The organism is Olleya namhaensis (genome assembly GCF_900114005.1).
Classification (GTDB): domain Bacteria; phylum Bacteroidota; class Bacteroidia; order Flavobacteriales; family Flavobacteriaceae; genus Olleya; species Olleya namhaensis.
The window spans coordinates 173,014-288,356 of record NZ_FORM01000004.1; the positions used below are offsets into that span (position 1 = coordinate 173,014).

Sequence of the window (115,343 nt, forward strand, 5' to 3'; positions counted from 1 at the left end):
TAGATTTAGATCAGACGGTTAGGTCTCAAGATTTAAAAGAAATACTTGTAGAAGAATTTGGTTATACTATTCTAGATAATGAGTTAAGCAACTATGACGCTTTGGGTAAATTACGATCCTTGTTTGTGCCTAAAACAAAGACGTTGTTGCTGTCTAATGAAATTGACGAAGCACAACGTAACTTTATTTTTGCAAAAGAGTTGGCTTATAATTTTTTGGATATAAAAGAGCGTTTGTATACTTTTCCTTGGATCAAGTTTGATACGTTTGATCAAGTTTTAAATAATTTTTATGCCTCTTATTTTGCAGGTGCATTAATTATACCTAGCGCTAAAATTAAAGCCAAATTAAGTGCTGTTTTTGAAAAAGACACCTTTGATGCTAATTTGTTTTTAGAGGCTATTAATAGTTTTAATGGCTCTCCTGAATCTTTTTATCAACGCTTAACTAATATACTACCTAAAGCATTTAATATTCAAAACCTTTTCTTTTTAAGATTTACGCATAAAGCGAATAGTAATAAATTTTATCTTACTAAAGAGTTGCATTTGTCACATCAACAATCGCCTCATGCCAATGAAACTAATGAACATTATTGCAGACGTTGGGTGTCTTTACAAAAGTTAAAAGACATAAGTTTAGGTAATAATACTCACGAATTTGATGTTCAAATATCTAATTATCAGGATGATGGCGTGAAGTATTTAGTCTTATCATCTGCTACAAAAGATCCGTTTAGAGATAACCACTATCGAAGTATAAGTGTAGGTTTGTTAATTAATAAACAGTTACAACGTAAGCTAAATTTTTTAGAGGATGGTAACATTGCAACCCAGAATGTTGGTGTTACTTGCGAGCGTTGTACAATCACAGATTGTAAGGTTAGAGAGGTGCCTGCTATATTTTTAGAAAAAAAGGCTAAAAATGAAAATATGGCTGCCATTGTAGCAACGTTAAGTAGTAAGTTTTCTTAGTAAAATTTACACCAACGCACCAAAGACATGTCTGGCTGCTAACGATTTTCCAAAGAAAAAAGCAGCGATTGCTAGTAGTCCATCGCTTACTGAAAACCATAACGCTTTAGGTAGCATTATAATAGTGGCAGCAGTAGCAATAACCATAAGTCCACCAACGATATAAGCCGGTATCATGCTTGTTTTAGAAATTATTCCAGCAGCTAACATCCCTAATAATATACCTGAAAAATGAGCAATTACAACAAATACTTTGGCGCCATTAGGTACTAAATGTAAGTTTGCTTTTAGGGACTCCATATTATTTGGGTCTATAGTATCGGGTAATGGATAAAAGGTGTGTCCTAATAATGTTTCGATTAAGTATACTGTTGCAGATGCAACTACAAATCCTACAATGGTGGCTAAAATATTTTTAAGCATGGTGGTAAGTATTGTTACTCAAACAGGAGTTGGTTAGTTATTCAATTTACAAAATTATATTTAATCTCCTAATAGAAATAAGTAGGAGAGGGCATTCAAAAAAAAATCCCGATACTAAATTAGTATCGGGATTTTGTATTTAAAGTAGTACTAATGTTAGTAATTAACTTAATCGTTAACTATTACCCATTCCCCTTTAGTAATTAAAGGTTCTGCTTGTTTGTACTTAACTGTTTTGTTTTCTCCAGTAATAATGTGTTTGATTGTTACTTTGTCATTACGACCAATTTTAGGCTGGTCTCTAACAATTGTTTCTACCACTTGCTGCTGAGGTTGCGTATTAGAGGCAGCTCTGTTTTGTGCAGAACGTTCGTCTAAGTTTTGGATTTCTTCTTTTTGTGTTTGTAAGTTTTCCTTTTTACGTACTTCTTTAGCTTCGCTTATGGCATTGGTTGTTTCAGTTGGTAATTCTCCTTTAAATAAGAAAGAAATTACTTCTTTGTTAACCTGATCAATCATTTCCTTAAATAATTCGAAAGCTTCAAATTTGTAAATTAATAAAGGATCTTTTTGCTCGTGTACAGCTAACTGCACAGATTGTTTAAGCTCGTCCATTTTACGTAAATGTGTTTTCCAAGCATCATCAATAATCGCTAAAGAGATATTTTTTTCAAAATCTGTAACTAATTGTTTTCCTTTTGTTTCGTAAGCTTTTTCTAAGTCTGTTACAACTTGTATGTTTTTTACACCATCTGTAAAAGGAACAACGATACGTTTGTATCTGTCACGTTGGTTTTCGTAAACATTTTCAATAATAGGAAATGCAATGTCAGCATTTCTTCCCATTTTCTCTTTGTAGTGTTTAAAACCAGCTTTGTAAATGTTTTGTGCAATATCTAAAGGAGACATTTTATTAAATTCTGCTTCTGTAATTGGAGAAGACATTGAGAAATATCTAATCAATTCAAATTCAAAATTCTTAAAGTCACTAGCAGCTTTATTAGACTCTGCAATACCTTCAGAGGTATCATAAATCATATTTGCTAAATCTACACGTAGACGCTCTCCAAATAAGGCGTTATAACGACGCTTGTATACAACTTCACGTTGCGAGTTCATCACATCATCGTATTCTAATAAACGCTTACGTACTCCAAATTGATTTTCTTCAACTTTTTTCTGTGCACGCTCAATAGATTTAGAAATCATAGAATGCTGAATCACTTCACCTTCTTCTAATCCCATACGGTCCATCATCTTAGCAATACGCTCTGATCCAAATAAACGCATCAAGTTATCTTCAAGAGACACGTAAAATTGTGAGCTTCCTGGATCTCCTTGACGACCAGCACGACCACGTAGCTGACGGTCTACACGACGAGAATCGTGACGTTCTGTACCAATAATTGCTAAACCACCTGCTGCTTTAACTGCTTCAGATAATTTAATATCCGTACCACGACCAGCCATGTTTGTAGCAATAGTTACCTGACCTGGTTTACCAGCTTGATCAACTATTTCTGCTTCTTTTTTATGTTGCTTGGCGTTTAATACGTTGTGTGGTACTTTACGTTGTGCTAAAATCTTACCTAGTAATTCAGAGATATCTACAGACGTTGTACCAATTAATACTGGACGTCCTTGTTGTGATAGTTTTGTAACCTCGTCTACAACTGCATTATATTTTTCACGTTTAGTTTTGTAAACTAAATCCTGTCTGTCATCTCTAGCAATTGGTCTGTTAGTCGGAATTTCGACAACATCTAATTTATAGATCTCCCAGAATTCTCCAGCTTCCGTTACCGCTGTACCTGTCATACCTGACAGTTTTTTGTACATTCTGAAGTAATTTTGAAGCGTTACCGTTGCAAAAGTTTGCGTTGCATCTTCAATCTTTACATTTTCTTTGGCTTCAATAGCTTGGTGTAATCCATCGCTATAACGACGCCCATCCATAATACGACCTGTTTGCTCGTCAACAATCATTACTTTATTTTCCATGACCACATATTGTGTGTCTTTTTCAAATAAAGCATAGGCTTTAAGCAATTGGTTAAGTGTATGAATACGTTCTGATTTGATTCCAAAATCACGGAATAAATCTTCTTTAGCTTCAGCTTCGTCTTCAGTAGATAAACCTTTAGCCTCAATTTTTGCAATTTCAATACCAATTTCTGGCATCACAAAAAAGTCAGGGTTGTCTTTTCCAGAAATGTAATCGACACCTTTATCCGTTAATTCAATTTGATTGTTTTTCTCTTCAATTACATAGTACAAATCAGCATCAACCTTAGGCATCTCGCGATTGTTGTCTTGTATGTAATAGTTTTCTGTTTTTTGAAGAAGTTGTTTTACACCGTCTTCACTTAAAAACTTAATTAATGCTTTGTTTTTAGGAATACCTCTGTAAACTTGTAATAATTTAAATCCACCTTCTTTAGTATCGCCTTCTCCAATTAATTTTTTTGCTTCAACTAAAACCTGAGTTAGATATTTACGTTGTGTATTAACAATATCATCTACTTTAGGTTTAAGCTCTGTAAACTCATGCTCATCACCTTTTGGTATTGGACCAGAAATAATTAATGGTGTACGTGCATCATCAATTAATACAGAATCCACCTCATCTACAATAGCGTAGTGGTGTGGGCGTTGTACTAAATCTCCAGTAGCATGTGCCATGTTATCACGTAGGTAGTCAAAACCAAACTCGTTATTGGTACCATAAGTAATGTCTGAGTTATATGCTTTACGACGGGCGTCACTATTTGGTTGGTGGTAATCAATACAGTCAATACTTAAACCATGAAAGTTAAATATTGGAGCCATCCAAGCACTATCACGTTTTGCTAAGTAGTCGTTTACCGTTACTAAATGCACACCTTTACCAGCTAAAGCATTTAAATAAACAGGAAGTGTTGCCACTAACGTTTTACCTTCTCCCGTATGCATCTCTGCAATTTTACCTTGGTGCATAGCAACCCCACCAATAAGTTGCACATCATAGTGTACCATGTCCCAAGTAATGGCTTTACCGGCAGCATCCCAAGAGTTAGCCCAATGTGCTTTGTCACCTTCTAAGGTTACAAAATCTTTTTCTCCAGAAATAGTTCTGTCAAACTCATTAGCAGTTACTGTTATGTTTGTGTTGTCCTTAAAACGTCTAGCTGTTTCTTTAACTACTGCAAACGCTTCAGGTAATATTTTGTTTAAAGTCTCTTCTGTAGCGGTGTAAGATTCATCTTTAATTTTATCAATAGCTTGATAGATGTCTTCACGCTTGTCAATATCCTCAGTTGCATTAGCTTCTGCTTGAAGTGTTTCAATTTTAGAATTAAACGGTTGGCGTGCTTCCGCAATAATAGCTTTAAACTCGTCTGTTTTAGCTCTTAATTGATCGTGAGATAAGGCTATCATAGCCTTTTCAAAGGTTTTAATTTTATTTACTATAGGTGTAATGGCTTTGACGTCTTGTTTAGACTTGTCGCCGACAAATACTTTTAGTACGGAATTTAAAAAACTCATAGTTATATTCTGTTTTATGTCTTAAATCAGTGCGTGGTTAGCGCTGAGCATGACATTTTTAGTTTATTTATTGTTAACGACTGTCACAGCGAGCGCAGTCGACTTGGTTTTATTTTAAGTCTGAGTTAAATAGACTGTCAATAAAAGTGGTTAAATATACGTTTTTAGCCGCGTTTGGCTAAATTTTAAAGCACAAAAAAAGTCTCTAATTGAGACTTTTTTGATACTATTTGTGTGTTATTAATACTCGTCCTCATTCCAGAGGTAATCTTCGTCAGTTGGATAATCTGGCCAAATTTCTTCTATAGAGTCGTACGAATCACCTTCGTCTTCTATTGATTGTAAATTTTCTACAACTTCTAAAGGTGCGCCTGTTCTTATAGCGTAATCAATAAGCTCATCTTTAGTTGCTGGCCAAGGTGCATCACTTAAATAAGATGCTAGTTCTAATGTCCAATACATTTCTTAATAGGATTTAATTTTTGCAAAAGTAAATTTTTTGTTTAAATAGTCAAGAAAAAAGTGAATTATTTTTTCATTAAATAAAAGAACGTCTTTAAAACCAAACTAATTGATACTAAAGTATTTTGCAGTGTTACTAATCACAGTTCTTTATAAAATTGATTACGTTTTTTCCGGAATCCACTTTACTTCGTCTGCTTGTAAGTCATGAGACAACTTTCGTGCCAAGACAAAAAGATAGTCAGAAAGACGGTTTAAGTATTTTAAAGTATTAGCCTCAAAGGGTTCTAAATCGTTAAGCGCTGATGCTAAGCGTTCTGCACGTCTGCACACCGTTCTGGTTATGTGACAGAATGACACAGTTTGATGACCGCCAGGTAACACAAAGTGTGTCATAGGTGGTAATTCAAGGTTCATAGCGTCCATTTCACGTTCTAGTAAAGCAATGTCATCATCAGATATTTTATTGATGTTTAAACGCTCTTTTCCATTTTTAAGAATCGCTTTTTCAGGGTCTGTTGCCAATACCGCACCAACCGTAAATAATTTATCTTGAATAATTATTAAGATGTCTTTATAGATTTGATTGATGTCTTGATCTCTCATCAAACCGATGTACGAGTTTAGTTCGTCTACCGTTCCGTAGCTATCAATTCTAATATGGTGTTTTGGTACACGTGTGCCTCCAAATAAAGCTGTCGTACCTTTATCTCCTGTTTTAGTGTATATTTTCATGTGACGCAAGTTAAAAGTTAAAAAGATTAAAACTTAAAAATTTAACTAGAATTTAAAGTTAGTCAATACTATTATTCGGTTATTATTTTGTCTTCTATTATTGTTTCTTCGGAATCTAAGGTGGGTGTAATAATGTCCTTAACGTTTACTAGTTTGTTTTTTAATTCGTTGTTTATGTAAATGTTTTCAACAAGCAACGTATCATCAAACTCTAATTCACCGTCTTTATTAAACTTCCCTTTCATGTTGTTTACCGTTAGATAATTTTCATTATTACTTGAAGAAAACAACGTAAATACACTATGGTCTTGGTCTGCTTTTGTTACTAAAGCAAGGGTGTCAAAAGCTGTAGGGTCGCCACTTTCAATAGCTTTAATTAATTCGCCTCTATTTTCTACAACATTAAAAGGTGGTAGGTTTTTAGATTCAAACCATTTGTTAGATAATTCGCAAAATGGTACTCTGGATCCGTTAGTTAAAAGTAGTGTTACCCCAATAATTAATAGTGCTTCTATGATCCAAATGATAGTTAAAATGGTTCCGCTAACGGTTGTTGATTTTATGCCCCAAGTACCGTATTCGTTTATATTAGCTATTAATTCAAATAAAGTTGCTGGGTTGGTGGCTAAAATGTATAATTGATTGACATCAACATTACTTGCAGTGATACCTATTCTAGAAGTTCCATAACTTTCTCCCATGTTAATAACTAGGTCCGCCCAAACGACCCAAGAAGAATAGAGCGCGATAATACTTGCTAAAAGCGCAAAAATAACAGCCAATGCTTTGTTTCTTACTTTTCCTAGTTTAATAACAAACTTTGATATTAGCCAAGCAATAGCAAAACCGACAGCTCCTGCAATTAAAAAATTAAGATAGATTATTGGAATGTACCAAATAGCGTAAGAATAGGCTAAACCTAAAAGTGGCATTGCTATTACTGAGATTAGAATAAAATAAAGAATTGCTTTTGGGTCAAATTTCCCTGAAGGAGAATAGTACTTATCCATGTAGTGGTTGGTTTAGATTAATATAGGATAAATATAGCTATATTTTTTAAACGTTGTTTTGTGGTAAAAACAATGCTTTATAATCTAATTGTAAAATGCTCCTTAGCTTGTTCTTGCCTGAAAAATACAAAGCCAAATTTGTAGGTGTCAATGGTTACAGTAACTTGAGGATGGTTTTTTATAATTTCCCAAGCATCGGTCATTCCTTTTGACCAATAAATGTCATCAAAAATCAACACAGAATCGTTGTGCATTTTAGGCAATAGCATTTCAAAATACTGCAATGTTGCTTGCTTGGTATGGTTACCATCGCAATAGACAAAGTCTAATGTTTTAGTTTTTAAATCCCTGATAACCTCTGCAAAATCGCCTGTTTTTAAAGTAATATGTTTTAAGTCGAACGTTTTAAATTGGGTTTTGGCTACAGCCGAAACATTAAGACAGCCTTCCACAGTAGTAATCTTTGCTTTTGGATTGCCAAGTGCCAGTGCTTGCGTTGCAATACCTAGAGAAGTACCAAGTTCTAGAATGGTATGACACTTAAAGTAATGCGCGATACGATACAGTAATTTGGCGTCTTTATAACTAGACCCAGCGACTTTAGCCATTTTAGAAATGACTCTTTTGTTGTTTTTAAAGACTTGGCTACCTGATCCTAAATCGGTAACGTCAATAGTAGAGGTGTTTTGTAGTAATTGTGTTCTGTAATTTTTTATGGTTTTGTAAGCGGAGTGCTTTTTTTTGTCGTAAAAACACTTGGTTACTAAATCATAAACAAAAGGGGAGTGCACACCATGTTGATTGGTGGAGCGTTTTAAAAAATTAAAGTAGGATTGTATTTGGTAAGTCTTACTCATTCTGATGTTAGTTCAAACTCCTCTTTCTTATAATTTCCTTATTTGGGAAATTAAAATTCATTCTCCTCTTTAACTAAAGAGGAGAGTTGTTTTGTATCGTATATGGATAATTTATCCTTCCATTTTCTCGGTTAATTCTAACCAACGCATTTCTTTTTCTTCGATGCTATCAATAATACCTTGAATTTTATTTGAGAATTCTGTAATTTGATCTTGACTTAAATCTGGATCTAGAAATTTTTGTTCCATTTCCTTTTTGTCAAATTCTAACGATTTTATTTTGCTTTCTAGGTTTTTGTATTCCTTTTGTTCGTTGTAAGATAAAGTAGCTTTGTTATTGTCTTTTTTCCAGTTTTTCTTTTCTTTTTTATCGTCTAAATTTCCGGCTATTTCTGGCGCTTTACTGTCTTCGTAAGTACGGTAATCCGAATAGTTTCCTGGAAAATCTTCGACTTTACCTTCTCCTTTAAATACTAATAAATGGTCTACAATCTTGTCCATAAAATAACGGTCATGCGATACCACTATCAAACATCCCGGGAAATCTAATAGAAAAGATTCTAGTACGTTTAAGGTTACAATATCCAGATCGTTTGTAGGCTCATCAAGAATTAAAAAGTTAGGGTTTTGTATTAAAATTGTACATAAGTACAGACGTTTACGTTCTCCACCACTCAGTTTTTCAACAAAATCATATTGCTTTTTTCTGTCAAATAAAAAGCGTTCTAATAATTGTTGTGCACTAATTTGACGTCCTTTTTTTAATGGGATATAATCCCCAAAATCTCTAACAACATCAATAACCTTTTGATCAGGTTTAGGTGTAATTCCAGCTTGTGTGTAATACCCAAACTTAACGGTTTCTCCAGTTAGTATTTTACCACTATCTGGCTGTGTTGTTTTGGTTAGCATGTTTAGAAAAGTAGACTTTCCTGTTCCGTTTTTACCAATGATTCCGACACGTTCTCCACGCTGAAAATTATAATCAAACTTGTCTAAAATAATTTTGTCTTTAAACGATTTAGATAGTTTAACTAACTCGACAATTTTGCTTCCTAAACGTTCCATGTTAAGCTCAAGCTCAATTACATGGTCATTTCTTCGTTGGGAGGCTTTATGTTTTATTTCGGTAAAATCGTCTATTCTAGATTTAGATTTAGTGGTACGTGCTTTAGGTTGACGACGCATCCAAACCAATTCTTTCTTAAATAATTGTTTTGCTTTTCCAGTCTCTACTTGTTCTCTAGCAATACGCTCTTCCTTTTTTTCAAGATAATAAGAGTAGTTTCCTTTGTAGTTATATAATTGACCGTGGTCTAATTCTATAATTTCGTTACACACACGTTCTAAGAAAAAACGATCGTGGGTAACCATAAATAAAGTAATGTTTTCTTTAGCAAAAAAGGCTTCTAGCCATTCGATCATTTCTAAATCTAAATGGTTGGTAGGCTCATCTAAAATTAATAGATCCGGCTTATTAATTAACGCATTGGCTAAACTTAGACGTTTTTTTTGTCCACCAGATAGCACGCTAATTTTTTGCGTTAAATCGTCTAATTTTAATTTAGACAATATTTGCTTGTATTGTGTTTCAAAATCCCAAGCATTATGTCTATCCATTTGCTCAAACGCTTTTTGGTAGGCATCTTCATCTTCAGGATTTAATAACGCTTTTTCGTAATTTTTTATAATATCTAACACAGGGTTGTCTGCGTTAAAAATAGATTCCTCAATAGTTAACGTGTCGTCTAACTTAGGATCTTGAGGTAAAAAAGCCACCTTGATATCTTTTCGGTAAATAATCTTACCAGTATCTGGTACATCAAAACCAGCTAGCATATTAAGTATCGATGTTTTTCCGGTTCCATTTTTTGCGACAAATGCAATCTTTTGGTCTTTATGGACGCTAAAAGATAGGCCTTCAAATAATGTTAATTCGCCATAAGATTTAGCGATATTTTCTACAGTTAGATAATTCAATGGGTGTTTTTTTTACAAAGATGGTTATTATAAGTGAAATGTAGAAAGTGAAAAGTAAAAAGTTGTTATTTAGAGGTCTAAAAATGAAAGCTATTAGCTTAAAACAGCTATTTTGATTGACATCTTGGTTTAAATACCAAATGCACGGTAAAAGTTTTGTTTTTCACGACGAAAGGTTATATTTGTGACTAAACAAACGCCTCAATATGAAGCAAATTATAGTGTGTATTGTCGTAGTACTTGGTCTTTTAAGTACCTCTTGTATTACTCAAAAAGATGTTGTTTATCTTCAGGATAAAGGCACCGTTATAAACGACTCTCTTCAAATTCAAGCTTTAGCAACGCCGTATCGTGTGCAGGTTAATGATTTATTAAGCGTAAACGTTAAAGCCGAAAAAAAGGAAATTAACGAGCTTGTTCAAATTTTTAATCCAACCACTACTGCTGTTGGAGACACAGATCAGTCTTTATACTATAATGGGTTTACTGTAGATTTACATGGTAATATAGAGTTTCCTATTTTAGGAGAAATTAATGTGTTAGGATTTACTACGGACGAAGTAGAGGTAAAAGTAAAAGACGTTATTCTTCAAAAATATTTAAAAGAGACTGCTAAGATTTTTGTCACTGTAAAATTATCAGGATTAAAGTACACTACTTTGGGAGAGATTACAAATAAAGGAACAAAAGTATTGTATCAAGACCGTGTTAATATTTTAGAGGCTATTGCTAACGCAGGAGATATATTGGATACAGGAGACCGTAAAGATGTATTAATTGTTAGACAATATCCTAATGGTCAAAAAATACATCATATTGATTTGACAGATATTTCAGCAATGCAATCTGAGTTTTATTATATCCAGCCTAACGATTTAATTATGGTTAAACCATTAAAACGTAAATCTATAGGTGCCGGGCAAACTGCGACACAAACACTAACCACTATTGCTAGTATTTTTTCAGTACTGGTTAGTACTTACTTTTTAGCACGTAATCTATAATTATGGAAGAACAATTAGAAGGTAACGGTGTTCAGGTTTTTGATTTTAAAGCATTTGTTTTTAGAACCATAAGTTATTGGAAGTGGTTTGTTTTGGCTTTAATTGTCGGGTTTTATGTTGTCTATCAACAAAATATAAGACGCGAGTTTCCATATACATTAGATGCTTCTTTGACCGTTCAAGATGATAAAAATCCATTATTTACCTCTAATACTAGTTTAGTATTTAATTATGGTGGTATTTCAGGAAAAGTGCAAGAGGTATTGCTTAATTTAAAATCCAGAAAACACCACGAAAAAGTAGTTGATAGTCTAGACCTGTATTTATCTTATCTTAAACAAGGGCGCTTTTATAAAACGGACATTTACGGAAGTAACCCATTTAAATTTGTTGGATTGGACAGTGCGTATCAAGTCATTGGACAGCCTATTAAAATTGTGTTTATAGATCAGACGTCTTTTGAGTTGTCTTACGATTTTGGAGAAGCACAAAGCGTAACCGCACAAAATTTTCAAGACAAAACATTTAAGACTATACCATTAGGCGATCCAACCTTTTCTAAAACCTATGCATTTGACCAATATATAGATTTGCCTTTCTTTAAAGGGAGTGTGGTTAAAAAAGAAAATGCGTCAGTTAGTAAAGGGCAAGAATTTTTTATACAGTATACTAATTTTAATGCGACTGTATCTTCGTTTGTAAATAACTATGCAGTTACAAATCAGCAAGGTTCTCCGTTATTAGTTACACGATTAACTAATAAAAATAAAGCAAAAATTGTAGACTATATAAATACCTCTGTGTTTATATTGGAACGTGATCAGTTACAACGTAAAAATCAATATGCCATAAATACGGTAGCATTTATTGACAAGCAATTAGCACGTGTTAAAGGACAACTTAATAGAAAAGCAGATTCGTTAAACGATTTTAAGCGTAGTAATAAGATTTTTAATCTTGAAAACGAAAGTGAACTACTATCTGGTAAAATTGAAGAGTATAATGCACAGAAAGAAATTTTAAGTCAAAAACTAATGTCTTATGATTTGCTTAAAAATTATGTAACCACAAGTCAAGATTTTACTAGCTTTCCTGCGCCAGCATTACAAGGTATTGATGATCCTAACATACAATCTAGTATCTCAAAAATTGTTAGTTTATCCATTCAAAAATCTACATTAGAATCTTCGGTACGTGATAACGTGTCTGTGTTTGGAGATTTAAATAATCAAATTGCGTCACTTAAAAGTGTGATGTTAGAAAACATAGCTTCGGTAAAAACCAATATTGGGTACCAATTACAATCTATTAATTCTAGGATTTATAGCACGGAGAGTAAGTTTTCAACATTACCAGAAAATCAACAAAAGTTAGAATCTATAGAGCGCGAATACCTGTTAAGTCAAAGCACCTATAATTTGTATTTAGCAAAACGTGGGGAGGCAGATTTAATTAAGGCCTCTAATATTTCGGATATTATTTTAATAGAGCCAGCTAAAGATATTGGTCAAGGTCGTAATGCGGTTAACCTTAATATTAGGTACATATTTGCAGTATTGGCAGCGTTACTACCTATTTTATTTATCGCGTTTATTATTACTTTTTTTGATAATAAAATACACACGCCTAAAGATTTAGAGAAGCTTGCCAGAATACCAGTATTGGGTGTTGTTGGTAAAAATGATTCTGTTAATAATTTAGCAGTATTCAACAAGCCTAAATCAGCAGTAGCAGAAGCCTTTAGAGCTGTACGTTCTAGTCTGCAGTTTATTTATAAAAAGCATGAGTTAGAAGGCACTAAAACGGTTATGGTAACCTCTTCAGTCAGTGGAGAAGGTAAAACCTTTTGTTCTATTAATATTGCATCTGTTTTCGCTTTAAGCGGAAAGAAAACCGTGTTGGTAGGATTAGATTTACGTAAACCTAAAATATTTGGCGACTTTGATATTGACAACCAGATTGGAGCAGTTAACTATTTGATAGGTCAAAAACCATTGGATGACATTATTCAAAAAACAAAAGTAGACCATTTAGATGTGATTACGTCGGGTCCGATTCCTCCAAATCCTTCAGAGTTATTAATTGGCGAACAAATGGATCGTTTTATGGCAGAGCTAAAAGCTAAGTACGATTATATTGTGTTGGATACACCACCTGTAGGGTTAGTGGCTGATGCTTTAGAGTTGATTGAGTATGCAGATGCCTCGTTATATGTGGTAAGACAAGACTATACAAAAAAGGAAATGTTATCCTTAATTAATAGTAAGCATAATAAAGGCGAAGTTAAAAACATCAGTTTCCTATATAATTTTTACGATCAAAAAGGAAAGTATGGGTATGGTTACGGATATGGCTACGGTTATGGCTATGGCGCTTATGGTAATGGATATCATGAAGATAATGAAAAGCCAAAGTCGCTGTTTGCACGTGTTAAAGGTGTTTTTATAAAGTAAAACGGTGGTAACAGTGTTTATCAAATCACCTGCTAGCAGTTATCTTTTTTTTAGTTTACACAGAAATTAAGCATAATAGCTAATAGTTTGGCTTAAATGATTTAAAATGAAATATTTGCATGGTGTTTTTTTAATGCAATGGTGTTTATGAAGCTTTAGGTTATGCAAAACACAGTAATTTTAATAATTTACCTCAAGATGGAGCTAAGCTGAGAGTGTCTTAAAATTATTTTTATCCACAAAACGCTTCTTTTATGCGACAAAATACCAAAAAAATCGTTTATTTGTATTTTAACAGAAATTAACACTAGATTATTTGGACACCAAAGTAGACCCTCAAGACTGGTTGTATACCATTTCTCCTAAAAGGAAACTGATAGATCTTAATTTTAAAGAAATTTGGCGCTATCGCGACTTGTTATTTCTATTTGTAAAGCGTGATATTATTACGGTTTACAAGCAAACCATATTAGGCCCTTTATGGTTTTTTATCCAACCCTTATTTACCTCTGTAATATTTACGCTAATCTTTAATAATTTAGCAGCAATTCCTACAGGTAATGGCGTGCCTCCATTTTTGTTTAATCTAGCAGGGATTACTTCTTGGAACTATTTTAGTACTTGTTTAACCGGTACAAGTAATACGTTTAAAGCTAATCAAGGCATTTTTGGTAAAGTATATTTCCCTAGAGTTATTACGCCTTTATCAGTTGTGTTTTCAAACCTATTAAAATTCGGAATTCAATTACTGGTATTTGTACTATTTTACATCTACTATGTCTTTTTTACGGATCAAGTGGTATTAGCCAGACCACAATTAGCAATGGTATTATTACCTTGCTTAGTCCTTTTTATGGGGTTATTTGGATTGGGATTTGGAATGTTGCTATCATCATTAACTACAAAATATCGCGATTTAACGTTTTTAGTAAGCTTTGGAGTGCAATTATTAATGTACGGATCAGCAGTAATGTATCCATTGTCTTATTTTAAAGCGCGTGTTCCAGAATATGCTTGGCTTGTAGAGTATAATCCAATGACCACAATTATAGAATTATTTAGGTATATGACTTTAGGAGTTGGACAATTTTCTTGGGCTAATTTTATATATGCAGGTGTTATCAGTGTGGTAATTTTCTTGATAGGCCTGATTATTTTTAATAAAACAGAAAAGACTTTTATAGATACGGTTTAGACTAACCATTTTAAAAATATGAACGAAAATAAAAATGTTTTAATTTGTATAGGAACCAGACCTGAAGCTATAAAAATGGCTCCAGTATATTTTCAGTTTTTGAAGTCAGATTATAATACTAAGCTTTGTGTAACTGCGCAACATAGAGGTCTTTTAGATCAGGTATTAGATTTTTTTAAAATGAAACCAGATTTTGATTTAGATTTAATGACGCCTAATCAAACGCTAAATAAATTAAGTTCAAGAATTCTAGAAGGTATTGATAAAATATTTACAGAAAACAAAATAGATCTTGTTTTAGTACATGGCGACACGACAACCTCTAGTGTTATTGCTTTAGCAGCATTTAATCGAAAAATTAAAGTTGCACATGTAGAAGCAGGATTAAGAACTTATAATAAGCAATCTCCATTTCCAGAAGAAATGAATAGACAACTAACAGGTAGGTTGGCAGATTTTCATTTTGCTCCAGGAGAAACTGCAAGCTTGAATCTTAAAAAGGAGGGAGTAGCATCAAATAATATTTTAGTTACTGGAAATACTGTTATAGATGCCTTGAAAACCACAAGTGCTATTTTAGATCAAGGTTTTAAAAATACTGTTATTCAAGATTTAAAAGAAAAAGTAAATTTTAATAAAAAAATAATCCTTGTTACAGGACATAGAAGAGAAAATTTTGGTGAAGGTTTTGAGTCTATTTGTAATGCTTTAGTCAGAATAGCAAAAGAAAATGATGTGGAACTTATTTTTCCTGTGCATCTCAATCCTAACGTTCAAGAAGTGGTTTATAAACGGCTTTCTAATTTACCAAATGTGCATTTAATAGCACCTTTAGATTATCCAACGTTTATTTGGATTATGAAGAAATCTCACCTTATTATTTCAGATTCTGGAGGCGTGCAAGAAGAAGCGCCAACTTTTGGAGTACCAGTTTTAGTGACTAGAACCGTTACAGAACGTCAAGAAGGTGTTACAGCAGGTTGTTCTTTTTTAGTAGGCACCAATGAGGTTTTAATAGTTGAGAAAACAAAAGAGCTTTTGTCTAAGTCTAAAGTTAATAAAAGCATAAATCCATATGGAGAAGGTGATGCTTCAAGAAAGATTGTTGATTTTTTTAAGAATAGAACATGGTAGATAGTCAAGATATAATTTTAAAGGCCCAAAACATCTCTAAGCAATACCGTTTAGGGCTAGTTGGAACAGGTACTATAAGTCATGATTTAAACCGTTGGTGGAATCGTATTAGAGGTAAAGAAGATCCGTATTTAAAAGTAGGCGAAAGTAATGACCGTAGCACTAAAGGTTCTAGTGAATATGTATGGGCGCTTAAGGACATTAATTTTGAAGTTAAACGTGGCGAAGTTTTAGGTATTATAGGTAAAAATGGAGCAGGAAAGTCAACGCTTTTAAAAATACTATCTAAAGTTACTGGACCAACCACAGGAGAAATTAAAACAAGAGGACGTATAGCGTCGTTACTTGAAGTTGGTACAGGGTTTCATGGCGAAATGACTGGACGAGAAAATATTTTCCTTAATGGGGCTATTTTAGGAATGACCAAAAAGGAAATTACGGCTAAAATAGATGAGATTATCGATTTTTCCGGGTGTCAGCGTTATATAGATACACCTGTAAAACGTTATAGTTCCGGTATGACCGTGCGTTTAGCATTTGCAGTAGCAGCCTTTTTAGAACCAGAAATTTTGGTGATTGATGAGGTCTTGGCGGTTGGAGATGCAGAGTTTCAGAAAAAAGCTATTGGTAAAATGCAGGATATCTCAAGAGGAGAAGGTCGGACGGTTTTGTTTGTTAGTCATAATATGGCTGCGGTAAAGAGTTTGTGTACACGGGGGATTGTTTTAGAGCATGGAAAGATTAAGTTTTCTGGAAACATTGATGATTGTCTGTCTGTATATTCAGGTAATAATTCAGATTCACGAATGTCCAATTATAAAGGAAAGGGTATTATTAAAAAAGCATGGATACCTAAAAAAAATATTTCGTTTTTAGACACTCTTGAAATAAAAGTAGCATTCGAAACTAATATAGAAGTTAAAAAATTAATACTAGGTATTGTTATCAAAGACGATTCTGGGAGAGAGTTATTATCTGTAAATAATAAGCATTATAATCAACCAAACCTTAATAGTGAGCTAGTTAAGAAAGGTGAGGTGTTAATTGCCATAAATCGATTAAGATTAATCCCAGGAAAGTATAGTATAGACTTGTTTTTTGGAGATACACTTGTAGATTTAGAAATTTTATTAGATGCTATAACTTTTCAAGTTTCTGACAATAATAATAGTTTTTTCCTAAGTAAAATAAATCTAAAAAATAATCCTGTTTTTCATGAAAATATTGAGTGGGGTTTACAAGAATAATAAGAAAAAAAATTGATAACTAACACTCCTTTAATTACCGTACTACTTCCAGTATATAATGTTGAGAAATACATAGAGGAAGCTATTCAGTCTGTTTTGGATCAAACATTTGAAGATTTTGAAATATTAGTTATTGATGATTGTTCAACGGATAATACTTTAGAAATAATAGAGACTATTACTGATGATAGAATTAAAATAATTAAAAAAGAAGCTAATAAAGGCTTGATTGATAGTTTAAACCTTGGGTTTAGCCTTGCAAAAGGAAAATATATTGCAAGGATGGATGGAGATGACGTAAACGAATTAACAAGATTTGAAAAGCAGTTTAACGTTTTAGAATCGAATCCAGACGTTATTGCTTGTGGTAGTTGGATAAAGTTTTTTGGGAGTAATGAAAAATTAATAAAACACAGAGAAACTCATAGCGAGATTGTAGCACAAATGCTAGTTAAATGCCCAATGAGTTTAGGGTGCTGCATGTTAAGGACTAGCGCTGTAAAAAATATAGGTTTTGAGGACGATAAATTACATGTTGAAGATTATGATTTTTGGACAAGAATAGCATGGGACGGTAGACTTTATAACATTCAAGAAGTATTGTATCATTATAGAGGTCACGATAATCAAGTATCTAATAAATATAAAGAACTTCAAGTTCGAGGAGATTTTATTATACAATTAACTTTGTTTAAAAAGTTAAACTATTGCACTAATAAGTTTAAAGATGATTTATTATCTAAGTTTTTGTTAAAGTCTGACACTATTGAGTTGGAAGAGTTTGTTTTGTTTTTAAACTGGATAAAGCAATTGAGAGTTTTAAATACTAAAAGTAAAGTTTTTAATACTATAGAATTAGATAGTATTATGAACTCAATTAAGAAAAGAGTTGTTTATCAAATATTTTTCACCAATGATTTTGCAGGAGTAACCAAAAAGTGGCGAAAAAAAGCAATTTTTAAACTATCAAAAGATGATATTATCTATGTTTTAAAACTGAAGAGCAAAGAAAGACTAAAAATTATTTCCAAACTAGTTAAATTAAATGCACCTTTAATTTACTTCTATTTATTTGAAGGATTATGAATAAAATTTACATAATAACTGTTCATAAAAACCCAAAGCAATTAAAGAGGTTAATTGAGAAATTGGATGATGATAAATCTCAGTTTTATATACATGTAGATTTAAAAGTTAATATAAATTTGTTTTTAGATGAAATTCAAAATTCAAGTGTATGTTTTATAGAAGAGAGAGTAAATTGTATTTGGGGAGATTTTTCACAAGTGCTAGCGACTATAAATTTATTAAAAAGTGCAACTTTAAAAAATGATTGTAACTCAAGAATATTTTTTTTAAGTGGTCAAGATTATCCTATTAAATCATTGAAGGATATTGATGCATATTTACAAAATAATAAGGGTTTTGAGTTTATTAGTTTTGATCAAGTTTTATTTGATAAAAGTAATAAGTTATATATAAATAGAGTGTTAAATTATGCATTAAAAAGAGCAGATGCACCTAAAGGGTTTGTTTATTTAGAACCTATTTTGGCTTCTGGAATTAAAAATTTTAAACTATTTATAAGATATAGTTTAAAGGGGAGTATAAAGTTTAATGATTGGTCTCTTTTTTTTAGATTTAAAAGGGGATCCATATTTAAAAAGCATTTTAAAGGGTCTAATTGGTGGAGTTTAAATTATGAGACAGCATTAAAAATATTAAAGTATGTAGATTTAAATAAAGTTGCATTATATCGATACTATCAATATACATCTAGTTCTGATGAGCAATTTTTTCATACCATACTAAAAGAACTAATGTTATTGGATACTTCTATTAAAGTGAAGCCTGCTTTACATTTTATTGATTGGGAAAGGGAAGGTGTAGAGTTACCAGTTACCTTCTTAAAAGAAGATTATCATTTATTATTACAACAACCTGCAAATATTTTATTTGCAAGGAAATTTGATAATAAAGTAGATGAGGAAATTTTAAATTTAATTGATGAGTCTATTCTGTAAAACGGTAAAACAGATAGTAAATTGAAATTATGGAATTTAATAAAAAGAAAGTATTGTTAGTATTACAAGTTGGTACTTTAGGTGGTGCGGAGCGACAAGCTTTAGGTCTTGGCAGGTATTTAACTAAGTATAGAAATTGTAATGTTGATATCTTGTTTACATCATCTAACAAAATCACAAAAGATTTTCAGGATTTTTATAAAGAAACAGGTATCAATCAAATACATTATTTTGGAGAACCTTATATTATTTTAAGGAGAGAATTTTCAATTAAGAACTTAAAACGGTTAAAATGGTCAGTTCAATACTTATTAAGGTTACGTAAAGGACTTAAACAGGAAAAATATGATGTTGTTATACCTTTTTTAAATTTTCCTTCAAAAATTGCTTATTACTTATATAAAATCCTACCAACCGTAAAGTATACTTTTTGGCATCAATTAGGTTTAGATTTTTTGAAAAAAGATATATTCGAAAGTGTAGCAGTTAATAATATGCCTTGTATTATTGGTAATGCTGAAAATTGTTTTGATATCTTTAAAAAGGACTATAAGGTACAACCTAGTAAGTTTAATTTATTGCCTCAATATATTACACTTAATAGAGAGGATTCAGATATGTCTAAGTTTAAAACAACTTACGGTATAAATAAAGATAAAATAGTGTTTGGAATGATAGCCCATTTTAGAAGTTTTAAATATCACGATTTAGCCCTTAAAATTTTTTACGAACTTTCTAAAAATTATGATACTGCCCATTTAATACTACAAGGTAATAGAGAGAATGATCATATTTCTAATGATATTTATCTTAGTTTAAAACAAGAGATTTTTGATTTAGGAATATCCGATAAGGTAACTTTATTAAGTAATGTTAAAGTTGTTGATGTTCTAAATGTTTTAGATGTGGGTATGTTGTTATCCTTAATTGAAGGGACTCCAAATGTAGTAATGGAATATATGTTATATGGTTTACCTGTAATCAGTTCAAATCATCCGGGGTGTATTGGTCTGTTGGGAGACTCTAAATTTCTAGTTAAAAATAATGATGAGAATGGAATATTAAAAGCAATGGAGTTATTGTTGAATGGTAAGGATTTAAGAGAAATAGAAGGAAATAACAACTTGAAGAGGATAAAGGATTATGATATTGATAGTTATGTTATTAAATTAGAACAAATATTAACTAATTATTTTGATTAATTAAATGAGTACTCCCTTAGTTTCTATAATTATGCCAGTTTATAATGGTGAAAAATTTCTGGAAGAAGCAATAGATAGTTGCTTAAACCAGACACATACTAATATTGAGCTAATTATTGTAAATGATTGTTCAACCGACAGAAGCTTAGAAATTGCTACAAAACTGCAGAAAAAAGATAATAGAATAGTTATTATTAACAATAATAAAAATCTAAAACTACCAGCAAGTTTAAATGTGGGTCACAAAGCGGGAAAAGGAGAGTATGTAACTTGGACTAGTGACGATAATATCTATAATTTAAATGCTATTGAGCGCTTATTGACAACTTTAAAAATTAATAAAGTAGATTTGGTGTATAGTGATATATCAAAAATAGATGCTAATGGTAAGGAGCTAAAAGAAGTGTCTTTTTTAAGTTTTGAAAATATATTATTTGGCAATTTTATTGGGTCCTGTTTTTTGTATAAAATGGAAGTTTTTAATAAAAACGATGGTTATAATGAATCACTCTTTTTAGTTGAAGATTACGATTTTTGGCTGAGAGCTTCTTTGCATAGCAAGTTTTTTCAGTTAAAAGAGAATTTATATAATTATAGGCTTCATAGAGATAGTTTAACACATAGTATTTCTTCCAATAACAATAAAAATAAACTTTTTATAAAAAATGTAGAATTAATGTATTCTAGTTTTGCTAAATCTATAATGCTAAACAATCATGAGGTTATTGCTAGGTTTCAAACTAATATTTTAATACACAAAGAAATACAGTTCGATTGGATTAAAAGAAATAAGAACATGTTTTTTGAGTTTCTAACGACGCTTTCTAAGTTAAAGAACTACAGTAACAAAAGTGCTTTAAAGAAGCTGCTTATGAATAAAATAACTTATGTTTTTGTCTTAAATTATAAAGAGAAACAAAACATTTCAAGAGCTGCATTTATAATTTTAAATTTTTATAGTGTATTGGATACAAAGACAATAAAAACATTAATTAAATATTCTTTTTTTAAAAAATAATGAAACCAACAGTAACTATTATAATGGCAACATACAATAGAGCTCAATATATTGTTGAGTCTATTAAGTCCATACAAGCACAAACATTTAAGAATTGGGAATGCCTAATAATTGATGATGGCGGAACAGATAATACGGCTGAGGTTTTAGGTCCAATTTTAATAGAGGATAATAGGTTTTCTTATTTAAAAAGAACAGATAATTATACAAAAGGTTTACCTGGTTCTAGAAATTATGGGTTAGATATAGCAAAAGGGGACTATATTATTTTCTTTGATGATGATGATATTGCACATCCACAAAATTTAGAATTGTGCGTGTCTGAGTTTAAAACAAAAAATATAGATTTTTGTCGTTATATAAGAGCTGTTTTTACAGGTGATTTTAACTATAACTATGATTTTTCAAAAGAATATACGCACTTTGAAATAGATAAAAAAGACGTAAACCGAATACTTAAAAACGAATTGCTTTTCAATTCTTGCGCTATTATGTGGAAAAAGGAATGTTTTGTTACTAATCATTACATCGAACATCTTATGTATGCGGAAGAATGGGAGCTATATTCTAGAATCGTTTCACAAGGTTATAAAGGTGTTTCTATAGATAAGATTTTATTTTATGGAAGAAAGCACGAAGCTTCAAACACAGGTGAGTTTTTTAATCAAGATCCTGTTAGAATAAAATCTAATGCAGCTGCTATTGTTTTGGTTATTCAAAACTTAAAAAAAGAAGGATTACTTTCTAACAGTATTATCCGTTATTTTATTCAAGTCTCGTTAGATTACAAGCCGTATGATTTATTCAAGAGAATCATTAAGACATTAGAATTAACAACTCAAGACACATTAAAATGGAATCTATATTATAGTCAGTTACCATTACGTTTATTCTTTTATAGATTGTATAAAAAACATTTAAAATAATATTATGAATTTTCTAGTAATAGCACAAGATCTTAGGGTGTCTGGTACAAGCGAAGGTGTAGTTTCACGGTCTTTTCTTGCAAAGTTAAGAATGGCGTATCCAGATGCTGTTATTGATGTTTTGTATCTTAAAAACCATAATAATGATGACCAATTAGAGTTGCTACCTGTAAACTCAATACAATCACATAAAATTAATTTAAAACCTACGTTTACTGTCAAATGGATTAATAGATTTACAAGGCGATTATTTAATATTTCTTGGTATGATAAATTTATTCATAAGTCTTATGGTAAGCATATGAATGCTCTCAATCATGAAAAGTACGATCATGTTTTTATAAGAAGTTCAGGTTTAAAGCATGAAACCCTTTTGGCAGCAAAAGATTTGCCTATTTTAAAGAAAGCAATAATAAATTTTCATGATCCTTATCCATTTTTTTGGTATCAGGGTTCTTTAAATGAGTTGACTGGAGATGAGTTAAATCGTTTTCATAATATGTTCAAAGTAGTGCAACAAGCTAAAGTTTGTATTAGTACAGCAAAAATGATGTCTGAAGACTTAGAGTTTTTGTATGGTTCTAGAAAACGATTTTATACGTTACCGCATCAATTTTCGGAAACCGTGTTCGATTTAACAGACATAGAGCATGTGCGTAAAAAGCAAAAACTAGTAACACTTGCTTATCATGGGTCTATTCAGTTTGGAAGAAAGATTGATGTGCTTTTAGATGCTTATGATACATTAGTGAGAACTAATGTGCAAATTAAAGATAATACAGAATTTGTTCTGCGTTTAGGAGGGGGAGACGTGCAAAGGCTAAGGGAGAAGTATGCGGGAAACAACAATATTGCAGTTCTAGGAACACTAAATTTTTCTAACTCTTCTTACGAACAAAAACATATCGCAGATATTAATGTTATTTTGGAAAATGGCCCTTTTTATTGTAATATTTTGGTAGGTAAAGCTCCTTTTTTGGCATCTTTGAATAAACCTATATTTTGTGTGTCTCCGCAACGTAGTGAATTAAGTAATTTGATTAAAAATAAAAAGTTTATTGCGTGTGGAGATGATTTGGATGCTGTTAGGCTAAAATTAGAAGCTTTAATTACAGATACTATACAAACTAAAGAAAACGCTAAGGTGTTTGGAGACTATTTTAGTGATGCATATTTTAAAGATACTATTAATAATATTTTGAATCTAAGTTAGGTGTTAGATAAGTTAAAAGTAATAATCAGATGATGATATCCAATTATTAAAAATGAGAATAGGTTACAATCCACATAAAGACCAAGTATTAGAAAAATCTGAGTTTACACATCAGGTAGTAATGCCTGTTTATATACCTAATCAAGAAGGTTATTTTAAAAATAGCTTATCTATTTTAAAATTAACTTTAGAGTCTTTATTTAAAACAGCTCACAACAGAACATTCTTTTCGATTGTAAATAATGGAAGTTGTGACGCAGTTGTAGATTACTTAGAGTATTTATACAAAAAAGGAAGCATTCAAGAATTAATACACACCACTAACATTGGCAAATTAAATGCTATTTTAAAAGGGTTGGTTGGTAATACTATAGAGTTAGTAACCATTACAGATGCAGATGTGCTTTTTGCTAGTGGATGGCAATTAGAAACAGCTAAGGTTTTTAAAACCTTTCCAAAAGTTGGCGTTGTTGGTATTGTGCCTCAATTTAATATGTTTAAATCGCATTGCGGCAATGTTATTTACGATAACCTATTTAATAAAAACTTTAAATTTCTTCCTATAAAGTCACCAAAAGCATTAGCCCTATTTTATAAAAGTATCGGTTGGGATGAGACTTATAATAAAGATTTTTTAAAGTACGGTTTAGGTATCGAAAATAAAGAAGTAAATGTACTATTAGGTTCAGGTCATTTTGTGGCAACCTATAAAAAGCAGCAATTTGAGACTGTAAAATCGTATTTGGGTTATAAACTAGGAGGAAACACTGAAGGTTATTTAGATTCTGCAGCTTTAGAATTTGATTATTGGAGAGTGACAACGCAGGAGAACTATGCTTTCCATATGGGTAATGTTTTGGAAGATTGGATGTCTGAAGCAACTATAAATAATAGTGATAAAGATGTTGTTATTTCTGGATTTTCAGAAAGACAAAAAATGAATAGTATTAGTTACTTTATAAAAAACAAACTGTTTTATAAGTTGGTTCTAAATAAGCGTTTTTCGAAATTATTCTACTCATGGAAAAAATTGCCAAAGCAAATGATTAGTAATTATAACAGTGTAAAAGCAGAATAGATGGTTAATAGAATTATTGTGTCGGCTTATTCTGTTCATCCAGATCAAAAATCTAGCGAAGCTATCGTTAATAAAAATTGGTTGGATATTTTATCTAAAAAGGGAAGTGTGTTGTATGTGATTACTGCATTCAATAATTATAGTTTTAAAGCAGGAGTAATTAAGCTGATAAAAAAACATAAAACAAATGCACTACTCTATAAAACATCAAAACAAAACAAAGGTTTAGGAAGTTTAGCTTATAAGGTTTTAAATACTTTATATAAAATGGTGTTTAGATCTAATTATACTCTTGTAGAGACCGTTTGGGTAAAAAAACAAGCTAAGATATTAAATGATGTTATCACTCAGGAAGATGTTGTTTGGTCAAGAATACTGCCAACCCTTTCAATAGTTCCAATACTACATGTTTATAAAAAAAAAACATTCCCATTTATAGTTAATGTAAACGATCCAATAAATGTAGGTGTCTTTAATCAGAACAATTTAGATAGAGATCAAACTACTTTTTTTAAGACAAAAGATATTGCGCAGGCTTGGACGTTTCCTTCATCTAAATTAGCAGATAGAATGGCTAATAATTACAATCTAGATAGGCAACGTTGTTTTGTAATACCACATGCAATGCAAAAAGTTGAAAAACTTTACAAAAGAAATGTAGAGAAAGAGGAAGTCAATTTTTTATACACAGGTACTTTTTATAAAAGTGCTTTTACTGAAGAGTTTAAGACGAGTCTAATTAACTTTAATAAGCTTGAAGTCTCGCAAAAAGTAAATTTTACATTTGTGCTTTCTCAGTTTGATGAAGAATCTATTACTTGGTTAAAAACATCAATACCCAATGTTATTTTAAAATTTAAATTAGAGAGAGCAGAAGTACTTGAGCTTGTAAAGAAATCGGACTGTATGTTTGTTGTAGATTCTATTTTTCATGGCGAATTGTTAAAAGGTAAATTAATAGAAGCTTTGTCTTTTGGTATTCCTGTTTTTGGAATTACTTATCCCAATTCTATAATGGATAAAGTAGTTAGTGGTTATGGGAGTGTTTCGGCTTATCAAAATAAGGAAAATGACATCTTAAATAAAATGAAGTTTTTTGTAAATAACATTAACAACTTAGAGGTGTTAAACGCCTTTTACAAGCAAAGAACTACGGTTTTAGATAAAATTTCCGAAGATTATATTGCAGAGGCAACACAGTTGGTAACTGCTTTTGCTTATAACCGTTTTAATAACAAAATGGGAGTATATATAAAAGCACCAGATCAATTAAATTGGCCTTGATATAAAAATATAAACACTACTAAAATTGAAAACAATAATAGTTATACCAGCACGTGGAGGCTCTAAAAGGTTGCCAAATAAAAATGTTTTAGCATTAGGTGATTTGCCTTTAATAGCACACAGTATTTTGTATGCTAAAGCAAATTTACATTTAGCTGATGCTATTTATATTACAACAGATGATGCCACAATAAAAGAAATAGCATTGTCTTATGGCGTAAATGTTATAGATAGACCTTCGGAGATTTCTGGAGATCTTGAACCGACAGTTTCTGCGGTTAAGCATGTTTTAGAATCAATTAATGAAACTGTAGAAACAGTAATCCTATTGCAGCCTACAAATCCATTAAGACCAAAAACATTGTTAGAAGATTGTATAAATGCTTACAATGAAAAAGCTTGTGACAGTGTGTTTACAGTATCTCAAAGTCACCATAAATTAGGAAAAATAGAGAATGATAAGTTTAAGCCTTTTAATTATACACCAGGACAACGCAGTCAAGATTTAGAACCCTTATTTTTTGAAAATGGATTATTGTATATAACTAATGCAACAAGTGTATTAAACAATGAAATAATGACTACTAACGGATTTCCTTTTAAAATAAATCACGAGTTTTCAACTATAGATATTGATACACAAGCAGATTTAGACTATGCAAATTATATTTTAGAGAAGTCTAATCTTAACTTAATTTAAGTAAGCCAGTAATGAGAATAGAACAACTTACTTTTACTCGATTTGTTGCGGCACTTTTAATTGTTGTGTTCCACTTTGGTAGCGGATCAATGCATTTTACTAACGAGTATACTCAGTTTTTATTTAAACAAGCTAATATTGGAGTAAGTTACTTTTTTATCTTGTCTGGTTTTGTAATGATAATTGCCTACCATAAAAAAGCGAAGGTTAATTTTATGGACTATATGGTAAATAGATTTGCTAGAATTTATCCTGTATATCTCCTAGCCATTCTTTGCCTTTTGTTTCTAGTAGTTGTTTCAGGTCAATTTAATTTTACCGAGTTTATTTTGAATCTATTTATGGTTCAAACATGGGTGCCTGGTCAAGCTTTAGTTTTTAATATTCCCGCTTGGTCATTATCAGTAGAGTTAGTGTTTTATGCATTGTTCCCATTTTTATACAATAGGTTTTACTCTAAAATTAGTTTCAATAAATTAATTGTTCCGATTATTTTATTTTGGTTAATTAGTCAAGTTTTATTTCATTATTTAATTAATCAAACAACGTTTACAGATTTATTTTATAGTTCGGAAGATGTAATGTATCATCCCATTTTTCACCTTAATGAATTTATTATTGGTAATCTAGCAGGTCTTTATTTTGTTAAAAAAAGTACTGAAACTAAAAATTACGATGTGCATATAATTGCTCTAGTTATTTTATCTTTAATAGCCTTAAAATTTCCAATAGGCCTTAGTTATCACAATGGTCTTTTAGCAGTTCTATTTATTCCAATAATTATATTATTGTCACTTAATAATGGGTTTATAACCAAATTGTTTAATAAAAAAGCTTTTGTTTTTTTAGGCGAAATAAGTTACGGTTTATATATTTTTCAATTTATTGTTTGGATGTATATAAGTGATTATAGATTGAATAAGTATTTAGGCTTAGATAAAGCAGAAGATTTCTTATTTTGCTTCTTTTTAAGGCTGTTTATACTCATTGGCTTATCTGTTTTAAGTTATTTATACATCGAAAAGCCAGCTAGAAGTAAAATAAAGAGTTATTTAAGTAAAAGAAAAAAGGTAAATTAATATAATATAGAGAATACAATATATGAATCCATATATAGAAATAGCTGGACGTAAAATTGGTAAAGATTTTCCACCTTTAGTCATTGCCGAAATTGGTATAAACCACGAAGGCTCTTTAGCAGTTGCTAAAGAAATGGTTGATGCAGCACATAGAGTTGGTGTTGAAGTTGTAAAACACCAAACGCATATTGTTGCAGACGAAATGAGTGGTGCAGCAAAACAGGTGATTCCTGGTAATGCAGAGGTGTCTATTTATGATATTATGGAGCGTTGTTCAATTAACGAAGAAGATGAGCTTGCACTTAAAAATTATGTAGAGTCTAAAGGCATGATTTTTATTTCTACACCTTTCTCTCGAGCAGCAGCAGAACGTTTAAAAAAGTTCGATATACCAGCTTATAAAATAGGATCTGGTGAGTGTAATAACTATCCGCTTTTAGAGCATATTGCACAGTTTGGTAAGCCTGTAATATTAAGTACAGGAATGAATACCATAGAAAGTGTAAGTAAAGCAGTCGCTATTTTCGATAAACATAAAGTGCCTGTTGCGCTATTACATACCACAAATTTATATCCAACACCAATTCATTTGGTACGTTTTGGAGCCATGATACAATTACACGAAGCGTTTCCAGATAAAGTTTTTGGTTTAAGTGATCACACACTAAATAATAATGCCTGTTTAGGAGCTGTAGCATTAGGCGGTTCTATATTAGAGCGTCACTTTACAGACCACATGCAACGTACAGGCCCAGATATTGTTTGTAGTATGGACGAACAAGCTTGTCGCGAACTTATTATTAATAGTGCAGAAATGGCATTAATGCGAGGTGGTGTAAAGGAGCCTGCTAAAGAAGAGCAAGTAACTATTGATTTTGCTTTCGCAACGGTTTGTACTATAAAATCAATTGCAGAAGGCGAAACCTATACAAAAGAAAATATCTGGGTTAAAAGACCTGGAACTGGAGATATTTTAGCCAATGAATATGAAAGTATACTTGGTAAAATAGCAACAAGAGCAATAGATAATGACGAACAGTTAACTTGGAAAGATATTAAGTAATGGTAGAATTTATTTCTTTTTTACAAGCTAAAGTATATAAGCCAAAAGCCATACCAGATAAGGTAATACATGATGCTTTCGAGAAAACGGTAAAAGATGTAAACTATCATTTACCAGCATTATCAAAAAAACAAATAAAACAAAGAATACAAAGTAATGCTAATGAGTTAGCTGTATTTTTATTTAGACTAGGAAATCAATTACAAACAGATAATTATAACGATTTAACAGCCCAAATTCATTGGCTTTTAAAAGAGTTGTGTTCCTGCGAAATCTATTTCAATAATAGTATTGCAGAAGGTTTTTATATCATCCATGGGCAAGGCACAGTAATAGGCAGTAGAAATACCATTGGAAAAGGTTTTATAATCCATCAAGGTTGTACTATTGGTCATAAAAAAAATGGAGAAGGCACAGGAGTTGTTATTGGAGATAATGTAACATTATACTGTAACGCTTCAATTCTTGGTGATTTAAAAATAGAAAATAATGTAACTATTGGTGCTCATATTCTTGTAGGTAACAGCATTAAGAGTAATAGTATCGTTTTAAAAGATGAAGTACATAAAATAAAGCCTTTAAAGTAGATAAATGAAAAAAATTGTTTTTTTAACAGGCACTCGAGCAGACTTCGGAAAAGTGAAATCACTAATCCAAATTCTAGAAAGTCAAAGTCAATTTGAGGTTCACATATTTGTTACAGGCATGCATATGCTTGAAGAATATGGTTATACATTAATTGAAGTTGAACGTTGTGGTTTTAAAAATATTTCAACATTTAACAACCACACACACGAGGCTACAATGGATTTAACATTGGCTAAGACCATTTCGGGTTTTTCTGAGTTTATAAAAACTATAAACCCAGACTTAATTGTTATTCATGGAGATCGTGTAGAAGCATTAGCAGGAGCTATTGTTGGTAGTTTAAACAATATATTAGTTGCACATATTGAAGGAGGCGAATTATCTGGTACTATAGACGAGCTTATTCGACATTCTACAAGTAAAATGAGTCATATTCATTTTGTCGCTAATGATAAAGCTAAAGAACGTTTGGAGCAAATGGGAGAGTTGCCAAAGTCTATTTATAGTATTGGTTCTCCAGATGTAGATATTATGTTTTCCGAAAATCTACCAAGTCTAGAGGTTGTTAAAGCATATTATAATATTAGTTTCGATGATTATGCAGTAGCGATGTTTCATCCTGTAACAACAGAGCATGATCAAATGGAACGCTATGCAAAGCAATTTGTAGAAGCCTTAATTAAGAGTGAAAAGAATTATGTTGTAATTTTTCCTAATAACGATTTAGGAAGCCAAATTATACTTGAAGTTTATCAAACTTTAAAAAGCCATTCAAATTTTAGAATTTTCCCATCCATAAGATTCGAATATTTTTTAACCTTATTAAAAAAATCTAAATTTATAATTGGTAATAGTAGTGCAGGTGTGAGAGAAGCACCTTATTATGGAATTCCTACAATAAACGTTGGTACAAGACAAGCCAATAGAGTTTTATTGGGATCAATTATTAATACAAGTTATAATGCTGAAGATATATTAAAAGCTATTAACGATAAAAAAGAATTTGAAATAGAGAAAACCGAAATCTTTGGAAAAGGTAATAGTGCGGAAGCTTTTTTAAAAACATTATTGATGGAAGATTTATGGGAAACCAATCATCAAAAACAATTTATGGATATTTAAATTATGCTAACAGTTAGTAACTACCATTACATTAGAGAAGATTTTAAAACTAAATACCCAAGTATTTTTGGAGTCACACCTTTAGCATTTAAAAAGCAGTTGCTATTGCTTCAAAATCGAGGCGAATTTATAGGTTCAAAAGATTTGTTAAATAATTCTGAGCAACTCCTTTCAAGTAAAGAAAATTATATTTTAATCACTTTTGATGATGGATTAAAAGAACAAGTAGATTTTGGTTTTTCAATATTAAACGAACTTAATATTCCGGCACTATTTTTTGCAAATTCAATTAACTATCAAGAGAAAAGAATATCGACAGTCCACAAAATTCATTTATTAAGATCAAAAATTGAATCTGAAATAATCTTAAAAAGAATTGAAAATAAATACAAAAGTAAATTGCAAATTATAGATGTCGCTAAAATAAAAGCGATTTACATTTATGATGACGAAAAAAGCGCTGTTTTAAAATACATATTAAATTTTGTTTTAGACTATAAAGAACAAGAAGAAGTAATAAACGAATTGTTTTCTAATCATTTTAATGAAAATGAAGTATTAAACGATTTGTACATGTCTACCAATAATTTACAAGAACTAGCAAATTTAGGCTATCTAGGAAGCCATACTCATAGTCATTACCCACTAGGTTTGTTACCATTAAAAGACATAACTAAAGAATTAGAAAGCTCTAAAAATTATTTTGAAAGCTTAACAAAAACTAAAATAGATACTGTTGCTTATCCTTATGGAACAGACGAAGCTTGTACTGCTGAGGTTTCTAAATTAGCAACATTAGCTGGTTATAAATTTGGGTTTACAACTAAACGTGGTGTAAATTTGAATCCTCAGGATAAACTGCTTTTAAATAGATTTGATTGTAACGATGTTATTGGAGGAAAAAACTATAAAATATGATAACGCGAGAGGCTACAATACAAGATTGGGATAAACTACGTGCTTTTTTTATAAAAATATATAGAGCCAACCATCCTTTACATAAATTAGAATTTTGGGAATGGCAATATGGGAACGCTAAATATGGACGCTCTTTTATTTGTTTAAACAATAATCAAGAAGTTGTTGGCCATGTAGGAGCTAATTTTCAAGGCGGTTTAGCTTGGATAATTAATGTGTATTTAGATGTAGAATGTAGAGGTCAAGGCATTTTAGGTAAATTATATGCATTAGCAAGAAACTATTATCCATTAGCAGCAACAGCAGCCAACGAGGCTGGTTTAGGTTTGTATAGAAATATGAGATGGATTCGTTATTACGATTTGGTTCGCTATGTAAAGGTTAATCCTAAATTAGAGGATCAATCTTTTAAATCGGTTTGTAAAAATATAGAAGTAGATATTGAAGATTTATTAGATGCTAAATCACATTATTTCCAACAACCAGGTATTAAAGGATTAGTGTTTAATGATGGGTCTCAAGCTGTAAGTCAAGAAAATGTTGGAGGATTAAGAGCTGTAAATATTGTAGATATTAATGCTTTCGAAGAACAAGCTTGGGTACTAGGCTACCGTTGGATCGATTATATTACCTCTTGGAATAACTTAGAAACGAAAAAACTAGCTAAAAATAATTGGACTTTAGATTATAAAAATGTTGTGCCTTGGCGCTTAAATCCAATTGAAGAAAACTATTTCTGCGATATTACATTTCTTTCCGAAAAACCATTGAGCAATGAGTTTGTTGTTAATAGGAATTTTTCAGATCATGGTAGAATAGGTAGCTTGTAAATTATTATGAAAAACAAAAAAATATTTATTCTTATTCCTTCAGGCATAGCGCTTCGTAATTTTGCGTTTACTAAATTTCACGATTTAGCTAAAGCACAAAACCTTGATATTACGTATTGGAATAGCACTCCGTTTTCTATTTCAGAAATGGGTTATAAAGAAATTAGATTAGATAATATTAAGCCACATTGGCTTACAGATATATTAAAGAACGCAAGAAAAACGATAGAATTAAATTTAAATATTAAGAATACAGGAGATCCTATTTATAACGCCTATAAATTTCCTGCAAGCAACAAATCTATAAAAGCAGTTGTAAAAAACGTAATTACGAAAGTTATAATATTTTTATTTTCATCTTCAAAAGGGCTTGAAAAAATTAAGCAAATCATTAATAAAAAAGAGCGCTCTACAGATTATTACAACTCGTGTATCAATACTTTAGAAATAGAAAAACCAGATTTTCTTTTTTGTACTAACCAGAGAATTGTGGATGCTATAGCACCTTTATTGGCAGCTCGAGATATTGATATCCCTACAGCTACATTTATTTTTTCTTGGGATAATTTGCCAAAAGCAACACTAGTTGTGGATACAGACTATTATTTTGTGTGGAGTGATTTCATGAAAAAAGAGATGCATCAATATTATCCTCAAATTAAAGCCAATCAAATAATAGTAACTGGAACACCACAGTTCGAACCACATTACGACAACGAAACAATAAAAACTAAAGAAGCATTTTATAAAGACTATAATCTAGATTCTAAAAAAGAATATGTTTGTTTTTCGGGCGACGATGTTACTACTTCTCCAGATGACCCAAAGTACTTAGAGGATTTTGCTAGGGCAATAGCATCTTTAAACACAAAAGGTTATAATCTAGGTATTGTTTTTAGAAAATGCCCAGTAGATTTTTCTGGCAGATACGATAATATCGTTTCTAAATATAATGGCTTGATTGTAGAGGTTGCACCAAAATGGCAAAATGTAAATAATACTTGGAATACAATGTTACCTAGTAAGGAAGATAATATTTTGTTATCTAATACAATAGCACATTCTTTGTTTGTTGTAAATTTAGGCTCGTCAATGGTTTTCGATTATGCTGCATTTAATAAAACCTGCGGTTATTTTAATTACAATCAAGAAGTACAGTTAAAGGCGAATTGGAATATACATCAATGTTATAAATATGTTCACTTTCGTTCAATGCCAAATGGAGCAGTAATATATTTTGATAAAGCAGAAGAGATTGAAGCCAAAATAGTAGGTATTATTAGTAAAGAATCAGATACTGCAGAAAAGGCGAAATTATGGTTCGATACTATTTGTAAATCACCACAAAAAGAATCGTCGCAACGTATTTTAAAAGCGATTACAGCAATACTATCTAAAGAAAATATATAATAAAAATGAGTGATTCGAGTTTAAAACATATTCTGGGAGAAGATTTAAAGCGCTATGGTATTAATACTAAGCCTTCTTTTGCAAGAAAGTTAAAATTACTTCTTTTTAATAGTGCTCCAGGCGTTAAGTTTTCTATTGTTTTTAGAAGTTGCCAATATTATAGAGGGAAAAATAAGGTGTTGTTTTACTTCTTCTTTTTGTATTTAAGGCGTATAAAATATAAATATGGTTTTGATATATCGTATCGTACAAATATTGGTAAAGGTTTATATATAGGTCATTTTGGAGGAGTGGTAATACATGGTGATTCTATTATTGGCGAGTATTGTAATATTTCTCAAGGAATAACGATTGGTGTATTAAATCGTGGAAAAAATAAAGGTATTCCGAAAATAGGAAATAGCGTTTTTATTGGTCCAAATGCTGTTATAGTTGGTGGCATTACAATTGAGGACGATGTTTTAATTGGTGCCAATAGTTTGGTTAATTTTAATGTAAAAGCTAACGCTGTGGTTGCTCCACAACCTTCACAAATCATATCTTACAACGGTTCAAAAGATTATGTGTAATACTTTATATTTAATAAATACTCAAGTCTTTAATACAATAAATCTATGAAAATAGCATTCTTAACACCAGAATATCCACATGAGCGTATTGGCCATTCTGGAGGTATTGGTACTAGTATAAAACATCTTGCTGTTGCTTTACAAAAACAAGGACATGAGGTATCTTTACTTATTTATGGTCAGGAAGAAGATGTAACGTTTAGCGATAATGGTATTGCTTTTTATAAAATTAAAAACCCCAAGCTGAAAGGTTTGTCGTGGTTTTTAACACGTAAAAAAATTCAAAAGCTAATAAATAGATTACATAAAGCGCAAAAAATAGACATAGTAGAAGCTCCAGATTGGACTGGTATAGCATCGTTTATTAATATTAATTGCCCATTGATAATTAGGGAAAATGGGTCTGATACTTATTTCTGTCATTTAGATCACAGACCAGTTAAAGCCATTAATCGCTTTCATGAAAAGCAGGCTTTAAAATCTGTTGATGGTATTATTTCGGTAAGTCAATTTACAGGAGAGTTAACTAATAAGCTTTTCAATTTAAGCAAACCATTTACCGTAATTCCAAATGCTGTTAATATTGAGGATTTTGAGCCTACAGAGAGTCTTTTAGAAGAAAAAAATCAGACCATATTGTACTTTGGTACATTAATTAGAAAAAAAGGGCTGCTAGAATTACCCTATATTTTTAATAAAGTTAATGAGCACTATCCAGAAGCAACATTAATATTAGTTGGTAAAGATAGTCCAGATATTAAAACGCAAACGCAATCTACTTGGCAATTAATGCAACCGTTATTTACAGAATCAGCGCTTAAAAGAGTAAATTACGTGGGCGTAGTGCCCTATTCTAAAATGAGATTGCATATAGAAAAAGCAACACTCTGTGTGTTTCCTACTTTTGCGGAAGCATTACCAGTCTCTTGGTTAGAAGCGATGGCCTTAAAAAAACCAATAGTCGCCTCAAATGTGGGTTGGGCAAAAGAAATTGTAGATGATGGAGAAGATGGATTTTTAGTGCATCCAGAAGCACACGATAGATATGCAAATAAAATTAACGCGCTTTTAGAGAATGCAACTTTAAGAGACGCGTTTTCTATTGCAGCAAGAAAGAAGATTATATCAAAATTTAGTTCAGAAATTGTTGCAAAGCAGTCTGTCGAATTTTATAAAAAAACTATAGATGCTAATTCTTTTTCATAAAAACAATATAGTTGTTGAGGTTCTCGACACTATAACTAATAAGGTTATAGTAATTGAAGAAAAAGAACCGACAAAGGCATTGATTGTTTTAGCGTCAAAGTATAGTAATTCTATTATTGCTTGGTGTCATTTTTTAAATAAGAAAAACATAAATATAGAAGTATTACAATCTTGTTTTACGTCAAATAATATAATGGTTTCTAATGGTCACACTAACTATTTAACCGATGCCATTGGTTATGTTGAAGATTCACTTTTTATTAATGTAAATAGAAAAACAAAGTTTCCTACTTGGCTAATGTCTAGTAATTGTGGCGCAATTTATGGCGAAAATCTTTTAATGTTTAAAGACTCCATAAGTCACAAGGATAGTTTAGATTATAACCTGAATAGTATTGCAAAACTAGGAATGGAGCATGGTTTACTTTGCTATTTTTATTCAGAAATCATAGAAGAAAATAATGAAGTCTACACAGATGAAAATGCAAGTGCAACTGAATTATTTCAGTTTGTAAAAGAACATTATAGAGCACGATGGATCTTGTTATTATTTTTAAATTTATTAATTTTTGAAAAGAAAATTTTAGTGTTTCCTTTAATAAAAAGTCTGTTATATAAGCAGAAGGCTTTTAATAACGAAATAACTTCAGAAGCCAATAGTAAAGCGTTAAAGGTAAACACATCAGTTTCGGTATTAATACCAACATTAAGAAGAGCAAAATATTTACACGATGTTTTAAAAGATTTAGCAAAGCAAACATTAATGCCTAATGAGGTTGTAATTATTGAGCAAGATGATAGTGAAATTATAAAATCTGAATTATACTATATTAAAACCGAGGAGTGGCCATTTAAAATAGTTCATAAACTCATATCCCAAACAGGAGCGTGTAATGCCAGAAATATTGGTTTGGAATTAGTGACATCAGATTATGTTTTTCTGGCAGACGATGATATCCGATTTAAGGAAAACACATTAAATGAAGCTTTAAGATTCATGCAAGCATACGATTTTAAAGCAGTAACCCTAAGTTGTCTAAGGGAAAATGAAACAGAAAAACGTAAAACACCGATACAATGGGCTGCTTTTGGTTCAGGCTGCAGTATAGTCAAAACGGATGCAATACAGGCGATTAGTTTTGATATGGCTTTTGAGCACGGATTTGGCGAGGATTCAGATTTTGGAATGCAGCTTAGAAATAAAGGTGTTGATGTGATCTACTTACCTTATGTACAATTAAAACATCTAAAAGCACCTATTGGTGGTTTTAGAACAAAATATATCCATGCTTGGGAGAATCAAGTTGTACCTCCTAAACCATCTCCGACAGTCATGCTGTATAATTTAAAATATAAAACAAGACAACAAGTAAATAGTTATAAATTGACATTGTTTTTTAAATTTTATAAAAGACAATCTGTAAAACAACCTTTTAAGTATTATTGGATGTTTAAAGAACGCTGGGCAATGAGTCAGGCTTGGGCTAATAAATTGCAAAACAAGACCATTTAACATGAAGTTTTCTCTAATAATTTGCACGTATATGCGCCCAAAAGCGATAATTAAGCTTTTGGAATCGGTTAATAATCAAACATTGTATCCAAATGAGATTATTGTAATTGATGGTTCTACTGATACCTTGACTCAAGCAGTTTTAAAAACAAATACATTTAATAATTTAAAATATTATAATGTTGATGCTATTGATAGAGGATTAACTAAACAACGGAATATAGGTATTTCAAAAGTCTCAAACACCTCAAATATTGTTTGTTTTTTGGATGATGATGTTATTTTAGAGCCCAGTTATTTTGAGCAAATAGTAAACACTTATAGTATTTATCCTAAAGCGTTAGCTGTGGGAGGTTATATTACTAATGAAGTAGATTGGAAGCTTTCCGATAATACTAACAGTAAAAATAATTTTTACTACGATGGTTGGATGCGTAATGAGTCTTCAAGATTTAAAATGAGAGCAGTCTTTGGTTTAGAACCAGATGCTAAACCAGGCTATTTACCCACGTTTGCACATGGACGCTCTATAGGGTTTTTACCACCATCAGGAAAAACGTATAACGTTGAACAAATTATGGGTGGTGTTGCTAGTTATAAAAAAGAGGTGTTTGATTCCTTAAGTTTTTCGACGTATTTTGAAGGGTATGGTCTTTATGAAGATGCGGATTTTTCAATTAGATTAGCTAAGTTAGGACCAATATATATAAATACTAGAGCACGGTTAGCACATTATCATGATGGTTCTGGGCGCCCAAATCAATACAATTATGGTAAAATGGTAGTAAGAAACAGTTGGTATGTTTGGCGTGTTAAATATGCTAAACCTAGTTTTAAAGCACGTTTTAAGTTTTATGCTACGACTATATTGTTAATGACTATTCGCGGGACTAATTCTATTACTTCTCAAGAAAAACGAAAAGCTTTAACTGAAACCTTAGGACGATTTGTGGGTTTGATTTCGTTAATTTTTAATAAACCTAGCATTCAACTCTAATTTATGGAAACAGTATATATCTTAAATATTCCTAATTTTTATTCCTCTTATTATTTATCTGGTTTAAATAGTGTATTCCATATTAAGTTTGAAATGGATCCACGATTTTTAAAATATAATAATAGTTCTGTGCTTATTTTTAAAATTAAAAATCAAATTGGTGTAATAGATAATGATGATCCCGCCAAAGTAATTACAGAATTATATGAACTGTCTACTCGTTATTTTGCAACTAATAAACTAATAGGAAGTGCTTCGTATAATCAAGAAAAAGTTGAGCCATTATTTCCGCATTACCCAATAAATAATATAAAATTATATTTAGGTTTATATAATTTCAAATTATTAAAATATTTACCTTGGAAGCCTTTATTAAAACAGATTTACACTTTATTAAGAAGGCCTGTTTATAAGGAGTATAAGTATAAAGTTAATTTGAGTAATTTTATGTTTTTCTCATCAAATATTTGGAAAAAAGAATCAGAAGCTAATCTAATACGTGCGGATTTTATTCGGTTTTGTAAATCAGATAAAAGGGTTGTCTTTGAAGGAGGTTTTGTACCTAGGTCAGATGATGATAATCAGGGGTTTGATCAAGAGCTTAATAGTAAAAAGTATACACCAAAACTGTTTTCTAAATTAAGTGCTAAGTCAAAAATGGTATTAAATAATCCCGCTGTTGGTGGAGCGGTTAGTTGGAGATTAGCAGAGTATTTAAATCAAGGTGTTTTTATTTTGTCTTTTCCTTTTAAAATTGAATTGCCAATTGCTCTAATACATTCGAAAGATTTGTATTATGTTAATGATTCATCAGACTATTCTACTGTTTTCGATAAAGTATTAACAGATAATAAATATCACGAAAAGATATCAAGAGCAGGGAAAGCATATTTTGATCAGTATTGCACACCAAGTAGTCAAGCTAAATATATTGTGGAAACCCTTTTAAACTAATGTTTCGTAAATTAAAATTTTAATAATGCGTTTTTTAATAATAACTCATGTCTTGCATAAATCAAATGGCCCCAAATGGTATGCTTATGCACCCTATGTGCGCGAGATGAATTTGTGGTTGAAACATGTGGATGAGGTTGAGATTGTTGCTCCGGTAACTAGTATGCCTCTTTCCGAGATAGACATAGCTTATAGTCATGATCATATTACATTAACTCAGATACCTGCAATAGCCTTTATTAATATTAGTCGTGGAATAAGGTCATTATTGGCGTTGCCATATATTTTTTTTAAACTTTGGAAAGCTTGTAAGCGTGCAGATCATATTCATTTAAGATGTCCTGGTAATATTGGGTTATTAGGGAGTTTAATACAGATTTTTTTTCCAAAGAAAGTAAAAACTGCAAAATATGCAGGTAATTGGGATCCAAATGCAAAACAGCCTTTAAGTTATCGTCTTCAAAAAACGATTTTGAGTAATACAAAATACACAAAAAAGATGACTGCTCTAGTATATGGAGAGTGGCCTAATCAAACTAAAAATATTAAATCATTTTTTACAGCTACTTATAGAAATCAAGATCGGGTTGTACCTGTTATTCGTGATTATACAAAAGCATTAGAGTTTGTATTTGTAGGGAGTCTGGTAACTGGTAAGCGTCCGTTATTAGCTATTCAAATTGTGGAGCAATTATTAAGTCGAGGTGTTACATGTAAATTACAAGTGTTTGGAGATGGTGTTTTAAAACCGAAACTGCAACAGTACATAGATGATAAACAGTTAGGGAATTCAATTGTTCTGCATGGTAATAAAACTAGTGAAACAGTAAAAATAGCTTTACAATCTGCTCATTTTACAATATTAGCTTCTAAGTCCGAAGGTTGGCCTAAAGCCTTGGCAGAAGCTATGTTTTTTGGAGTCATACCCATTGCAACGTCTATATCTTGTGTTCCAAATATGTTAGACTATGGTAAACGAGGTATACTTATAGCGCCTAATTTAGAAGAGGCGGTATCCAAAATAGTACTAGCTTTAGAATCTAAACAAGCATTAGTGTCGGTGTCTAGATTGGCGTCGGATTGGTCACAACAATATACTTTAGATGTATTTGAAAGTGAAATTAAAAAACTATTAAAGTCTTAAGATGAGAGTATTGCAACTTATAGATAGTCTAGAAGCAGGAGGTGCAGAGCGGGTGGCTGTTAATTATGCAAATGGTCTGATTAGTCAAGTAGACGGTAGTTATTTGTGTGTGACTAGAGCAGAAGGTCTTTTAAAAGCTAGTGTAAACAAGGCGGTTGGTTATTTGTTTTTAAATAAAAAAGCAACAATAGATGTTTCGGCGATTTGGCGATTGTATCGTTTTATAAAAAAAGAAAACATAACAGTAATACACGCACATTCGTCGTCTTATTTTTTAGCTACGCTGATCACTATTTTAAATCCTAAATTAAAATTGGTGTGGCATGATCACTATGGTAAAAGTGAATTTTTAGAGCAACGTCCTAAACGTATTCTGCAATACTGCTCTAAATATTTTGATCACATATTTAGTGTCAATTCCAAATTAAAAGATTGGGCATCATCACACTTAAAAACAAAAACAGTTAGTTATTTACCTAATTACGCTGTGGTTGGAGATACAGTATTGTCTACTCGATTAAAAGGTACAGAAGGCAAGCGTATTGTTTGTTTGGCAAATTTAAGACCGCAAAAGGATCATTTAAATTTACTTAAAGCATTTAAATTAGTAGCTAAAAATAATCCAGATTGGACCTTGCATTTGGTAGGTAAAGATTTTGAGGATGATTATTCTAAGCACGTGTTTGAATATATTAAAAGCGAAGCATTGGAGGATCATGTCTTTTTTTATGGGAGTTGTGAAGATGTTTCTGCAATACTTTTAGCTTGCGATATAGGCGTTTTATCGTCTCAGTCAGAAGGCTTACCTTTGGCTTTATTAGAATATGGTTTGGCTAATTTGGCAGTTGTAGCTACTAATGTAGGCGAGTGTAACCAAATTATAAAAAATAAAAACACGGGTCTGTTAGTTAGTGCTGAAGACAGTAATGCTTTAGGTAATGCTATTATGTCTAGTATAGACGATCTTAATTTAAGACGCGCACACGCTAAACAGTTAACCCAGTTAATTAATACAGATTTTTCTGAAACGAGAGCGTTACAAACTATTGTAAATACTTACACGCTATTTTAAAATAAATGCAAAATAATTATTTAAAATTTTTAGGGATACATATTTTAATAGGTGCTTTGATTTACCTATTAAGGCCTTTAGGTAATCTTTATTTTGTAGGCGTCTTTTTCTTTTTTTTTATTAGGATTATCAACGCGAAGCAACAATTAAAAGGCTTCGAGATTGTTAGAGCTTGTGCTTACATTTTAGGAGCTGAGGTTATTTTACGTATGACGGAAAGTGGCCCATTTTACGAAGCTAGTAAGTATTTGGTCATTATGTTTTCTGTAATGGGCTTGTTTTATAATGGTTTTAACAAAAAAGCGACACCTTATTTATTGTATATCGTGCTTTTAATTCCTGCAGTGTATGTGTCGTTGTATCTTTTGGATGTTGGTGTAAATATCAAGAAAGCGATTGCTTTTAATTTGAGTGGTCCAGTATGTTTAGGTGTCGCAGCACTGTTTTGTTATAGTTTAAGGATCACAAAAACACAATTAGAATCTATTGTTAATTTTGCGATTTTTCCATTAGTAAGCACATTGACTTATGTTATTTTATATAACCCAAATGTAGCAGCGGTGTCCACTAGTACAGGATCTAATTTTGAAGCATCTGGAGGGTTTGGTCCCAACCAAATGGCTACTGTTTTAGGGTTAGGTTTTTTTTTGTTGACGGTTCGTTTTTTTTATTTTAGTAAAACGAAGTTGCTACGGTATTTGGATTTAGTATTAGTCTTGTTGTTTGCTTTTAGAGCAATTGTTACGTTTAGTAGAGGAGGAGTTTGGACTGCAATACTTATGATTATTGCATTTATATTTGTATTGTATCGCACGATGGATAAGTCTCGTAAAACTAAGATGTTACTATCTGTCGTTCTCTTTTTATGTATTGGTGTGGCTACTTGGGTTATTTCTGCGAGTCAAACTAATGGGATGATTGAGAAGCGTTATGCTAATCAAAACTCTATGGGGCATGTAAAAGAAGATGTGACCACGGGGAGGGGGATGCTTTTTTTAGCAGAGTTTGATGAGTTTATTGAAAACCCTTTTTTGGGAGTTGGTGTGGGGCGTGTTAAGGATTTAAGGTTTCAAAAAACGGGGATCCATGCGGCATCGCATAATGAAGTAAGTCGTATAATAGCAGAGCACGGGTTATTAGGTGTTTTTGCTTTTTCTATATTATTAGTTGTGCCATTATTGTTTAGAATAGGAAACCGTAGTAATGTGTTATTCTTTTCTTTTTATTTATTTTGGCTACTGACTATTAACCACTCGGCCATGCGTATTGCAGCGCCAGCTTTTATTTATGCATTAAGTTTATTACATATTATTGATGACAAACCTAATTTACATAGGAAACAAATTAACCAACACGGGTAAAACAGCCACGACTATTGATACTTTAGGCAAGGGGTTGGAAGACGCTGGTTTTAAAGTGTCTTATGCGTCTAGTTATACCAATATTGTATTCCGGTTTATAGATATGCTTTGGACGGTTTTTAAGCATCGTAAAGCCACGGATTACGTATTGATTGATACCTATAGCACATTAAACTTTTATTATGCTTATGGGGTCAGTCAGCTATGTCGTATGTTAAAACTAAAGTACATTCCTATTTTACATGGCGGTAATTTGTCTAATAGATTGAAAAATAATCCAAAATTAAGTGCTTCTATATTTAACAATGCCTACGTAAATAGTGCGCCTTCTAATTTTTTAAAGGTTCAGTTTAAAAACCATGGTTATACTAATGTTACAGTAATTCCTAATAGTATTGCCATCCAACAGTATTCGTTTAAACAGCGTACAATTGATCACATCCGTTTGCTTTGGGTACGTTCTTTTTCAGAATTATATAATCCTAAATTAGCTGTTTCCATTTTACATGCCCTAAAATTAAAGGGGGTTGATGCTACGCTTTGCATGATTGGACCAGATAATGATGGCAGCTTAAACACAACAAAAGCCTATGCTAAAAGCTTGGGGGTGTCTGTGGATTTTCCTGGTAAATTAAGTAAAGCAGACTGGATAGCACGTGCAAAGGATTATAATGTGTTTATTAATACGACTAATTTTGATAATACTCCCGTTAGTGTTATTGAAGCAATGGCATTAGGATTACCAATAGTTTCTACTAATGTTGGCGGTTTACCTTATTTAATAGAGGATTCTATAAATGGCGTATTGGTTGCTCCAGAAGCTATAGATGCTTTTGTTTCTGCTATTTTAGATTATAAAGACAAGCCTGAATTTTTACAGTCTGTTGTAAAACAAGCTAGATCTACTGCAGAATCTTTTGATTGGGAGGTTGTAAAACAACAGTGGTTGCTTACTTTAAAGTAAAAGACTTGCATTAATCCAATTACTTGTTATATTTGAATCAATTCTTCCAACTATACAACAATGACTGATACTAGTGGTATTCACTTTGAAATTTCTGAACGTAAGATTCTACTGCGTTTATTTGATTTACTTTTTATAGGATTATCGTTATTTGCAGTTAGTACGTTTTTTGATTTTGATTACTTTAGAGTTTACGAGGATAACTGGACATCGCTTGTAGTATTAGCTATATATATTACCGTATTTGGTACAGTATTAGAATTGTATGATTTACAAAAATCAAGTCGGTTAGATACGGTTTTAGGGACCGTGTTATTAACCACATCTGTAACGGTACTGTTTTATTTATTAACGCCTTTTTATACACCATCTTTACCAGAAAATAGATTGCAGATTCTGTATTTTTATTTAGCAATTCTATTTGGATTGTATGTTTGGAGATGGGCTTATATTACGTTTATTTCTTCTCCTAGATTTTTTAAAAAAGTACTTTTGGTTGGCGAAATTTCTAATATTAAAACCATTGTAGATGCATTTGCGAGCGCCGACCCTAATTATAAAATAATGGGGTTTATTAATTGTGAAACGGAAAAAAAACACGCTATTAAGTATACGGGGTTAAAAGAATATGCGCCTGCTGAGATACATCAAATAATTAAAGATGAGAGTATTTCTGAAGTGGTTATTGCTAGTTATAATTCTGAAAATATCACGTCTTCAATTTATACAGATTTAATAACATTATTAGAAAAAGGATTTCCAATAAAAGAGTACACGCAAGTGTATGAGGATATTACGTTTAGAGTGCCTGTGCAGTTTGTCGGGAAGGATTTTTATAAGTATTTTCCGTTTAGCCGAAACAATAAAAACAAGTTATACTTAACGGCGCGACGTATTTTTGATATCATATTATCTTGTGTTGGAATACTCTTAGGTACGGTATTTTTACCTTTAATTTTAATTGGTAATTTGATTGGTAACAGAGGTGGTTTGTTTTATTCACAGCAGCGTGTTGGTCAAAACGGTATTCCGTTTAAGATTTATAAATTTAGAACCATGGTTAAAAATGCCGAACAGGGAGGTGCTGTTTGGGCGACTAAAAATGATAGTCGTATAACCAGTTTTGGTAAATTTTTACGAACCTCTAGATTGGATGAAATTCCACAGTTTATAAATATTCTAAAAGGCGATATGAGTTTAATAGGACCACGTCCTGAACGTCCTTATTTTGTAGAAGAATTATCTCAAGTCATTCCTTTTTATGAAACGCGGCATATTGTAAAACCAGGATTGACCGGTTGGGCGCAAGTTAAAGCACGTTATGGTTCTAGTATTGATGATAGTTTGTTAAAACTACAGTATGATTTATACTATATCAAACACCGTAGTTTTTTACTTGATATTAATATCATTGTTAAAACGTTAAGTACTGTAATTTTCTTTAGAGGACAATAGGCAATCTAAAGCCTTATTGTAAACGATTTGCCTTGTAATATTTTAATAGATATGCATATCTAATAGCTAATGCGATTAATAAAGGTAGTAATGCAGGAGCAAAGCGTTGTACACCAATAGTCCAATGCATTACCATTAGGCATAACATTAAAATAGAAAACTTAATATAGGCAATAAACCAGTTTTTAGGCACTGCTTTTAAAAGTTGAGGTATACAGAAGACACTTAATGGAAATGCCCATAAGATGTTGTAATTATAAGCAGTAGCAGTATGATCTGTTGCAAACCAAAGTAAAAACAATAACACACCAATAACACCTGTTGTAATAAATAGTGTTAGGTCTAAACCTTTAGATCTGGTCTTGTTTTTGTTATCTGTATACGTTATAAAAACAATAATACCAGCTATAATGGTAAGCACTAATAATGGGCTTGTTATAAACGTACTTGTCTTATTGCTGTTAATCCCTTTTTGAGTGTAAATAGTTTTAGAGTTAAGGACTACCGGTTGTTTGGTGTCTTTTAAAGTTGCTGTTTCAAAATTTTGATTAACATACTCTGGTAAAAATAGTTGTTCTCTTTGTGTTGCTTTGCGGTCTATAATAGAACCTAAGGCGATATCTATTCCAAAGCTACCCCAAGTGTTCCAATGTAAATTACCGTCTATTAATTGTCTAAACGTTTGTTCTTGGTAGTCTTTTGGTAAGTTGTAGGTAAAATTATTGTCATAAGTAACTTCAACTGCATCTCTTATTTTTGTAGCGCAATTATCATAGAAAAAATCATATAAATAGGCGCCTTGATTTTTTTTGTAATTGGTTTCTAAGTAATTATTTAAGGCTTGTTTTTGCGCAAATGTTAAGCGTAACTCTTGTTCTTTAACCGTACGGTCTTCTCTAATATACAAGGCTACAAACCTATTGTAATCTGATTTACCTTGTAGGTAGTTTAGTTTTCCTCTTGCAAAATTTAAGTAGAAATTAGGGGCGTCAAAATCGTAACGACCAAAGTCATACGTGATATCAGAAAACCGAGATTTTACTCTAATAGCATTGTGCCCAAAAGCATCATTTAAATTATGTCCTGGCCCAATAGTAATAACACTAATAGTAGCATCTTGAGACAATGGAAGGCTTTGAGAAAACCCAATTGTTGTTGTAAATAAAAAGAAAAATTGTAAAGCTAATTTCATGCAACAAAGATAACTTATCTAAAAACACTAAAGTCAAGTTTTAACGAAAACACATTTGAATAAAGAGCAACACTTTGGTCTCCAATATCCGTAAATGCATAATCTACTTGGATGCCTTTATATTTAAAGCCAACACCAAAACTGGGCTGAAAGGTTAAATCTTCAGAGTTGTCTATTTGTAATTCGTTTTGAAAATTACCTACACCTGTTCTTAAATAAATCATATCCACGTATCCAAATTCAAATCCTAGCGCAGGATTTATACTTGCAAAAGAGGTTGATATAACATCGTTATTTTGTTCGAACCTAACATTTAAGTCTAATTCGGCTTCCAATGTATAGTCGTAATGGAAACGGTATAATTTGGCAATCCCAATTTGTAGTTTTGGTATCGTAATTTCGGTAGTTTCAGGCAGTTCTTGGTTTTGACCTTCTACTGCATTTTGTACTTTGGCAAATTCGTCTTCATTTATAGTCCAAGCATTAAAAGTTGTCGTTATATCACGTGCCATAATACCAAACTTCCAATTGTTGTCGCTCTGGAACTGTATGGCAGCATCTAAACCAAAGCCCCAACTAGAAGCAAAGTCTCCGATAATACGTCTAATAATTTTAGCATTGACACCATAACTTAACCCCTCAATAGGTAAATCTCGAGCGTAAGAAAATGTTAAGCCATAATCTGCTGTAGAAAATAAACTAATACGATCGTAGTTAACATTACCTTGTTCGTCAATAAGTTGTGTAGTGTCCAAAATGTCATCGACTGCAAATCTAATTAACGAGATTCCGAAAGCGCTCCTATCATCTAAAGGCATGGCAAAAGCAGCATAGTCGTAATTAGCAATATTTGCAAAATAACTAGAATGCATTAACGCTAATTGATTGTCTTCTAAATTGATAAGTCCTGCAGGGTTCCAGTAACCAGAGTTAACATCGTTAGTTCTAGCCACGGTAGCGCTACTCATTCCTAAAGCAGCTGCATCCACACCAATATTCATAAATTCGTTTGAATATTTACGTGTTGTTTGAGCAACGGTAAGTGTTGTGCTTAGGACTAAAAAAGCTAGTAAATGGACTTTCAATTTCAATTTTTTTTACAAAGATGCTATAATTTTTCTATATATTAAACTTCAAAATTAATAGTATATTGCTTAGTGTTTGGAATAGACCAAAATACTTTGTTATTTTTACAAAAAACTAACTGATGAACATCAAAGCTTTTATACCTAATTTTATTACGCTTCTAAATTTATTATGCGGAAGTATTGCAGTAATTTTTGCCATAAACAATCATTTTGTTTTTGCTGCCTTTTTTGTGTTTTTAGGTATTTTCTTTGATTTTTTTGATGGTCTTTTAGCACGTAAATTAAACGTGCAAAGTGAGCTTGGACTACAGTTAGATAGTCTTGCAGACATGGTGACTAGTGGATTAGTCCCAGGTTTAGTGCTTTTTAAATTATTAGAATTAGCGAGTAATAGTAAAGCCATTACACCAATAGATTCTTGGTCAGAAACTATGGAGTGGACGGGATATCATTTTAATTTATTGCCATTTATAGGGTTATTTGTAACCTTAGCATCTGCATACAGATTGGCGCGTTTTAATATAGACGAAGACCAACAGAGTTACTTTAAAGGCTTACCAACACCTGCTAATGCATTACTAATTTTGTCATTACCTTTAATTTTAGAGTTTCAGAATAATGATTTGATTAATAGTATTATACTTAATAAGTGGTTTTTAATAGCCTTGACAATATTAAGTTGTTATATATTGAACTCGCCAGTAAAGTTATTTGCTTTAAAATTTAAAAACTGGAGTTTTAAACCGAACGCTGTCCGTTATATCTTTATTATTTTAAGCATTGTGCTTTTAATAGTATTACATTTTGCTGCTATACCGGTAGTTATTTTACTTTACATATTACTATCCTTATTTAATAATATCAATTAAATTTTCTTAATCAACTAATTACATCATGTTACAAATTGTTTTTACATTATTAATGCTTGTCTTATTGCAAGCAGTTTTAGGTTTTGATAACCTTTTATATATCTCTTTAGAATCTAAAAAAGCACCAGAAGCTGATCAAAAGCGTGTTAGAAAAGTGGGTATTTTAATAGCTATTGTACTGCGTATTATTTTATTGTTTGTACTAGTATCTATTATTGACTTTTTTAAAGAACCTTTTTCTTTTATGACAGGGGAGTTTGGGAGTGTTGCTAGTTTTGCTTTTAACGGGCATAGTTTAATTGTACTTGCTGGAGGTGGTTTTATTATCTATACGGCTATTAAAGAAATATGGCACATGATTGGTGCACACGATTTAGATGTGGATATTGAAGGTGATGGTAAACGCGGTAAATCTGCAAATGCTGTGGTAACTAGTATAGTTATTATGAATCTAGTATTCTCTTTTGACTCTATTTTAGCAGCCATAGGATTAACTAGTGAGATAGAAAATAGTACAACAGCGTTTATTGTTATGGCAATTGCGATTGTAATTAGTGGGTTGTTAATGTTGTTTTTAGCCGATAGAATCTCAGTGTTTTTAGCTAAAAACCGTATGTATGAAGTCTTAGGTTTATTTATCTTATTTATAGTTGGAATCATGTTAGTAACAGAAGGTGGGCATTTGGCACACTTAAAGTTATTTGGAAACCCAATTGAGTCTATGAGTAAGACAACCTTTTACTTTGTATTGGTTATTTTAATTATTGTGGACGTTGTGCAAGGGCGTTATCAAAAGAAGATTTTGGCAGAAAATGCCTCAAGGAATAAAGTAAAAGATACTAACGATATTTAATCGTTAGTATCAGGTGTTCTTTTTTTAGGGCTGCGTTTTGCTTTTTTTAGGCTCTCGTTTAGCATCCATTCAATTTGACCATTAGTGCTGCGGAACTCATCCGCAGCCCATTTTTCTATGGCTTTCATCATGTCTTCATTTATACGTAATGCAAAAGCTTTTTTCTTAGCCATTTATAGTATTAGTTAAAGTGTTGTGATTAATGCAAATGTATTGCTTATTGGTTTAAAGTCCCTGTATTTAATACTGGAGATGCATCTTTATCTCCACAAAGGATAACCATTAGGTTACTAACCATGGCAGCTTTACGATCGTCATCTAACTCTACAATATTCTTTTTACCTAGTTCTTCTAAAGCCATTTCGACCATGCTTACAGCACCTTCTACAATTTTATGACGTGCTGCAACTATAGCGGTTGCTTGCTGTCTTTTAAGCATTGCACTAGCTATTTCCTGTGCGTATGCTAAATATCCAATTCTTGCTTCTAATACTTCGATTCCTGCAATAGATAAACGTTCGTCAATTTCTTTTTCAAGCGCTTCACTAACTTCATTTACACTTGAGCGTAAGGTGATATCTTCAACATGACCTTCGTCTGCAAAATTATCATAAGGATACATACTAGCTAGTTTTCTTACGGCTGCATCGGTTTGTACTTTTACAAAGTTTTCGTAATTATCTACATCAAAAGATGCTTTGTAAGTATTAGTGACGCGCCATACTAAGATTGTACTAATCATAATTGGGTTTCCTAGCTTGTCGTTTACTTTTAAACGTTCGCTATCAAAATTACTAGCACGTAAAGAAATTGCTTTTTTATTGTATAAAGGATTCACCCAAAACAGACCATTAGATTTTATACTTCCAACGTACTTTCCGAATAAAAGTAATACTCTAGAGTTGTTAGGATTTACTAATACAAATCCTTTAAATAATATAATAGCAGCAACTAAACCAAATATGTATAACGGGTTTTTGGTTGTAATTATTAGGTAGATGCTAGTGACTATTAATGCAATAGTTATGGCTAGTATTAAATAGCCATTTAATGGTTTGATTTCTTTTTCTTGATTCATAGTTGGTGATTTAGTATGATATTATTTTGATATCATAAAGATATATAAAATTTACATACGAATCCTATTTAATTTTAAAATAAAAACAAATGTTAGATTTAGAGCAAAAGAAAACAGCTACACTCTTTAGTTAAGAGTATAGCTGTTTGTGTTGTATTTATGAGATTAAATTTAGTCTCTAATTTTTTTCTTACGTAGTTCAAAGTTTTGACCCAAGTATACTTTACGTACCATTTCATCATTAGCAAGTTCTTCTGGTTCTCCTGCTTTAAGGATACTTCCTTCAAACATAAGATATGTACGGTCCGTAATAGCTAACGTTTCTTGTACGTTGTGATCTGTAATTAATATACCAATGTTTTTTTTGGTTAACTGTGCTACAATACGTTGTATGTCCTCTACAGCAACAGGATCTACTCCTGCAAAGGGTTCGTCTAATAATATAAAACTAGGATTAGTGGCTAATGCACGTGCAATTTCTGTACGACGACGCTCTCCTCCTGATAATAAATCACCTCTACTTTTACGGATGTGACCTAAACTAAACTCCTCAATTAAAGACTCCATGCGGTGCAATTGTTCTTTTTTTGTAAGCTTAGTCATTTGTAACACGCTTAGAATATTATCTTCAATACTTAGTTTTCTAAACACAGATGCTTCTTGCGCTAAATATCCAATTCCGTTTTGAGCACGCTTGTACATTGGGTAATTAGTAATGTTGGTGTCGTCTAAGTAGATATTTCCAGCATTAGGTTTTACCAAACCAACCGTCATGTAAAACGACGTTGTTTTTCCAGCACCATTAGGACCTAAAAGCCCAACAATTTCACCTTGACTAACCTCAAGCGATACGTCTTTTACTACTTTACGTCCATTATAGGACTTCATTAAATGTTCGGCTCTAAGCTTCATTTGGTGTGTTTAATTGTGCTAAAAATAAGCATTTCAGTATAACTTGTAAAATAGGCGCTTTATTTTATATAAAGTTTAACCTTGCTTTGTTTCATCTTGAGCTTCTAAAGCCTCCCAATACTCATAAGCACGACGTAAGTGTGGTATAACAATAGTGCCACCAACTAAAGTTGCAATACTTAACGTTTCCATAACTTGCTCTTTAGATAAACCATGGTTGTAACTAGACTCTAAATGGTATTTTATACAGTCATCACATCGTAATACTGTAGAGGCTACTAAACCTAATAACTCTTTAGTTTTAACATCCAAAGCGCCTTCAGAAAAAGCATTGGTGTCTAAATTAAAAATACGTTTGATTATTTTATTATTATCGCCTAGAATTTTATCATTCATTTTTTCGCGATAGTCGTTAAATTCTTTAACTGGTTCTGACATTTTTTTCTTTTTTATTTTCTTTTTTTTCTTTTTTCACTACAACTCTAGAGATATGAATACTTACTTCATATAAGATTATTACAGGAATCGCTACAATAATTTGACTGGCTACATCTGGAGGTGTAATTACAGCCGACAAAATTAATACAATAACCAATGCAAATTTTCGGTATTTTTTTAAAAATTCAGGAGTAACCAAACCAACTTTTGTAAGAAAGTAGATTAATATAGGTAACTCAAATATTATTCCAGAAGCTAATACAGATGCTCTGATTAACCCGATATAAGACGAAATGTCAATCTCATTGGATACCTCTGCACTAACAGAATACGTCCCTAAAAAGTTAATAGATAGCGGTGTTATAATATAATATCCAAAAAGGACACCCATAAAAAATAACAAGGACGATATAATAATAAATCCTGTTGATGTTCTTCTCTCTTTAGAGGTTAATCCCGGGCTGATAAATTTCCATAATTGATAGATCACATAAGGGAAGGCTACAATAAAACCAGCATAAATGGACGTCCAGATATGTATGGAAAATTGCCCTGCCATTTCACGGTTTTGAATAATAAAGGGAAAGGAATCTGCACAAAAACTAATGTCTTCAATTCCAAAAAACTGAGACATTTCACACAAACCTTTGTAGGTTGGAAACGTCATTTTTTGAGGTGCAAATAAAACGCTGTCAAACATAAATGTTGGAAAGCAAAAGGCCACCATACCACAAAGCACAACAGCAGAAACGATTCTAATTAAATGCCATCTTAAATCCTCAAGATGATCTAAGAAAGACATCTCGTTTACATTTTTTTTCGCCATTATAAAATACCTTCTCTAATTAAATCGTGGATATGTACCACACCAGCGTATTTGCCTTCTTTTTCTACTAATATTTGAGAGATACCGTACGTTTCTAAAACCTCCATAGCATCAATAGCCATAGCATCTTCTTCGATACGTTTTGGGTTAGCACTCATAATATCTTTAGCAGTTAAATCTGTAAAATTATCTACTTTACTTAACATACGACGTAAGTCCCCGTCTGTAATAATGCCAACAATAGCATTGTTTTCTGTAACAGCAGTAACACCTAACATTTTTTCGGAAATTTCAATAATCACCTGTTTAATATTGGTGTCTAAAGTAACTTCTGGTTTTTGGTTTACAGAAGAAATATCTTCAACTCTTAAATATAATTTTTTTCCTAAAGCACCACCTGGATGATACTTGGCAAAATCTTTACTTGAAAACCCTCTTAATTCTAATAAGCTTACCGCCAACGCATCACCTAAGACTAATTGTGCAGTTGTACTTGTTGTTGGGGCTAAATTATTTGGACACGCTTCTTTTTGTACAAAAGCATTTAAGATATAGTCTGCTTGTTGTCCTAAAAACGAGTCTTTATTACCAGTAATGGCAATCATTTTGTTTTTAGCATTTTTAATTAATGGCACTAAGACTTTAATTTCTGGTGTGTTTCCACTTTTAGAAATACAGATTACCACATCATCTTGCAGTATCAATCCTAAATCGCCATGGATGGCATCCGCAGCATGCATAAATACAGCAGGTGTACCGGTAGAATTTAAAGTTGCTACAATTTTTGTAGCTATAATAGCACTTTTACCAATACCTGTAATAATAACACGACCTTTAGAATTATAGATTAATTCTACAGCGTCCGCAAAGTCGTTATCAATTAAAGTAGAGAGGTTTAGTATTGACTCCCCTTCTAATTTAATTGTTTCTTTTGCGCTACTAATAATAGATGCTTTTGTTTTCAATGTATTTAATTTTTTTGGTTTATAAAGATTTTACTATCTTTAGTTTTATTCTAAAAAAGCGACAAAGCTTTAATATAATAATATTGGCAACAAATTTAGCGAAAAAATTGGGAGGGGAATTCAATTTTTAGCAACATTTTATTTGTTAGTCATATGTAAGTAAGTGTAAATAATTAATTTAATACGTAAGTTATAACTAGTGAAAAGCGATTTGCATTCTGCATTAAAAAAATACTTTGGGTTTGACGAGTTTAAAGGACTTCAAGAACAGGTTATACAAAGTATTACAAAACAAGAAAATACATTTGTGATAATGCCAACTGGTGGTGGTAAAAGTTTATGCTACCAATTGCCAGCGTTGATGCAAGAAGGGACTGCTATTGTAGTGTCTCCTTTAATTGCATTAATGAAAAATCAAGTAGATGCCATTCGTGGTATCTCTAATGAGCATGGTGTTGCACATGTATTAAATTCATCTTTAAACAAGACAGAAGTAAAACAAGTTAAAGAGGATATTACTAACGGTATTACAAAACTATTATATGTAGCACCAGAATCGCTGACCAAAGAGGAAAACGTGGAGTTTTTACGCACTGTAAAAATCTCGTTTATGGCGGTAGATGAAGCGCATTGTATTAGTGAGTGGGGTCATGATTTTAGACCAGAGTACCGAAATTTAAGATCTATTATAAGACGTATAGGGGATAATATTCCTATTATTGGTTTAACAGCAACCGCAACACCTAAAGTGCAAGAGGATATCTTGAAAAACTTAGGGATGAATGATGCTAATACGTTTAAAGCTTCTTTTAATAGACCTAATTTATATTACGAAATACGTCCAAAAACGAAAACTGTAGATTCTGATATTATCCGTTTTGTAAAACAAAACGAAGGTAAGTCAGGGATTATTTATTGTTTGAGCAGAAAGCGCGTGGAAGAGTTAGCACAAGTATTGCAAGTTAATGGTATTAAAGCAGTACCGTATCATGCCGGATTGGATGCTAAAAAACGATCTAACCATCAAGATATGTTTTTGATGGAAGATATTGACGTTGTTGTCGCTACCATTGCTTTTGGGATGGGAATAGACAAGCCGGATGTACGTTTTGTAATTCACCATGACATACCTAAAAGTATTGAAAGTTATTACCAAGAAACAGGTCGTGCAGGACGTGATGGAGGAGAAGGACATTGTTTAGCGTATTATGCATATAAGGATATAGAAAAACTAGAAAAGTTTATGTCTGGTAAACCTGTAGCGGAGCAAGAGATTGGTCAAGCGTTACTGCAAGAGGTTGTCGCTTTCGCGGAAACTTCAATATCACGACGTAAATTTATATTGCATTATTTTGGAGAAATGTTTGACAACGCCACTGGAGATGGTGGAGATATGGATGATAACATGCGTTTTCCAAAAGACAAACAAGAAGCACAAGACGATGTTAAATTGCTTTTAGAAATTGTTGATGCAACTAACGAAAAGTATAAAGCAAAAGAACTAGTAAATGTTATTACTGGAAAATCAAATGCTTTAATAGCATCACATAAAACAGATGCACAGCCCTTTTTTGGAAAAGGAAGTGCAAAAGATAAATCCTATTGGATGGCCTTAACACGCCAAATATTAGTGACAGCTATGCTTAAAAAAGATATCGAAACTTACGGTGTCATTAAGTTAACAGATAAGGGAAGAGCGTTTATTGACACCCCATTCTCTTTTATGATGACTAAAGATCATCAGTTTGGAGACGAAACCGATAATTCTATTATCACAGCACAAAGTGGTGCTGGTGCAGTTGTGGATGAGGCTTTAATGAAAATGCTAAAAGATTTAAGAAAATCTAATGCTAAAAAATTAGGTGTACCTCCTTTTGTAATATTTCAAGATCCTTCATTGGAGGATATGGCTTTAAAATATCCAATAACACTTGGCGAATTATCCAATGTACATGGTGTTGGAGAAGGGAAAGCTAAAAAGTACGGAAAAGATTTTGTTAGCTTAATTGCGCAATATGTGGAGGATAATGATATTATTAGACCCGATGATTTAGTTGTTAAATCTACAGGAAGTAACTCTGCTCTTAAATTATATATCATCCAAAATGTGGACAGAAAGTTACCATTAACAGATATCTCTTCTGCAAAAGGAATGGAAATGCCTGCTTTTATTAAAGAAATGGAAGCTATTGTATTTTCGGGAACAAAACTAAATATCGATTATTGGATAAATGATATTTTAGATGAAGACCAACAGGAAGAAATTCATGACTACTTTATGGAGTCAGAAACAGATAAAATAGATGTGGCAATAGATGAGTTTGATGGCGACTATGATGACGAAGAATTACGTCTGTATCGTATCAAATTTATTAGCGAAGTCGCTAATTAATATTACACATTACAGTACTAAAAGAGGAAAACGACAGTTGCTACTGCTCGTTTTCCTCTTTTATTTTTGCAATAGGTTTAAACACAAACGTGTTCTTTTTTATATTTAACGTGATACTTTTTATAGTAGATCGTTTTATTTTTTCGACAGTATCTTTTTCAATTTCAAAATCAATACGTGTTGCATTACCCTTAAAAATATCTACAGGATCAGATTCTATTTCGTCCATATCAGATTTTAAGCTCAAGTTATACCCTTCGCCATCTACTAACAATGTAGCACCAGTTTTGGTTTTAGTATTTAAGCGCCCAATAACGTACGTTTGTAAATAATAGTAACCACCAAGCTCATTATAACCAGCATAAATAACATTTTGATCAGATACGCCAAGTGGGGCATCTTCACTATGTTTTAAAACGGTTTCGATATAATCAGCGTCTTCAGCTTGACTTGTCTTATTTCCTCCAAAAATTTTACTAAATACACCCATAGTTTATTTTAATCTGTGTCAAATCTAATAAAATTTAAGAGAATAGGATTCGCTTAAAAAAAATGATATCAGATAACACATACCTTTTAACTTCTTTATATCTTTGCAGTTCATTAAAAAACAATGTAATGCAAGACGGTTTATACGCAAAATTTAATACGAATAAAGGCGAGATTTTAGTCGCTTTAGAATTTGAAAAAACGCCTGGAACAGTTGGTAACTTTGTTGCTTTAGCAGAAGGGAATATGGAAAATAAGGTTAAGCCTCAAGGTACACCTTACTACGATGGATTAAAGTTTCATAGAGTTATAGATAATTTTATGATCCAAGGAGGATGTCCTCAAGGTTCTGGAACAGGAGATCCAGGGTATAAATTTGATGACGAATTTCATCCTGAATTAAAACATAGTGGGCCTGGAATATTAAGTATGGCCAATTCTGGACCAGGAACAAACGGAAGTCAATTTTTTATTACACATATTGCTACAGATTGGTTAGACGGTAATCATACTGTATTTGGTAATGTAGTAAAAGGACAAGATATAGTAGACGCTATCGCTCAAGGAGATCAAATTGATACTTTAGAGATTGTTAGAGTTGGTGCTGCTGCAGAAAGTTTTAATGCTATTGAAGCATTTAGAACATTTGAAGGAGCAAGAGAAAAGCGTATTGCTGCGGAACGTGAAGAAAAGCGAGCTGAGTTAGATAAATTAGCGGCAGGTTTTGAAGAAACTGAAAGTGGTTTACGTTACCAAATCATCCAAAAAGGAGCTGGTAAAAAAGCAGAAAAAGGAAACCAAGTATCTGTGCACTATAAAGGACAATTAGCAGACGGAACTGTATTTGATAGTTCTTACAAACGTAACCAACCTTTAGATTTTCAAGTAGGAGTAGGTCAAGTTATTTCTGGTTGGGATGAAGGGATTCAATTATTAAACGTAGGTGATAAGGCGCGTTTTGTAATACCTTCAGACTTAGGATATGGAGCAAGAGGTGCAGGAGGAGCAATTCCACCTAACGCCGTACTTGTATTTGATGTAGAGCTTGTTGACGTTAAATAATAATATTACTGTATAATATTTAGCACGTTTAAATACTATATTAAAACACTAATAAAACCTTAAAAGAGTCAAATCTTTTGAGGTTTTTTTATTTACTTTTACCTCATGACAGACCTGCAACTAGAAACATTAAAATACCCTATTGGTACATTTGATTGTCCATCAACTATTACAAAAGCCATGACAGAGGCTTGGATTTCTATTTTAGAACATTTTCCTAATAGATTAGAGCAATTAGTATCTGATTTATCGGATAAGCAATTAGATACACCATATCGTGTTAATGGTTGGACGGTTAGGCAGGTGGTACATCATGTTGCGGATAGTCATCATCATAGTTATATCCGTTTTAAATGGGCTATGACGGAAGATAATCCTGTGATTAAAGCATATAACGAAAACACATGGGCTGCACAGCATGATTACAATCAGCCTATCGAATTGTCATTATTACACATCAAAGCGGTACATGCTAAGTTGGTACATTATGTTAAAGGATTAAGTATAGAGCAGTTACAACGTACCTTTATACATCCTGAAAGTAATGAAACGGTTGCTTTAACTAAAAACTTAGGGATTTATGCATGGCATAGTAATCACCATTATGCGCATATACAAGAACTGATTAAACGCGAAGGTTGGATGTAACCGCTAATTGGGTGTTTTTATAATCGTGCCATTTATAGCGCAACATTGACTTACAGTGTTGTAAATAGTGCCAAATTTTTCAATATTTTTTTTAAGTAAATTGATGTTTAAACTGTCATCATCACTATAAATTTTTAGCTTATAATTTATCTGGTCCATTCTAGGTGGTTTCTCTAAACGTGTCGCACCAACGGTTATTTCTGCTTTTGTGTACTCAAACTTCATTAAGATAGAAAAGCGCTCAACATTTTTAAGAATACACGCCGAAAAAGACCCTAAGAATAATTCTGCGGGGTTAGCTAATGTGTCAGCAGATGCTTTAGTTGTTCCAAAGTTAATATCAGATTGTTTAATCTGCATAGATGCATTGTTGTTTGCTTTGGATTGGGCTGTAATGGAATAGGTCATAATCTGTTTTTATTAACTATTTATATAGATGCTTTTTACAATCAGTTTTAGTTTTTAAAGACGGGTGTGTTTAAAGCGAAATATCATAAAAAACACCCCAATAAAGATACCAATTTCTTCAATTTGAAATTAAACTTTTGATATGATTTAAATCATGTCATTTTTAGTATTTCATTTTAAAATATTACATTGCAGTATAACCACAACCTAACTAAGTCATGAGTGATACTATTCAATTTGACGATTTTACCAAAGTCGATTTACGTATTGGTACTATATTAGAAGTCAACGATTTTCCTGAAGCCAGAAATCCTGCGTATCAATTAACTATTGATTTTGGAGATTTAGGTGTCAAGAAAACCAGTGCGCAAATAACAACTCTGTATACAAAAGAAACCTTGCTTAATAGGCAAATTGTTGCTGTAGTAAATTTTCCTAGAAAACAAATTGCTAAATTCATGAGTGATTGTCTTGTAGTTGGAGCAGTAGATGGTAAGGATGTTATTTTACTTAATCCAGAAAGTAAAGTGCCAAATGGTACTGCGGTATCATAGTTTATGGTAGAGGTCGATCACGCGCAAATCAACTTTGATTCTAATGGTCTTTTTATTTTAAATATTGCCTTAGCTATTGTCATGTTTGGTGTAGCTTTAGGTATAAATATTCAAGATTTTAAACAATTAATCAAGCAGCCTAAACCTATTCTTGTAGGTTTACTGTCTCAGTTTGTATTATTACCTTTAGTCACCTTTTTATTAGTCATTTTAATACAGCCAGAACCTAGTATTGCGTTAGGTATGTTTATGGTGGCAGCATGTCCTGGTGGTAATATTAGTAATTTTATAACCCACTTGTCTAAGGGTAATACCGCACTGTCCATTAGTCTAACCGCTTTTGCGTCTGTATTAGCGTTGGTATTTACGCCTTTTAATTTTCAGTTGTATGGTAATTTATATGCGCCGACAGCTACGATATTAAAATCGGTAACTTTGCAACCTATGGCTATATTTAAAATTATGGCATTAATTTTAGGGCTTCCGTTAATAGGAGGGATGTTATTAAATTATTATCGACCAAAATGGTCTAATCAGTTGTCTAAAGTTTTGAAGCCAGTATCTATCTTCATTTTTATTAGCATCATAGTTATTGCATTTTCAAAAAATATAACAGTATTTACTGATTTTATACATCACGTATTAGCGATCGGAATAAGTCATAATATTGTGGCTTTATTATTGGGCTTTTTGGTAGCGAAAGCTTTTAGGTTGTCATTTAAAAATCAAAAAACGTTAAGTATCGAAACCGGAATTCAAAATTCAGGGCTTGGATTGTTATTGGTCTTTACTTTTTTTGATGGCTTAGGCGGAATGGCAGTTTTGGTTGCCTTTTGGGGAATTTGGCATATTATTTCTGGGTTAATACTAGCGTCGTTTTGGACGAGATCAAATGAAAAAATATAAATTTTTGAAAAAATTGTGGTTGCATAGTGTTAGGTTGTATATCCAAATTGGATTGTTTTTTTATTATAAAAACATCAGTTTAATAGGTAAAGAAACAATACCTAAAGATCAGCCCGTGTTATTTTTAGGTAATCACCAAAATGCACTATTAGATGCCTTGTTGATCGCTACTAAGTCTGGACGGTTTTGTTATTATTTAACGCGAGCAGCTGTTTTTAAAAAACCTCTGGTTAGTAAACTATTGCAAAGTCTTAATATGCTTCCAGTATATCGTGTCCGTGATGGATGGAGTACTATTGCTAAAAACAAATCAGTATTTAGTACTAGTGTCGGATTATTGCATGACAATCAGGCTATAACTGTTTTTCCGGAAGGGAGTCATAGTTTGGTACGGCGTGTTAGACCGCTTAGTAAAGGATTTACTAGGATTGTACTAGAGTTAAGAGAAAAGCACCCTAATACCGCAGTTAATTTAATTCCAGTAGGGTTTAATTATCAAGAAGCTAAACAAATGGGAAGTTGTGTAGCTCTTGTTTTTGGGCAACCTATAGTGTCTTCGGATTACAATCAATTAAATACAATAGAGGCTACTAAACAAATAAAGGAGGATGTGTTTAATGCAATGTCCAAGTTGACGACTCAAATTCCTGAAGAAAAGTATGATATTGTGTTACAAAAATTAACGGAACGTCAAGTTGATTTTACCGATCCTAAAACGGTCAACCGTTGCATTGCTTCTAATTTTGAAGAGTGTAGCAGTCAGCCTTTAAAAACAGGTGTTTTTAAAGGCGTTTTAAAGCCAGTGGTGTATGCAATATTGTGCTTACCAATACTTGTCTGGAAAAAAGTACTAAAACCTAAAATTAAAGAAGAAGAATTTGAGTCAACCTTTAGGTTTGCGGTCTGTTTGACATTAGTGCCCTTTTGGATGCTTTTATTGTTTTGTATTACAATTAGTAGCTTTGGGTTAGTGTCGGGACTTGTTGGTTTAATATCAAGCTTACTATTATTCTTGGTTTATAATAAAGCATAAAAAAAGCCTTTTCTAATTACAGAAAAGGCTTTTTTTATGCTTTTAGTATGGATTAGATATCATCAAAATCTACATCTGTAAATCTACTTTCTGCACCTGTTGCGTTTTCAGTAGTTTCAGTAACAGGAATGGCTTCTGTAGTTGCTTCTGGTTTTGGTGTATCGTATTCTCTTTTAAAATCTTTTTGGTGACGTTCGCTTATAACTTCATCTCCTTTTTCGTTGATGATATAATCTGTCATTTCCTTTAAGATTTCATTAAACTCGTTAAAATCTTCTTTGTATAAATAGATCTTATGTTTTTTATAATGAAATGATCCGTCGTCATTTGTAAACTTTTTACTTTCAGTAATCGTCAAATAGTAATCGTCTGCTTTTGTCGCTCTTACATCAAAAAAGTAAGTTCGTCTTCCGGCTCTTAAAACTTTCGAAAAAATCTCTTCCTTCTCCATCATCTCGTTATTATGCATAATACTAGTTTTGTGTTGTTAGTTAATTCTCTCTCAAAAATCAAGAAAAAAGTTGAATGTCACAACATTTTAATACAAATATTTTTACTTAGTTGTTTTTAAATACAACTCTTTATAATAGCCATCTATGGTAATAAGCTGATTATGTGTTCCGGATTGTACTATCTGTCCATCGTCTAAAACAATTATTTGATCTGCATTTTTAGCAGAAGAAATTCTGTGACTAACAATTATGGTTGTTTTGTCTTTAGTAATCGTTTTTAGATTAGTTAAAATTTTCTCTTCAGTTTCTGTGTCAACAGCTGATAAACAGTCGTCAAATAGCATGATTTCAGGTTTCTTGATAATTGCTCTAGCTATGGAAACGCGTTGTTTTTGTCCTCCTGATAAAGTAATACCACGTTCTCCTAAAACAGTGTTGTATTGTTTTTTAAACTTGACTATGTTTTTATGTACTTGTGCTAGTTTTGCAGCTTCAATAACCTCCTCATCTGTTGCGTTTTCTTTTCCAAACTTGATGTTATTATTAATACTGTCACTAAACAAAAAGGCGTCTTGTGGCACATAACCTGTGGCATCACGCAGGCTGTATAAATTTAAATCTTGGATTGGTGTATTGTCAATTAAAATTTCGCCTTTATTAACATCATATAGACGTCCAACTAAATCTAAAATAGTAGATTTTCCAGAACCGGTTTTACCAATAATAGCTAGCGTTTCTCCAGAGTTAACTTTAAAACTAACATCTTTTAAGGCTTGTATATTAGTATCGTCATAAGTAAAGGATACATGTTTAAACTCAATATCACCTTTTATGTTAGACGCTGTTGGTGTGTTATTTTGTATTTCGGGTTCTGTCTTTAAAAACTCATTAATACGTTTTTGAGAAGCTTCTGCTTCCTGCACTATTGAGGTTACCCAACCTACAGTAGCTACTGGCCATGTTAGTAAGTTGACGTACATTATAAACTCAGAGATGGTCCCTAAGCTAATCTCTCCATTCATGTACTGTTTTCCACCAATATAAATAACTAACACGTTACTTAATCCTATTAGTAAAATCATCATTGGAAAAAATAAAGCTTGTATTTTGACTAGATTAAGTTGCTTTTCTTTGCTAGTTTCTGATAACTCATTAAAGTTAGCAGATGTCTGGGGCTCTATTCCGTAGGCTTTTATAACAGAAATGCCACTAAACGTTTCTTGAGAAAACGTTGATAATTTAGATAAATACTGTTGTACAATGGTACTACGCTTGTGTATTTCTGAGCTTATTTTGTAAATTATTATTGACAAAATAGGTAAAGGAATAATAGTATATAAAGTTAATAAAGGGGCTTGTTTAAACATAAAAACAAGCGCAACTATAAATAAAGTTAAGGTGTTTATACTATACATAATGGCAGGACCTGCGTACATGCGTACTTTTCCAACATCCTCGCTAATACGGTTCATTAAATCTCCCGTTCTGTTTTTCTTATAAAAGTTAAGAGACAGTTTTTGGTATTGTTGATAGATTTCGTTTTTTAAATCAAACTCAATATATCGTGACACGTTAATAATTGTTTGACGCATCCAGAAGGTAAGTATACCAGATAAGACAGCAGAGCCTACTAAAAACAAGATGTATTTTAGTAATTTGGCTTTATACGTGACTTCACTAGTTTCAGGGTTTTGTAGTTGATCGTTGACTACATCTATAATTGAACCAATAAATTTTGGAACAAAAACAGTAAATAATTTAGAAACTATAGTAATTAAAACACCAATTATTATTTGTGTTTTATATTTGTAAAAATACTTGTTAAGATGTTGTAGTTCTTTCATTTAAATGACAACGTAGTTTTAGAAAGTTTTTAACAATTTCACATTTTAACATGCTAATTATTGTTTTAATATTAATTATAAGCTAATTTCGCGCATTGATTTTACAAATAATGTAATATCTATGTATTAAATTAAATGTTTACTAAATGGTTTCAGAATTAATCAATACCAATCAACTATCAAAAGCAGATCCTGTTTTTGGACAATTATCTTTCGATAATCACGAACAAGTCGTTTTTTGCAACGACAAAGATACAGGATTAAAAGCAATAATTGGAATACATAACACAGTTTTAGGACCTGCATTAGGAGGTACTAGAATGTGGCAATATGCTAATGAGTGGGAAGCACTTAATGATGTATTACGTTTATCTAGAGGGATGACTTTTAAGTCAGCTATTACAGGTCTAAACCTAGGTGGTGGAAAAGCTGTTATTATAGGTGATGCCAAAACACAAAAAACGCCAGAATTAATGAAGCGTTTTGGAGAGTTTGTGCATAGCTTAAGCGGAAGATACATTACTGCAGAAGATGTAGGAATGGAAACTGCAGATATGGATTTAGTTAGAGAAGTAACACCTTATGTTACTGGAATATCTGAAGACAAAGGTGGTGCAGGAAACCCATCCCCAATTACAGCATACGGTGTATTTATGGGAATGAAAGCTGCTGCTAAATATAAGTTTGGAACAGATGTTTTAGAAGATAAAACTGTAATTGTACAAGGGATTGGACATGTTGGTGAGTCTTTAGTAGAGCATTTAACAAACGATGGTGCTAAAGTAATTATTGATGATATTAACGAAGCGCGTCTTGCTGCAATAAGCAAAAAGTACGGGGCTTCAATTTATAAAGGAAGTAATGTATATGCAGAGGATGTAGATATCTACGCACCGTGTGCATTAGGCGCAACAATTAACGATAACACAATTAACTCAATCAGAGCTAAAGTTATTGCTGGAGCAGCAAACAACCAATTAGCAGACGAGATTAAGCATGGTCGTATATTACAAGAAAAAGGAATTGTTTACGCACCAGACTTTTTAATTAATGCTGGAGGAATTATTAATGTTTATGCTGAGTTAGAAAACTACGGTAAACAAGAAATAATGAGAAAGACAGAAAATATTTATAATACGACGTTGGAAATCTTGAATAACGCTGAAACTAATGATGTTACAACACATCAAGCAGCTTTAGATATAGCTTTAGGTAGAATTGAAGCTAGAAAAAAAGAAAATCAGCAATAGATATTACTAAAATAGACTATTTTTGCAGGGCGGAAGTGAAAACTTTCGCCCTTTTTAATTAATATAAAAAAGTATTTCAAACTAATTGAAATCTAAAGTTCTTTGTAAATATGCTAAGTAGAAGACATATCCGTGTTAAAGTAATGCAAGTATTGTACGCATTTAATGGTACAGAAAGTGATGATTTTTCAAAAGATCAAAAATTTTTATTATACAGTATAGATAACATGTATAGCCTTTATTTAATGATTTTGTCATTAATGATAGAGGTTAATAAAAAATCTAAAACCCAATTAGAGACCATTCAAAAGAAGCATTTAGCAACTCCAGAAGAAAAGAATCCCAACAAAAAATTTATAAACAATCAAGTATTACAGCTTATTGCTAATAACGAGGCTTTAAAAATAGCTTTCGCGAATAACAATATTAATAATTGGCAATTAGATAACGAGTATGTAGACGTTATTTATAAAGCAATTATTGCTAGTGACTTGTATAAGGAATACATGCAAACTAAAACCTCTACTTTTAAAGAAGACAGAGATTTTATTGTAGATGTGTTTAAGGATATTATTGCTCCAAACGAAAAACTATACGATTATATCGAAGATAAAAACTTAACGTGGTTAGATGATTTACCAACGGTTAATACTTCAATATTAAAATTGTTACGTAAAATCAAGGAGTCTTCTGACGAGCGTTTTTTAACGCCGCAATTATATAAGGATATCGAAGACAAACAATACGCGATTAACTTGTTTAAAAAAACATTGTTAAATCAAACTAAAATTGGTCAAGAGATTTCTGATAAAACTAAAAATTGGGATACAGAACGTATTGCAAGTTTGGATATGGTATTATTAAAAATGGCCATTTGCGAGCTTAAAGAGTTTCCATCTATACCTACTAAAGTCACAATTAACGAATATTTAGAGATTTCTAAAGAGTACTCTACACCAAAAAGTAGTATTTTTATCAATGGTATTTTAGATAAAATATTAAAAGAGTACCAAGAGGACGGAAAACTAAATAAAATTGGTCGAGGATTGATGTAGTAAAAAAATATTATTATTTTTGACAGACCAAATATTATCTAACGGAAGTCTAAACATTTAGACTTGAACAAATTTAAAATAAGTATTATGAAAAAAGTATTGATTCTATTAAGTGCAGTATGCTTAATCAGCTTAACATCATGTAAGCAAAATGCAGCAGCTAAAATTGACCCAAGCAATGTTACAGCAGCAGCAGAAAGAGACGCTAAATCTAACAAATTACCAGTAATTACTTTTGATAAAAAAGAGCATGACTTTGGTCAGATTGTATCAGGTACTCCTCAAGAAACAGTGTTTTCTTACACTAATACTGGAGAAGCACCTTTAGTAATTACAGATATTAAAAGTACTTGTGGATGTACAGTACCTCAAGATTGGTCAAGACAACCATTAGCAGTTGGAGAGTCTGATAAATTTACAGTTAAATTTAACGGTAAAGGAGCTAACAAAACATCTAAAGTAATTAACATTACTGCTAACACTTCTACAGGTAAAGAATCTGTAAAAATTACAGCATTTATTACTCCAGATCCTAATGCAGCTTCAAAAGGTGCAAATACTAACTTAGGACCGGTTATTCAATAATGGAGAGTCTTAACGGAATTTTACCAATAGTAGCAATGATTGCTGTTGTGTATTTCTTAATGATTGCACCACAGATGAAACGTGCTAAAAAAGAAAAAGCATTTGCTGCGGAATTAAAACGTGGTGATAAAGTAATTACTAAAAGCGGTATGCACGGTAAAGTTGCAGAGCTTAACGATAAAGACAATAGTTGTATTATAGAAACTATGTCTGGAAAGCTTAAGTTTGATCGTTCTGCCATTTCTATGGAAATGAGCGCAGCGTTAAACAAGCCAGCTGCAGAGTTAAAAAAGTAAACATTACTCTAAAATATATTTAAAAGGCGACCATTTGGTCGCCTTTTTATGTTTGATATTTTTTTAATAAATTAATGTAGGACGTTTTTTTAGCTTAAATAATCTATTGTCAGTGTCTAAATCATGTTTGATTTGAAGTTTATTAATTATTGCTGGGAGTTGGCTAGATACACTTGTGGAATTTCTTTTTTTATAATGACTCTAAGCTTGTATTAAGCCTTCACTAATTTTTGTATTTGCAGGTGTTCTTCTCCGTTCCTCTATTTATTTATAAATCAATCTTATAGAATATTTTATTTAGATTTAGTCTAAATAAACTTTGTTAACTTAATTGTGCTCTGTATATTTGCGCTTTATTTATAACAAATCTAAATAGCGTCATGTTTAAAAATTTAAGTTTTATATTAATATTAGTGGTCCAACTATCTTTTGGACAGTCTAAAATTACTGGAGTAGTAACTAACAATTCAAATGAAAAGATGCCTTTCGCCACGGTTTTATTAGAAGAGGTTAACTCTGGTGTAGCAGCAGATATGAATGGTGTTTTTATCTTTGATAATATAAAAGAAGGTAGTTACACTGTCAAAGTATCTTCTGTTGGATACAGGTCAGTTAAACAATTAGTGAAAATAGGTAGTAACGAAACTAAATACTTATCGTTTAAACTACAATACAATGGAGATTTGGATGAAGTTGAAGTTTTTGGTAGTCGTTTTACCCACCCAGATAAAATTGAAGCCTTAACTAGACTACCTCTTGAACCTTATGAGCAAATTCAGAGTATTTCTATTATTTCTGAAAAAGTAATTGAACAACAAGGAAACTTAACTATTGCAGATGCAGTAAAAAATGTGCCAGGAGTATATACATTTGCTACTTATGGAAATAAAAGAGAAAGTATGTCTTCTCGTGGATTTAGAGGTATTCCTGTTTTGAAAAATGGTGTTAGAGTGCATTCTGATTTTCGAGGACAAGGTATTCTTACAGATATGCAAGGTGTTGATAACATTCAAGTATTAAAAGGTGCAGCATCCGTAACACAAGGTGTAGCTACAGATTTAGGAAGTCCGGGTGGAATAATTAATATAGTAACTAAAACACCTAAATATGAATTTGGTGGTAATGTTGCTGTAAGAGGAGGTAGTTTTGGTCAAGCCAGAACTACGTTTGATGTCTATGGTCCAATAACTACGTCAAAAACTACAGCATTTAGATTAAATGGAGCATTAGAGCGTGCTGATAGTTATAGAGATGGTGTAACCTCTGATCGTTTTTATATTAATCCTTCTTTCCAATGGAAGGCTGATGATAAGACTACTATAACTTTTGAAATGGATTATTTTGAAGATAGTAGAACGCCAGATCTTGGAACTGTTAACCTTGGAGATAATGATCAAAATTTAATTTATGATTTGCCTTACGATCAATTTTTAGGTTTCGAGGATGATAAATCATTAACCACTAATACAACTTATGCTGTACGATTTGATAGAGAGTTAACTGATAAATTAAGCCTTAAAGGGGCTTATTATAAATCAACTTTAGATTTAGATGATAAAGGGGCAAGTTTAGGTAGAGTCGTTAGTGATGTGGATGGAAATACTATTTTTAATCAAAAATCTAGAGGGTATTCTGTATCTACTAGGGCAGATGACAATAGTGTAATACAATTTGATGTAGTTGGTGATGAAGTTAAAACAGGAGCTTTATCTCATACCTTTCAGGTGGGTTTTGACTACCGCACAAGTAGCTATAATACAACATCACAAATTGTTTCCGTAATTGATACAATAGACGTCTTTACAAGTAATACTAGTAAATTACCAACAGATATTTCACTTTCTGCGCAATCAGCATTAGCGGGTGAGTCTAAAGCATTTGGTTTTGTTGCTCAAGATGTGATTACTTTTAATAAGTACTTAAAAGGATTTTTTGGACTCCGTTATAGTAAAACAAGAACAATAACAGCAACTCAAACTACAGAAAGCGATGCCTTTAATCCATTGGGAGGAATTATTATATCACCTTTAAAAAATATAAATGTATTTGCTTCCTACACTAATAGTTCTTACCCAAGAACTGGTACAAGATTAGATGTTAATGGTAACGAATTAGGAAATGAACGTTATGACCAATTTGAAACCGGAATTAAAACCAATTGGTTAAATAGTAGATTACGTTTTAACTTAACTTATTTTAAAATAAACAATAAGGATATTAATCTTCCTGTCTATAATGTTAATTGGGAAGAAACTGGTTACTATGCAAAAGGCGGTAATGATGAAAGAAAGGGAGTTGAAATCGAGTTAAGTGGTCGTATTTTGGATAACTTAGAGGTTATTACTGGTTACTCTTACATTGATGCGCAATATAAAGAGCACACCTCTTATGTCTATGGATCGGCACCATTAAACACACCAAAACACACTTTTAATATCTATGCCAATTACAGTTTTAAACAACAACTTCAAGGTTTGTCTGTTGGAGGTGGAGTTTATTACACAGGAGCACGTCCTATTAATGACTGGAGCTCAGGCGCTATAACCCACCAAGGTATTGTTCCAAATCAAAAGCCTTTTAATGTGGAGGCATACACTCAGGTTAATACTCAAGTAGCTTATAATTTAGATAACCATTGGAATTTTAGAGTATTGGTTAATAATGTCTTTGATTCTATTGGATACAATGCCTACAGGACAAGCTATATAAACCAAACAGATCCAAGAAATTTTGCAGGAGTTTTAACCTACAAATTTTAAGTAAATTTAATTAGAATTGAAAAGCGCAACACTAATTATGTTGCGCTTTTTTTTAGTTTGGTATATTTATTTGAGAAAAAAATTACGCTAACTAATTAAAAATCAATAGAGGAAAAAAAAGCGATTAAAAACAGTTCTTTTTTGCTTGTTATATACTAAAAGTTAGTATATATTTGTGCCAGCTTAGGGGAGATACTCAAGCGGCCAACGAGGGCAGACTGTAAATCTGCTGACTACGTCTTCGCAGGTTCGAATCCTGCTCTCCCCACAGAAACAGTAAAAGCCTTCTTATTTAAGAAGGCTTTTTTTATGCATTAAATTTAGAGTTTGCTTTTGAGTTTTGTTTAGCGGAATTATAAAAGTGGTGTGATACATTACATCTTTTAATCTTTATTAGAAGCAGAAGCGTATTTATTTTAAATAGAAAAAGCCAAAACAAATCTGTTTTGGCTTTTTTTATTGTAAGCATGGTTTTATCAACGCACGCTAGCTTATGTTTGATGTATTAACGTAATAGTCTAATCTGAATATAATAGTAGCATAAAGCTAGTAAAAACACACAGTTTTATCTATCTGTTTAGAGATAGAAAGTAAAGGCTAAAAAAAAACTAGAGCTTAGGCCTAGTTTTCAGTTAATACTTTTTTGAAATATTTTAAATCTAATATGTTCATGCTGTTATCAAGGTTTCTGATAAGCGAAATCACATATTTAAGACTTTCAATTTGATCTATTTCTACAGTTTCAACTTCAGCTTCTTCTGTTTCTTCAGTGTCTTCCTCAGTATCAGTATCTTCTTCAAGAGGAGAATCTTCTGGTATAGCTATTAAAAAAGAATCATTCTCTTCAATATGCTCGTAAGTATAACGAAGTACTTTTACAGCAAGAGGCACTTCTTTCTCTATAGCGTAAGTTCTTAATTCTTTAATGTCATCAATCAATGTATCTGAAGTAATACCTGTAGCATCTAGGTTTTTCAGAATACGGTCTATTAGCGTAATTGCTTTTTTATTTTCCAAAGGGCAAAATTATAATATGATTAGTTACTTCGAATTGCAAATTTAATTTTTTTTGTCCTTACGGGAAATCAATTGCAGATGTTTATTTCAATTATTTTTAATGGCTGTAAATCATTGGTGCTTTTTCCAATAGGGTTTACCATAACCACAAAAAATTTCGGATCCAGATTTTATACGTTTAGTTGCTATTATACAAACATTGCCATCATCATCTAATCCAATTTTGGCATTGTTTTTAAAGGGACTATTCGAGGTCCCTTTAGTGTCATTTGCATATTTAGCAAAACAGTGGGTATGCATGCTATCCATTATACTTCCATCTAATAAATTAATAAAATAACGGTCGTGGTTTTGTTTTGCTCTTTTGTCTGCTTCAACCGCATCAATTATTTCGCCTTTAAAAAGCGAAATAATCTCATGCTTGTATATGTCTATAACCGTAAATAAACCACTGCCAGCTTCAAGTATTTGCGAGGGGTGCACATAAAGATAATCTTCCTCTAAACCTTCAATGGTATTGTTTTGTGTGGTATCCGTTTTGATAATGATAGTCTTAAATAAGTAATTACTCTGTTATGGCTAATTTATTAACCTGAAATGTCATGGTTGGAATAGGTCCCGTAATGTCGTTAATACGTGAATTGGTATAGTACAAATCACCATTATAAATACTAAAAGTATCAGCCCAACGTACCATATCACCTTTGGCTATAGTTGTTGTTTTACCGTTTAAATCTCTTTTTAAAATGGCATTGTTTTCTAAATCGGCATAGTAAAGATTACCAAATTGGTCAAAAATCATTCCGTCAGGTGCAGCAGTTTTATCTACAACTTCTACAGCAGCTTCTATATCTTCCGTCGTACCATTAATTAAAACAGCTGTTGACACTGCGTATAACGTATATCCGGTTAATGCATGAAAATACAATGTATCATCTATTTGGTTTAAAGCAATACCGTCAGAATGTACGGTGTTTACCCATTGTTTACCATTTATAGTTAAATGATCCGTTTCGGCAGTTGTAGAAACATGATCTGTTAATACACGTTTAAATGTTCCGTTTTCCAAATTCAAAATTAATAAACCTGCGTGTCCCGAATCTGTAAAGTAAGCAACCTTATTTTTACGATCGATACGGACATCATTGATATATGAATCTTTAAAAAACACATCGTTTGGTAACGTGTACGTTTGTGTTAGACTATCATTTTCTAAATTGAAAACAAATAATTTTGGATTAGATAAAACGCCTTTAAAAAACGGGTTTCTAGTATCTACTACAAATAATTCGTTTTGAGAAACAACAACAGATTGCACTGCAACAAAAGTAGTATTTGTTAGAGGGGTGTCAGGAGTCCAGCTATTCCAACTTTCATTTGGAAAAGGAATAGATTCGCCATTCACCACTTCTGTAACCGAATGTTTTACTGTCGGTCTCCATCTAGGAAAATTAACAAATACACGTCCCGCTTGACTTACAGAAACACCTGTAACTTGTTGGCCAGTAAATTCTGCAACCTTTGTAATAGTTGCTAATTTTTCTGATGTAGTACTTGTTTCTGTTGTTACAGGATTAGTTTGTTTTGTCTCTTTTTTGCATGCAATACAGCTTATAACCAAAGCCGATAATACTAATAGTTTTTTCATTATTATTTGTTTTTCTCTGCTGTAATTTCACAAATTTTACAAATCACTTCCGTTGCTTTAATCATACTTTCAACAGGAACATACTCATAACGACCATGAAAATTATGTCCTCCAGCAAAGATGTTTGGACAAGGTAAGCCCATATAGCTTAATTGTGATCCATCTGTACCACCACGAATGGCTTTGATAAGCGGTTTGATATTTAATTGCTTCATAGCTTCTTCTGCAATATCAACAATGTGCATTACAGGTTCCACTTTTTCTTTCATATTAAAATATTGATCCTTAATCTCGATAGTTACTACTTCTCTTTCATATTGTGCATTAAGCTCATCAGTTAGCTTTTGCATCATTTCTTTTCTAGCTTCAAAATGACCTAAATCGTGATCTCTAATTATGTATTCTAATACTGTTTCTTCAACTTCTCCAGATATAGAGTACAGGTGAAAAAAACCTTGGTAACCTTCCGTATGTTCCGGTGTTTCTAATCTTGGTAACGAGTTGATAAACTCTGTAGCGATGTACATGGAGTTGACCATTTTTCCTTTAGCATAACCAGGGTGTACAATTTTTCCTTTTACTTTTACAACCGCTCCTGCAGCATTAAAGTTTTCGTATTCTAATTCTCCAATTTGACTACCATCCATTGTGTAAGCCCAATCTGCACCAAATTTTTCAACATCAAATTTATGCGCACCACGACCAATTTCTTCGTCAGGTGTAAAACCAACTCTAATTTTTCCGTGTTTGATTTGTGGATTAGCCACAAGATATTCCATTGCCGAAATAATCTCTGTAATTCCAGCCTTGTCATCTGCACCTAAAAGTGTTGTTCCGTCTGTAGTAATTAATGTTTGACCTTTGTATAATAGTAAGTCTTCAAAATAATCTGGAGACAACACAATATTTTCTTCTTTGTTTAAAATAATGTCTTCACCATCGTACTTATCAATAATTTGAGGTTTAACATTAGCACCTGTAAAATCAGGAGTCGTATCAAAATGCGAAATAAACCCAATAGTTGGTACGTCATGAGCAACATTACTAGGTAAAGTTGCCATTATATAAGCATGCTTATCTATAGTGACCTCTTCTAGACCAATAGCTTTTAGCTCTTCTACTAACGCATTGGCTAAATCCCATTGTTTAGCAGTACTTGGTGTAGTGTCACTTGCTGGATCAGACTCAGTATCCACAGTTACGTAACCTACAAATCTTTTAATTATATCTTCTTTTGAAATCATTTTGTTGTGATTTTATACGTTTTGTATTCCTTTGAAAGGTTAAGCTAAATTAAATTATTTAACCGTACGTCAAAGTTACGATTATTAAGTTTTTTAGCTTTTGAATTGCTCAATTTTTTAATTAGAATTACTTTTGTGCAAACCTATTACAATGTACAAATCCCTTTTAAGACCTTTCTTTTTTAGTTTCGATCCTGAAAAGATTCATCATTTCACGTTTTCATTAGTAAAAGTGACTTCTAAGATTCCTGGTATGGCATCGTTATATAGACGTTTATATACTATTGAAGACCCTAAGCTAGAACGTAAGCTTTTCGGTTTAACCTTTAAAAATCCAGTAGGATTAGCAGCCGGTTTTGATAAAAATGCGGTGTTGTATAATGAATTAGCAAACTTTGGTTTCGGTTTTATTGAGATAGGTACTGTGACTCCAAAAGGCCAAGCGGGTAATCCTAAAAAACGTCTCTTTAGATTAAAAGACGACCAAGGGATTATTAACAGAATGGGCTTTAATAACGAAGGTTTAGAACAAGCTATCGTTCAGCTTAAAAAAAATAAAGGAAAACTTATTATCGGTGGTAATATTGGAAAAAACACACAGACTAAACCTGAAGATTATACCAAAGATTATCTAGAGTGTTTTAACGGTTTACATCCCTACGTAGATTATTTTGTACTTAATGTAAGTTGCCCAAATGTTGGGAGTCATGCTAAGTTAAATGATAAGGATTATTTGTTAGAATTAATTGGTACCGTTCAAAAGGCTAATAAGACTTTTGCTAAACAGAAGCCCATCTTACTTAAAATAGCTCCAGATTTAAATGACATACAATTAGACGAAATTATTGCGCTAATTGCCGAGACTAATTTGGATGGTGTGATTGCAAGTAATACGTCTGTAGATCGTTCTAATTTAAAAGCTTCCGCAGAACGTTTAGCAGAAATAGGTAATGGTGGTGTAAGTGGACAACCGGTTAAAGAAAAATCAACAAAGGTTATCAAGTATCTAGCGGATAAAAGCAATAAAGCATTTCCTATTATTGGAGTAGGAGGTATCCACTCGGCACAAGATGCTTTAGACAAGATACATGCAGGTGCTGATTTGGTACAGATTTACACAGGGTTTATTTATGAAGGACCAAGCTTAATAAAAAAGATAAATAAAGCTATTTTAAACAAGAGTTAAATGAATTACGAAATCCTGTTTAGTTTTATATTTGCTACTGTAGCCTTGTCTTTTTCTCCAGGTCCAGATAATATTTACGTATTAATGCAAAGTATTACTAACGGTCGTAAATATGGATTAGCCACGGTTTGTGGTTTAATTTCTGGCTGTTTATTGCATACCACGTTAGTTGCGTTTGGTGTGTCGGCAATAATTAAAGAAAGCGATACTTTGTTTTTTGCAATCAAAGCTTTAGGTGCTTTGTACTTATTATATTTAGCTTATAAAGTCTATAAAAGCGATGCTAAAGTCTCATTAGGTAGTGCGGCTGTCCCTAAAAAAAGCTTAGGACAATTATATAAGCAAGGGGTGATCATGAATGTTTTAAATCCTAAAGTCTCTATTTTCTTTCTGGCTTTTTTCCCAGCTTATTTATATAGTGATACCATAAGCACGGTGACACAGTTTTATGTTTTGGGATTGATTTTTATGGCGACTTCATTTATTGTATTTGCATTAATCGCAATTTTAGCCGGTTTTATTTCTGATTATTTAAAACAAAGTAAAAATATTGGGTTGGTTTTAAAGTGGTTACAGATTGTAGTCTTTATTGGGATTGCTATTTTTATATTCCTTTCAGAAAAATAACCTACTTTTATACAAGAATTTAAATCACAAATGTCAAATCAGGTTAAAGTTATAGAATGTCCAAGAGATGCCATGCAAGGCATTAAACAGTTTATACCTACAGCACAAAAAATACAATATATCCAATCTATACTTCGTGTAGGGTTTGATACTATTGACTTTGGTAGTTTTGTATCACCTAAAGCTATTCCGCAAATGGTGGATACAGCAGAGGTCTTGTCAAAATTGGATTTAAGTCAAACTACTAGTAAATTATTATCTATTGTAGCAAATTCTCGTGGCGCAGCAGAAGCTTGTAAACATCCCGAAATTGACTATTTAGGCTATCCATTTTCTATCTCAGAAAATTTTCAAATGCGTAATACGCATAAAACTATAGCACAGTCTATAGTATTACTTCAAGATATTTTAAACCAAGCAGATGCAGCTAATAAAGAGGTTGTTGTCTATATATCTATGGGCTTTGGTAATCCTTACGGGGATCCTTGGAATGTTGATATTGTTGGAGAGTGGACTGAGCGTTTAAGCAAAATGGGTGTTAAAATCTTATCTTTAAGTGATACCGTTGGGACTTCTAATCCAGAAAATATAAAGTACTTATTTTCTAATTTAATACCCCATTACAAAGACATCGAGTTTGGAGCACACCTGCATACAACACCAGATACGTGGTTTGAAAAAGTAGATGCAGCATATTTGGCAGGTTGTAAACGTTTTGATGGTGCAATCCAAGGTTTTGGAGGGTGCCCTATGGCAAAAGACGATCTTACAGGTAATATGCCAACAGAGAAAGTATTATCTTATTTAACAGCTAAAAAGGTTAATAATTTAAATGCAATGTCTTTTGAAAGTGCTTATAATGAAGCCTCTAAGATATTCAAAGCTTACCATTAATTTTTCTTTTATTGTTTCTTTCAATTAAATTGAAAGAATTTTAACGTTACTTAACTTGTAGTTAGTCAACGTGTTAAATAACTTTTGTGTTTTTTATTTAAATTTAGTCTAAATAAACTTGCGTAAATTAGTTTTGGTTTTTAAATTTGCATCAAAATTACAAATCTATTTGTAATTAGTCTAAATAACAATAAGAACAAAAATACAAAACATGAAAAAATTTGCATTCGGATTAGCAGCATTAGCCACATTAGCTTTAACCTCTTGCTCAAGTGATGATGATGGTGGAAGTACAGTAATAATAGATAGCGTTACAGCTCCAGATACTTATGTATTTGAAAGAGACGCAGCAAGTACTGTTAGTTTTGGAGGACAAACAACACGTATACAAATGGCTCAAGAAATTGTGTCTGGTTTGGTTAATACTAGTAATACAGAATTAGTTTTGGATAATATGTTTGCACATGTAGCTGATGCTAACGATTTTACTGATGCAGATCTTAATGCTTCAGATAAAAGCGTTAGAAGTAAAGTAGCAGCATCAACAGATTATTTTGCAGCTAATACAACAGATGCAAATACAATCAAATCAACAATGGATGGTTATATCCAATCTCAGGTAAATGATGTATTTCCAAATTGGGCAACAACTGCAACATCAGGTGTAGCAGGTCAAATACAACAAGCAGGTGGTGGATCTATCCGTTACGTTAACGCAAAAGGTTTAGAGTATAACCAAGCATTTGCTAAAAGTTTAATTGGCGCTTTAATGGTAGACCAAATTTTAAACAACTATTTAAGTACAGCAGTTTTAGATGCAGGAGATAATGTTGCAAATAACGATGCTGATGTTTTAGATGGTACCAATAGTTATACAACAATGGAACACAAGTGGGATGAAGCTTATGGTTACTTATATGGTAACGAAGACAACCCAGCTGTACCAGTATACGAAGCAGATAAGTTTTTAAGCGAGTATGTTGCTAAAGTAGACGGAGATTCAGATTTTTCTGGAATTGCAATGGATATTTACAAAGCATTTAAATTAGGTCGTGCTGCAATTGTTGCTAAAAACTATGACGTACGTGATGCACAAGCTGAAATTATTAAAGCTAAAATTTCTGAAGTAATTGCAGTAAGAGGTATCTACTACTTACAACAAGGTAAAGCTAATTTAGGTACAGATATGGCATCAGCTTTTCATGCTTTATCAGAAGCTTATGGGTTTATCTATAGCTTACAGTTTACAAGAAAGCCAGGTACAACACAACCTTACTTAACAAAAACAGAAGTAGAAGCACTTACAAGTCAGTTAATGACAGGAAATGGTTTCTGGGATGTTACACCAGCAACATTAGATGCTATTTCTGATACAATTTCTGCAGAGTTTGACTTTACAACAGTTCAAGCAGGAAGTTAATAATTAACATATATTTAAATAGAAGACGTTGTGCATTAAACGTCTTCTATTGTTATTTTTGCACATTGAAAAGAAAATTGATAATTATGAAAAAGTTAGTTTACATTTTTACATTAATGTTAGTCGTAGTGGCTTGTACAGAATCTGATGATACAGGTAGTGGTACAAGTAACTCTGATGACTATAATAGGGTTGCAATGCAAACCAATTTAGCAGATAATATAATTATTCCAAGACTTCAAGACTTAAAATCAAGTTTAGAAACCTTGACTACTGTTGGTACTACTTTTACAGCTGCACCAGATCAGACTAGTTTAGATAATTTAAGAGCTGCTTTTGTTAGTGCCTATAAAGACTGGCAATTAGTGGAGCCTTTTAATATCGGTCAAGCCGAAGTTATGCTTTACGGTTTTCAAATGAATGTGTATCCAACAACAACTGAAGATATTGAAGCAAATATTGCTAATGGTACTTATGATTTGTCCGCGGTTGGAAATAATGATGCAGTAGGTTTTCCTGCGGTAGATTATATGTTACATGGTATAGCTGCTACAGATGCAGATATCTTAATTAAGTATGCGGATGCAAATTACAAAACATACTTAACAGATTTAATTGCACAAATGAATAGTTTAACACAAACCGTGTTATCTGATTGGACTGGTAATTATAGAGATGTATTTGTTAACAGTACAGAAAACACTGTTTCAAGTGCCGTAAATAAGTTTATTAATGACTATATTTTCTATTTTGAAAAAGGGTTACGTGCTAATAAATTTGGTATTCCTGCAGGTGTATTTTCTTCAGGCCCTTTAGCGGATAAAGCAGAAGCTATTTTTAACGGAACAATCTCTAGAGATTTAGCAATTATTGCGCTAGATAATGTTCAGAATATCTTTAATGGTCAGGCAACAAATGCGTCTGCAACAGGAGAAGGTTTTTATAAATACCTAGTAGCTTTAGACAGAACAGATTTAGCAACATTAATTAATACAAGAATTGATGATGCTAGACAAAAAATACAAGTTTTAAATGCGGATTTAAAAACGCAAGTAGAAACTGACAATACAAAAATGACTGAAGCTTACGATGCGTTACAACTAGTAGTTGTGTCTTTTAAAGTAGACATGTTACAAGCGTTTAATGTAAGTGTGGATTACGTAGATGCAGACGGAGATTAATATTAAATAACACTAATTTATTAAAGGTTGATTTAAAAGAGTCAACCTTTTTTTTGTATTATGGATTTTAGCTTAAAAACATATCTTAACAAAACTACGGATGCAGCACCTTTAGCTGTGTTCAGGATTGGATTTGGAATAATGATGTGTTATGGTATGATCCGTTATTGGTTAAAAGGATGGATTGAAACGGTATATATCCAACCAAAATTTCATTTTAAATATTACGGATTTGAGTGGGTTAATACCTTAGGTAATTACACCTATTTATTATTTTTAATTTGTGGTGTATCTGCCTTATTTGTGGCTGTAGGTTATAAATACAGATGGGCCATTATTACTTTTTTTATTAGCTTTACTTATATAGAGTTAATGGATAAAACCACCTATTTAAATCATTATTATTTTATAAGCATCCTTAGCTTTTTAATGATTTTTTTACCAGCTAACAAATACTTTTCTGTAGATACTTATCGCTCTAAAGTAAGTTATAATACCATTCCTAAATGGACTATTGATGGTATTAAACTACTACTAGGTATTGTTTACTTTTATGCAGGATTGGCAAAAATAAATAGTGATTGGTTATTAAAAGCACAACCTTTAAAAATATGGTTACGCTCTAAATATGATTTGCCACTTATTGGCGAGACTATTATGCAACAAGATTGGTTTCATTATGCTATGAGCTGGTCCGGAATGTTATATGATTTACTAATTCCGTTTTTCTTACTGTACAAACGCACACGATTTGTCGCCTTTATAATGGTTATTTTCTTTCATGTGTTTACCCGTATTTTGTTTCCTATTGGTATGTTTCCGTTTGTTATGATTGTAAGTGCATTAATCTTCTTTGATGCCCCGTTTCATCATAAAATTATAAACAAATTCAAGTCGCTAACCGGCTTTATTTCCGCGAAAGCGAAACCCATAAACTACAAATCCACTTATAAAGTAAGGTTTAGTAAAGTAATATTACCAATACTAGGTGTGTTTTTTGTGCTTCAATTAGTATTACCGTTTAGATATCTATTATATCCAGGGGAGTTATTTTGGACAGAAGAAGGCTACCGCTTATCATGGCGTGTGATGTTGATGGAAAAAATGGGAAACACAACGTTTAAGATTAAGGATGAAGAAGGACATATGTTTTTAGTAAATAACGCTGACTTTTTAACGCCATTACAGGAAAAACAAATGAGTTTTCAACCTGATTTTATATTAGAATATGCACATTATTTAGGAGACCATTTTACAAAGCAAGGACATAAAGGTGTGCAAGTGTATACTAAAAGTTATGTGGCTTTAAATGGTCGATTAAGTCAATTATTTATTGATGAAAGCGTAAATTTGTACCAAGAAAAAGAATCGTTTAAACATAAACACTGGATTTTACCATTTACAGATGAAATTAAAGGACTATAATCTATTACTATTATTGATGTTATCTGCTTTTAGCATGTTAGCACAACAGCAAATTTCTGGAACGATTACTAATCTTCAGGGCAGTGTGCTGGAAGATGTTGGGGTGTATGATAAAACGTCTGGCTTATTAACTAAGTCTGATGCTAACGGTTTTTTTACTTTTGAAACAGAAAAGGAGACTTTAGAGTTAACCTTTTTTGATTACGAATATCAAGTGTTTGAACAAACAGTACTGTCTACCAATGCTAAAAATTTAAAAATAAAATTAGCGCCTTTAGCAGAAACAACGTTGTCTGAGGTCGAAATTACATTAAGAAAAGCAAAACTGTTTAGTTTAAAACAACTGAATGATGTGGAAGAAACAGCTATTTACGCAGGTAAAAAAACGGAGGTTGTTTTAATAGATCAGTCTATGGCTAACCTTGGGGCAAATAATGCTAGACAATTATATAGTCAAGTAGCTGGATTAAACATTTACCAAAATGATGATGCTGGTTTACAATTAAATATTGGAGGTCGTGGATTAGATCCAAACAGAACAGCTAACTTTAATACGCGTCAAAATGGGTACGATATTAGTGCAGATGTTTTAGGGTATCCAGAGAGTTACTACACACCAACAGCAGAGGCGTTACAAGAAATACAAATAGTTAGAGGTGCCGCATCGTTACAGTACGGAACACAATTTGGTGGTTTGGTTAATTTTAAAATGAAAACACCAAATAAAGAAAAACCTTTAGAGCTAATTACTAGAAATACCATTGGAAGTAATGGGTTGTACACCAACTTTACTAGTGCTAGTGGTACTAAAGGCAAATTTAGTTATTATACGTTTTTTAACTATAAAAAAGGGGATGGATTTAGAGATAACTCTAATTTCGAGTCTAAAAATTTTTATGCGCATTTAGGGTATCAGTTTAATGATAAAACAAAGCTAGAAGGAGAGGTGACGTACTTAAGGTATTTAGCTAAGCAAGGTGGTGGTTTATCGGATGCTGCTTTTAAGGAAGATCCATACCAAAGTAACAGAGCACGTAACTGGTTTCAGGTAGATTGGTTATTGTATAATTTAAAATTGTCTCATAAATTTTCTGAAAACACAAACTTTACATTTAATGCCTTTGGATTAAATGCGTCTAGAGATGCGTTAGGGTTTAGAACTAACCGTGTGGATCAAGCAGATGATAACGGTGTTAGAGATTTAATTAAGGGACAGTTTGATAATTTTGGCTTTGAAACTAGAGTTTTGACTAACTATAATTTGTTTAATAAAAAAGCAATTGGTCTTTTGGGGGCTAAGTTTTATAAGTCAGAGAACACAGCAGAGCAAGGTCCAGGAAGTGATGGTATTGATCCAAATTTTGATTTTCAGTATGATACCTTTCCTAACTATTCTAACCAATCGGATTTTACTTACCCCAATTTAAACGTTGCCATTTTTGGAGAAAACATTGTGTATTTAAATGATGAGGTATCTATAACTCCTGGTTTTAGATTTGAATATATTAACACACAAAGTGATGGTTATTTTAGACGTATAAATACAGATGCTGCTGGAAATGTTATTTTAAATGAAAAAATTGAGGATGACTTAACAAGAAAACGTTCTTTTGTGCTATTAGGTTTAGGTGCAAGTTATAAGCCAAGCACATCTTTTGAGTTATACGGAAACGTGTCTCAAAACTACAGATCAGTAACATTTACAGATATTAGTATTACCAATCCTGCATTTGTAATTAGTCCTGATATTGATGACGAAAGTGGTTTTACTGTAGATGCCGGAGTAAGGGGGCGTGTGTCTAACAAAATATCTTATGATGTTAGTGCCTTTAGTTTATTTTATAACGACCGTATTGGGTTTATACAACGTGGTTTTGCTGATGGAAGTGTTAAGAGCGAAAGAGGTAATGTAGGTGATGCTATGATGTATGGTGTGGAGAGTTTAGTCGAATTTAATTTAGAAAATCTATTACTTAACAATGAAGACTATATTTTTAACTATTATGTTAATATGTCTTTTGTAGACTCTGAGTATACTAAATCTGATGAAAACGGAGTAGAAGGTAATAAGGTAGAATTTATACCTAACTATAATTTTAAAACAGGGATTCGTTTAGGATATAAAGACTTTTTATCTAACATACAATACACATATTTATCGTCTCAATTTACAGATGCTACAAACTCGACAGAAGGAAACTTAAGTGGTGTTACAGGAGAGATTCCCGCATATGATGTTTTAGATGTATCGTTTTCTTACAAGTACAAGCAGTTTAAGTTAGAAGCCGGAGTAAATAACCTTTTAGATAACGCGTATTTTACAAGACGCGCTACAGGATATCCTGGTCCAGGAATTATTCCATCGGCTAACAGAAACTTTTATACAACGTTAGAGATTAAATTTTAACTAACTATACGTTAATTATGCTTTTTGATTAATATTTAAAACGTATCTTTACTCGCAATTAATTCTAATTGCAATGACAGCACACGAAAATAAAATAGTAGGCGAAGGATTAACTTACGACGACGTCCTTTTAGTACCTGCTTTTTCTGAAGTTCTTCCTCGCGAAGTCAACATTCAATCAAAACTTACACGCAACATTACTATCAACGTTCCAATAGTTTCCGCAGCTATGGATACTGTTACAGAAAGTCAAATGGCAATTGCTATGGCTAGAGAAGGTGGTATAGGTGTATTACATAAAAACATGACTATAGAGCAGCAAGCTACTAAAGTGCGTAAAGTAAAACGTGCGGAAAGTGGTATGATCATAGATCCTGTAACGTTACCAATGACTGCAGTAGTTGCAGATGCTAATAATGCAATGCGAGAGCATGGTATTGGAGGTATCCCGATAGTCGACGATAACGGACTGCTAAAAGGAATTGTAACAAATCGTGACTTACGTTTCGAACATGAAAAAAACAGACCAATTGTTGAGGTAATGACTAGCGAGAATCTAGTTACTGCTCCAGTTGGAACGTCTTTAAAAGATGCCGAAAAAATATTACAACAACATAAAATTGAAAAGCTTTTAATTGTTGAAGGCGATAAGTTAGAAGGTTTAATAACCTTTAGAGATATTACTAAACTAACGCAAAAGCCAATAGCAAATAAAGATACTTTTGGACGTTTACGTGTTGCAGCAGCAATAGGTGTTACAGGAGACGCAGTAGCGCGTGCCGAAGCATTAGTAAATGCAGGTGTTGATGCCATAGTAATTGATACAGCGCATGGACATACTAAAGGTGTGGTAAATGTGTTAAAAGAAATCAAGAAAAAATTCCCACAATTAGACGTCATTGTTGGTAACATAGCAACAGGAGCAGCAGCTAAGTATTTAGTTGAAGCAGGAGCAGATGCAGTAAAAGTTGGTATTGGACCAGGTTCTATATGTACAACTCGTGTAGTTGCAGGTGTTGGTTTTCCTCAATTTAGTGCAGTGCTAGAAGTCGCAGCAGCAATTAAAGGAAGTGGTGTACCAGTAATAGCAGATGGTGGAATTAGATATACAGGGGATATTCCTAAAGCATTAGCAGCAGGAGCAGACACAGTTATGTTAGGGTCTCTGTTAGCAGGAACAAAAGAAAGTCCTGGTGAAACTATTATATACGAAGGGCGTAAGTTTAAATCGTATAGAGGTATGGGATCTGTAGAAGCTATGAAGCAAGGTAGTAAAGACCGTTACTTCCAAGATGTAGAAGACGACATTAAAAAACTAGTGCCAGAAGGTATTGTTGGACGTGTACCTTACAAAGGAGAACTATATGAAAGCTTACACCAATTTATAGGAGGTTTAAGAGCAGGTATGGGATATTGTGGAGCAAAAGACGTTGCCACTTTACAAGAGACAGGACGCTTTGTTAAAATTACCGCTTCAGGTATTAACGAGAGTCACCCTCATGATGTTACTATTACTAAAGAATCGCCTAACTATTCTAGATAGGTCTTAGGTTTATATAATATAAAAAAAGCACAACCATTGGTTGTGCTTTTTTGGTTTGAACTAAAATCAAACTCTTAATTATTAGTGATTTTTGTTAATTCTCTAGACGATCGTAGTTTTCCTTTTTTGCTATAGTTTTCACTTTTAACAATTCCAATACCTTTAACGTACCATTCTATTCCAGAACCTCTAAATTTTATAATTCCCATTTGAAAAACATAATCAAAAGATACTTTGTAACCATCAAATGTCCCTGCTTTAATCGTTAGAGAATCTTTTGCTAAAATCTTTCGGTTAAGTACTGACATGGTTGCAATGGAAGCCGAATTGTCTTCATCTCCAATAGCTAAATCAATGTTTCCATCTTTTAAAACAGTACCAACTTCCATATTATCCGGAAACTCTAAGAAGTCTCCTGTAGCTTTGATCTTAAAAGCACTATTGTTATCCTTACTTTGAAGTGCTGTATAATTAGACATGTCAACATAAAAATCACCATTAATACATTTTAAAATGTAGTCCTTAGCTTCTTTGTCTTCTACAGATTTGATGTATATAGTTAGATTACCATCTTCGTTTGCTACAGACTCTATAGAATGGCTTTCAACAGATAATTCCTTACCTTTTTTATTATAGTTAGTATACTCTAATGTCATACCTTCTTTATAAGGAGAGGTTTCTTCACACGTTTGTGAAAAGCCATGCTGAGTAACTATTAAAAGTAAAAACAAACTTAGTATTTTAGTCATGATTTTGATATTAAGTGGAACTGTGATTTTATAACGACTTATTGTATTGTTATAGTAACCAAAGTTAATAGGTTTATCTTGAAAATTCAAATGTAAATTATTGATTTTTAGTTTGTTTGATTAAATATTTTGTAAAGTAGAGGTGGTTTTAGATCTCTTAATAAAAAAAGAATCCTCAATTACGTTAGTGTTAATGTTACTATAACGCAATATGTAAAGTGTATTATTCTTACTATTTTAATGCTATCAAATTAGTAAAGAGATAAACTCTATGGTAATTTAAATAGTAAATTAATATTAGCAATCGTATTTAGCATGGAAATTATAGGAAACATTATCAAAGGAGCCATTACAATAAAGGAAGCATTAACACCAGACGTTAATCCTATAGAGGCACAAGAGCAAGTATTACAACATTTACTATCTACAGCTAAAGACACCTTATTTGGTAAACAGTATAATTTTGAGGCTATCAGTAATGCACAAGATTCTAAAGTGGCATTTGCGAATAGTATTCCCTATTTCGATTATAATCAAATTAATGACAAATGGTGGTCTAAATTACATGAGGGATTAGCGGATGTAACTTGGCCTGGTAATCCATCTTATTTTGCTTTAAGTTCCGGTACAACAGGAAAGACTAGCAAACGTATTCCGGTTACAGATGCTATGTTATCTGCAATTAAACAGGCAGGAATTGACCAAGTAACAGCACTTAGTAATTTTGATTTGCCTGCCGAGTTTTTTAGTAAAGAAGCTATGATGTTGGGTAGCTCTACAGATTTAACCGAAAAAGAGGACCATTTAGAAGGAGAGATTAGTGGTATTACAGCTAGCAATATTCCGTCATGGTTTAAAGGCTTTTATAAACCGGGCGAAGATATAGCCAAAATAGACGATTGGGATAAACGTGTGACAACAATAGCTAAGCGTGCAAAACAATGGGATATTGGCGCTTTAAGCGGAATTCCGTCATGGATGGAACTGATGTTAAAAACAGTTATTGATTACCATGAGGTAGATACTATTCACGATATATGGCCAAACCTTCAAGTATATACTTCTGGTGGTGTTGCTTTTGGACCTTATAAAAAAAGTTTTAATGCTTTATTAGGAAAACCTGTAACGGTTATTGATACCTATTTAGCTTCAGAAGGATTTTTAGCATTTCAAGCTAGACCAGAAACAGAGGCGATGCAGTTGGTTACAGATGGTGGTATTTATTTTGAATTTGTGCCTTTTAAACCTGAATACATTAATCCAGATGGATCATTAAAAAATGAAGCTCCAAGCGTCACTTTAAAGGACGTTCAATTAGATCAGGACTACGTAGTCATTATTAGTACCGTAAGTGGTGCTTGGCGTTATTTGATTGGAGATACTATAGAATTTACTGATGTAGAACGTGCGGAAATTAAAATTACTGGTCGTACTAAATTCTTTTTAAATACGGTGGGCTCTCAGTTGTCCGTAAATAAATTAGATGATGCTATCAGACATTTGGAAGAAACATTTAATACTACAATCCCAGAATATACTTTATGTGCTAAACGTTTTGAGGATGGCTTTTACCATAGTTGGTATTTGGGGTCTGAAGGTTTAAAAGAAGATACTTTGACTATTGTAGCGTCATTGGACAAATTTTTAAAAGATGCTAATAAAAATTACAGAGTCGCTAGAGGAAAAGCGTTAGAAGGCGTAAAAGTTAAGGTAATAGATCCTCATGTTTTTGCAGAGTGGAGTGGTACTAACAAGAAAAAAGGAGGACAAGTTAAAATGGAACGTGTTATGGGAGAAGATAAGTTTAAAGAATGGGAAGCATTTACTAGTAAACACTAAGACTTAGATAAGTTAGCATCTCTTTGATTTATAATTTCCATAATTTCTTCTGGAGACAAATAGTATTTTTTGATTCTTGCAATATAGGATTGATCAATATTTGCTTGACTTAGTATAAAATCTTTAGTTTTTAAAATGTAGTCTTCCATTCCTGATTGGACAGCATAAGTATCAGCAGACCGTTCGGCAGTTGCAATATGGTTGTCTGATAGTAGATACTTAATACCAAACCACATTAGGTTTAGGTTGCTTCGGTTTTTGTAATCCATAACGTGACCTAACTCGTGACCAATCCAGCCAATCAATACGTCCTTTGGCATGTCTTTAGTATAATACACTTCGCCAGAAATTTTTACAGTTTCGCTTATAAAAATATTATACGATCGTTTTCCTTTCCGTTTCAAAAAACTGCTAGCAGTTGGTTGTGCTTGCATAGTCGATTTTTTTATATTCTTTTTGAATTCAAAATTAATTGCAGTGTTTTTTAATTCAGGATAATAAGATAAAGCAGTTTCTACTTCATCTTTAATAGATTCGGGTATTGTAGATTGTGGATATAGTACGTTTGTCATTAGTATTAATACAGTTAGTTTAATTAACATCATGTATTTAATATAAAAGATAATAGGTTAGGACAAAACCATTTAACTTTTTACTGCTATTTTTTAACAAATAGAAATCAAAAAATAGCACAACATTTGGGTTGTGCTATTATAAAGTAAGATGTTTATTTAATTCCGTTTTTATCTAAAAAATGTAATATGTGTGTCGCTATTTCTCTGGTTTTTTCTTCTGCAGCAAAATGTCCTGCATCTAAAAGGTGGAGTTCCACATTTGGCAAATCTTTTAGGTATGCTTTGGCACCATTAGCATTAAACTTTAAATCCTTTTTGCCCCAAACAATTAGCGTCTTAGGTTGCTCTTTCTTTAGCATGTTTTGCCATGTTGGATAGCTTAATAGATTGGTGTTATAATCTTTAAATAACTGTACTTGGATGTTTCGGTCTTTTTCAGAATTTAGAAATGCCAAATCGTGTTTCCAAGCATCAGGACTTTGAGTATTTATATTATTACTATCTAAGTCAAATAAATACTGTTTGTTTATTATGGCCTCTTTACTTGTTAAACTGTATAGAAAATCATGCTCTTCTTTAGATTTATCTGTTTGTGCTTTTCTAAAAAAGGCTTGTCTATTTGGTGTTAAACCGTCAAGGTAAGCATTTGCGTTTTGTACAATTAGAGCCTCAATTTTATTTGGGTTGTCTAACATCATTCTGTACCCCACAGGAGCGCCAAAATCTTGCATATACATTACGTAATTATCTATGTTGAGGTGCTCTAAAAGCTTTTGTGTGTAATTAGCTAGTAAGTCAAAAGTGTACTGTGTTGTTTCAGGATTTAAATGCGTACTGTAGCCAGACCCAAGATTATCAGGTGCAATGACATAGTAGTGACTAGATAACATTGGAATCAAGTGTCTATACGAGTGTGATGACGATGGATAACCATGTAATAAAACTATAGCTGGATTCTTTTTATCGCCAGACGCTCTGTAAAATAATTTAACACTATCAATTGAAGCATAATTATAGGTAGTTGCTGGTGGTAAAAAATATTGGTTGTTCTTGTTTTTATTGGTCTTTTCTATAGCAGTATTACAGTTAAGTAGTGTCAAGCTTATTACACAAATTAGGAGTAATGATTTCATTAGAAATGTTTTTAAATTAAAAATAGCGATTTATGTAGTAACACAAACCGCTATAATGTTTTAATAATTAGTTACGTCCTGCCATAACACCACCATCTGTATCCCATATAGCACCTGTAACCCAAGCAGCTTTATCAGATAATAAAAATAAAATACTATTAGAGACATCTGAAGCTTCTCCAAATCGTCCAATAGGATGGAAATCATTAAACCCAACTAATGCTTTATCAGCAGCTTCTTTTCCGCCAAAAACACCATGATAAACAGGGGTGTTTACTAAAGCAGGAGAAACCGCATTAACACGGATATTATCTTCTGCTAATTCCATTGCTAAATGTTTAGTTAAGGTATGTAAACCTGCTTTTTGCATAGAGTAGGCTGTAGATGGTGTTGCTTTTACAGCTTGTTTAGCCCACATTGAACCAACATTGACTATAGCGCCTCCTGCTGTTGCTTTCATTTTTTTAGCAGCACTTTGCGTGATAAAAAAGAAACCTCTGTTTAGATCTAAATAGGAGTTGTAGTCTTCCATAGTGTGATCTAAAAAAGGTTTTGGTCCAAAGATACCTGAAGCATTTACTAAATAATCTAAATTATCTAAGGCATCAATACTACCGATTAAGTCTTCTACTTCTGTCGTGTTGGAGATGTTGACGGTGTGCTTTATCAAATTAGGAGCATCATCAATTTTAGTGGTGTTTCGACCTACAACATGTACTGTTGCACCACCTGCTAAAAGCGCATTTGTTGTTGCATTACCAATTCCGCTTGTTCCTCCAATTACTAGAGCTATTTTGTTTTCAAATTCTTTCATTTTTATTTATTTTAATTATTAATTATAGACAGACAAGTCTGTCTATTGTTGTTTAAATTTTTTTTAGTTTAATATTATGGTGCACAGGTTTTTGGACTCTTTAATAGGCCAGTCTGCTTGGTGTAAGTGGCTTTCGCCTACAGCGCTTTCATATAATAAATAGATTTGTCTAGCTAGAGACTCGGTCTGAGTTTTACTCAGCCCTTCTAGGTTATCTGTGATAAGTGTATTGATTAACTGAATAAAACTATTTTTTTGTGATTGAATCTCTGTTCTAATTCGATCGTTGTCTCTTGGTATTTCTGAAACTGTTTTAATACACCAACAGCCATTAAAATCTTTATCCATAAAAAAGAGGTTCAGAAAATCGAAAATAGCCAATATTTGATCTTTCCCTTTTTGTTTAGTTGCTGTATAGGTTTCAATATCTTTTAAAAAGCTTGTGTTTTTAAATTGAAGGTAGGCTAAACAAATATCTTCTTTAGATTTAAAATGATTGTAAAGTGTAGCTTTAGCAATTCCTGTTTCCGAAATAATCTCATTAATGCCCGTCAAGTTATATCCGTTCTTATAAAATAAGTAGGAGGCGGTTTCAATGATTCTATTTTTTACTTCAGATTGTTTCACAGGGCAAATATATAATAATATTTCTAAAAAGTAGACAGGTCTGTCTACTTTTTAAAAAAGTATCGTTTTTATTTAACTAATACGGTCAGGCCAAAAATTAGGATGCTCTCCACTAAACCCCATTTTTGGTAATGCGTTAATCAATTCCATGTCGCTTTGCGATAATTCAAAATCAAAAAGGTCTAGGTTTTCTTCCATGCGATTTGGAGAGGTAGACTTTGGTATTATAATTACATTATGCTGAATAACCCAACGTAAGCAAATCTGTGATACTGATTTATTGTGCTGTTTAGCAATATCCTTTAAAACTTGATTGTCAAATACTTTTCCGCGTGCTAAAGGTGACCAAGACTCAACGGTTATATTTTTAGCTTTACAATAATCAGTTAATTCTTGTTGCCAATACCCCGGATGGAACTCGATTTGATTAACAGCTGGAATAACTTTAGCTGTTTTAAATAAAGCTTCTAAATGTTCTTGAAAAAAATTACTTACTCCTATAGACTTGATTTTACCTTCGGCTTGCAATTCTTCCATTGCGCGCCAGCTTTCCGCATTAGCGTGTTGCCAATTATCGTAATTTTTAGTATTGGCAGGCCAATGTATTAGGTATAAATCAATGTAATCTAACTTTAATTTTTCTAGAGATTTATTAAATTCGGCTTTAGCCTCTTTATAATTTAAATGTGTTCTCCATAATTTTGTGGTAATATATAATTGTTCTCGTGCTATACCACTAGCTTCAATACCTTTAGCAACAGCCTCTTCATTACCATAAATTGCTGCAGTATCAAATAATCGATACCCTTTATCTATGGCGTTTTTTACAGATTGAATCCCTTCTTGGTCAGTACATTTGTACGTTCCAAAACCAATAAGAGGTATTTTAGAGTTGTCGTTTAAGGTAAGGTGTGTCATGATTTTATTTTTATGAAACAATAAATAACAAGATAAGCTTTATCTTAATTTTAGTAAAATACAAGATTGCTTTTAACAGCTTTTTAGCACATAGACCAGTATGCCCGTGTATTGTTAATTATTCTTTGCTTTGGTCCTGAATACAAGTGATGTCTACAATTTGACCAGCCATACAAATACCAACAATGTCGTTGTTTTTGGTATAGCTAAACGTAATATTTTTGTTAGCGGTCAATGCTATATTAAAGCGTTTTAGATTTGTTGGATTAACTTTTTTGCCATCTTTAAGCTTAATCATCCAACCACAACCATCTAATCCAGTCATGTCAATAAGTGTTCCTTCAACACTATTTATACAGTCTTCTGTTTTTAAGGTAGTCGTTTTAGTATTAACACAAGATGAGGTCACAAACACAAGTGCTAATAGTAAAAGAAGGTGTTGTTTTAGTCTATTCATGTATTAAGTGGATTATCGTAATCAATCTAATATAATTGTTTTGTACAACTGTAAGTTGAGCATTGTAGAGTAAAAAAAACACAACGATTAGGTTGTGCTTTCAAATTTTATATTTTATTAGTTATTGTTCTGGACTGTAAATTTCACCTCTATGTGGTTTTAAGGCATCACGTACGGGTTTCATTTCAGATTCATTTACAACCATAAATGCAATACTTAACATATCGTTTATTTGCTGAAACCCAGTAATATTCAATTCTGTTTTTTCTATTGCAATATATTCTTTTAGGTGTATTTCGTGGTGTTCGGCAATTTTTAAGGCGTCAGGACCTCTAAAGTCCCATATTAGTTTAAGTTGTCTCATTTTCTTGTTGTAATGTTTTCAGCAAAATGTTTAAAATCTACTAAATACTTTTTAGATTGTTTTTTAAATGCTTTTGGCATTAATAGTAACATCATTCGTGTTCTAAATCTGGTCGGAGCAAACTCATTATTACTAACCCATTTAGTTGTGTTACTATCTAAAGCTTCAAAATAATTTTCTTGTATGTTGTGCATACCATCCATGTCATAATTAACATGAAATGTTTTTCCTAATTCCTTTTGTGCTATGGTTTCTGTTAAGCTTATTTTTCGCTTACCAAATACATAATTTAATCTCATTTTAGATCCCACTTTTCCTAAATCTCCAGAAACGTGCTCAAAGCTTTCAAGACCGTCTTGCCAGTGTTTTTTAGAGTTGTGGTCTTCAAGTAAATCAAGGCACTCATATAAAGGCTTATTGATAATTATTTGAGTAGTATATTTCATTGTCATTATTAAATGGGATTCAAAATTATAAAAAAAATAGCGATTGTAAAATTACAATCGCTAAAGGTTTAAATATATTGGTTAAAGCAGTGTTTTGTTATAATACGACTTTTAACGAATGTCTAAATTTTGGAGTTTCAATAACTATAATGCTAATTTGATTTTTTGGTAAGTCTAATGTTTTTCTAAATGTATTAGTAACATCAATGTCTGATAGTCTTAGTATTTCCTTTCCTAAAATAGAGTAGGCCTTTATGGTTACTTTTCCTTTATAGTTTGAAATTAATAATTGGTTTTTGACCATTTTTGCAGAAAAATCTGCTGTTTTATTATCTTGTAAGTCTGAAGCATCAATAACTGAAACCATACTATCATAAGTAAGGTTGTTGTTATTAAATGGTGTTGCTTCTTCTGCTAAAGTAGCATTGAAAACAAAAAGCAATAAAATTAAAATGTAGTTTTTAGCCATAATCAATAATCTATTCAAGTAAATGTAATACTTTAATTTAAGTTTTTCTAAAACTTTAATACTATTATAACATTTTTGTATCAATAAATATGCCACTTTAGCGTTTTGATTTTTACTTCAATAATATAATAAATAGAATCTAGCATCGTTTGTAAAAGTGCTTGTATTATAGTGTAATATTGCTATTTTTGCCGACATTGCTAATAAAAGTGCCCTTTTTTATGAAAATGAACGTTTTACGTACTACTTTAATCGCCTTTATAGTATCTTGTTTTTTTGCTAGTGCGCAAGAAAAAACCGTGTTATTTACGGTAAATGAGGTGCCAGTTTATACCAATGAGTTTAAACGTGTTTACAATAAAAATTTAGATTTAGTAAAAGACGATTCTCAAAAAGATATTGATAATTATTTAGATTTATTTGTAAAATATAAGCTTAAAATAGCGGAAGCTAAGACTTTAGGCTTAGACAAAAAACCATCTTATTTAAGAGAGTTTGGTAATTATAAAGACCAATTAGCTAAAAATTATTTAAATGATAATAAGGTTACAGACCAGTTAGTTGAAGAAGCCTACAATAGACTACAAACGGAGGTTGATGCTAATCATATTTTAGTCAAATTAGAAGAAAATGCAAGCCCTAGGGATTCGCTTTTAGCATTTCAAGAGATCCAAAAATTAAGAATACGTGCTATAAATGAAGGTTTTGATGTTGTAAAAAAGGATATCCATAATGGCCGTACCTTATTTGCAGAAGAGTTAGGTTATTTTACAGCATTTAAAATGGTGTATTCTTTTGAGAATGCAGCTTACAATACGCCTGTTGGAGAATGGTCAGCGCCTTTTAGAACACAATTTGGCTACCACGTTGTATTAGTAAAAGATAAGCGTAAAAACAGAGGGGATGTTACAGTAGCACATATTATGCTATTAGACAAAGAGGATAGCGAGGACAATCAAAGTCGTATAAACGAAATATATAAACGTATAAAGCAAGGTGAAGATTTTGGAGCCTTAGCAAAACAGTTTTCTGAAGATAAAAGCTCAAGTAGTACCGGTGGGCAACTTAATACGTTTTCTGCAGGGCAATTAAGTTCAAAGACTTTTGAAGATCAGGCATTTGCTTTAGAGCAAGCAAAAGATGTGTCTAAACCGTTTAAATCGGAATTTGGATATCACATTGTTAAGTTAATTGAAAAGCATGGTATCAAATCGTTTTCTGAATTAGCACCTGAATTAAAAAATAAAATCAAACGTGACTCTAGGTCTAAGGTCATTAATGATAAACGTTTGGAAGGATTGTACAACAAATATAATGTGTCTAAAACGACTCCAGATTTAACACCGATAGTGTCTATTTTGAATGATACTTATTTTAGTAGTAGTTGGAAGATTCCTGCTGATTTTAAAGGAGAAACACAATTGTTTAAGATCGGAAATACAGTTTTTAGCCAACATGATTTTGCTGAATTTTTGCTAAAAAGCCAACGTAAACGTCAAGCTAAAGTGGCATTAGAAAAGCTAGTAGCAGATAATTATATCTTGTTTGTTGAAAGTAGTTTGAAAATATACCAAGAAGAGAATTTAGAAAATGAAAACGAAGACTATGCTCAAATATTAATGGAGTATAGAGATGGCTTATTGCTATTTGATTTGATGGAAACGGAAATCTGGAATGCAGCAAAACAAGATTCAATAGGTTTACAACAGTATTTTGCATTACACCAAGACAACTATTTTTATGATGTTAGGGTGGATGCAATTGTAGCGTCTTCAGCTAAAAAAAGTAGTATAAAAAAGGTGGCAAAGATGCTAAGCTCTAATGTTAGTCCTGATACAATTAAAGCGCAGTTAAACTCAGAGTCTAAAATTAATGTTAGCTTTATTGAAGACATACTAGATGCTAACCATCAAGCTTTACCAAAAGACTTAAAATTAGAAACAGGAGTATCTGATATTTTTACACATAATGATGCTTACAGTGTTGTTAGCTTTAAGTCAGTGATACCTAAAACCTCAAAATCTTTTAAGGAAGCTAAGGGGCATGTTATTGCAGATTTTCAGGAAGAAAAAGAAAAAGAATGGATGTCTGGTTTAGCAAAGAAGTATAAAGTAGTTATTAATCAAGAGGCTTTAAATCAAGTCAAAGAACAACTTAAATAATTTGAGAAAAACCATCTACATATTTGCGTTATTTAGTCTGTTGTGGTCTTGTGACTATTTTAAACCTGTGCCTCTAGAAGAAGCTATAGCTAGAGTGGACGATGTGTTTTTATATACAAAGGACCTTAAAAAGGTATTACCCGATAACTTAAGTAAATCGGATAGTGCTATTTTTGCTAATAATTTTATTACTAAATGGGCAACACAACAATTATTTGTTCAAAATGCTCAAGTTAATTTATCAGACGCTAAACTAGATAAGTTTGACAGGTTAATTAAGCAGTATAAAAATGATCTATACAGTAAAGCTTATGTTGAGGCTTTGGTTGCTAAAAATTTGGATACTGTAGTGTCTAATACAGAGGCAGTCTCTTATTACGATGCCAACAGGGAAGCTTTTAAATTAAATGAAGATTTAATAAAATTTAGATACATCAATGTTGAAGCAAATAGATTAGATCTAGAAAAGGTTAAAACAAAGTTTAAACGTTTTAACACAAAGGACAAAAAGGAATTGGATTCAATCTCAATTCAATTTAAATCCTATTCTTTAAAAGATTCCGTTTGGATAAGAGTAGATCAAGTCATTAAGAAAATAGAAGCTGTAGGTATTGATAATAGAAATGATTTGTTAAAAAAATCTAATTTTATACAACTCAAAGACTCATTAGGATTATATTTGATGCAAATAAATGATGTATTGTTAAGAAACGATACAGCACCATTAGAATACGTAAGACCAACAATTAACCAAATCGTTATTAATAAACGAAAATTGGAATTGATTAAACAATTAGAAAAGGACATTACTAAAGATGCCATTAAAAACGAACAATTTGAAATTTACAATTAAAACTAAAACGTTATCCGCTTTTGCGTTTTTATTATTAGCAAATTTTACTGCTTCAGCGCAAGAAATTATTGACGAAACTGCTCCAGAAACAGTTAAAGATACTACGGTAACTAAAGGAGCAACTAAGGTAGACGGTGTTGCTGCAGTAGTTGGAGATTACATTGTATTGGATAGTGATATTGACAAAATGATTTTACAACTTAAGGCGCAAGGTGCATCTTTACAAGGGGTATCTAATTGTCAACTGTTTGGTAAATTATTAGAAGATAAGCTATATGCACACCATGCTATTCAAGATAGTATCGTGGTTAATGATGCTGAGATAAACTCTAGAGTAGATCAACAAATTGAGCAATTCTTGCAACAGACCAAAGGTAACATGGATGAGTTACTAAAGTTTTATAAAAAAGATAGCGAAGCTAGTTTCAGAGAAGAAATGTTTGAAATTAACAAGAGTAATAAATTAGCTTCAGAGATGAAGACTAAAATTATTGACGAGATTGAAGTAACTCCAGAAGAAGTACGTCAGTTTTTTAATAAAATACCAAAAGACGAACGTCCAAGATTTGGAACAGAGCTTAAAGTAGCACAAATTATAATTGAGCCTAAAGTTTCTGAAACTGAAAGACAACGTGTCATTGATCAATTAAAAGAGTATAAGAGAGAAGTAGAAGTAGACGGGAAAAGTTTTAGATCTAGAGCTGCTTTTTATTCTGATGATCCAGGAACAAAAAAATCAGGAGGAAAATTACCTCCAATGAATAGGTCTAACCCAAGAATGGTAAAGGAATTTAGAGATGTTGCTTTTTCTTTACAAGAAGGAGAAATTTCTGAGCCTTTTGCAACAGACTTTGGATACCATATTATTTATTTAGAAAAAATTAGAGGGCAAGAATATGATGTGAGTCATATCCTTTTAGTTCCAGAAATTTCTGATGAAGAAGTTATGGAAGCTAAACAAAGAATAGAAAAAATTAGAGACGATATTAATAATGGAGATTACACGTTTGCTGAAGCTGCTAAAGAATTTAGTGACGAGAAAGAAACTAAAAGTCAAGGCGGACAGCTAATTAATCCACAAACTCAAGATTACAATTTTGAGTTAACTAAAATGGATCCTGAATTATACGGACAACTACAAGGTTTAGAAAACAACACAGTAAGTGATGTTTTAACAGACTCTGACAGACAAGGTAACATCAAGTTTAAGTTAGTTACAGTTACGGATAGAATTGATGAGCATGACGCAGATTACTCTCGTGATTATTTAAAGATTAAAGAATTAGCTTTAAACGAAAAACAATACAATGCTATTGGTGAGTGGCAAGACGAAAAAATTAATGATACTTACATTAAAATTAGCGAATCTCATAGAGATTGCGATTTTAGCAGTAACTGGTTAAAAAACAAATAGATTTATATGTCAGACGTTGCAGCAGTAAAATCTCTAGTAACAAGATACAATGCGTTAAGGCAAGAAGTAGCCAAAGTAATTATAGGACAAGACGATGTAGTTAATCAGATTTTAATCTCGATTTTTTCTGGTGGTCACGCCTTATTAATTGGTGTTCCGGGATTGGCCAAAACATTAATGGTTAATACTATTTCTCAAGCTTTAGGATTGGATTTTAAACGTATACAGTTTACTCCAGATTTAATGCCAAGTGACATTTTAGGAAGCGAAATCCTAGACGAAAGCAGACAATTTAAATTTATTAAAGGACCAATATTTGCTAATATTATTTTAGCAGATGAGATTAACCGTACACCTCCAAAAACGCAAGCAGCCTTGCTAGAAGCGATGCAAGAGCGTTCGGTAACGGTTTCTGGACACCATTACAAATTAGATTTACCATACTTTGTTTTAGCAACTCAAAACCCAATTGAGCAAGAAGGAACGTATCCACTTCCAGAAGCGCAATTAGATCGTTTTATGTTTGCTATCAATTTAGATTACCCAAGTTTTCAAGAAGAAGTAGATGTTGTAAAAGCAACAACTTCTAATCATAAACCAACGGTTAATGCCTTATTTACTGCGCAAGAAATCGTAGATTTTCAACAGTTAATTAGACGTATTCCTGTAGCAGATAATGTTATAGAATATGCGGTAACTATGGTTGGTAAAACTAGACCAAATAGTGATGCAGCTTCTGATTTGGTAAAGCAATATGTAGATTGGGGAGCAGGTCCAAGAGCTTCTCAAAACTTAATTTTGGCAGCTAAAACACATGCGGCTATAAACGGTAAGTTTTCTCCAGATATAGAAAACGTACAAGCAGTAGCAACTAGTATTTTACGTCATAGAATGATTAAAAACTATAAAGCTGAAGCTGAGGGAGTGACTATTGAGCATATTATTAAAAGTTTATTTTAACATGAAACTGAAACAGTTATTAGTACCATTTATTATCTTATTAATTGGTATTGCAGTAACAGTTGTAGGTGCTGTTTTTAAAATCCAACATTGGACTAATGGAAGTTTAATATTAACTTTGGGTACATTTATTGAGTTTTGTGGTATCTTTTTAGGTATAATTAAGCTTATAAAAATAGCGAGACAATAATATTTAAACTTTTCTATTTTGAAATCTATAACAGCAAAAAAACAAAGAGTATTTGGTTTAGATGTTGTTAGGGCATTAGCAATCCTGCTCATATTATGTTCACATTCTACTATCTTAATTTTTCCGGAGTCGCAGTCCACACTTATTAAAATCATTCAATTTTTGGGCACCATTGGTGTTGATCTTTTTTTTGTGCTTAGCGGTTTTTTAATTGGAGGTATTTTAATCAAACAGATAGAAGCTAAACAAACTAAGTTTAAAAATTTTACCCAGTTTTGGATGCGTCGTTGGTTACGGACATTGCCTAATTATTATTTAGTATTATTAATTAATATAGGATTGTTATTTGTTTTTAATACTGAAGTTCCAAAGCAGCTCTATAAGTATTTCTTTTTTCTTCAGAATTTTTCAAATAAACAGGCGGATTTTTTCACGGAATCATGGAGCTTAACTATTGAGGAGTTTGCTTATTTAATCGGACCAATTTTATTATTTGTTTTAGGCTTAATTTTTAAAAAGAGTGGTAAATGGTTGTTTTTGGCTGTAACACTGCTTGTAATAAGTAGCGCCATCTTTCATAGGTTTATTTTTGATGTTAGTATTACTAATAGTCCTCACCACTTCTCATGGAGTAAATCTTTACGTAAAGTTTTAGTGTATAGACTAGATAGTATTTACTATGGCTTCCTAGCTGCGTTTATAGCATACTATTATGCTATGGCTTGGAAACGTTATAAATGGATAAGTTTTGGTTTAGGTGTCGTTTTATTTGTGGGTGTTCATGTCTATATTTTTATAAATTCATTAAATCCAGATCATTTTTCAACGTTCTTTAATGTGTATTATTTATCTATAGTGTCAATAAGTATATTACTCACATTTCCTATGTTTTCAAATTGGAGATCAACTTTAAGGTTTCAAAAGGTTGTTACAAACATTAGTTTATGGTCATATTCTATTTATTTAGTAAATTATTCTATAATACTATTAAGTATTAAGCACTATGTTGTTATTTCGGATCTATCTGCTTTAAGTAAATTAGGTGTTTTAGGATTGTATTGGAGTGCTACTTTTGTGGTTTCTTATCTCTTATTTTCCTTTTTTGAATATCCAATTATAAAATTTAGAGATTCTGCACGGTTTAAAGGATGGTTTGCAAATTAGATTTCTTATTAATTTAATATTTTAAGGTGTTAAAAATTATCATTTTACTATTTTTTAAGTTGTATTTGGTCTTTTTATTGAATTTTATTTAGTGATTGTTCTAATATCTTATATATTTTCAAAATACTTCAATTTTTCGTAATTTTGTTTGCCTTAAATAGGCGGTCCAATTAAGCTAAAAGGTTAGCTTAATTGGACGTTTAAGATTTAATATAATCCTTTTAATTACTATATGAACACTTATAAAGATTACCTTAAAGAGATAGAAGACAGGAAAGTACTTGGACTTCATCCTAAACCAATTGATGGTGCTGAATTACTTAGCGATATTATTACTCAAATTATTGATGTAAATAATGAATTTAGAGCGGAGTCTCTTAACTTTTTTATCTATAACGTTTTACCTGGAACAACTAGTGCTGCAGGAGTAAAAGCTAAGTTTTTAAAGGAAATTATTTTAGGTGAAGCTGTAGTTAAAGAAATTACACCTGCTTTTGCTTTTGAGCAATTGTCACACATGAAGGGTGGACCATCTATTGAGGTATTATTGGATTTAGCTTTAGGAAACGATGTTGCTATTGCTACAGAAGCTGCAAAAGTATTAAAGACACAAGTGTTTTTATACGAAGCAGATATGGCGCTTTTAGAGAATGCTTTTAAAGCAGGTAATACTATTGCAAAAGAGTTATTAGATAGTTATGCTCAAGCAGAATTTTTTACAAAACTTCCAGAAGTTGATGAAGAAATAGAAATAGTAACTTTTGTTGCTGGTGTTGGAGATATCTCTACAGATTTATTATCTCCGGGTGCAGATGCACACTCAAGATCAGATCGTGAATTACATGGTCAATGTATGTTTGAGCATAACAAAGACATGCAGAATCAATTGTTAGCTTTAAAAGAGCAACACCCTGATAAACGTGTGATGTTAATCGCAGAGAAAGGAACAATGGGAGTAGGGTCTTCTAGAATGTCTGGTGTAAATAACGTGGCGTTATGGACTGGGGTTCCTTTTAGTAAATATGTTCCTTTTATCAATTTTGCACCAGTAATTGCTGGGACAAATGGTATTGCACCAATTTTTTTAACTACGGTTGGAGTAACTGGAGGTATTGGTATTGATTTAAAAAACTGGGAAAAGCAAAAAGATGCTGACGGAAATACTGTTGTAGATGCAGATGGAGAACCAGTTTTAAAGCAAACCTATTCAGTAGAAACAGGTACAGTATTAACCATTAATACTAAAACTAAAAAATTATATAACGGAGATAAAGAGTTAAAAGATATTTCTGCTGCATTAACGCCACCAAAAATGGAGTTTATTAAAGCAGGTGGATCTTATGCTGTTGTTTTTGGTAAAAAATTACAAACATTAGCTTGTAAAATATTAGAAGTAGAGATTCCTCAAGTATATGCCACTTCAAAAGAAGTATCTATTGATGGACAAGGGCTTACTGCTGTTGAAAAAATCTTCAACAAAAATGCTGTAGGTACAACTCCAGGAAAAACATTACATGCAGGATCTAATGTAAGAGTAGAAGTAAACATTGTTGGGTCTCAAGATACTACGGGTTTAATGACGTCTCAAGAACTAGAGATGATGGCAGCTACTATTATTTCACCAATTGTTGATGCAGGATACCAATCAGGGTGTCATACAGCGTCTGTTTGGGATGACAAGTCTAAGGCTAACATTCCAAGGTTAATGACCTTTATGAATGACTTTGGATTAATTACTGCGCGTGATCCTAAAGGGAAATATCATGCAATGACGGATGTAATCCACAAGGTTTTAAATGACCTTGCTGTGGATGACTGGGATATTATTATTGGAGGAGATTCTCATACACGTATGTCAAAGGGTGTTGCTTTTGGAGCTGATTCAGGAACAGTCGCGTTAGCATTAGCTACAGGAGAAGCTACAATGCCAATTCCAGAATCTGTAAAAGTAACCTTTAAAGGAGAAATGAAATCTTTTATGGATTTCCGTGATGTAGTACATGCTACGCAAGAGCAGATGTTAAATCAGTTTGGTGGAGATAACGTATTCCAAGGTAGAATTATTGAGGTGCACTTAGGGACACTTACGGCTGATCAAGCGTTTACATTTACGGACTGGACTGCCGAAATGAAAGCAAAAGCATCTATCTGTATCTCAGAGGAAGACACATTAATAGAATCTTTAGAAATTGCTAAAGGTCGTATCCAAATCATGATTGATAAAGGAATGGATAACGAAAAGCAAATGCTTAAAGGTTTAGTCGAAAAAGCTAATGCTAGAATCGAAGAATTAAAGTCAGGTGCTAAACCAGCTTTAAAACCAGATGCAGATGCTAATTATTTTGCAGAAGTTGTTGTTGATTTGGATGAAATTGCTGAACCAATGATTGCTGATCCTGATGTAAATAATGAAGACGTATCAAAACGTTATACGCACGATAATATCAGACCGTTATCTTACTACGGAGGAACTAAAACCGTAGATTTAGGGTTTATTGGATCATGTATGATTCATAAAGGGGATATGCAAATTTTAGCGCAAATGTTGAAGAATATTGAAGCGCAGCATGGTAAAGTAGAATTTAATGCACCATTAGTAGTAGCGCCTCCAACTTATAATATTGTTGATGAGTTAAAAGCTGAAGGAGATTGGGATATATTAGTTAAATACTCAGGTTTTGAATTTGACGATAATGCACCTAAAGGTTTAGCACGTACTAAATATGAAAACATGTTGTATTTAGAGCGTCCAGGATGTAACCTTTGTATGGGTAATCAAGAAAAAGCAGAACCAGGAGATACAGTAATGGCTACATCTACACGTTTATTCCAAGGTAGAGTTGTAAAAGATTCAGGAGAAAAGAAAGGAGAATCTTTATTATCTTCTACACCAGTAGTTGTATTATCTACTATTTTAGGAAGAACGCCTACAATGGCAGAATATGAAGCTGCAGTTGACGGAATCGTATTAACTAGTTTTAAACCTTCTAAAAAGAAGTTAGTGTTAGCATAATACTTAATAAATATATTAAAAAGCCTGAATCCTAGATTCGGGCTTTTTTATGCGGTAACTTTAAATAGCTGTGACATATAAATAACTTATGTTAGAATCAATCTATACTATAAATGGTGCTTTTAAAGTCTCTCTATATTTCGTACCTTGTAAGGATTAAAGTAGAATCTAAAAAAAATAAAATTTATGGCATTTGATATCGATATGATTAAAGGAGTTTACTCTAAAATGACGGAACGTGTTGATGCAGCACGTAAAGTTGTAGGTAAACCTTTAACACTTTCTGAAAAGATTTTATATTCTCACCTTTGGGATGGAACCCCTGAAAAAGCCTTCACAAGAGGTAAAGACTATGTGGATTTTGCTCCAGATAGAATTGCATGTCAGGATGCTACAGCTCAAATGGCTCTATTACAGTTTATGCAAGCTGGAAAAGACAATGTTGCAGTGCCGACAACGGTGCATTGTGATCATTTGATTCAAGCTAAAGATGGTGCTACAACAGATTTAAAGCACGCAAATAGTGTGAGTAGTGAAGTTTTTAACTTTCTAGAATCGGTCTCTAACAAATATGGAATTGGTTTTTGGAAACCAGGAGCAGGAATTATTCATCAAGTAGTTTTAGAAAATTATGCATTTCCAGGAGGAATGATGATTGGTACAGATTCTCACACAGTAAATGCTGGTGGTTTAGGTATGGTAGCTATTGGTGTTGGTGGTGCTGATGCTGTAGATGTAATGGCAGGTATGGCTTGGGAACTTAAATTTCCTAAATTAATAGGTGTAAGATTGACAGGTAAATTATCTGGTTGGACAGCACCAAAAGATGTCATCTTAAAAGTGGCTGGTATTGTTTCAGCTAAAGGAGGAACAGGAGCAATTGTTGAATATTTTGGTGAAGGTGCTAAATCAATGTCTTGTACCGGAAAAGGTACTATTTGTAACATGGGTGCAGAAATAGGAGCAACAACTTCTACTTTTGGATATGACGAGTCTATGGAGCGTTATTTACGTGCTACAGATAGAGCTGATGTTGCTGATGCAGCAAATAAAGTTAAAGACTATTTAACTGCGGATGCAGAGGTATATGCTAATCCAGAAAACTTTTTTGATCAAGTCATAGATATTAACTTATCAGAATTAGGGCCTTTATTAAATGGACCTTTTACTCCAGATTTATCAACACCAGTTGGTAAAACTATGGGAGAAAAAGCGACAGCTAACGAATGGCCTTTACAAGTAGAATGGGGACTTATTGGTTCTTGTACTAACTCATCTTACGAAGATTTATCGCGTGCATCTTCTATTGCACAACAAGCGTTAGATAAGGGTATAAAAATGAAAGCAGAATTGGGTATTAATCCAGGTTCTGAGCAAGTACGTTACACAGCAGATAGAGATGGTATTTTAGGAATCTTTGAAAAATTAGACGCTAAGATATTTACCAATGCTTGTGGTCCATGTATTGGACAATGGGCAAGATATAGTGATCCTAAAAATGCGCCTAAAAATAGTATCGTGCATTCGTTTAACCGAAACTTTGCAAAACGTGCAGATGGTAACCCAAATACACATGCTTTTGTAGCCTCTCCAGAGATTACAGCTGCTATTGCAATTGCGGGTCGTTTAGACTTTAATCCTTTAACGGATTCGTTATTAAACGAAGAGGGCCAAGAAGTAATGTTTGATGAGCCAACAGGATGGGAATTACCTCCAAAAGGTTTTGAAGTAAAAGAAAATGGATACTTAGCGCCGGATGAAGATGGTAGTGGTGTGGAAGTAAAAGTAGCTTCAGATTCTGAAAGACTACAATTATTAACACCATTTACACCTATTGGAAATGATATTTCTGGTGCTAAATTATTAATAAAAGCTTTCGGAAAATGTACAACAGACCATATTAGTATGGCTGGACCATGGTTACGTTTTAGAGGGCATTTAGATAATATTTCTAATAACTGTTTAATTGGTGCTGTTAACGCATTTGGTAAGAAGACAAACTTTGTTAAAAATCAATTAACAGGAGAGTTTGGTGGTGTACCAGATACTGCAAGAGCCTATAAAGCTGCGGGTGTCAAAACTATTGTCGTTGGAGATCATAACTACGGAGAAGGATCTTCTAGAGAGCATGCAGCTATGGAGCCAAGACATCTTGGTGTAGTAGCGGTAATTGTAAAATCTTTTGCACGTATCCACGAAACAAACCTTAAAAAACAAGGGATGTTAGGGTTAACATTTAATAATGAAGCAGATTACGATTTAATTTTAGAAGATGATACATTCAACTTTGTAGATTTAAACGAGTTTGCTCCAGGAAAGCCATTAACAATTGAGGTTGTTCATGCCGATGGAAGTAAAGATACAGTAGTAACAAATCATACGTATAACGAAGCACAAATTGCTTGGTATAACGAAGGAAGCGCGCTTAACTTGATTAAAAAAGAGAATAACGCGTAATTAGATTTTAAGTAATATTAAAAACTCCTAATAGTAATTAGGAGTTTTTTTTATAATAGGTGTAAGTTTTTTCCTTGATTACGACTATATTGCACTGAAAAAAAACTGAATTTAACTTTAAAAAAAATAACTATGATTAAAAAAATGATTTTTGCTTCTTTAGCATTAGGTGCACTTGCTACGTCTTGTAGTAGTGATGATGACGCATCAACACCAGCAGTAGTAATCCCAACAAGTACACTTACATTAAATTTTAATGGTTTAGGTAACTTAGGTGATAACTTAGTATATGAAGGATGGATAATGGTAGATGGTGCCCCCCAAACAACAGGTACGTTTACAGTAAATGACGCTGGAGTGGCTTCAAAAACTACTTTTGATATTCCAACGGAAGATTTAGATGCTGCCACAGCATTTGTTTTATCTCTAGAGCCAGCATCAGATTCTGATCCATTACCAAGTGCAACAAAAATTTTATCAGGGTCGTTTGCAGCTAATGCAGCATCTTTAGTAATTAATGACCAAGTTGGTGTGTTTAACTCATCAACGCTACCTTTTTCAGGTTCTTTTATCACAGCAACTCCTACAGATAATGCAGGTGGAGTAAATAATGGTAACGATGATATGGGTGTTTGGTTTGCTGATATGTCAGGTACAAGTGCAAGTTTAGTAAATTTACCTACTTTAAGTGCAGGTTGGAAATACGAAGGTTGGGTTGTATTTAACAACGGAACGGAAGATGTACCATTATCTATGGGTAAATTTACATCTGCTTCAGGTGTAGATTCTGCATCTCCTTATAGTGGTAACGAGCCAGCTCCTGCTTTTCCGGGGGAGGACTTTCTTTCTTTTTTACCGGCAGGTATTGATGGTGTAGTAACAGGTAGACCAGTTGTTATTTCTATTGAGCCAGATGTAGAAGGAACTAATGATACTACGCCTTTCTTTTTTAAGCCATTTAGTGGTAGAGAGGGTGTTGATAGTAATGGTGTTAGCTTAGAGGCTAACATTAATGCAACGGTTACAGGTACAGCTACTAGATAATATTTATTATTAAGTTGATAGAATATATTTTGTTTTATCGATTTGGCAATACAATAGTTTATATAAAAAGCGCTAATTTAAAAATTAGCGCTTTTTTTTTGTTTTTATAATGTTATTGATATTGAGTGTATTATGAATTTTTAATAATTTTTTCAGATAATTTGTAAGTATTTAGTTGATGTAACGACCATTTTAAGAAAATTGTTTAATTAATTAAAACTAAAACTATGATTAGAAAAATGTATTTAGCTGTAATGGCTATGGGATTATTAAGTGTGTCGTGTAGTAATGATGATGATGCTACACCACAAATTGAAACATCAGGATTAACATTAAATCTTACAGGGCTAGAAGCGCTTGGAGATGATTTTGTATATGAAGGATGGGTAATAGTGGATGGAGCACCTGTATCTACAGGACGATTTAGTGATGTCACTTTTCCACAAACATTTCAAGTATTAAGTACACAATTAGCAGCAGCAACAACGTTTGTATTGTCAATAGAGCCTACAGTGGATCCAGATCCGGCTCCAGCCGAAACTAAAGTATTAGCGGGAGATTTTTCAGGGACTTCAGCAAGTGTAAATTCTAATTTAGTTGCAGATTTTTCTACAGTAGCAGGGACGTTTATTTTAGCGACACCTACGGATGCAGATGATACAAACGAAGAAAGTGGTGTTTGGTTTTTAGATAACGCTTCTGGATCAGCAGTAACAGGGTTAAATTTACCAGTACTTTCTGATGGTTGGAAGTATGAAGGATGGGCAGTTATAAACGGTACACCTATAAGTACAGGAACATTTACAGATGCTTCTATGGCGGATGATAATGCAGCAACATCTGTATTTAAAGGAGACACAGGAAATGGACCTGGTTATCCAGGAGAAGATTACTTACAAAATGCACCAGCAGGATTTACATTTCCAACGGATCTAAGAGGAACTACAATAGTAGTGTCTGTAGAGCCAAGTCCTGATAACAGTGCAGCACCATTTACACTAAAACCATTAGCACAAATGGTGGCAGCAGATGCAGCAGTACATACTTCTATAACTATGGGAGATGGACCAGTGCAATCTTTAATGGGGACAGTAAACAGATAATTTATAATTGTTTTTTGTTAGATTTGAAGCACCTAATTATGTTAGGTGCTTCTTTTTTTTTTATACTTATGAAAATACCTAAGGTTACATTTAAAAATATAGTTTTTGGACTAATTATAGTCTTATTAATTATTCCTGCTAGTAGACAATTTATTCAAATACAACTCCATAAAGGATTGGCGTTATTTTCGCCTAGTATTCAAACCCAGTCAAACCGAGAGCAGATAAACAATTATAATTGGAATTTAGTTGACTTAAATGGTAGCGTGTATAATTTCCGTCAAGCGGAAAACAAAATCGTACTGGTAAGCTTTTGGGCAACTTGGTGTCCGCCGTGTATAGCCGAATTACCGAGTATGCAAAAACTATATGAAACCTATAGCGATAAAATTGAATTTGTATTTGTATCCAACGAAAAAAATGAAACCATAAAAGCATTTATGACTAAAAATGGATATAATTTTAAAGTTTATACACCTTTAGAAGCTCCAATAATCAATCAATTTAAGGTAAGTAGCATTCCTCATACATTTTTGATTGATCAAAAAGGAACTATTGTTATTGATAAAAATGGTGCGGCTAATTGGAATAGTGATACGGTAAAAGCTACAATAGATAAGTTATTATTACTTTAGAGTCTTAAAGAAGGCTTTTATAAAGCTAAAGCTGAATAAAGACCACATAATTTTTAGATCTTCTGTAAAAGTAGATTCTTCATCTAAAAAGCGAAACATTGTATTGATATCGTTTTTACTATAGTATTGCTCAAAAATCCATTCACCTTTATGATTTTCGTCTTTTAAAACCTTTAAAAATATTTTATCGTAGAATTTATATTTTGATATAAATAGATTTTTAGAAGGGGATTGGTTGGTTTTTAAATTAGCAATAACCTTAGTTACTTTTTTCTGAGTATGTTTAAATGAATAGCCTGTAGACGGTTTTACCCAACCTCCAGCAGTTCCTATTTTAGTTATATTAGTGGTGTTATAATCATTAAACGGAAAGGTGGTCATTGGTATAATTCCAGATTCGGTTTCTGTTATGCTGTAGTCTTCAATTTTTAAAAACTCAGAAATGTATTGTTTGATATAACTATCGTACGTCGATTCTTCAACTGTGTTTTCTGTAAAATAAGTAAATTCTACTAAAGCTTCAGTCTTAGAAAATGGTAACACATACATAAACGTAGTTTGGTTTCCGTCTTTTAAACGGTAGTCCATCATTGTTATTCGTGTATCATCAAATACTGGGTGTTCCGTTTTTATAATCCAACCTTTAAAATGTTGTAATAATGTTGTGTGTGTTTTTATTTTAGTTGAAAATTCAGGTGTGACTCTACTATCAAAAACATGATTTGCAGTATAGCTATTCGTTTCGGTTGTTACTGTAACCAAATCTTTTTCTGATACGCTTGTAACCGTATCTGTTATAAAATGAATATTAGGCTTGTGTTTTAAATTCGCTTTAGCGTAATTATAAAAATCTAAGGCGCGTATACTTTTGTAGGTATAAGGAGCGAGGTTTAAATGTATTTGCTTTTTTGAACTATAAATAGTAGCTTTTTGCCAAGTTTTATAAGGCAATGCTCCCCAGTAGTTATCTTCTGTTTCCCAAAAACTCCACGTTTTGTCATTGGCGGATTTAGTATCAGGATCTATTAATGCAATTTGTTTGTCGCTAAAATATGCATCATTTACTAATGCTAAAGCTAGTTGTAGTCCGGCTAATCCATTACCAACTATTATGTAATCATAATGGGGTTTATGCATCTAAATTGTAGATTACTTTTTAAAATATTTAAAAGGAACAAATAGCATCCCAAAGCATTCTCCATCACCTTTCCCTAAATGCTTGTGGTGCATTTTGTGCGCACGTCTAACACCTTTAGCGTAAATATTATTTGCGTTTCTAAACAACTTAAAACGTTGGTGTATAAATATATCGTGCACTAAAAAGTATGCTGCGCCGTAAGCCATAATACCAAGACCTATGGGTAGGCAATACCAAACACCTTCATAACTCCAAAGGTAAAAGCATGTCATACTAACAATGGCATAAAATATAAAAAAGGCATCATTACGCTCAAACCAACTGTCATGATCTTTGTGATGGTGATCTTTGTGTAAGCTCCATAAAAAACCATGCATGACATACTTATGTGTAAACCACGCCATAAATTCCATTGTAGAAAAGGTTCCTAAAAAAACTAATATCCAATATACTGTTTGCATTATTATAATAAATTGAGTTGGTATTTAACATAGCTACGTGTTAGGAGTTCTGCCTTTTTGTAATTAGGCACTCTAATACGTGTGTTTTTAATTTCTAAAGCTGGTGTGTTCTTTAATTTTTTTAATAGTTGGTTGTAATATCGGTACGCCATAAATACACCAAATTTAGCTTCGATTGGTAATTGTTTGATTCCTTTTAGACCTTCTTCAAAATCATGTTCGATATCTTTTATTATTAGCAATTTATCTTCTTCCGTTAAGTTAGTTAAATCTGTATTAGGAAAATAAGTTCTGTCTAATAATTCATGATCTGCTTTTAAATCTCGTAAAAAGTTTACTTTCTGAAAGGCAGAGCCTAAAGACATAGCTGTGTTTTTTAACGATTCGTATTTTTGGTTATCACCTTTAACAAATACTTTTAAGCACATTAGGCCAACGACATCAGCAGACCCGTAAATATAGTCTTTGTATTCCTGATCTGTGGTGTATTTAGTTTTTGATAGGTCTAAACGCATACTTTTCATAAACGAGTCTACCATATGCTTATCTATATTGCATTTGTGATACGTGTGTTGAAAGGCATTTAAAATAGGGTTTAAACTTATCTTTTCTTTTAAAGATAATTCTAAGTCGTTTTCAAAACGGTCAAATAATTCTTGTTTGTTATAGTCATGAAATGTATCTACAATCTCGTCAGCAAATCTAACAAAACCATATATATTATAAATATCTTGTCTTATAGTATGAGACAACATTTTTGTTGCTAACGAAAATGAAGTACTATAAGAGGTGGTTACCACTTTACTACAATCGTAGGAAACAGCGTCAAATAATGATTTCATCTTTAATTATTGTGGTGTTTGTTAATTAATTCTGAGACTAGTTTACCAGAAATAAGTGCTGGTGGTACGCCTGGGCCTGGTACAGTTAGTTGTCCTGTAAAATATAAATTATTGACTTTTTTACTTTTTAATTTTGGTCTTAAAAATGCAGTCTGTAATAGGGTGTTAGCCATTCCGTATGCATTTCCTTTATATGAGTTATAATCTTTTATAAAGTCCTTAACACAAAAGGACTCTTTAAATATAATATTATTTTTTACATCTTGTTTTGTTAATTTTTCAAAGCGAGTTAAAATTAGGTCTAAATATTGTGCTCTAATTTCAGGTGTGTCTTCAATTCCGGGAGCAATAGGTATTAGGAAAAAACCAGTTTCGCAGCCTTTGGGTGCCATGCTACTGTCTGTTGTCGAAGGGAAATTGGCATAAAACAAAGGGTCTGATGGCCATTGTGGATTATCATAAATTTCTTCAGCATGCGCCTCAAAATTTGTATCAAAAAACAAATTGTGATGTTGTACGTTGTTCAGTTTTTTATCAAATCCGATGTAGAACAATAGGGAAGAAGGGGCGAATGTTTTCTTGCTCCAGTATTTTTCTGAATATTGTCTATGTGTTTTGTCTAATAATGTTTCTGAATGATGATAGTCAGCACCACTTAAAACAACATCAAAATCTAATATTTGATTATTTACGACTATAGATGTTGCTTTTTTATTAGCGACGTTAATTTTAGTAATCGGACTGTTGGTTTTAATGACTACTCCTAAACTTTCTGCAAGCGATTGCATTGCCTTTATAATCTCATACATTCCACCTTTTGGGTGCCATGTACCTAAACCAAAGTCGGCATAATTCATAAAATTATAAAATGAAGGGGTCTTACTAGGTTTTGCACCCAAAAATAATACGGGAAACTCTAAAGTTGAAATTAATTTTGGATTTTTAAAGTTTTTACGAACCTCTCTGCTTATAGTTTTAAAAAACTGATCTACACGAAGTGCTGTTTCTGGTGTTATTAATTCTAAAGGAGAAATACCTGGTTTTAAAACAACTTTGTTAATTGCAATATCATAGTTTTCGCCAGCTTTTTTTATAAACTTTCTAAGCGGAGTAGAGCTACCCGGTTCTATACGTTCAAATTCAGAACATATTTTATCTAAAGTATCACCGATGGTTATATTGTCATCCTTAAAAAATATTTTGTAAGCCGGAGATAATTTATCTAGTTGGTAGTAATCAGATGTTTTTTTTCCAAACTCGGCAAAAAACTTGTTGAATATATCTGGCATCCAATACCAACTTGGACCAATATCAAAGGTGAAACCGTCTTTTTTAAATTGTCTGCAACGACCACCAATAGTATCGTTTTTTTCAAAAATAGAAACAGTGTGTCCAGCTTGCGCTAAATAACAAGAAGCTGAAAGTGCAGAAAATCCGGAGCCTATAATTGCGATGTTTTTACTCATTAATTTATATTAATTATAAACTTTCTAAGACCTCTTTTGTGGTTTTAAAAGCGGCTATTTTAGGGTTTGTTATGTCTTGTAAGTAAGCAGTCATACGACCAGATATTACTAAGTTGCTGTTGCTTTTACTTAAGATGTTTTTATCAAATTCAGCAATATACTTTAAGATATGTTCTTTATCTGGCTTAACGGTAAAACAAGATACAAATGTTATATTCTCAAATTGAGATAATAGATACTGTAAACTTTCAATAGGGACACTTTGACCTAGATATATGGCGTGTGCACCTTGGTTTATGATTTCGTAATTAGTATATAATAGACCTAATTCATGTACTTCGTTGTCAGGAAGAAATAAAACATAAGTTTTGTCGCTGTCTGAATGCTTAAAGCCACTTAAAGCATTGTCTGTGTTGATTAAAATTTTCTGCTTGATTAATTCAACTATAAAATGCTCGTGCGCTGGTGTTATGGTATCTGTTTGCCATAGTAAACCTATTTTATCTAATAACGGTACAAATATGGTATAGAAAATATCTTTAAAAGAAAATTCATCCATCAAGTCATTATAGGTTTGATAGAATAACGCTTGATCAAAATTGATCATAGCAAGCTTGAATAGGTTAATGGCGTGAACATTTTCATCACTTTGTTCCGCAATTTCTTTAACTAATAGGGGTACTTCTTCAGATTTTAGATTTGCTATTTTTGATATTTTATAGCCGTTACTATTTAAATAACTAATATTTAATATTTTTTGTAAGCTAGCTAAGCTATAATATCTAATATTAGTATCTGTCCTATTAGGTTCAAATAAGTTATAGCGCTTCTCCCATATTCTAATGGTGTGAGCCTTAATGCCTGAGAGATTCTCAAGATCTTTTATGCTGAATTTTGATTTGATATTGTTCATTATTTAGCTAAATTAGTTAAACAAAATGAGTTTTAACCATAAATGATCAAACATTTTGAAATAATTAACAATAAAATATAAATTTGGAAATGTGCGCACGAGAAGACTCGAACTTCCACGATTATAATAACCATTAGCCCCTCAAGCTAACGCGTCTACCAATTCCGCCACGTGCGCAATTTTAAAAAAAGATAAAAAAAAAAGCTAAGCAGTATGCTTAACTTTTTTAGTGACCAGTCTGGGGCTCGAACCCAGGACCCTCTCCTTAAAAGGGAGATGCTCTACCAACTGAGCTAACTGGTCTTGTATTTGTATGTACTATAAGAAAAAGGCAACCAAATACTTGACTTTTAATGTTGTGACCAGTCTGGGGCTCGAACCCAGGACCCTCTCCTTAAAAGGGAGATGCTCTACCAACTGAGCTAACTGGTCTTTTCCGTAACGGGGTGCAAATATATAAGCTTTTATCAAAAATACAAGGCTATTTTCATTTTTTTTTTTGTTTTTTTGCCTAGCATTTATGTATGAATTTAATAATCAATATATAACAACAAAAATGAACTTAATTTTAATTGGATATATGGCGTCTGGGAAATCAACAATTGGTAAAAAAGCAGCAGAATTGCTGAATTTTGATTTTGTTGATTTAGATAATTATATAGAAGAAAAAGAAAATTTATCTGTTTCTGAGATTTTTAAATTAAAAGGAGAGATTCATTTTAGAAAATTAGAACAAACCTATTTAAAGGAATTGACTAATAATCTTGATAAAACAATTATTTCCTTAGGAGGTGGTACACCTTGTTTTTATGATACCATGAGTTGGTTAAATAAGTTAGATAACCTCACAACAATTTACCTAAAGGCCAGTTTAGATGTGTTAACTAATAGATTACATAAAGATAGCAGTAGGCCTTTAATAGCCCATTTAGATACTAAGGAAGCATTAAAGGACTTTATTGCTAAACATATATTTGAACGTTCTTTCTTTTATAATCAGGCTAATATTGTTGTGAACTCAGTAGATTCTGAAGAGGACACTCTAAGTAATTTAATGGAAAAACTAGTTTAAATAGGCTATCCAATCTTTACCATCTAAATCTACTTGTACGTGCTCATGCAAAGAAGTTGATAAAGAAATTCCTTTGTAGTCTGCCTTTACAGGGAATTTTTTATGATTACGGTTAACAAGTACAGCTGTTTTAAATTGTTTTAAAGGGACATCCAAAAAGTGCTTGACACTATATATTAAAGTAGTTCCAGAATTTAAAACATCATCAATCAAAACCACAGACTTGTCTTGATAGTCTTGAGGCTTTACAGATGTCTTAATTGGTTTTCTTGGGTCTTTTTTATCTATCTCTATTTTGCATAGTACCGGCTTAATTGGAGATATTTTTGAAAGTATGGTTTTTAATTTTTTTGCTAAAATATAACCATTAACATCTATACCTGCTAAAACAACTTCTGTTTCGGTGGTATTAGCCTCATAAATTTGATAAGCTATTCGTCTTAACTTATTATTAATAGCTGTCGCGTCTAAAATTATGTTTTTTGGTAATTCCATATTATTGTTCATTTTCTAATGCTAGATCATCCAAATCTCTTCTATCTTTCTTTGTTGGTCGACCAACCCCTTTTTTTCTGTAATAATCTTTAGCTAATTTAAGCATTTCTTGTGCTTCAAAAGCAGATTTTGGTGTTTTATCAACGCGATATATGTCAACTAGCTTAGCACCAACACGGTTAGGAGGTATGTCTAAAACGGTTAAAGTGTAATTGACTTGGTCTTTTCTTAACACAATAGTATCTGTAGGGTAAACATCTCTGCTTGGCTTTGCTACAGTATCATTTACCTTAATATGTCCTTTTTTACAGGCAGTTGTAGCTATGTTTCTAGTTTTAAAATACCTAACACACCACAAATATTTGTCTACTCGCATATAAATTATCTAAAATTGACGTTAACGTTATTGTACAAAATTATATTAAAATGTATCTTGCAACTTCAAAAATAGCAATAATGAAATTAAGAAAAATTACTTTTGGTGTTATATCTATGCTAATGTTAATTACAGCTTGTAATTCTGATGATGATACGACTACAACTTTTGTTGAAAGAGATAGACAAGAAGTATACGATGAGAATATTACAGAAATTGAAGAATATTTAACGACTCACACATACAACTATAGTGACTATGACTTTGCTAATCCTTATACTTTAGCAAATGATAATTTTGAAATTATCTTTGATACCATTAGTGCTACTAATGGAAATTTAGATGCAATAGCATTAATAGATAGACCTGAATTAAGTAGTAAAATAGTTACTGAAAATGATATAGATCACACATTATACTTTCTTAATATTAGAGAAGGTTTAGGTAATGTTGTTCATCCATTGGATGCAGTAGGTGTAACTTATGAGGGTATACTGCTTGATGGAACTGTTTTTGACGGTGCAGATGTAGTTAATAGTCCTTTTGATTTAACTAGTGCAGGAACTTCTTTTGGAGTTATTACTGGTTTTAGAGAAGCTTTAATAGAATTTAAAACTAGAGATGGTTATAGTGAAAATGGTGATGGTACAACTACAAATCATAATTTTGGTATAGGAGCAGCATTTATACCTTCAGGTATTGCTTATTTCTCATCTAGTACAACTACAATACCTAGTTATTACCCTTTAATTTTTAAATTTGGTGTTCTTACAAGAATTAATACAGATTATGATGGAGATGGTATACCTTCTTATTTAGAAGATTTAGATGCTGATGGTGCTGGAGATGATGAAGATACAGATGGAGATAGTTTTTCCAATTTTGTAGATAGTGACGATGATAACGATGGTGTTTCGACTATAGACGAAATTATCGAAAATGTTTATGTTATTGATACTAATAATGGAGATGTAGAGCCGGTTTATGCGGATAATGAATATGAGACTACTCGAAGTCAAATTTCAGGTGTAATTACTATTAAAACAATTACATTGATGGACTCTGATAACAATGGGATAGCAGATTATTTGGAAGACACGATTTCAATTAATTACGATAATTAGTAATTAAATTATTTAATAAAAAAAGAGCCACTTTTAAAGTGGCTCTTTTTTTTGTTGTTTAATTAAAATTATAGCATTACAGATAAACTAAGGATTAATTGGTCTGGTCTTGTGTCTAATCTATCGTTATTTACTAATGAGATGTTGTTATTTATTAATGTAGCTTCATTATCACTAAATCCTCTTTCGTATCTAAGGTCAATTCCTATTTTATTAAAACTAACACCGATTCCAAAATTTAGACCTACAGAAAAATCATCTTGTATAGAGTTTATCGTGGCATTTTCAAAATCACTATCTATAATATATTGTAATGATGGGCCAGCAAAAACATGCAAAGGACCTAATACTTTAAGACCAATTAATAGCGGAACATCTAATTTTTTTAAATCAAATTCTCCTGCGATATAATCACTTTTAGTAGCTGTGTAAACTAATTCAGGTCTAAAATAGACTTTGGTACCTACTTTTGCAAAAACGCCAATATGGTACCCTAAGTTACGGTCTGGGTTTTGGTAGCTGTTTGTTGCGGATTCAAAATAATCTCCATTACCATTATAGTTTAAACCTCCTTTAATCCCAAAACCACTTTCGGTTTGAGCATAGATACATGTAGAAACTAATAGCGTTGCAATTGATGTTAAAATTAAATTTTTCATAATTGTAGTTTTTTTGATGAACACCATTTATAACGAAAATTGTGCCAAAATATTTTAGATAAGTTGTAATGTCTTTGTCAAGAAAGCAAAAAGGCGTTTAAAACAAATTGTTTTAAACGCCTTTTTTTTAGTCTATATTTTAGATCTATTTTCTTTTTACAACTTTTTCGCAAGCC

109 protein-coding genes and 4 tRNA genes (2 of these 113 only partly in view) are annotated in these 115,343 nt (G+C 32.2%); 68 read left to right on the plus strand and 45 right to left on the minus strand.

Annotation, left to right across the window (positions count from 1 at the left end):
• A protein-coding gene (locus tag BMZ09_RS07965; RefSeq protein WP_090839257.1) for a helix-turn-helix domain-containing protein crosses the window boundary here: on the plus strand, nucleotides 1-974 show its 3' portion. Its footprint begins 502 nt before the window's first position; the window shows 974 of its 1,476 coding nt (coding positions 503-1,476); its start codon lies off the left edge, out of view; its stop codon occupies nucleotides 972-974.
• Nucleotides 975-980: 6 nt separating this feature from the next.
• Here the strand turns inward: BMZ09_RS07965 and BMZ09_RS07970 are convergent, their stop codons facing one another.
• The 7 genes from BMZ09_RS07970 to BMZ09_RS08000 all read right to left on the minus strand — a co-directional run bounded on the left by BMZ09_RS07970 (nucleotide 981) and on the right by BMZ09_RS08000 (nucleotide 9,966).
• Nucleotides 981-1,397, minus strand: a complete 417-nt coding sequence (locus BMZ09_RS07970; RefSeq protein WP_090839259.1) for a hypothetical protein — start codon at nucleotides 1,395-1,397, stop codon at nucleotides 981-983.
• A gap of 168 nt (nucleotides 1,398-1,565) precedes the next feature.
• Nucleotides 1,566-4,922, minus strand: coding sequence for a preprotein translocase subunit SecA (gene secA / locus BMZ09_RS07975; protein WP_090839261.1), 3,357 nt, complete (start codon nucleotides 4,920-4,922; stop codon nucleotides 1,566-1,568).
• A 240-nt stretch (nucleotides 4,923-5,162) separates the two neighbouring features.
• Nucleotides 5,163-5,384, minus strand: coding sequence for a DUF2795 domain-containing protein (locus BMZ09_RS07980; RefSeq protein ID WP_006989959.1), 222 nt, complete (start codon nucleotides 5,382-5,384; stop codon nucleotides 5,163-5,165).
• Nucleotides 5,385-5,546: 162 nt separating this feature from the next.
• Entirely contained in the window at nucleotides 5,547-6,119 is a 573-nt protein-coding gene (locus tag BMZ09_RS07985; protein ID WP_090839263.1) for a cob(I)yrinic acid a,c-diamide adenosyltransferase, read from the minus strand.
• Nucleotides 6,120-6,190: 71 nt separating this feature from the next.
• Entirely contained in the window at nucleotides 6,191-7,129 is a 939-nt protein-coding gene (locus tag BMZ09_RS07990) for a hypothetical protein (protein ID WP_090839265.1), read from the minus strand.
• Nucleotides 7,130-7,206: 77 nt separating this feature from the next.
• Nucleotides 7,207-7,986 (minus strand): O-methyltransferase, encoded by a 780-nt coding sequence (locus tag BMZ09_RS07995; protein ID WP_090839267.1) that lies wholly within the window; start codon nucleotides 7,984-7,986, stop codon nucleotides 7,207-7,209.
• Between the two features lie 111 nt (nucleotides 7,987-8,097).
• Nucleotides 8,098-9,966 (minus strand): ABC-F family ATP-binding cassette domain-containing protein, encoded by a 1,869-nt coding sequence (locus BMZ09_RS08000; protein WP_090839269.1) that lies wholly within the window; start codon nucleotides 9,964-9,966, stop codon nucleotides 8,098-8,100.
• A 206-nt stretch (nucleotides 9,967-10,172) separates the two neighbouring features.
• Here BMZ09_RS08000 and BMZ09_RS08005 point away from each other — a divergent pair, with 206 nt between their 5' ends.
• The 31 genes from BMZ09_RS08005 (at nucleotide 10,173) to BMZ09_RS08155 (ending at nucleotide 44,689) form a co-directional block, all read left to right on the plus strand.
• The gene (locus tag BMZ09_RS08005) at nucleotides 10,173-10,970 is read left to right on the plus strand and encodes a polysaccharide biosynthesis/export family protein (RefSeq protein ID WP_090839271.1); all 798 of its coding nucleotides are present in this window, start codon (nucleotides 10,173-10,175) and stop codon (nucleotides 10,968-10,970) included.
• Between the two features lie 2 nt (nucleotides 10,971-10,972).
• Entirely contained in the window at nucleotides 10,973-13,423 is a 2,451-nt protein-coding gene (locus tag BMZ09_RS08010; RefSeq protein ID WP_090839273.1) for an exopolysaccharide transport family protein, read from the plus strand.
• Nucleotides 13,424-13,739: 316 nt separating this feature from the next.
• On the plus strand, nucleotides 13,740-14,618 hold the full coding sequence (locus BMZ09_RS08015) for an ABC transporter permease (RefSeq protein WP_090839275.1): 879 nt from the start codon (nucleotides 13,740-13,742) through the stop codon (nucleotides 14,616-14,618).
• 18 nt (nucleotides 14,619-14,636) lie between these two features.
• Entirely contained in the window at nucleotides 14,637-15,752 is a 1,116-nt protein-coding gene (wecB, locus tag BMZ09_RS08020; protein ID WP_090839277.1) for a non-hydrolyzing UDP-N-acetylglucosamine 2-epimerase, read from the plus strand.
• On the plus strand, nucleotides 15,746-16,999 hold the full coding sequence (locus BMZ09_RS08025) for an ABC transporter ATP-binding protein (RefSeq protein ID WP_090839279.1): 1,254 nt from the start codon (nucleotides 15,746-15,748) through the stop codon (nucleotides 16,997-16,999). The genes wecB and BMZ09_RS08025 overlap by 7 nt, the downstream gene beginning before the upstream one ends.
• 12 nt (nucleotides 17,000-17,011) lie before the next feature.
• A complete protein-coding gene (locus BMZ09_RS08030; RefSeq protein WP_177183518.1) occupies nucleotides 17,012-18,085 on the plus strand; it encodes a glycosyltransferase family 2 protein in 1,074 nt (357 codons plus the stop codon).
• Nucleotides 18,082-19,023: a beta-1,6-N-acetylglucosaminyltransferase gene (locus tag BMZ09_RS08035; RefSeq protein ID WP_090839281.1), complete on the plus strand. Its 942-nt coding sequence runs from the start codon at nucleotides 18,082-18,084 to the stop codon at nucleotides 19,021-19,023. The genes BMZ09_RS08030 and BMZ09_RS08035 overlap by 4 nt, the downstream gene beginning before the upstream one ends.
• A gap of 29 nt (nucleotides 19,024-19,052) precedes the next feature.
• Entirely contained in the window at nucleotides 19,053-20,225 is a 1,173-nt protein-coding gene (locus BMZ09_RS08040; RefSeq protein WP_090839283.1) for a glycosyltransferase, read from the plus strand.
• A 4-nt stretch (nucleotides 20,226-20,229) separates the two neighbouring features.
• Nucleotides 20,230-21,243, plus strand: coding sequence for a glycosyltransferase family 2 protein (locus tag BMZ09_RS08045; protein ID WP_090839285.1), 1,014 nt, complete (start codon nucleotides 20,230-20,232; stop codon nucleotides 21,241-21,243).
• Nucleotides 21,243-22,169: a glycosyltransferase family 2 protein gene (locus tag BMZ09_RS08050; protein WP_090839286.1), complete on the plus strand. Its 927-nt coding sequence runs from the start codon at nucleotides 21,243-21,245 to the stop codon at nucleotides 22,167-22,169. The genes BMZ09_RS08045 and BMZ09_RS08050 overlap by 1 nt, the downstream gene beginning before the upstream one ends.
• A gap of 4 nt (nucleotides 22,170-22,173) precedes the next feature.
• Nucleotides 22,174-23,382 carry a glycosyltransferase family protein gene (locus BMZ09_RS08055; RefSeq protein ID WP_090839287.1) on the plus strand — a complete coding sequence of 403 codons (1,209 nt, stop codon included), beginning with the start codon at nucleotides 22,174-22,176 and terminating at the stop codon, nucleotides 23,380-23,382.
• A 52-nt stretch (nucleotides 23,383-23,434) separates the two neighbouring features.
• Nucleotides 23,435-24,460 (plus strand): glycosyltransferase family A protein, encoded by a 1,026-nt coding sequence (locus BMZ09_RS08060; protein WP_090839290.1) that lies wholly within the window; start codon nucleotides 23,435-23,437, stop codon nucleotides 24,458-24,460.
• Complete coding sequence (locus tag BMZ09_RS08065; protein ID WP_090839292.1) at nucleotides 24,461-25,744, plus strand: glycosyltransferase family protein; 1,284 nt, start codon at nucleotides 24,461-24,463, stop codon at nucleotides 25,742-25,744.
• 25 nt (nucleotides 25,745-25,769) lie between these two features.
• A complete protein-coding gene (locus tag BMZ09_RS08070; RefSeq protein ID WP_090839295.1) occupies nucleotides 25,770-26,444 on the plus strand; it encodes an acylneuraminate cytidylyltransferase family protein in 675 nt (224 codons plus the stop codon).
• 11 nt (nucleotides 26,445-26,455) lie between these two features.
• Nucleotides 26,456-27,523, plus strand: a complete 1,068-nt coding sequence (locus BMZ09_RS08075; RefSeq protein ID WP_090839298.1) for an acyltransferase family protein — start codon at nucleotides 26,456-26,458, stop codon at nucleotides 27,521-27,523.
• A gap of 22 nt (nucleotides 27,524-27,545) precedes the next feature.
• Entirely contained in the window at nucleotides 27,546-28,586 is a 1,041-nt protein-coding gene (locus BMZ09_RS08080; protein ID WP_090839300.1) for an N-acetylneuraminate synthase family protein, read from the plus strand.
• Nucleotides 28,586-29,173, plus strand: a complete 588-nt coding sequence (locus BMZ09_RS08085) for an LbetaH domain-containing protein (RefSeq protein ID WP_090839302.1) — start codon at nucleotides 28,586-28,588, stop codon at nucleotides 29,171-29,173. The genes BMZ09_RS08080 and BMZ09_RS08085 overlap by 1 nt, the downstream gene beginning before the upstream one ends.
• A 4-nt stretch (nucleotides 29,174-29,177) precedes the next feature.
• On the plus strand, nucleotides 29,178-30,296 hold the full coding sequence (neuC, locus tag BMZ09_RS08090) for a UDP-N-acetylglucosamine 2-epimerase (protein ID WP_090839304.1): 1,119 nt from the start codon (nucleotides 29,178-29,180) through the stop codon (nucleotides 30,294-30,296).
• 3 nt (nucleotides 30,297-30,299) lie between these two features.
• Complete coding sequence (locus BMZ09_RS08095) at nucleotides 30,300-31,214, plus strand: polysaccharide deacetylase family protein (protein WP_090839306.1); 915 nt, start codon at nucleotides 30,300-30,302, stop codon at nucleotides 31,212-31,214.
• On the plus strand, nucleotides 31,211-32,044 hold the full coding sequence (locus BMZ09_RS08100) for a GNAT family N-acetyltransferase (RefSeq protein ID WP_090839307.1): 834 nt from the start codon (nucleotides 31,211-31,213) through the stop codon (nucleotides 32,042-32,044). Before BMZ09_RS08095 ends, BMZ09_RS08100 begins: the two co-directional genes overlap by 4 nt.
• A 6-nt stretch (nucleotides 32,045-32,050) precedes the next feature.
• Nucleotides 32,051-33,454, plus strand: a complete 1,404-nt coding sequence (locus tag BMZ09_RS08105) for a UDP-glycosyltransferase (protein ID WP_090839308.1) — start codon at nucleotides 32,051-32,053, stop codon at nucleotides 33,452-33,454.
• 5 nt (nucleotides 33,455-33,459) lie between these two features.
• Complete coding sequence (locus BMZ09_RS08110; RefSeq protein ID WP_090839309.1) at nucleotides 33,460-34,023, plus strand: serine O-acetyltransferase; 564 nt, start codon at nucleotides 33,460-33,462, stop codon at nucleotides 34,021-34,023.
• 45 nt (nucleotides 34,024-34,068) lie between these two features.
• On the plus strand, nucleotides 34,069-35,229 hold the full coding sequence (locus BMZ09_RS08115; RefSeq protein ID WP_090839310.1) for a glycosyltransferase family 4 protein: 1,161 nt from the start codon (nucleotides 34,069-34,071) through the stop codon (nucleotides 35,227-35,229).
• Nucleotides 35,210-36,742, plus strand: a complete 1,533-nt coding sequence (locus BMZ09_RS08120; protein WP_090839312.1) for a glycosyltransferase family 2 protein — start codon at nucleotides 35,210-35,212, stop codon at nucleotides 36,740-36,742. Before BMZ09_RS08115 ends, BMZ09_RS08120 begins: the two co-directional genes overlap by 20 nt.
• A gap of 1 nt (nucleotide 36,743) precedes the next feature.
• A complete protein-coding gene (locus tag BMZ09_RS08125) occupies nucleotides 36,744-37,739 on the plus strand; it encodes a glycosyltransferase family 2 protein (RefSeq protein WP_090839315.1) in 996 nt (331 codons plus the stop codon).
• A gap of 3 nt (nucleotides 37,740-37,742) precedes the next feature.
• Nucleotides 37,743-38,693, plus strand: coding sequence for a hypothetical protein (locus BMZ09_RS08130; protein WP_090839318.1), 951 nt, complete (start codon nucleotides 37,743-37,745; stop codon nucleotides 38,691-38,693).
• Nucleotides 38,694-38,718: 25 nt separating this feature from the next.
• Entirely contained in the window at nucleotides 38,719-39,837 is a 1,119-nt protein-coding gene (locus BMZ09_RS08135) for a glycosyltransferase (RefSeq protein ID WP_090839322.1), read from the plus strand.
• A 1-nt stretch (nucleotide 39,838) separates the two neighbouring features.
• Nucleotides 39,839-40,909, plus strand: a complete 1,071-nt coding sequence (locus tag BMZ09_RS08140; protein ID WP_090839324.1) for a glycosyltransferase — start codon at nucleotides 39,839-39,841, stop codon at nucleotides 40,907-40,909.
• 5 nt (nucleotides 40,910-40,914) lie between these two features.
• On the plus strand, nucleotides 40,915-42,270 hold the full coding sequence (locus BMZ09_RS08145; protein ID WP_090839327.1) for an O-antigen ligase family protein: 1,356 nt from the start codon (nucleotides 40,915-40,917) through the stop codon (nucleotides 42,268-42,270).
• Nucleotides 42,224-43,234 (plus strand): glycosyltransferase family 4 protein, encoded by a 1,011-nt coding sequence (locus BMZ09_RS08150; protein WP_090839330.1) that lies wholly within the window; start codon nucleotides 42,224-42,226, stop codon nucleotides 43,232-43,234. Before BMZ09_RS08145 ends, BMZ09_RS08150 begins: the two co-directional genes overlap by 47 nt.
• A 60-nt stretch (nucleotides 43,235-43,294) precedes the next feature.
• The gene (locus BMZ09_RS08155; RefSeq protein WP_090839333.1) at nucleotides 43,295-44,689 is read left to right on the plus strand and encodes a sugar transferase; all 1,395 of its coding nucleotides are present in this window, start codon (nucleotides 43,295-43,297) and stop codon (nucleotides 44,687-44,689) included.
• Between the two features lie 13 nt (nucleotides 44,690-44,702).
• Here BMZ09_RS08155 and BMZ09_RS08160 read toward each other — a convergent pair whose 3' ends face one another.
• Nucleotides 44,703-45,881: a lipoprotein N-acyltransferase Lnb domain-containing protein gene (locus BMZ09_RS08160; RefSeq protein ID WP_090839336.1), complete on the minus strand. Its 1,179-nt coding sequence runs from the start codon at nucleotides 45,879-45,881 to the stop codon at nucleotides 44,703-44,705.
• A 14-nt stretch (nucleotides 45,882-45,895) separates the two neighbouring features.
• On the minus strand, nucleotides 45,896-46,966 hold the full coding sequence (locus BMZ09_RS08165; protein ID WP_245741117.1) for a putative type IX sorting system protein PorV2: 1,071 nt from the start codon (nucleotides 46,964-46,966) through the stop codon (nucleotides 45,896-45,898).
• A 122-nt stretch (nucleotides 46,967-47,088) separates the two neighbouring features.
• Between BMZ09_RS08165 and BMZ09_RS08170 the strand changes: the two genes are divergently transcribed.
• Both BMZ09_RS08170 and BMZ09_RS08175 read left to right on the plus strand, forming a co-directional pair.
• Nucleotides 47,089-47,838 carry a CDP-alcohol phosphatidyltransferase family protein gene (locus BMZ09_RS08170; protein ID WP_090839339.1) on the plus strand — a complete coding sequence of 250 codons (750 nt, stop codon included), beginning with the start codon at nucleotides 47,089-47,091 and terminating at the stop codon, nucleotides 47,836-47,838.
• A gap of 25 nt (nucleotides 47,839-47,863) precedes the next feature.
• Nucleotides 47,864-48,691, plus strand: coding sequence for a TerC family protein (locus BMZ09_RS08175; RefSeq protein WP_090839342.1), 828 nt, complete (start codon nucleotides 47,864-47,866; stop codon nucleotides 48,689-48,691).
• Here BMZ09_RS08175 and BMZ09_RS08180 read toward each other — a convergent pair.
• The 6 genes from BMZ09_RS08180 to BMZ09_RS08205 all read right to left on the minus strand — a co-directional run bounded on the left by BMZ09_RS08180 (nucleotide 48,688) and on the right by BMZ09_RS08205 (nucleotide 52,910).
• Nucleotides 48,688-48,864 carry a type II toxin-antitoxin system antitoxin gene (locus BMZ09_RS08180; protein WP_090839345.1) on the minus strand — a complete coding sequence of 59 codons (177 nt, stop codon included), beginning with the start codon at nucleotides 48,862-48,864 and terminating at the stop codon, nucleotides 48,688-48,690. The two genes, BMZ09_RS08175 and BMZ09_RS08180, sit on opposite strands and share 4 nt — an antisense overlap.
• A gap of 44 nt (nucleotides 48,865-48,908) precedes the next feature.
• Nucleotides 48,909-49,769 (minus strand): SPFH domain-containing protein, encoded by an 861-nt coding sequence (locus BMZ09_RS08185; RefSeq protein ID WP_090839348.1) that lies wholly within the window; start codon nucleotides 49,767-49,769, stop codon nucleotides 48,909-48,911.
• 171 nt (nucleotides 49,770-49,940) lie between these two features.
• Nucleotides 49,941-50,681, minus strand: a complete 741-nt coding sequence (lptB, locus tag BMZ09_RS08190; RefSeq protein WP_090839350.1) for an LPS export ABC transporter ATP-binding protein — start codon at nucleotides 50,679-50,681, stop codon at nucleotides 49,941-49,943.
• A gap of 75 nt (nucleotides 50,682-50,756) precedes the next feature.
• Complete coding sequence (locus BMZ09_RS08195; protein ID WP_090839353.1) at nucleotides 50,757-51,119, minus strand: carboxymuconolactone decarboxylase family protein; 363 nt, start codon at nucleotides 51,117-51,119, stop codon at nucleotides 50,757-50,759.
• A complete protein-coding gene (gene tatC / locus BMZ09_RS08200) occupies nucleotides 51,103-51,945 on the minus strand; it encodes a twin-arginine translocase subunit TatC (RefSeq protein WP_090839356.1) in 843 nt (280 codons plus the stop codon). Before tatC ends, BMZ09_RS08195 begins: the two co-directional genes overlap by 17 nt.
• The gene (locus BMZ09_RS08205; protein ID WP_090839359.1) at nucleotides 51,945-52,910 is read right to left on the minus strand and encodes a KpsF/GutQ family sugar-phosphate isomerase; all 966 of its coding nucleotides are present in this window, start codon (nucleotides 52,908-52,910) and stop codon (nucleotides 51,945-51,947) included. Before BMZ09_RS08205 ends, tatC begins: the two co-directional genes overlap by 1 nt.
• 199 nt (nucleotides 52,911-53,109) lie before the next feature.
• Here BMZ09_RS08205 and BMZ09_RS08210 point away from each other — a divergent pair, with 199 nt between their 5' ends.
• On the plus strand, nucleotides 53,110-55,302 hold the full coding sequence (locus tag BMZ09_RS08210) for an ATP-dependent DNA helicase RecQ (RefSeq protein WP_090839362.1): 2,193 nt from the start codon (nucleotides 53,110-53,112) through the stop codon (nucleotides 55,300-55,302).
• A 40-nt stretch (nucleotides 55,303-55,342) separates the two neighbouring features.
• Here BMZ09_RS08210 and BMZ09_RS08215 read toward each other — a convergent pair whose 3' ends face one another.
• Nucleotides 55,343-55,792 (minus strand): hypothetical protein, encoded by a 450-nt coding sequence (locus BMZ09_RS08215; RefSeq protein ID WP_090839365.1) that lies wholly within the window; start codon nucleotides 55,790-55,792, stop codon nucleotides 55,343-55,345.
• Between the two features lie 128 nt (nucleotides 55,793-55,920).
• Between BMZ09_RS08215 and BMZ09_RS08220 the strand changes: the two genes are divergently transcribed.
• Together BMZ09_RS08220 and BMZ09_RS08225 are read left to right on the plus strand one after the other, a co-directional pair.
• Complete coding sequence (locus tag BMZ09_RS08220; RefSeq protein ID WP_090839368.1) at nucleotides 55,921-56,853, plus strand: peptidylprolyl isomerase; 933 nt, start codon at nucleotides 55,921-55,923, stop codon at nucleotides 56,851-56,853.
• 105 nt (nucleotides 56,854-56,958) lie between these two features.
• Nucleotides 56,959-57,501: a YfiT family bacillithiol transferase gene (locus BMZ09_RS08225; RefSeq protein ID WP_090839371.1), complete on the plus strand. Its 543-nt coding sequence runs from the start codon at nucleotides 56,959-56,961 to the stop codon at nucleotides 57,499-57,501.
• A gap of 3 nt (nucleotides 57,502-57,504) precedes the next feature.
• Here BMZ09_RS08225 and BMZ09_RS08230 read toward each other — a convergent pair whose 3' ends face one another.
• Nucleotides 57,505-57,909: an OsmC family protein gene (locus BMZ09_RS08230; protein ID WP_090839375.1), complete on the minus strand. Its 405-nt coding sequence runs from the start codon at nucleotides 57,907-57,909 to the stop codon at nucleotides 57,505-57,507.
• A 218-nt stretch (nucleotides 57,910-58,127) separates the two neighbouring features.
• Between BMZ09_RS08230 and BMZ09_RS08235 the strand changes: the two genes are divergently transcribed.
• The 3 genes from BMZ09_RS08235 to BMZ09_RS08245 are packed head-to-tail and all read left to right on the plus strand — an operon-like array spanning nucleotide 58,128 to nucleotide 60,402.
• Entirely contained in the window at nucleotides 58,128-58,463 is a 336-nt protein-coding gene (locus BMZ09_RS08235; protein ID WP_090839378.1) for a tRNA-binding protein, read from the plus strand.
• Nucleotides 58,464-58,466: 3 nt separating this feature from the next.
• Nucleotides 58,467-59,369 (plus strand): bile acid:sodium symporter family protein, encoded by a 903-nt coding sequence (locus tag BMZ09_RS08240; protein ID WP_090839381.1) that lies wholly within the window; start codon nucleotides 58,467-58,469, stop codon nucleotides 59,367-59,369.
• Nucleotides 59,370-59,373: 4 nt separating this feature from the next.
• The gene (locus tag BMZ09_RS08245; RefSeq protein ID WP_245741118.1) at nucleotides 59,374-60,402 is read left to right on the plus strand and encodes a 1-acyl-sn-glycerol-3-phosphate acyltransferase; all 1,029 of its coding nucleotides are present in this window, start codon (nucleotides 59,374-59,376) and stop codon (nucleotides 60,400-60,402) included.
• Nucleotides 60,403-60,454: 52 nt separating this feature from the next.
• Here the strand turns inward: BMZ09_RS08245 and BMZ09_RS08250 are convergent, their stop codons facing one another.
• Together BMZ09_RS08250 and BMZ09_RS08255 are read right to left on the minus strand one after the other, a co-directional pair.
• On the minus strand, nucleotides 60,455-60,871 hold the full coding sequence (locus BMZ09_RS08250; protein WP_090839384.1) for a PUR family DNA/RNA-binding protein: 417 nt from the start codon (nucleotides 60,869-60,871) through the stop codon (nucleotides 60,455-60,457).
• An 84-nt stretch (nucleotides 60,872-60,955) separates the two neighbouring features.
• The gene (locus tag BMZ09_RS08255) at nucleotides 60,956-62,698 is read right to left on the minus strand and encodes an ABC transporter ATP-binding protein (protein ID WP_090839387.1); all 1,743 of its coding nucleotides are present in this window, start codon (nucleotides 62,696-62,698) and stop codon (nucleotides 60,956-60,958) included.
• Between the two features lie 146 nt (nucleotides 62,699-62,844).
• Here BMZ09_RS08255 and BMZ09_RS08260 point away from each other — a divergent pair, with 146 nt between their 5' ends.
• The 6 genes from BMZ09_RS08260 (at nucleotide 62,845) to BMZ09_RS08285 (ending at nucleotide 68,911) form a co-directional block, all read left to right on the plus strand.
• Complete coding sequence (locus BMZ09_RS08260) at nucleotides 62,845-63,948, plus strand: Glu/Leu/Phe/Val family dehydrogenase (RefSeq protein ID WP_090839389.1); 1,104 nt, start codon at nucleotides 62,845-62,847, stop codon at nucleotides 63,946-63,948.
• 110 nt (nucleotides 63,949-64,058) lie between these two features.
• Complete coding sequence (nusB, locus tag BMZ09_RS08265) at nucleotides 64,059-65,003, plus strand: transcription antitermination factor NusB (protein WP_232782582.1); 945 nt, start codon at nucleotides 64,059-64,061, stop codon at nucleotides 65,001-65,003.
• An 87-nt stretch (nucleotides 65,004-65,090) separates the two neighbouring features.
• Nucleotides 65,091-65,588 (plus strand): DUF1573 domain-containing protein, encoded by a 498-nt coding sequence (locus tag BMZ09_RS08270; RefSeq protein WP_090839390.1) that lies wholly within the window; start codon nucleotides 65,091-65,093, stop codon nucleotides 65,586-65,588.
• A complete protein-coding gene (gene yajC / locus BMZ09_RS08275) occupies nucleotides 65,588-65,884 on the plus strand; it encodes a preprotein translocase subunit YajC (RefSeq protein ID WP_090839391.1) in 297 nt (98 codons plus the stop codon). The genes BMZ09_RS08270 and yajC overlap by 1 nt, the downstream gene beginning before the upstream one ends.
• 380 nt (nucleotides 65,885-66,264) lie before the next feature.
• Nucleotides 66,265-68,643 carry a TonB-dependent receptor gene (locus BMZ09_RS08280; RefSeq protein WP_090839393.1) on the plus strand — a complete coding sequence of 793 codons (2,379 nt, stop codon included), beginning with the start codon at nucleotides 66,265-66,267 and terminating at the stop codon, nucleotides 68,641-68,643.
• A 186-nt stretch (nucleotides 68,644-68,829) separates the two neighbouring features.
• Nucleotides 68,830-68,911 (plus strand) — tRNA-Tyr (locus BMZ09_RS08285).
• Nucleotides 68,912-69,264: 353 nt separating this feature from the next.
• Here the strand turns inward: BMZ09_RS08285 and BMZ09_RS08290 are convergent.
• From BMZ09_RS08290 to pepT, 4 genes are all read right to left on the minus strand, one after another.
• Nucleotides 69,265-69,660 carry a hypothetical protein gene (locus BMZ09_RS08290; protein ID WP_090839395.1) on the minus strand — a complete coding sequence of 132 codons (396 nt, stop codon included), beginning with the start codon at nucleotides 69,658-69,660 and terminating at the stop codon, nucleotides 69,265-69,267.
• 111 nt (nucleotides 69,661-69,771) lie between these two features.
• Nucleotides 69,772-70,143, minus strand: coding sequence for an SET domain-containing protein-lysine N-methyltransferase (locus BMZ09_RS08295; protein WP_090839397.1), 372 nt, complete (start codon nucleotides 70,141-70,143; stop codon nucleotides 69,772-69,774).
• Between the two features lie 82 nt (nucleotides 70,144-70,225).
• The gene (locus BMZ09_RS08300; RefSeq protein ID WP_090839398.1) at nucleotides 70,226-71,308 is read right to left on the minus strand and encodes an L-dopachrome tautomerase-related protein; all 1,083 of its coding nucleotides are present in this window, start codon (nucleotides 71,306-71,308) and stop codon (nucleotides 70,226-70,228) included.
• A gap of 2 nt (nucleotides 71,309-71,310) precedes the next feature.
• Nucleotides 71,311-72,552, minus strand: coding sequence for a peptidase T (gene pepT / locus BMZ09_RS08305; RefSeq protein ID WP_090839400.1), 1,242 nt, complete (start codon nucleotides 72,550-72,552; stop codon nucleotides 71,311-71,313).
• Nucleotides 72,553-72,703: 151 nt separating this feature from the next.
• Between pepT and BMZ09_RS08310 the strand changes: the two genes are divergently transcribed.
• From BMZ09_RS08310 to guaB, 8 genes are all read left to right on the plus strand, one after another.
• Nucleotides 72,704-73,738: a quinone-dependent dihydroorotate dehydrogenase gene (locus BMZ09_RS08310; protein WP_090839402.1), complete on the plus strand. Its 1,035-nt coding sequence runs from the start codon at nucleotides 72,704-72,706 to the stop codon at nucleotides 73,736-73,738.
• Nucleotides 73,739-74,365: a LysE family translocator gene (locus BMZ09_RS08315; protein WP_090839404.1), complete on the plus strand. Its 627-nt coding sequence runs from the start codon at nucleotides 73,739-73,741 to the stop codon at nucleotides 74,363-74,365. It abuts the gene before it with no gap.
• Between the two features lie 30 nt (nucleotides 74,366-74,395).
• Nucleotides 74,396-75,259, plus strand: coding sequence for a hydroxymethylglutaryl-CoA lyase (locus tag BMZ09_RS08320; protein ID WP_090839406.1), 864 nt, complete (start codon nucleotides 74,396-74,398; stop codon nucleotides 75,257-75,259).
• A gap of 211 nt (nucleotides 75,260-75,470) precedes the next feature.
• The gene (locus BMZ09_RS08325; RefSeq protein ID WP_090839408.1) at nucleotides 75,471-76,679 is read left to right on the plus strand and encodes a DUF4856 domain-containing protein; all 1,209 of its coding nucleotides are present in this window, start codon (nucleotides 75,471-75,473) and stop codon (nucleotides 76,677-76,679) included.
• Between the two features lie 86 nt (nucleotides 76,680-76,765).
• Entirely contained in the window at nucleotides 76,766-77,860 is a 1,095-nt protein-coding gene (locus BMZ09_RS08330; RefSeq protein ID WP_245741119.1) for an imelysin family protein, read from the plus strand.
• Between the two features lie 60 nt (nucleotides 77,861-77,920).
• A complete protein-coding gene (locus BMZ09_RS08335; RefSeq protein ID WP_090839409.1) occupies nucleotides 77,921-79,285 on the plus strand; it encodes an HTTM domain-containing protein in 1,365 nt (454 codons plus the stop codon).
• On the plus strand, nucleotides 79,266-81,692 hold the full coding sequence (locus BMZ09_RS08340) for a TonB-dependent receptor domain-containing protein (protein WP_090839412.1): 2,427 nt from the start codon (nucleotides 79,266-79,268) through the stop codon (nucleotides 81,690-81,692). The genes BMZ09_RS08335 and BMZ09_RS08340 overlap by 20 nt, the downstream gene beginning before the upstream one ends.
• Nucleotides 81,693-81,765: 73 nt before the next feature.
• Entirely contained in the window at nucleotides 81,766-83,235 is a 1,470-nt protein-coding gene (gene guaB, locus BMZ09_RS08345; RefSeq protein WP_090839414.1) for an IMP dehydrogenase, read from the plus strand.
• A 74-nt stretch (nucleotides 83,236-83,309) separates the two neighbouring features.
• Here guaB and BMZ09_RS08350 read toward each other — a convergent pair whose 3' ends face one another.
• Nucleotides 83,310-83,984 carry a TapB family protein gene (locus BMZ09_RS08350; RefSeq protein WP_143067796.1) on the minus strand — a complete coding sequence of 225 codons (675 nt, stop codon included), beginning with the start codon at nucleotides 83,982-83,984 and terminating at the stop codon, nucleotides 83,310-83,312.
• Between the two features lie 315 nt (nucleotides 83,985-84,299).
• Here BMZ09_RS08350 and BMZ09_RS08355 point away from each other — a divergent pair, with 315 nt between their 5' ends.
• A complete protein-coding gene (locus BMZ09_RS08355; RefSeq protein ID WP_090839418.1) occupies nucleotides 84,300-85,823 on the plus strand; it encodes a GH3 family acyl-acid amido synthetase in 1,524 nt (507 codons plus the stop codon).
• On the opposite strand, the gene BMZ09_RS08360 is transcribed toward BMZ09_RS08355, so the two are convergent.
• From BMZ09_RS08360 to BMZ09_RS08400, 9 genes are all read right to left on the minus strand, one after another.
• Entirely contained in the window at nucleotides 85,820-86,395 is a 576-nt protein-coding gene (locus BMZ09_RS08360; RefSeq protein WP_177183519.1) for a hypothetical protein, read from the minus strand. The genes BMZ09_RS08355 and BMZ09_RS08360 overlap by 4 nt on opposite strands.
• 155 nt (nucleotides 86,396-86,550) lie before the next feature.
• Nucleotides 86,551-87,531, minus strand: coding sequence for an alpha/beta fold hydrolase (locus BMZ09_RS08365; protein ID WP_090839420.1), 981 nt, complete (start codon nucleotides 87,529-87,531; stop codon nucleotides 86,551-86,553).
• A 67-nt stretch (nucleotides 87,532-87,598) separates the two neighbouring features.
• A complete protein-coding gene (locus BMZ09_RS08370) occupies nucleotides 87,599-88,345 on the minus strand; it encodes an SDR family NAD(P)-dependent oxidoreductase (RefSeq protein ID WP_090839422.1) in 747 nt (248 codons plus the stop codon).
• A gap of 63 nt (nucleotides 88,346-88,408) precedes the next feature.
• Nucleotides 88,409-88,972 carry a TetR/AcrR family transcriptional regulator gene (locus BMZ09_RS08375; protein WP_090839424.1) on the minus strand — a complete coding sequence of 188 codons (564 nt, stop codon included), beginning with the start codon at nucleotides 88,970-88,972 and terminating at the stop codon, nucleotides 88,409-88,411.
• 72 nt (nucleotides 88,973-89,044) lie between these two features.
• Nucleotides 89,045-89,890 (minus strand): aldo/keto reductase, encoded by an 846-nt coding sequence (locus BMZ09_RS08380; protein WP_090839426.1) that lies wholly within the window; start codon nucleotides 89,888-89,890, stop codon nucleotides 89,045-89,047.
• A gap of 118 nt (nucleotides 89,891-90,008) precedes the next feature.
• Nucleotides 90,009-90,347, minus strand: a complete 339-nt coding sequence (locus BMZ09_RS08385; RefSeq protein ID WP_090839428.1) for a hypothetical protein — start codon at nucleotides 90,345-90,347, stop codon at nucleotides 90,009-90,011.
• A 121-nt stretch (nucleotides 90,348-90,468) separates the two neighbouring features.
• Entirely contained in the window at nucleotides 90,469-90,711 is a 243-nt protein-coding gene (locus BMZ09_RS08390; protein ID WP_090839430.1) for a hypothetical protein, read from the minus strand.
• Nucleotides 90,708-91,157 carry an SRPBCC family protein gene (locus BMZ09_RS08395; RefSeq protein ID WP_090839433.1) on the minus strand — a complete coding sequence of 150 codons (450 nt, stop codon included), beginning with the start codon at nucleotides 91,155-91,157 and terminating at the stop codon, nucleotides 90,708-90,710. Before BMZ09_RS08395 ends, BMZ09_RS08390 begins: the two co-directional genes overlap by 4 nt.
• Nucleotides 91,158-91,254: 97 nt before the next feature.
• Nucleotides 91,255-91,626: a hypothetical protein gene (locus BMZ09_RS08400; protein WP_090839435.1), complete on the minus strand. Its 372-nt coding sequence runs from the start codon at nucleotides 91,624-91,626 to the stop codon at nucleotides 91,255-91,257.
• A 221-nt stretch (nucleotides 91,627-91,847) separates the two neighbouring features.
• Here BMZ09_RS08400 and BMZ09_RS08405 point away from each other — a divergent pair, with 221 nt between their 5' ends.
• The 11 genes from BMZ09_RS08405 to BMZ09_RS08455 all read left to right on the plus strand — a co-directional run bounded on the left by BMZ09_RS08405 (nucleotide 91,848) and on the right by BMZ09_RS08455 (nucleotide 106,621).
• Nucleotides 91,848-93,788: a peptidylprolyl isomerase gene (locus BMZ09_RS08405; RefSeq protein ID WP_245741120.1), complete on the plus strand. Its 1,941-nt coding sequence runs from the start codon at nucleotides 91,848-91,850 to the stop codon at nucleotides 93,786-93,788.
• Nucleotide 93,789: 1 nt separating this feature from the next.
• Nucleotides 93,790-94,641, plus strand: a complete 852-nt coding sequence (locus tag BMZ09_RS08410; RefSeq protein ID WP_245741121.1) for a peptidyl-prolyl cis-trans isomerase — start codon at nucleotides 93,790-93,792, stop codon at nucleotides 94,639-94,641.
• Complete coding sequence (locus tag BMZ09_RS08415) at nucleotides 94,625-96,055, plus strand: peptidylprolyl isomerase (RefSeq protein ID WP_317042607.1); 1,431 nt, start codon at nucleotides 94,625-94,627, stop codon at nucleotides 96,053-96,055. Before BMZ09_RS08410 ends, BMZ09_RS08415 begins: the two co-directional genes overlap by 17 nt.
• A gap of 6 nt (nucleotides 96,056-96,061) precedes the next feature.
• Nucleotides 96,062-97,015, plus strand: a complete 954-nt coding sequence (locus BMZ09_RS08420) for an AAA family ATPase (RefSeq protein ID WP_090839440.1) — start codon at nucleotides 96,062-96,064, stop codon at nucleotides 97,013-97,015.
• Between the two features lies 1 nt (nucleotide 97,016).
• The gene (locus BMZ09_RS08425) at nucleotides 97,017-97,205 is read left to right on the plus strand and encodes a GldL-related protein (protein ID WP_090839442.1); all 189 of its coding nucleotides are present in this window, start codon (nucleotides 97,017-97,019) and stop codon (nucleotides 97,203-97,205) included.
• An 18-nt stretch (nucleotides 97,206-97,223) separates the two neighbouring features.
• Entirely contained in the window at nucleotides 97,224-98,369 is a 1,146-nt protein-coding gene (locus BMZ09_RS08430; protein ID WP_177183520.1) for an acyltransferase family protein, read from the plus strand.
• A 232-nt stretch (nucleotides 98,370-98,601) separates the two neighbouring features.
• On the plus strand, nucleotides 98,602-101,382 hold the full coding sequence (locus tag BMZ09_RS08435) for a bifunctional aconitate hydratase 2/2-methylisocitrate dehydratase (RefSeq protein ID WP_090839446.1): 2,781 nt from the start codon (nucleotides 98,602-98,604) through the stop codon (nucleotides 101,380-101,382).
• A 186-nt stretch (nucleotides 101,383-101,568) separates the two neighbouring features.
• Nucleotides 101,569-103,839 (plus strand): aconitate hydratase, encoded by a 2,271-nt coding sequence (locus tag BMZ09_RS08440; RefSeq protein ID WP_090839448.1) that lies wholly within the window; start codon nucleotides 101,569-101,571, stop codon nucleotides 103,837-103,839.
• Between the two features lie 132 nt (nucleotides 103,840-103,971).
• Nucleotides 103,972-104,883, plus strand: a complete 912-nt coding sequence (locus BMZ09_RS08445; RefSeq protein WP_090839450.1) for an anti-sigma factor — start codon at nucleotides 103,972-103,974, stop codon at nucleotides 104,881-104,883.
• A 227-nt stretch (nucleotides 104,884-105,110) separates the two neighbouring features.
• Nucleotides 105,111-105,986 carry an anti-sigma factor gene (locus tag BMZ09_RS08450; protein WP_090839452.1) on the plus strand — a complete coding sequence of 292 codons (876 nt, stop codon included), beginning with the start codon at nucleotides 105,111-105,113 and terminating at the stop codon, nucleotides 105,984-105,986.
• A gap of 68 nt (nucleotides 105,987-106,054) precedes the next feature.
• Nucleotides 106,055-106,621: a TlpA family protein disulfide reductase gene (locus BMZ09_RS08455; protein ID WP_090839524.1), complete on the plus strand. Its 567-nt coding sequence runs from the start codon at nucleotides 106,055-106,057 to the stop codon at nucleotides 106,619-106,621.
• Here the strand turns inward: BMZ09_RS08455 and BMZ09_RS08460 are convergent.
• The 8 genes from BMZ09_RS08460 to BMZ09_RS08495 form a co-directional block, all read right to left on the minus strand.
• A complete protein-coding gene (locus BMZ09_RS08460) occupies nucleotides 106,613-107,758 on the minus strand; it encodes a lycopene cyclase family protein (protein ID WP_090839454.1) in 1,146 nt (381 codons plus the stop codon). The two genes, BMZ09_RS08455 and BMZ09_RS08460, sit on opposite strands and share 9 nt — an antisense overlap.
• A gap of 12 nt (nucleotides 107,759-107,770) precedes the next feature.
• Nucleotides 107,771-108,220: a sterol desaturase family protein gene (locus tag BMZ09_RS08465; protein WP_090839456.1), complete on the minus strand. Its 450-nt coding sequence runs from the start codon at nucleotides 108,218-108,220 to the stop codon at nucleotides 107,771-107,773.
• Nucleotides 108,221-108,222: 2 nt separating this feature from the next.
• Nucleotides 108,223-109,062 carry a phytoene/squalene synthase family protein gene (locus BMZ09_RS08470; RefSeq protein WP_090839457.1) on the minus strand — a complete coding sequence of 280 codons (840 nt, stop codon included), beginning with the start codon at nucleotides 109,060-109,062 and terminating at the stop codon, nucleotides 108,223-108,225.
• 2 nt (nucleotides 109,063-109,064) lie between these two features.
• Nucleotides 109,065-110,528 carry a phytoene desaturase family protein gene (locus BMZ09_RS08475; protein ID WP_090839459.1) on the minus strand — a complete coding sequence of 488 codons (1,464 nt, stop codon included), beginning with the start codon at nucleotides 110,526-110,528 and terminating at the stop codon, nucleotides 109,065-109,067.
• A gap of 13 nt (nucleotides 110,529-110,541) precedes the next feature.
• Nucleotides 110,542-111,441 carry a MerR family transcriptional regulator gene (locus BMZ09_RS08480; protein WP_090839461.1) on the minus strand — a complete coding sequence of 300 codons (900 nt, stop codon included), beginning with the start codon at nucleotides 111,439-111,441 and terminating at the stop codon, nucleotides 110,542-110,544.
• Nucleotides 111,442-111,533: 92 nt separating this feature from the next.
• Nucleotides 111,534-111,618: transfer RNA gene (locus BMZ09_RS08485), tRNA-Leu, on the minus strand.
• A gap of 53 nt (nucleotides 111,619-111,671) precedes the next feature.
• Nucleotides 111,672-111,744, minus strand: a tRNA-Lys gene (locus tag BMZ09_RS08490).
• Between the two features lie 56 nt (nucleotides 111,745-111,800).
• A tRNA-Lys gene (locus tag BMZ09_RS08495) sits at nucleotides 111,801-111,873 on the minus strand.
• A gap of 124 nt (nucleotides 111,874-111,997) precedes the next feature.
• On the opposite strand from BMZ09_RS08495, the gene BMZ09_RS08500 reads away from it, so the two are divergent.
• On the plus strand, nucleotides 111,998-112,513 hold the full coding sequence (locus tag BMZ09_RS08500; RefSeq protein ID WP_090839526.1) for a shikimate kinase: 516 nt from the start codon (nucleotides 111,998-112,000) through the stop codon (nucleotides 112,511-112,513).
• On the opposite strand, the gene BMZ09_RS08505 is transcribed toward BMZ09_RS08500, so the two are convergent.
• Both BMZ09_RS08505 and BMZ09_RS08510 read right to left on the minus strand, forming a co-directional pair.
• Complete coding sequence (locus BMZ09_RS08505; protein WP_090839528.1) at nucleotides 112,505-113,008, minus strand: phosphoribosyltransferase family protein; 504 nt, start codon at nucleotides 113,006-113,008, stop codon at nucleotides 112,505-112,507. The genes BMZ09_RS08500 and BMZ09_RS08505 overlap by 9 nt on opposite strands.
• A 1-nt stretch (nucleotide 113,009) precedes the next feature.
• On the minus strand, nucleotides 113,010-113,384 hold the full coding sequence (locus tag BMZ09_RS08510; protein ID WP_090839464.1) for an RNA-binding S4 domain-containing protein: 375 nt from the start codon (nucleotides 113,382-113,384) through the stop codon (nucleotides 113,010-113,012).
• 80 nt (nucleotides 113,385-113,464) lie between these two features.
• Here BMZ09_RS08510 and BMZ09_RS08515 point away from each other — a divergent pair, with 80 nt between their 5' ends.
• On the plus strand, nucleotides 113,465-114,508 hold the full coding sequence (locus BMZ09_RS08515; protein ID WP_090839466.1) for an FKBP-type peptidyl-prolyl cis-trans isomerase: 1,044 nt from the start codon (nucleotides 113,465-113,467) through the stop codon (nucleotides 114,506-114,508).
• Nucleotides 114,509-114,576: 68 nt separating this feature from the next.
• Here BMZ09_RS08515 and BMZ09_RS08520 read toward each other — a convergent pair whose 3' ends face one another.
• Nucleotides 114,577-115,167, minus strand: coding sequence for a porin family protein (locus BMZ09_RS08520; protein ID WP_090839468.1), 591 nt, complete (start codon nucleotides 115,165-115,167; stop codon nucleotides 114,577-114,579).
• 145 nt (nucleotides 115,168-115,312) lie between these two features.
• Nucleotides 115,313-115,343, minus strand: partial view of a transketolase family protein gene (locus BMZ09_RS08525; protein WP_090839470.1) — the 3' portion only. The gene runs 923 nt beyond the window's last position; only the last 31 of its 954 coding nucleotides appear in the window; its start codon lies beyond the right edge, outside the window; the stop codon is at nucleotides 115,313-115,315.

What these genes read in the sequence shown, in the direction of transcription:
- BMZ09_RS08515 (WP_090839466.1), top strand. Translation starts at nt 113,465, where the DNA reads ATGAAATTAAGAAAAATTACTTTTGGTGTTATATCTATGCTAATGTTA.
- BMZ09_RS08500 (WP_090839526.1), top strand. Translation starts at nt 111,998, where the DNA reads ATGAACTTAATTTTAATTGGATATATGGCGTCTGGGAAATCAACAATT.
- BMZ09_RS08435 (WP_090839446.1), top strand. Translation starts at nt 98,602, where the DNA reads ATGAACACTTATAAAGATTACCTTAAAGAGATAGAAGACAGGAAAGTA.
- BMZ09_RS08115 (WP_090839310.1), top strand. Translation starts at nt 34,069, where the DNA reads ATGAAAATAGCATTCTTAACACCAGAATATCCACATGAGCGTATTGGC.
- BMZ09_RS08225 (WP_090839371.1), top strand. Translation starts at nt 56,959, where the DNA reads ATGACAGACCTGCAACTAGAAACATTAAAATACCCTATTGGTACATTT.
- BMZ09_RS08340 (WP_090839412.1), top strand. Translation starts at nt 79,266, where the DNA reads ATGAAATTAAAGGACTATAATCTATTACTATTATTGATGTTATCTGCT.
- BMZ09_RS08405 (WP_245741120.1), top strand. Translation starts at nt 91,848, where the DNA reads ATGAAAATGAACGTTTTACGTACTACTTTAATCGCCTTTATAGTATCT.
- BMZ09_RS08380 (WP_090839426.1), bottom strand. Translation starts at nt 89,890, where the DNA reads ATGACACACCTTACCTTAAACGACAACTCTAAAATACCTCTTATTGGT.
- BMZ09_RS08420 (WP_090839440.1), top strand. Translation starts at nt 96,062, where the DNA reads ATGTCAGACGTTGCAGCAGTAAAATCTCTAGTAACAAGATACAATGCG.
- BMZ09_RS08085 (WP_090839302.1), top strand. Translation starts at nt 28,586, where the DNA reads ATGGTAGAATTTATTTCTTTTTTACAAGCTAAAGTATATAAGCCAAAA.
- BMZ09_RS08100 (WP_090839307.1), top strand. Translation starts at nt 31,211, where the DNA reads ATGATAACGCGAGAGGCTACAATACAAGATTGGGATAAACTACGTGCT.
- BMZ09_RS08040 (WP_090839283.1), top strand. Translation starts at nt 19,053, where the DNA reads ATGGAATTTAATAAAAAGAAAGTATTGTTAGTATTACAAGTTGGTACT.
- BMZ09_RS08235 (WP_090839378.1), top strand. Translation starts at nt 58,128, where the DNA reads ATGAGTGATACTATTCAATTTGACGATTTTACCAAAGTCGATTTACGT.
- BMZ09_RS08140 (WP_090839324.1), top strand. Translation starts at nt 39,839, where the DNA reads ATGAGAGTATTGCAACTTATAGATAGTCTAGAAGCAGGAGGTGCAGAG.
- BMZ09_RS08065 (WP_090839292.1), top strand. Translation starts at nt 24,461, where the DNA reads ATGGTTAATAGAATTATTGTGTCGGCTTATTCTGTTCATCCAGATCAA.
- BMZ09_RS08185 (WP_090839348.1), bottom strand. Translation starts at nt 49,769, where the DNA reads ATGAATCAAGAAAAAGAAATCAAACCATTAAATGGCTATTTAATACTA.
- BMZ09_RS08480 (WP_090839461.1), bottom strand. Translation starts at nt 111,441, where the DNA reads ATGAACAATATCAAATCAAAATTCAGCATAAAAGATCTTGAGAATCTC.
- BMZ09_RS08425 (WP_090839442.1), top strand. Translation starts at nt 97,017, where the DNA reads ATGAAACTGAAACAGTTATTAGTACCATTTATTATCTTATTAATTGGT.
- neuC (WP_090839304.1), top strand. Translation starts at nt 29,178, where the DNA reads ATGAAAAAAATTGTTTTTTTAACAGGCACTCGAGCAGACTTCGGAAAA.
- BMZ09_RS08150 (WP_090839330.1), top strand. Translation starts at nt 42,224, where the DNA reads ATGACAAACCTAATTTACATAGGAAACAAATTAACCAACACGGGTAAA.
- tatC (WP_090839356.1), bottom strand. Translation starts at nt 51,945, where the DNA reads ATGGCGAAAAAAAATGTAAACGAGATGTCTTTCTTAGATCATCTTGAG.
- BMZ09_RS08080 (WP_090839300.1), top strand. Translation starts at nt 27,546, where the DNA reads ATGAATCCATATATAGAAATAGCTGGACGTAAAATTGGTAAAGATTTT.
- BMZ09_RS08060 (WP_090839290.1), top strand. Translation starts at nt 23,435, where the DNA reads ATGAGAATAGGTTACAATCCACATAAAGACCAAGTATTAGAAAAATCT.
- BMZ09_RS08175 (WP_090839342.1), top strand. Translation starts at nt 47,864, where the DNA reads ATGTTACAAATTGTTTTTACATTATTAATGCTTGTCTTATTGCAAGCA.
- BMZ09_RS08300 (WP_090839398.1), bottom strand. Translation starts at nt 71,308, where the DNA reads ATGAAAAAACTATTAGTATTATCGGCTTTGGTTATAAGCTGTATTGCA.
- BMZ09_RS07990 (WP_090839265.1), bottom strand. Translation starts at nt 7,129, where the DNA reads ATGGATAAGTACTATTCTCCTTCAGGGAAATTTGACCCAAAAGCAATT.
- BMZ09_RS08455 (WP_090839524.1), top strand. Translation starts at nt 106,055, where the DNA reads ATGAAAATACCTAAGGTTACATTTAAAAATATAGTTTTTGGACTAATT.
- BMZ09_RS08010 (WP_090839273.1), top strand. Translation starts at nt 10,973, where the DNA reads ATGGAAGAACAATTAGAAGGTAACGGTGTTCAGGTTTTTGATTTTAAA.
- BMZ09_RS08520 (WP_090839468.1), bottom strand. Translation starts at nt 115,167, where the DNA reads ATGAAAAATTTAATTTTAACATCAATTGCAACGCTATTAGTTTCTACA.
- BMZ09_RS08035 (WP_090839281.1), top strand. Translation starts at nt 18,082, where the DNA reads ATGAATAAAATTTACATAATAACTGTTCATAAAAACCCAAAGCAATTA.
- BMZ09_RS08390 (WP_090839430.1), bottom strand. Translation starts at nt 90,711, where the DNA reads ATGAGACAACTTAAACTAATATGGGACTTTAGAGGTCCTGACGCCTTA.
- BMZ09_RS08385 (WP_090839428.1), bottom strand. Translation starts at nt 90,347, where the DNA reads ATGAATAGACTAAAACAACACCTTCTTTTACTATTAGCACTTGTGTTT.
- BMZ09_RS08310 (WP_090839402.1), top strand. Translation starts at nt 72,704, where the DNA reads ATGTACAAATCCCTTTTAAGACCTTTCTTTTTTAGTTTCGATCCTGAA.
- BMZ09_RS08395 (WP_090839433.1), bottom strand. Translation starts at nt 91,157, where the DNA reads ATGAAATATACTACTCAAATAATTATCAATAAGCCTTTATATGAGTGC.
- BMZ09_RS08125 (WP_090839315.1), top strand. Translation starts at nt 36,744, where the DNA reads ATGAAGTTTTCTCTAATAATTTGCACGTATATGCGCCCAAAAGCGATA.
- BMZ09_RS08360 (WP_177183519.1), bottom strand. Translation starts at nt 86,395, where the DNA reads ATGACAAACGTACTATATCCACAATCTACAATACCCGAATCTATTAAA.
- BMZ09_RS08475 (WP_090839459.1), bottom strand. Translation starts at nt 110,528, where the DNA reads ATGAGTAAAAACATCGCAATTATAGGCTCCGGATTTTCTGCACTTTCA.
- BMZ09_RS08280 (WP_090839393.1), top strand. Translation starts at nt 66,265, where the DNA reads ATGTTTAAAAATTTAAGTTTTATATTAATATTAGTGGTCCAACTATCT.
- BMZ09_RS07980 (WP_006989959.1), bottom strand. Translation starts at nt 5,384, where the DNA reads ATGTATTGGACATTAGAACTAGCATCTTATTTAAGTGATGCACCTTGG.
- BMZ09_RS07995 (WP_090839267.1), bottom strand. Translation starts at nt 7,986, where the DNA reads ATGAGTAAGACTTACCAAATACAATCCTACTTTAATTTTTTAAAACGC.
- guaB (WP_090839414.1), top strand. Translation starts at nt 81,766, where the DNA reads ATGACAGCACACGAAAATAAAATAGTAGGCGAAGGATTAACTTACGAC.
- BMZ09_RS08195 (WP_090839353.1), bottom strand. Translation starts at nt 51,119, where the DNA reads ATGTCAGAACCAGTTAAAGAATTTAACGACTATCGCGAAAAAATGAAT.
- BMZ09_RS08450 (WP_090839452.1), top strand. Translation starts at nt 105,111, where the DNA reads ATGATTAGAAAAATGTATTTAGCTGTAATGGCTATGGGATTATTAAGT.
- BMZ09_RS08135 (WP_090839322.1), top strand. Translation starts at nt 38,719, where the DNA reads ATGCGTTTTTTAATAATAACTCATGTCTTGCATAAATCAAATGGCCCC.
- BMZ09_RS08145 (WP_090839327.1), top strand. Translation starts at nt 40,915, where the DNA reads ATGCAAAATAATTATTTAAAATTTTTAGGGATACATATTTTAATAGGT.
- BMZ09_RS08445 (WP_090839450.1), top strand. Translation starts at nt 103,972, where the DNA reads ATGATTAAAAAAATGATTTTTGCTTCTTTAGCATTAGGTGCACTTGCT.
- BMZ09_RS08270 (WP_090839390.1), top strand. Translation starts at nt 65,091, where the DNA reads ATGAAAAAAGTATTGATTCTATTAAGTGCAGTATGCTTAATCAGCTTA.
- BMZ09_RS08350 (WP_143067796.1), bottom strand. Translation starts at nt 83,984, where the DNA reads ATGACTAAAATACTAAGTTTGTTTTTACTTTTAATAGTTACTCAGCAT.
- BMZ09_RS08465 (WP_090839456.1), bottom strand. Translation starts at nt 108,220, where the DNA reads ATGCAAACAGTATATTGGATATTAGTTTTTTTAGGAACCTTTTCTACA.
- yajC (WP_090839391.1), top strand. Translation starts at nt 65,588, where the DNA reads ATGGAGAGTCTTAACGGAATTTTACCAATAGTAGCAATGATTGCTGTT.
- BMZ09_RS08120 (WP_090839312.1), top strand. Translation starts at nt 35,210, where the DNA reads ATGCTAATTCTTTTTCATAAAAACAATATAGTTGTTGAGGTTCTCGAC.
- BMZ09_RS08105 (WP_090839308.1), top strand. Translation starts at nt 32,051, where the DNA reads ATGAAAAACAAAAAAATATTTATTCTTATTCCTTCAGGCATAGCGCTT.
- secA (WP_090839261.1), bottom strand. Translation starts at nt 4,922, where the DNA reads ATGAGTTTTTTAAATTCCGTACTAAAAGTATTTGTCGGCGACAAGTCT.
- BMZ09_RS08510 (WP_090839464.1), bottom strand. Translation starts at nt 113,384, where the DNA reads ATGCGAGTAGACAAATATTTGTGGTGTGTTAGGTATTTTAAAACTAGA.
- lptB (WP_090839350.1), bottom strand. Translation starts at nt 50,681, where the DNA reads ATGAAGCTTAGAGCCGAACATTTAATGAAGTCCTATAATGGACGTAAA.
- BMZ09_RS08050 (WP_090839286.1), top strand. Translation starts at nt 21,243, where the DNA reads ATGAAACCAACAGTAACTATTATAATGGCAACATACAATAGAGCTCAA.
- BMZ09_RS08180 (WP_090839345.1), bottom strand. Translation starts at nt 48,864, where the DNA reads ATGGCTAAGAAAAAAGCTTTTGCATTACGTATAAATGAAGACATGATG.
- BMZ09_RS08215 (WP_090839365.1), bottom strand. Translation starts at nt 55,792, where the DNA reads ATGGGTGTATTTAGTAAAATTTTTGGAGGAAATAAGACAAGTCAAGCT.
- BMZ09_RS07970 (WP_090839259.1), bottom strand. Translation starts at nt 1,397, where the DNA reads ATGCTTAAAAATATTTTAGCCACCATTGTAGGATTTGTAGTTGCATCT.
- nusB (WP_232782582.1), top strand. Translation starts at nt 64,059, where the DNA reads ATGCTAAGTAGAAGACATATCCGTGTTAAAGTAATGCAAGTATTGTAC.
- BMZ09_RS08160 (WP_090839336.1), bottom strand. Translation starts at nt 45,881, where the DNA reads ATGAAATTAGCTTTACAATTTTTCTTTTTATTTACAACAACAATTGGG.
- wecB (WP_090839277.1), top strand. Translation starts at nt 14,637, where the DNA reads ATGAACGAAAATAAAAATGTTTTAATTTGTATAGGAACCAGACCTGAA.
- BMZ09_RS08470 (WP_090839457.1), bottom strand. Translation starts at nt 109,062, where the DNA reads ATGAAATCATTATTTGACGCTGTTTCCTACGATTGTAGTAAAGTGGTA.
- BMZ09_RS08255 (WP_090839387.1), bottom strand. Translation starts at nt 62,698, where the DNA reads ATGAAAGAACTACAACATCTTAACAAGTATTTTTACAAATATAAAACA.
- BMZ09_RS08095 (WP_090839306.1), top strand. Translation starts at nt 30,300, where the DNA reads ATGCTAACAGTTAGTAACTACCATTACATTAGAGAAGATTTTAAAACT.
- BMZ09_RS08110 (WP_090839309.1), top strand. Translation starts at nt 33,460, where the DNA reads ATGAGTGATTCGAGTTTAAAACATATTCTGGGAGAAGATTTAAAGCGC.
- BMZ09_RS08025 (WP_090839279.1), top strand. Translation starts at nt 15,746, where the DNA reads ATGGTAGATAGTCAAGATATAATTTTAAAGGCCCAAAACATCTCTAAG.
- BMZ09_RS08330 (WP_245741119.1), top strand. Translation starts at nt 76,766, where the DNA reads ATGAAAAAGTTAGTTTACATTTTTACATTAATGTTAGTCGTAGTGGCT.
- BMZ09_RS08045 (WP_090839285.1), top strand. Translation starts at nt 20,230, where the DNA reads ATGAGTACTCCCTTAGTTTCTATAATTATGCCAGTTTATAATGGTGAA.
- BMZ09_RS08155 (WP_090839333.1), top strand. Translation starts at nt 43,295, where the DNA reads ATGACTGATACTAGTGGTATTCACTTTGAAATTTCTGAACGTAAGATT.
- BMZ09_RS08355 (WP_090839418.1), top strand. Translation starts at nt 84,300, where the DNA reads ATGGAAATTATAGGAAACATTATCAAAGGAGCCATTACAATAAAGGAA.
- BMZ09_RS08170 (WP_090839339.1), top strand. Translation starts at nt 47,089, where the DNA reads ATGAACATCAAAGCTTTTATACCTAATTTTATTACGCTTCTAAATTTA.
- BMZ09_RS08370 (WP_090839422.1), bottom strand. Translation starts at nt 88,345, where the DNA reads ATGAAAGAATTTGAAAACAAAATAGCTCTAGTAATTGGAGGAACAAGC.
- BMZ09_RS08055 (WP_090839287.1), top strand. Translation starts at nt 22,174, where the DNA reads ATGAATTTTCTAGTAATAGCACAAGATCTTAGGGTGTCTGGTACAAGC.
- BMZ09_RS08365 (WP_090839420.1), bottom strand. Translation starts at nt 87,531, where the DNA reads ATGAAATCATTACTCCTAATTTGTGTAATAAGCTTGACACTACTTAAC.
- BMZ09_RS08315 (WP_090839404.1), top strand. Translation starts at nt 73,739, where the DNA reads ATGAATTACGAAATCCTGTTTAGTTTTATATTTGCTACTGTAGCCTTG.
- BMZ09_RS08240 (WP_090839381.1), top strand. Translation starts at nt 58,467, where the DNA reads ATGGTAGAGGTCGATCACGCGCAAATCAACTTTGATTCTAATGGTCTT.
- BMZ09_RS08075 (WP_090839298.1), top strand. Translation starts at nt 26,456, where the DNA reads ATGAGAATAGAACAACTTACTTTTACTCGATTTGTTGCGGCACTTTTA.
- BMZ09_RS08005 (WP_090839271.1), top strand. Translation starts at nt 10,173, where the DNA reads ATGAAGCAAATTATAGTGTGTATTGTCGTAGTACTTGGTCTTTTAAGT.
- BMZ09_RS08130 (WP_090839318.1), top strand. Translation starts at nt 37,743, where the DNA reads ATGGAAACAGTATATATCTTAAATATTCCTAATTTTTATTCCTCTTAT.
- BMZ09_RS08230 (WP_090839375.1), bottom strand. Translation starts at nt 57,909, where the DNA reads ATGACCTATTCCATTACAGCCCAATCCAAAGCAAACAACAATGCATCT.
- BMZ09_RS07985 (WP_090839263.1), bottom strand. Translation starts at nt 6,119, where the DNA reads ATGAAAATATACACTAAAACAGGAGATAAAGGTACGACAGCTTTATTT.
- BMZ09_RS08460 (WP_090839454.1), bottom strand. Translation starts at nt 107,758, where the DNA reads ATGCATAAACCCCATTATGATTACATAATAGTTGGTAATGGATTAGCC.
- BMZ09_RS08440 (WP_090839448.1), top strand. Translation starts at nt 101,569, where the DNA reads ATGGCATTTGATATCGATATGATTAAAGGAGTTTACTCTAAAATGACG.
- BMZ09_RS08260 (WP_090839389.1), top strand. Translation starts at nt 62,845, where the DNA reads ATGGTTTCAGAATTAATCAATACCAATCAACTATCAAAAGCAGATCCT.
- BMZ09_RS08400 (WP_090839435.1), bottom strand. Translation starts at nt 91,626, where the DNA reads ATGGCTAAAAACTACATTTTAATTTTATTGCTTTTTGTTTTCAATGCT.
- BMZ09_RS08325 (WP_090839408.1), top strand. Translation starts at nt 75,471, where the DNA reads ATGAAAAAATTTGCATTCGGATTAGCAGCATTAGCCACATTAGCTTTA.
- pepT (WP_090839400.1), bottom strand. Translation starts at nt 72,552, where the DNA reads ATGATTTCAAAAGAAGATATAATTAAAAGATTTGTAGGTTACGTAACT.
- BMZ09_RS08335 (WP_090839409.1), top strand. Translation starts at nt 77,921, where the DNA reads ATGGATTTTAGCTTAAAAACATATCTTAACAAAACTACGGATGCAGCA.
- BMZ09_RS08320 (WP_090839406.1), top strand. Translation starts at nt 74,396, where the DNA reads ATGTCAAATCAGGTTAAAGTTATAGAATGTCCAAGAGATGCCATGCAA.
- BMZ09_RS08505 (WP_090839528.1), bottom strand. Translation starts at nt 113,008, where the DNA reads ATGGAATTACCAAAAAACATAATTTTAGACGCGACAGCTATTAATAAT.
- BMZ09_RS08250 (WP_090839384.1), bottom strand. Translation starts at nt 60,871, where the DNA reads ATGCATAATAACGAGATGATGGAGAAGGAAGAGATTTTTTCGAAAGTT.
- BMZ09_RS08220 (WP_090839368.1), top strand. Translation starts at nt 55,921, where the DNA reads ATGCAAGACGGTTTATACGCAAAATTTAATACGAATAAAGGCGAGATT.